The sequence below is a fragment of the Streptomyces sp. DT190 genome, from assembly GCF_049846985.1.
Classification (GTDB): Bacteria; Actinomycetota; Actinomycetes; order Streptomycetales; family Streptomycetaceae; genus Streptomyces.
This window is the reverse complement of sequence record NZ_JBNCNM010000021.1, coordinates 54135-146947: the sequence shown is the minus strand read 5'-3', so window position 1 is coordinate 146947 and position 92813 is coordinate 54135. Positions and strand designations below refer to the sequence as shown.

Below are 92813 nucleotides of genomic sequence, written 5' to 3'. Positions count from 1 at the left end.
AGCTCCACCACATCGGAGGTCTTCGCCATGATCAAGCCCGGCAAGCGTTAACAACGCTCGTGATCAATACACCTAGCGGCGTCGCTGTGAGCGCCACACCAGGAACAGTGCCGACGCCACCGCCGCGCCCCGCACCACCCACGGCCAGGTCTGCGCCACCGCGTCGTTCATCGCGCCCTCGGCGATCGGCTCGCCCCAGCGGCCGTTCATCCGGCCCCACAGCCACAACAGGCCCGCCACCACGGCCGTGCTCGGCAGGATCACCACCGCCCACTTGGTCTCCGCCGGGGTCAGGCGGCGGGAGGCGTAGGCGATGAGCCAGCCGAGGAGGAGGACGAACCAGTTGCCGAGCACGGCGCCCGCGACGAGCAGGGCGGCGGCGCCCAGCAGGAGGGGGTTGCTCCAGTTCCCGGCGGCGGGCAGTCCCGGGAGCCGGCGGCGGCCCTTCTTCCCGGCCTCCTCCACCGGCTCGGCCGCCTCCACGGCGGGGGCCGGTTCCGCCGTCTCCGGCTCCGCCTTGCGCTGCGGCGGCGGCTTCAGCAGGTCGGGCAGCTCCACCCCGCCCACGAAGCCCGGCACCTCGTCCCCCACGCCGAAGGGGCTGCTGTCCACCCGCCACCAGTCCGGCTGGGCCGCGCTGTCGCCGAGTTCGTGCCCGGCGGCCAGGTGCGGCGGGGCCGGGCCCTCGGCGGGGGCGGGCCGCGCGGGCTCGGCGGGACGGGCGGGGCGGGGCCGCGGCACGACGCGCCGGACGCCGCCCCTGGGCCGCTCGGCCCGCCCGGCCGGCTCGCGGTCGGGCTGCACGGGCACGGCGGCGGGGGCGGCACCCTGCGGCGGGCCGCCGTCCGCCGCGGCCGCCACGATCTCGTCCGGGCTGCCCAGGCGGGTCAGGATGCGGCGGACGGCGGCGGGCGAGTCGACGGTGGCCTTGGCGCGGCGCCGGTCGATCTCGTTGCGCAGATCCGCGACCAGGCGCATACGGGTGGCCGACGACAACTGCTGTTGCTGGGCCACGTCGCCGACGCGGCTCAGATACTCGTAAACGACCTGGTCGCTCTCAATCCCCACGAAGTCCCCTCCGGGGCGGGTGCGTTGCGTGACGCCGTCGCGACGACGGTACCGCGAGGAGCGGCGGGGCTCCCACCAGCCCGCGGGCGTTCGGGTGCGGGGCCGCGCACGGACGGCCCGGCCGCCGGAGGCGACCCGCTACCGTGGACCGGATGAGCACCGAGGACAGGCCCGTGGCCCCCCGCTCCCTCGCGGAGGCGCTCCGCGCGCGGGGCGACGCCGCGCTGGGCGCGCTCCTGCGCAGCCGACCGGATCTCATCACGCCCGTGCCCACCGACCTGACGCAGCTCGCGACCCGCGCCGGCACCCGTGCCTCGGTGGTGCGGGCCCTGGGCCGTCTGGACCGGTTCACGCTGCAGACGGCGGAGGCGCTGGCCGTGGCGGCGGACCCGGCGGCCTACGACGAGCTGCTCGGGCTGATGGCCGGGGACGCGGCCGACCCGGCCGTCGTGGCCGCCCTGCCGCACGCCCTGGACACGCTGCGCGAACAGGCCCTGGTGTGGGGCGGCGACGACCGGCTGCGACTGGTGCGCACGGCCCGCGAGCTGCTGGCGCCCTCGCCGCAGCACCCCTCGCCGACGGGGCTCGGACCCACCGTGCAGGAGGCCACCGCCGGGATGTCCCCGGGGCGCATCCAGGAGATCGTCACGACCGCCGGGCTGCCCTCCACCCATGACTCGGTCTCCGCGGTGGCCGCCCTGACCGGGCTGTTCGGCGACCGCGAGCGGATGGCGGCGCTGCTCGCGCAGGCCCCGGCGGACTCCCTGGAGGTGCTGGAGCGCCTGGTGTGGGGGCCGCCGTACGGGCAGGTCACGGCCGATCCGGCGCCCCGGCTGCGCTGGCTGCTGGACCGGGGGCTGCTGCTGCCGACGGCGCCCGGCACGGTCGTCCTGCCGCGTGAGGTGGCCCTGCATCTGCGGCGGGGGCTGGCGCACCGGACGCCCGAGCCGGTGCCGCCGGCGGTGGAGGCGGCCGCGGTACACCGTCCACAGGTTGTGGACAGCACGGCGGCCGGGCAGGCGTACACCGCGCTCGCGACCGTCGAGGAGCTGCTGAAGGACTGGGACGAGGGCGGCCCGGCCGTGCTGCGGGCCGGCGGGCTGAGCGTGCGGGACCTCAAGCGGACCGCCGTCGCCCTGGACGTGCCGGAGCCGGCCGCCGCGTTCTGGGTGGAACTGGCGTACGCGGCGGGCCTGATCGCCTCGGACGGGGAGGCCGACGAGCGGTACGCGGCGACCCCGGCCTACGACGAGTGGCGGGAGCAGCCTTCCGCCGAGCGCTGGGCGCGGCTGGTCACGGCGTGGCTCGCGGCGACCCGGACGCCCGGCCTGGTCGGCGGGCGGGACGCGAAGGACCGGACGCTGTCGGCGCTCGGGCCGGGCCTGGACCGCTCGGCCGCGCCGGAGGTGCGGCACCGGGTGCTGGCGCTGCTGGCCGCGCTGCCGGAGGGGGCCGCGCCGGACCCCGGGTCGGTGCTGGCCCGGCTGGGCTGGGAGCGTCCCCTGCGCGGCGAGCGGCCCGAGGACGACCTGCGCGGCCGGCTCGCCCGCTGGACCCTGTCCGAGGCGGAGCTGCTGGGCGTCACCGGCCGGGGCGCGCTGTCCGCCCACGGCCGGGCCCTGCTGGGCGCGCCCGCCCCCGCGAAGAGCCCGGCGGCGGAGCCCTCCGGGCCGGGGGACAAACTGCCCGTGCACCACCACCACCGCACCGGCCCGCTCGCGCCCCTGGCCCCCGCCGAGCAGGCCGTCGCCGCCGCGGCCGCGGCCCGGGTCCTCGCCCCGCTGCTGCCGGAACCGCTGGACCACGTGCTGCTCCAGGCCGACCTCACGGCGGTGGCGCCCGGGCCGCTGGAGCGGCCGCTGGCCGACATGCTAGGCGTCCTCGCCGAGGTCGAGTCCAAGGGCGGGGCCACCGTCTACCGGTTCACGCCCGGGTCGGTGCGGCGCGCCCTGGACGCCGGGCGGAGCGCCTCCGACCTGCACGCCTTCCTCGCCGCCCACTCCCGTACGCCGGTGCCGCAGCCGCTGTCGTACCTCATCGACGACGTGGCCCGCAGACACGGGCAGCTGCGCGTGGGCGCGGCCTCGGCGTACGTGCGCTGCGACGACGACGCGACGCTGGGCGAGATCCTCGCCGACAAGCGGGCGGCGGGACTGGGGCTGCGCCGGCTCGCCCCGACCGTGCTGGCCGCGCAGGCCGACCCGGCCGGGCTGCTGGAAGGGCTGCGGGCGATGGGCTTCGCGCCGGCCGCTGAGTCCGCCGAGGGCGACGTGCTGATCACCCGCGCCCTCGCCCACCGCACCCCGCCGCGCTCCGCGCCCGAACCGGTCCCGGACGGCCCGCCCGTCCCCGACGGCACCCTGCTGGCGGCGGCGCTGCGCGCCATCCGCGCCGGCGACCTCGCCTCCACCACGCCGCGCAAGCCCGGCACGGCCCCGGCCGCCGACGGTGAGCTGCCGCGCACGGGCGCCGCCGAGACCCTCGCCACCATGCAGGCCGCCGTGCTGACCGGCGAGTCCCTGTGGATCGGCTACGTCAACGCCGAGGGCGCCGCCAGCCAGCGGGTCATCGCCCCGGTCCGCGTGGAGGGCGGTTTCGTCACCGCCTACGACCACACCGCGGACGAGGTCCGCACCTATCCGCTGCACCGGATCACCGGGGTCGCGGAGCTGGCGGACGACGAAGGCTGACGGCCCGCCGCCGGGTCTCTCACCCGTTCGGGTGCACGCCGGCGTTCATGCACGCCACGCCGGGGATGTCCCACCCTCGGGCGACCTTGCCGGGCCTGCCGCATCACGCCGGGTGCCCGGGGGCAGCCACCGGGTGTCCCTGTGAACGCTGTCGAAAGGAACTCCCCGCATGCGCGCTGTTCGTCGAGTCGCCGCCGTCCTGGCCACCGCCGCCCTCATGACCTTCGCGGGGCCGGCCACACCGGCGTCCGCCGTGAGCATCGACATCGCCGGCCTCGTCCTGGAGACGCCGCAGATCTGACCGGCACCCGCGACCGTCGGGCCGGTCCCCGCGTCCGCGGGCCGGCCCGCGGCGGCCGCGGCCGCCGTCTTCCCGGAAGGCCCTGTCCCGTCGTCTCCAGAAAGGCCTGTCCTCCGCATGCGTGAGAAGCTGCCCGCCGTCGCCCTGACCGCCGTCGCCCTCGTGGGCGTGCTCGCGCCCTCCGCCGCGGCCGCCGGTGGGTTGCCCCTGCCGCTGCCGGCCGCCGAGCCGCTGGTCACCGAGGGCGTCACGATCGAGGGCCCGCTGATCCAGAACGTCAGTCTGCCCACGCTGCGCTAGCGCGCCGCGTCCGGTAGCTCTCGCCGTCCAGCCGCACGATCTCGGCGTGGTGGGCGAGACGGTCGGTCAGCGCCGGGGCGCAGGCGCCGAAGACCTCGTTCCAGCGGCCGAGGGGGCGGTCGCCGGTGACGATCAGGGAGGCGCGCTCGTAGCGGTGGGCGATCAGCCGGAAGAAGAGACCGGCGGTGTCCGGGTCGAAGGGCGTGTAGCCGACCTCGTCGACGATCAGGAGGGGGTGTTCGTCGAGCGCGGCCAGCTCCGCGTCGAGCCGGCCCGCGGCCCGGGCGTCGGTCAGCCGGGCGGCCCACTCGGCCGCGGTCGCGAACAGCACCCGGTGCCCGGCCTGGCAGGCCCGCACGCCCAGGGCGACGGCCAGGTGGGTCTTGCCGGTGCCGGGCGGGCCGACGAACACCACGTTGCGCCGGGCCGTGACGAACTCCGCCTTGCCCAGCCGGGCCACGGTCTCCCGGTCGAGGCCCCGCGGGTGCTGCTGGTCGAAGTCCTCCAGCAGCTTGCGGGCGGGGAAGCCGGCGGCGCGGATCCGGGCCTCCGCCTCGGTGTCCGGGTCCGGCTGCCGGGGCACCGCGGGCGCGTCCGCCACGGCCTCCGGCCGGGGCTCGGGGACGGGCTCGCCGCGAGGGCGCTCCACGGGCGGCCGGGCGGTGTGTCCCCGGTCCCCGTGCGCGGCCATCGGCCCGGACATGTACGCGAGGATCGCGGCCGAGAAGATGAACGCCATGTGGATCACCGTCCCCCACAGCAGGGCGTGCTGCGAGGTGTGGTGGACGTCCACGAACATCTGCAGCAGATGGACCGAGGAGATGCCCACGATGGCCGTGGCGAGCTTGACCTTCAGCACGTTGGAGTTGACGTGCGAGAGCCATTCGGGCTGGTCACGGTGGCCCTGGAGGCCGATGCGGGAGACGAAGGTCTCGTAGCCGCCGACGATCACCATGATCAGCAGGTTGGCGATCATGACGACGTCCACCAGCTTCAGGACGGCGAGCATGACGTACGTCTCGGTGGCGTGCCCGCTCACGCACATGACGATTAAGGTCCACAGCTCCTTGAAGAACTTGTAGACGTAGACGCCCTGGGCGGCCACGAGCCCGAAGTACAGCGGGGCCTGGAGCCAGCGGGTGGCGAACAGGGCGTATCCGAGCGTGGTGGTCGGCGGGTTCTGCACGTGCGCCATTCTTCGGGGCCGCCCCGGAAAAACTGAATTCACACCACACGTTGGGATGAATAGGCATTCAGTACGACCGGGGGGCGTTCCCGGGACGCGCACGTCACACCCCCGCACGCCGACGATCAGGCACACTGGACGTTTGGCCGCGCACTCATGCCAGGGTGCCGCCTCCAGAAAGGGACCCGCGTTGAACGGACCTCTCATCGTCCAGTCCGACAAGACCCTGCTCCTGGAAGTCGACCACGAACAGGCCGACGACTGCCGCCGGGCCATCGCGCCGTTCGCGGAGCTGGAGCGGGCGCCGGAGCACATCCACACCTACCGGGTCACCCCGCTGGGCCTGTGGAACGCGCGCGCGGCCGGGCACGACGCGGAGCAGGTCGTGGACGCGCTCGTGCAGTACAGCCGCTATCCGGTGCCGCACGCGCTGCTCGTCGACATCGCCGAGACGATGGACCGCTACGGCCGCCTCACCCTCTCCAAGCACCCGGCGCACGGACTGGTGCTGACCACCACCGACCGTCCGGTGCTGGAGGAGGTCCTCAAGTCGAAGCGGATCGCGCCCCTGGTCGGCGCCCGGATCGACCCGGACACGGTCGCCGTGCACCCCTCCGAGCGGGGGCAGATCAAGCAGACGCTGCTGAAGCTGGGCTGGCCGGCCGAGGACCTCGCCGGGTACGTCGACGGCGAGGCCCACCCGATCGAGCTGGCCGAGGACGGCTGGGCACTGCGGCCGTACCAGAAGCAGGCCGTGGAGAACTTCTGGCACGGCGGTTCGGGCGTCGTCGTCCTGCCCTGCGGTGCCGGCAAGACGCTGGTGGGCGCCGGGTCGATGGCCCAGGCGAAGTCGACGACCCTGATCCTGGTGACGAACACGGTCTCGGCCCGGCAGTGGAAGCACGAGCTGGTGAAGCGGACCTCGCTCACCGAGGAGGAGATCGGCGAGTACAGCGGCACGAAGAAGGAGATCCGGCCCGTCACGATCGCCACGTACCAGGTGCTGACGACCCGGCGGAAGGGCGTCTACCCGCACCTGGAGCTGTTCGACTCGCGGGACTGGGGGCTGATCGTCTACGACGAGGTGCACCTGCTGCCCGCGCCGGTCTTCAAGTTCACCGCCGATCTGCAGGCGAGGCGGCGGCTCGGGCTGACCGCGACCCTGGTGCGGGAGGACGGCCGCGAGTCGGACGTGTTCTCCCTGATCGGGCCCAAGCGGTTCGACGCGCCGTGGAAGGAGATCGAGGCGCAGGGCTACATCGCGCCCGCCGACTGCGTGGAGGTGCGGGTCAACCTGACGGAGTCGGAGCGGCTCGCGTACGCCACGGCCGAGACGGAGGAGAAGTACCGCTTCTGTGCGACGACCGCGACCAAGCGGAAGGTCACGGAGGCGATCGTGCGCCGCTTCGCCGGACAGCAGATCCTGGTGATCGGGCAGTACATCGACCAGCTCGACGAGCTCGGTGAGCACCTCGGGGCGCCCGTGATCAAGGGCGAGACGTCCAACGCGCAGCGGGAGAAGCTCTTCGACGCCTTCCGCGAGGGCGAGATCAGCGTGCTCGTGGTGTCCAAGGTCGCGAACTTCTCGATCGACCTGCCGGAGGCGACGGTCGCGATCCAGGTCTCGGGCACCTTCGGCTCACGGCAGGAGGAGGCCCAGCGCCTCGGCCGGGTGCTGCGGCCCAAGGCGGACGGCCACCAGGCGCACTTCTACTCCGTGGTCGCCCGGGACACCATCGACCAGGACTTCGCCGCGCACCGGCAGCGCTTCCTGGCGGAGCAGGGGTACGCGTACCGGATCATGGACGCGGACGAGCTGCTCGCGGAGAACTGACACCGGCCCGGGCCGGTCACTTGCGGCGGACGGCGCCGACTTCCTCTCCGTACTCACCGAGGATGACCACGTCGAAGGCGGCGCCCGCGAAGACCCTGACGGCGCGCAGGGCGTCGCCGAGGAGGTGGCGGTGGCTGCCGGACACGGCGGTGGCGCCGGGCGGGCGGCCCGGTGCCGGGGCGGGGTGGATGGTTGCTGCGCTCATGTCTCCATGGTGCGTTTCGCCCCGTAAGACCCGCGTCGGTCTCCGGACCGAACCTGCCGGGGGCCCGCGTACGTCCCGGGGCTGACGCGTGCCCCTCAGGAAGGAGGGCCGCGTCCCCTAGGGGACGCCCGGCAGGAGACGGGTGGCGGGGGCGCGCGGCGAGGGCCGGGCGGCGGAAAACCGTTCGCGATCGGTGCCCGAGCTGCTCTAGGATCTCCGCTCTTGCCCGCCTCCCTCACGGAGTGCCGCCGACCGGACGGAAACCGGCCGGCACCTCACCGCCCTTCCTCAGCAGGTCCCTTCCGGAGGCACCCCCTTGTCCACGTCCGTCGACGACCCGCTCGCGCGTGAGCGCTCCCACCTCGCCGCGTCCCGCTCCGCCCTGCGCGCCATGCGCGAGGACGCCGAAGCCCTCGACATCCGCGACGTCACCGCGAACTGGGTCAACGCCGAGGTGCTGGCCCGCCAGATCGAGGAGCGCATCGAGTCCCTGGCCGACCTCAGCGACACCCCGCTGTTCTTCGGCCGGCTCGACTACCTGCACGCCCCGGGGAGCGACCGGGCCGAGGGGGCCGAGGGCGAGCGCTTCTACATCGGGCGGCGGCATGTGCACGACCAGGACGGCGACCCCATGGTCATCGACTGGCGCGCCCCGGTCTCGCAGCCGTTCTACCGGGCCTCCAAGAAGGACCCGATGGACATCGCGCTGCGCCGCCGCTTCGGCTACACGGGCGGCGACCTCACCGCCTACGAGGACGAGCACCTGTCCGACCCGGCCGAGGCGGCCCGCACCAGCAAACTGCTCCAGCAGGAGATCGAACGGCCGCGCGTCGGCCCGATGCGGGACATCGTCGCCACGATCCAGCCCGAGCAGGACGAGATCGTGCGCTCCGGCCTGTCCGGCACGGTCTGCGTGCAGGGCGGCCCCGGCACCGGCAAGACCGCCGTCGGCCTGCACCGGGTCGCCTACCTGCTGTACGCCCACCGCGAGCGCCTGGCCCGTACCGGCACGCTCGTCATCGGGCCGAACCGGTCGTTCCTGCACTACATCGAGCAGGTCCTCCCGGCGCTCGGCGAGGTGACCGTGCAGCAGGCCACCGTCGAGGACCTGGTCGCCCACGTCGAGATCAGGGGCACCGACGACGCCACGGCCGCGGTCGTCAAGGGCGACGCCCGCATGGCCGAGGTGCTGCGCCGGGCCCTCCACTCCCACGTCACGACGCCCACCGAGCCGGTCGTGGTGGTGCGCGGTTCGCGCCGCTGGCGGGTGCCGGCGTACGAACTGGAGGACATCGTCCGGGAGTTGCTGGACCGCGACATCCGCTACGGGGCCGCCCGTGAGGCCCTGCCGCAGCGCATCGCGCACGCCGTGCTGGTGCAGATGGAACGCTCGGGGGAGGCACCCGACGACCGGGTGCAGGACGCGGTGGCCCGCAACAGCGCGGTCAAGGCGGCCGTCAAGGCGGTCTGGCCGGCCGTCGACCCGGCGAAGCTGGTGCTGCGGCTGCTGTCGGACGCGGAGTTCCTCGCGGCCCACGCGGAGGGCATCCTCGACGCGGACGAGCAGAAGGCGATCCTCTGGGCGAAGCCGGCGCGCAGCGTGAAGGCGGCGAAGTGGTCGGCCGCCGACGCCGTCCTGATCGACGAGGCCACCGACCTGGTCCAGCGCACGCACTCGCTCGGGCACGTCGTCCTCGACGAGGCGCAGGACCTGTCCCCCATGCAGTACCGGGCGGTCGGCCGCCGCTGCACCACGGGCAGCGCGACCGTCCTCGGCGACCTGGCGCAGGGCACCACGCCGTGGGCGACGCGCAGCTGGCAGGAGGCGCTGACCCACCTGGGCAAGCAGGACGCGGTGATCGAGGAGCTGACGGCCGGTTTCCGTGTTCCGACGGACGTCATCACCTACGCCTCACGGCTCCTGCCGCACATCGCCCCGGGCCTCGCCCCGGTGGTGTCGATCCGTGAGAACCCCGGCCACTTCGAGGTCCGGCGGGTCTCCGGGACCGCCGACGTGGTCACCGCCTGCCGCGAGTCGCTGCGCCACGAGGGCTCCACGGGCCTGATCGCGGCGGACGCCCGCGTCCCGGAACTCGCCGCGGCCCTGGCGGACGCCGGCCTCCGCTACCTCGGCCCCGGTGAGGAGACGACCCGGGAGACCCGCCTGACCCTGGTCCCGGCGTCCCTGGCGAAGGGCCTGGAGTACGACTACGTGGTCCTGGACGAGCCGAGCGCGGTGGTCGACGGCGAACCGGACGAACGCACGGGCCTGCGGCGCCTGTACGTGGCGCTGACCCGAGCGGTCTCGGGCCTGACGGTGACCCACTCGGCCCCCTTGCCCGACCAGCTGACGTAGGGGCCGGCCGGAGCGCGGCGCACCGCTCAGGAACCGTCCACCGCGGCCCGCCACTGCGCGACGGCGTCGGCGGAGACCGGCTCGTCCCACCCTCCGGGGCGGGCCGCCCCACCGATGTGGAACCCGTCGACGCCGGCCTTCAGCAGCATCGGCACATGGTCGAGCCGCAGCCCGCCGCCGACGAGCAACTGCTGCCCGTAGCCCGGCTCCCCGGCCCGTCCGGCCTCCGCGAGCAGCACGGGCAGTCCGCCGTCGACGCCGTCCGCCGACCCGGCCGTCAGGTACGTGTCGAGACCCGGCATCCCGTCCAGCTGCTTGCGCAGGGCGTCCCGGTCGGCGGCCCGGTCGATGGCCCGGTGGAAGGTCCAGGGACATCCGTCCAGGGCCGCCACCACCCGCTCCACGGCCATCAGATCGACCGCGCCCCCCTCGTCGAGGAAGCCCAGCACGAACTCCTCGGCCCCGGCCTCGCGCAGTTCCGCGGCCGTACCGGCGAGCCGGTCGACGTCCCCGGCCGCGAACCCGTCCGCCAGCCTGATCATCACCCGCAGGGAGATGTCGACCTCGCGCCGGATCCCGGCGACGGTCGCGGCCGACGGGGTGAGCCCGTCGGCCGCCATGTCGGTGACCAGTTCGAGGCGGTCGGCGCCTCCGGCCTGGGCGGCCACCGCGTCCTCGGCACCGAGGGCGATCACCTCCAGGACTGCACGCTTGCTCATGGGGCCCCTTCGTCGGCACGGCGTCGGCGTTCGATGACAGGTCTAGTCCAATCAAAGACTACGCTGCCCACTCCCGCCGGCTCCCAAGCACCCTCCGGGGCCCGGGCCCTCACCCGTAGATGTTCAGCTCGGCCGCCTCCACCCCGGCCAGTTCGAACGCGGGCGCGCCGTCGACCGGCCGCCCCGTGTACAGCCGCACCAGCGTCGGCCCGTCCCCGATGAAGCGCCCCGGGGGCCGCTCCCCGCCGCCCTCACCCAGCCGCAGCGGCTCGTCCAGGTCGTCGAGGTCGGCGTGGAGCGGCACATGGCCCCGCTCGCGGGTGATCCGGGCCAGCAGGGCGAGCGCGTCCGGCAGCCCGGCCCCGCCGTACGCCCCCGGTTCCCCGAGGGCCTCGCGCACGTCGCCGGCGTGCACCCACTCCCCCAGGGCGAGGCCGTCCAGCTTCCCGTCCGCACCGGCGATCACCGGCCCGGCCTCGGTCATCCCGCGCTCCAGTTCGTCGACGACCCGCGCGTTGCTCCAGCCGGCCCGTTCGGCGATGTCCCGGTCGTTCGAACCGGGCGAGAACACGCCCGGCTCGAACCTGCCCTCCACCACCCGCGCCAGCGCGGCCGAGCAGTGCGCCAGCACATCCCGCACCGTCCAGTCCGGGCACGCGGCGACGGGCCGCGCGAAGTCCTCCTCGGCCCTGTCCCGCAGCAGCGGGATCAGCGCGTCACGCTCGGTCGTGAGCAACCGCCCGGGCTGCTCGGGGTCCCGTACGTCGTGCACATCAGCAGGAGTCGTCATGGACCCCACGCTAGGTGCCCCACGCCGATCGGCGGGAGAATGACCCCATGGCCGATCTCGACACCCTGCGCACCCGCTTCGCCCGCACCCTGGAAGCGGCCCGCGGGCCGGCCGGCGGTCCGGACCCGGCGCCGTACGCCGAGGATCTGCTCCGCCGCTGGCAGGAGCCCCAGCGCCGCTACCACACGGTCGGGCACCTCACGGCGGTCCTGGACCGCGTCGACGACCTGCGGGAGTACGCGCGGGACCTGGCGGCGGTCCGGCTGGCGGCCTGGTTCCACGACGCGGTCTACCTGCCCGACCGCTCCGAGAACGAGGAGCGCTCCGCCCGGCTCGCCGAACGGGCCCTCACGGAGGCCGGTGTTCCGGACGCGCGGACGGCCGAGGTGGCCCGGCTGGTCCGCCTCACCGTCACGCACGACCCGGCGGACGACGACCCCGACGGCCAGGTCCTGTGCGATGCCGACCTGGCGATCCTGGCCTCGCCCCCGTCGGTGTACGCCGCGTACACCGCCGCGGTCCGCGAGGAGTACCACTTCGTGCCGAACGACGCCTTCCGCTCCGGCCGCGCCGCGATCCTGCGCCAACTGCTGGAGCTGCCCCTGCTGTTCAGGACGCCGTACGGGGCGCGGCACTGGGAGGCGACGGCCCGCTACAACCTCACCGCCGAGCTGGAAATGCTGTCGCTGCCGCCCGGGGATCCCTCGTAGCCTGCCCGCCATGTGGACAACGGGTGCGGAACAGGTGGAGCAGGCCGTCGCCGGGTGCGTGGAGGCGCTGGGGACGGTCACCGGACGGGACTGGGCGGGGGTGCGGGCCGGACGGCTGGAGTGGAGCTGCCGGGAGGCCGCCGAGCACATCGCGGACGATCTGATCTCCTACGCCGGGCAGTTGGCGGGGCGCGAGCCGGACGCCTACAGCCCGTTCGAGATCTCGCTGGAGGAGGGGACCGACAACGCGGGCGTGCTGCGGGTGATCGGCGCCATGGGCGCGCTGCTGGCCGCCGCGGTGCGGACCACCCCGCGCGAGGTGCGGGCCTTCCACCCGTACCCGTTCCGCAGCGCGAACCGCGAGGGGTTCGCCGCCATGGGCGTGGCCGAGGTGCTGCTGCACACCCACGACGTCGCCGAGGGGCTCGGCATCGCCTACGAGCCCGACCCGGAGCTGTGCGCCTTCGTGCTCACCCGGATCTTCCCGCACGTCCGGCCCGGCCCCTCCCCCTGGCCGACCCTGCTGTGGGCCACCGGCCGCGGCGAGCTGCCCGGGCGGGCGCCCGTGACGCGGTGGCGGTGGAGCAACAACCTGGTGATCGGCACCGAGCGGCTCACCCTGCAGGGCGTCACCCCGGCGGCGGCCACCGACCTGTCCACGGTCGGCGACGGCGGCTTCGCCTGGCTCGGCGGCGAGCCGGCCGAGGGCACCCGGGTCGGCGCGGGGCTCGTGTACAAGCAGTACGAGGACGGTGTGCACCGGCCCGAGTGGGGCATGTACGCGCTGGTCCGCCGCGAGGACGGCCACGCGCTCGGCGCCATGGGCTTCCACGCCGTGCCGGACGGGGCGGGCCGGGTCGAGATCGGCTACGACCTCGTCGAGGCGGCCCGCGGCCACGGCTACGCCACCGAGGCCCTGCGCGCGCTGTCGTCCTGGGCGCTGGACCGGCCCGAGGTGCGGGTGGTCGTGGCCCACGTCGAGCGGGACAACCTGCCCTCGCAGCGCGTGCTCGCCCGGGCCGGGTTCACGCAGGCCGCCGCCGACGACCCCGAGCACCTGGCCTACGAACTGCGCGTGTCCGGCGACCGGTAGCGCCCCTTCGGGCGCCGCAGCCCCGCCCCGTGCAGCAGCCGCACCACCTCGCGGCTGCTGACCTCCACGGCCCCCGCCTCCACCGCGTCCGCGTAGCGCTGGGCGGGGATGTCGTAGTGGTCGCGTTCGAAGGCGCGGCGGGGCACGCCCAGGCGGGCGGCGAAGGTGTGGAGTTCGTCGTAGGAGACGTCGCTGACGAGGTGGGACCACATCCGGCCGTGGCCCGGCCAGGTGGGCGGGTCGATGTAGATCGTCACGCCGGCCTCACGAGGACGCCGGTCCGCCGAGGGCCTCGGCGAGGGATCCCACCGCCGCGACCTTCACCCCGGCCTCGCTGCACACCCAGTGCGGGTCGGGTCCCAACTCCGGTTCCACGTCGAGCGCGTGCGGCTCGCCGCTGCCGCACACGGGGCACAGCGGCCAGCGGCCGTACCGCTCCAGCAGGGCGTCCTGGACGTCCTGGGCGACCAGACCGGCGACGAACTGCGCGCCCTCCGGCCACTGCTCGATCCACCAGCGCCGCTGGGTGACCGACTCCTCGACCAGCGACACGACGTCGGCGTCCGCCACGCGTCCCGCGACGAGGTCGGCCAGTACGAGGGCGCGCGCGGCGTGCAGCGTCTGCTCCAGGGGGCTGATGGGGTCCATGCCCCCATTGTGCGCACTCTTGACCCCGACGCCGAGCCGAAAATATCTTTCAGAGGTGACCCGAAGAGTGAAGGAAATTTTCGCCGCCGACCGCGGCGGCCCGGGTGGCACGGGCGGCACCCCGCCCGCTCCCGCGGCCCTCGCGGCCAAGGTCCGCACCCTCGCCCCGTCGATGACGCGCTCCATGCAGCGTGTCGCCGAGGCCGTCGCGGGCGACCCGGCCGGCTGCGCGGCCCTCACGGTCACCGGCCTCGCCGAGCTCACCGGCACCAGCGAGGCGACCGTCGTACGGACCGCCCGGCTGCTGGGCTATCCGGGTTACCGGGACCTGCGCCTGGCCCTGGCCGGCCTCGCCGCCCAGCAGCAGTCGGGCCGCGCCCCGGCCATCACGACGGACATCGCGGTGGACGACCCGATCGCCGACGTGGTCGCCAAGCTCGCCTACGACGAGCAGCAGACCCTCGCCGACACCGCCGCCGGGCTGGACACGGTCCAGCTGGGCGCGGCCGTGACCGCCCTGGCCTCCGCCCGCCGCACCGACGTGTACGGGGTCGGGGCGTCCGGGCTGGTCGCCCAGGACCTGATGCAGAAGCTGCTGCGCATAGGGCTGCTGGCACACGCCCACAGCGATCCGCACCTGGCGGTCACCACCGCCGTCCAACTGCGCGCGGGCGACGTCGCGATCGCCATCACGCACTCCGGGTCGACCGGGGACGTCATCGAGCCGCTGCGGGTGGCCTTCGAGCGCGGGGCGACGACGGTGGCGATCACCGGCCGACCGGACGGCCCGGTCACGCAGTACGCCGACCACGTCCTCACCACCTCCACCGCGCGCGAGAGCGAGCTGCGTCCCGCGGCCATGTCGTCCCGGACCGGCCAGCTCCTCGTGGTGGACTGCCTGTTCGTGGGGGTGGCGCAGCGGACGTACGAGACGGCGGCGCCGGCGCTGTCGGCGTCGTACGAGGCGCTGGCCCACCGGCATCGCTCCTGAAGGCAGCCGCCCCGCACCGCACCGGAAAGACACGGAAAGAGCCGTCCATGACCTCCACCTCCGACCCCCGTGACCTGCGCGCCGAGTTGGGGTCCCTGACCACCGAGGCCTTCCGGCCGGACCTCGCGGACATCGACCGGCTGCCCACCCTGGACATCGCGCGGCTGATGAACGGCGAGGACGCGACCGTCGCCGGGGCGGTCGCGGCGCGGCTGCCCGAGATCGCCGCCGCGATCGACGCCGTGGCGGAGCGGATGGCCCGGGGCGGCCGCCTGGTCTACGCGGGCGCCGGCACGGCGGGCCGGCTCGGCGTCCTGGACGCCTCCGAGTGCCCGCCCACCTTCAACACCGATCCCTCCCGGGTCGTCGGCCTGATCGCGGGCGGACCGGGTGCCGTGGTCACCTCGGTCGAGGGCGCGGAGGACTCCCGGGAGCTGGCCCGGGCCGATCTGGACCCCCTCGGCCTGACCCCCGACGACACGGTGGTCGGCATCTCCGCGTCGGGCCGCACGCCCTACGCCATCGGCGCGGTCGAGCACGCCCGGGCCCGCCGCTGCCTCACCGTCGGCCTCTCCTGCAACCCGGGCAGCCCGCTCGCGGCCGCCGCCGAGCACGGCATCGAGATCGTCGTCGGCCCCGAACTGCTCACCGGCTCCACCCGCCTGAAGGCCGGGACGGCGCAGAAGCTCGTCCTCAACATGCTGTCGACGATCACGATGATCCGGCTGGGCAAGACCTACGGGAACCTGATGGTCGACGTCCGCGCCTCCAACGACAAGCTCCGCGCCCGCTCCCACCGCATCGTCGCCCTCGCCACCGGCGCCGGCGACCAGGAGATCGAACGGGCCCTGGCCGCCACCGACGGCGAGGTGAAGAACGCGATCCTGACCCTCCTCACCGGCGTGGACGGCCCGACGGCGGCCCGCCTTCTGGAGGAGTCCGGCGGTCACCTGCGGGCGGCCCTGGAGGCACACCCGTAGGCCCGGACCGGCAGCACGGATACGGGACCTGCCCCCTCAGCCGGAGAGCTGGACGACGGCCTCCCGCTCCTCCTGCTGCTGCTCCCGCTCCGCCGTGGCCCGGTCGGCCAGGGCGTTGACGGCCGCGTTGAACCGCTCCGTCGACGTGGGGTGGTCCGGGCCCAGGACGTACTCCTTGAGGACCCGGCGCTCGGGTGCCATCGGGTCGTGCAGCGGTGCGCGCACCGCGCGGAGGATCTCCGGCAGCCGGACGCACGCCCGGTCCAGCAGGTAGGCGCCCCCGGCGGTGGTGTAGGCGGCGCGGAAGGCCTCGTCGGGCAGGTCGTTCGCGTTGGTCAGGACGTACGGCTTCAGGCTCGCCACGAAGTCCGCGACCACGGACGACACATCGCTGACGAGCAGATCGGCCTGGTCGAAGCACTCGTAGAGCGTGGGCAGTTGCCCGGTGATCACCTGGTGCCGGACGGCGCCCCGGCTCTCCCGGAAGATCCGGTGCCACTCGGCCCGCAGCGCGTGCCACTCGGCCTCGCCGCCCGGGTCCGGCAGACGGGCCTCGCGGGTCTGCTGGGCGTCGTCGCCGCCGAGCCGCCCCGACAGCTCCGCGAGCCGGGCCTGGATCTCCACGAGCCGTGGCCGGGCGGCGGCGACCGCGGCCGCCACGCGTTCCCCGTCGCCCCGCTCGCCGTCCCGGCGTTCGTTGTCGGCGCGCAGCAACTCCCTGATCGCCCGGTCGGCTTCGGCGGCGGCAGGCGAGCGCTTGCCGGTCAGGGGGTGCGGCTTGTAGAGGACCCGGACGTTCTGCGCGAGCAGCTTCTCGACCAGCGTCACGCCCATCGGGATCAGGGACGTGTGGCAGTCGTCGTCGCTCCAGCCCTCCCAGGTCGGCGCGTACAGGACGGTCGGCAGCGGCCCGGGCACGTGGTCCGCGTGCAACCGGATCGACGACAGCTGCGGGCGTCCCACCTCGACGATCGCGGAGTCGCTGATGGCGTGCCGCACCCGCCGGTACCGGTCGCGCCCGGCCCGCCCGGCGACCCAGATCTCGTCGTACACCTTGCTCACCCGGTTGCTGCTGGCGAGCTTGTCACTGTCGCCGTGCCCGATGAAGACGTGCTTGGCCTCGGCGACCCGCAGCATGTGCACGTTCTTGCCCGCGTTGCCGGGATAGAGCACGACACGCAGCTCCGGCAGTTCCAGCTGGGCCAGGTCGTCGGCCTTCGGCACGCACAGGACCGGGATCGAGGTACGGCTCAGATACCGGAACGAGGCCCGCTCCCGCAGGATGATCAGCGGACGCCGGTCGAGCCGCTCCAGCGTCTCGATCCACATGTTCACCTGGTACATGAAGTCCCGGGACACGGACGCGAAGCTGAAGTACAGCGCCACCTCCGGCCGGTATGCGGCCAGTTGCCGGTCGACCTCGGCGATGACCTGCTCGTCCGACGGCATCCGGCGGGCCCGGCGCAGCTGCCCCAGCAGCGCCAGCACGGCGGCCACCGTGAGCCCGGTGGTCAGCGCGAACCCGGCACCGGCGGGCTGCCACGCCCCCACGGCGAGCGCGGTGAGCACTCCGGCGTGCGCCGGCAGGTCCAGGTGGAGCAGCTTGCGCAGGAAGCGCCGGTAGAGGAGGGCGGGCGGCGCCGGTGGGATGCCCGCCCCGCTCATGTCGAGGTTGCGCACCACCACCGGCAGGATGCGCCGGCGCCGGATCGCGTGATGCACCGCGGTGTACAGGACCACCAGCGCGAAGTGCACGCTGAACACGGCCGACGCGATGACCAGCACGGAGCCGGGCGCGTCCATCCGGTCGGCCAGGGCGAGCAGCATCACCGTCCGCACGGCGAACCGCATGGTGCGCGTCAGCTGCAACGCGGCGAGCCGCCGCACGAAGGCGGGGGCACGCGTGTGCAGCACCTCGTCGGCGGCGTAGCTCACGGCCGAGGCGAGGGCGAAGCCCCACAGGGACGGGAGCAGCGCGAAGACGGGCAGTGCGGCGAAAGCGGCCGCGAACAGGAGTACGAGAAACAGGTCGGTCTTCCCACGCACGCGCAGGACACCGCACCACCAACGGAGCGTCATGGCAGGCTTTCTCTGAGGCGATCGGTCTTCCCAAGGGGCGTGCGGTGGGGCGGACGCCGGTGTACGCGCGATACGCCTGTTCGACGGCGATGACGGGCGAATGGTTGTAGTCCACCCACCGATCACCCTCACGTCACCGCGACTTCACCTCCCGGTTGACCTGCCGCACGCGCGCCCGCAGCGCGTCCCCGACGGGCAGCGACCGCAGCACGTCGGTCAGATGCTCGGCCGTCCGCACGTTGCACCGCCCCAGATCGACCAGGGCGAACGGCTCCTCACTCGCGGCCGTGACGGGGTCGACCCGCAGGGACGGCAACACGACACCGACACCCGCGAGGGCGTCCCGCAGCGACTTCACGGCCTCTTCTGTCGAGCGCATGCTCTCCTACCTCCACACTGAGTTGCCAATTCACCACCCAGCGTGTCCGAGCCGCCCCTAACCTGGCCATACACGGCAGTCCAACAACCCGATGTGTGCGACAGGGAGTTGCCCATGCCCGGACCCAGGGACCTCGACCCGTCCTCCTCCCCGCGGGCCCTCCTGGGCGCCGAACTCCGCCACGCCCGCGAGAAGGCCGGCCTCAGCCAGGAGGAACTGGGCCAACGGCTGTTCGTGAGCGGCTCGTTCATCGGCCAGCTGGAGGCGGGCACGCGCAGGATGCAGCGGGAGTACGCGCGTCTGCTGGACGAGGCGCTGGGGACGGAGGACTTCTTCCAGCGGCACTGCGGGGCGGCGGCGAAGTCGAAGTATCCGGAGCATTTCGCGGAGGCGGCGGAAGCGGAGGCGCAGGCGACGGAGATCCGGGAGTACGCGCCGCTCCTGATCCCCGGCCTGCTTCAGACGCCCGGCTATGCGCGAGCCGTCTGCCGGGCATACCAGCCGACGGCTCCCGAGGAGAAGATCGAGGAGCTCGTGGCCGCGCGGATCGAGCGCGCCCGCCTGCTCAGCGACCCAACAGAGCCCTTGTTGTGGGCGGTGGTCGACGAAGCCGCACTTCGACGGGTGACAGGGGGACCCGAGGTGATGGCGGAGGCGTTACGCCACATCGCGGACCTGGGCCGCCGCGGCCGGGCCATCGTCCAGGTGCTGCCGTTTGACGCGGGTGCGCATACGGCCATGCAGGGTGCGATCAAGCTGATGGACTTCGAGGGCGCCCCTCCACTGGTCTACTTCGAGGGGGTCGGAACCGGACGCTTGGACGATGACCCAGTCATGGTCAAGGAGCAGCGGTTCAGGTACCAACTGCTCACCGCCTTCGCACTCTCGCCCGGGAAGTCCCTGGCCCTGATCGAGCGTTTGGCTCAGGATTACGCTCATGAGGCGCATTCCTGAGGTCACCTGGCACAAGTCCAGCCACAGCGGCGGCGACGGCGGAAACTGCCTCGAAGTAGCCGTCGGTCACCCCACCGCCGTCCCCGTCCGCGACTCCAAGAACCCCCACGGCCCGCAGCTCGTGTTCCGGGCCACCGCCTGGGCCGCTTTCGTCGCGCACCTCAAGGACGACACGGCCTGAGCCGACTGGGGACAATGGACAGCATGAACCACGCCCAGCTGACCGCACTCGGCCGCGCTCTCCGTCTGCTCGGTGAGCACGGGGAGGCCCTCACCTCCGACACCCCGGACGCCAAGCTGCACGAGGTGCGGGCGGACCTGCGGCGGGCCCTGGACCTGCTGGAGGAGAGCGTCTCGAACGCCGCGCCCAGCACCCGGTGCCCCGAGCACCCGAACGGACCGGTCGACGAGGCCGCCCCCGACCTGTGCCTGCTGTGCGAGACCCGGCGCCGGGCAGCCCGCCGCAACGAGTTCAACGGACCCGGGCCCCACCAGCCGCAGACCGACCCCGTGCAGTCGCGGTACGGCGTACGCGGCGACCGCCCGCAGCCCCAGCAGCGCTGGCTGCCGGAGCTGTGGAACGGCCAGACCTGGCAGCTGTGCGGCACCCCGCGCCGGGACCGCCGCGAGGCCGAGCTGTACATCGCCGCCCAGCGCCGCGCGCCCCGGGCCGCGATGGCGTACCGGCTGGTCCACGAGTTCACCGACTACGAGGTCCTGCGGGTGTGGGGCACACCGGTGCGGACCGACATCGAGCCGATGGGCAACCTCTAGGTCACAGCAGCGGCAGAGCCCGGAACTCGTGGCCCTCCCACAGCCGCCGCGAGGTCTCCTCGGGACAGGCCGTGACCACCGGCTCCGCGTCCAGCACCTGCACCAGCCGCTCGTCGTCGTACGCCGGCCAGCCCGGGTCGCCCGTCCTGGCGAACGCCGTCCAGGAGGAGCGGAAGCGGGACGACAGTGCCAGGGCCTCGGCGGACGGCTCGGTGCCCGCGAACAGCAGGGCCCCCAGGTCCGCCCCGTACGTGCCGAACAGCAGCGGGACGTCCAGGCCGTGGCAGGCGCCGAGCGCGCCGCCGTCGCCGGGGGCCGGCCAGGTCAGTTCGTAGACGTGCGCGCTGCCGCCGCCCGCGCGGTGCGCCTCGGCCAGGTGCAGCGAGGGCATGGCGAACAGCCAGTCCGTCCGGACGCGTTCGTACAGCTCGGCGGGCGAGGCGCCGGGGAAGGCCGTGCGGTAGGCCGCGGCACCGTCCGGGCCGGGGGCGAACAGGCGCAGGGCCGCGTCCGCCCGGTCGTCGGGGATCCGGCCGAGCTGTCCGGCCAGGGCGACGAAGAGGCGGTACTCGTCGCGGTTGTGGCCGACGAGCAGGTCGATGTCCCTGGCCGCTCCGGAGGCCAGCGCCTGCCACGGCGCCGCCGGCAGGACCTCGCCGTCGACCACCGGCGAGAAGGGGGTCACCGTGGGCGCCGCCCGGCCCCAGCGGTCCAGGTGCTGCGGCATCTTCGGGCCGAGCGCCTCCCCCGCCGCCGTCAGCCGCCGCGGGTCCACCGTCGACAGGTCGGCGACCGTGGGGCGCAGGCCCACCTCGGCGGCGAGGGCCGTGCCGATGTCCCGGGCCAGCTCGGCGGAGAAGAACGTCCCCGGCACGCTCTGCGCGATCGCCCGCCGGAACAGCCCGGCCGCGCGGTCCATCACCAGCAGCGAGGCCACCGAGCCCGCGCCCGCCGACTCGCCGAAGACCGTCACCTGCCCCGGGTCGCCACCGAACGCCTCGACGTTGTCGCGCACCCACTCCAGCGCGGCCACCTGGTCGAGCAGGCCGCGGTTGGCGGGCGCGCCCTCGATGTGGGCGAACCCCTCCATGCCGACGCGGTAGTTGAAGGTGACGACCACGACATCGCCGTCGGCGGCTATGTGCCGGGCGTCGTAGCCGGGGCTGCCGGCGTGGCCGAGCTTGTAGGCACCGCCGTGGATCCACACCATCACCGGGCGGCGGGCGGCCGGGTCGGGGTCGGGGGTCCAGACGTTGACCGTGAGCCAGTCGTCGCCCTGGGGAGTGGCGACCAGGGCCGGGCCGCCCAGCAGGCCGAGGTCCTGCGGGGGCGGCGGGCCGAAGGCGTAGGCCTCCCGTATGCCGTCCCAGGGCCGGGCCGGGCGCGGCGCCTGGAAGCGGGCCTCGCCCACCGGCGGTGCGGCGAAGGGGATGCCGCGGAAGACCGCGAGCCCCTCCGCACGCCGTCCGCGCACCGCGCCGGCGGTGGTGCGCACCACCGGCCCGGGCAGCTCGGACCGGCCGTCCGCGGGCGGGCGGGGCTCGGTCGTCGTCATCGTTGGTCTCCTCACGGGTGCCGGTGATCAGGCGCTCGGCCAGTGTGCTCGACCGAGGCAACCGGATCCAGACACCCGTGGGCGGAGCCCTGGGCGGACCGGGGTCAGCTGAGGGTCTTCAGCGCCGCCGCGTCGTACGGCGCCAGCTCGTCGAAGCGGCCCGCCAGGACCTTGCGCGCCCACTCGGGGTCCTGCAGCAGGGCGCGGCCGACGGCGACCATGTCGAACTCGTCGCGCTCGAAGCGGTCCAGGAGGTTGTCGAGGTCGCCGACCTCGGCGCCCTGGCCCTGGAAGGACTTGATGAAGTCGCCGCGCAGACCGACCGAGCCGACGGTGATGGTGGGCTTGCCCGTGAGCTTCTTGGTCCAGCCGGCGAGGTTCAGGTCGGAGTCGTCGAACTCGGGGACCCAGTAGCGGCGGGTGGAGGCGTGGAAGGCGTCGACACCGGCGGCGGCGAGCGGGGTCAGGATGGACTCCAGCTCCTCCGGGGTCTCGGCGAGGCGGGCGTCGTAGGCGTCCTGCTTCCACTGCGAGTAACGGAAGATGACGGGGAAGCCGGGCGAGACGGTCTCGCGGACGGCCGCGACGATCTCCGCCGCGAAGCGGGCGCGGGCGACCCGGTCGCCGCCGTAGGCGTCGGTGCGGCGGTTGGTGCCCTCCCAGAGGAACTGGTCGAGCAGGTAGCCGTGGGCGCCGTGCAGTTCCACGCCGTCGAAGCCGATGCGCTCGGCGGCCGCGGCGGCCTCGGCGAACGCGCCGATGACGGCGTCGATGTCGGCCTGCGTCATGATCTTGCCGGTGCCCTCGGTGCCGTCCGTGCGGATACCGGAGGGACCGACGGCCGGGGCGTCGGCGACGGGCGGCTCGCCCTGCTTGCGGACCATGCCGATGTGCCACAGCTGCGGCACGATCGTGCCGCCCGCCGCGTGCACCGCCTCGGCGACCTTCGCCCAGCCCGCGAGCTGCTCCGGACCGTGGAACCGCGGCACCCGGTCGCTCTGCCCGGCCGACTCGTGCCCGACGTAGGTGCCCTCGGTGACGATCAGGCCGACCCCGGCCGCGGCGCGGCGCGCGTAGTACGAGACGACGTCCTCACCGGGCACGCCGCCCGGGGAGAACATGCGGGTCATCGGCGCCATCGCGATCCGGTTGGGGACGGTCAGGCCGTTCAGCGTGACGGGGCGGGACAGGATGTCGGCGGCGCGGGAGGCGGCGGCGTCGGTCACGTGGGGGCTCCTTCGGATACCGGACAGTACGCACATACCAGGCAGTATGTGCATGCGCATAGGACGTACGGTTCAACGACCCGGTCCGGCCCCGCCATCCCGCCCCCACTGTGATCCGGCACACGCCCGAGGGCGGCACCCCCTGCCGGGAGTGCCGCCCTCGGAAAGACGACGATCGACCAGGTCGATCAGAAGTCCATGTCACCGCCCGGCATACCGCCACCGGCGGGCGCGGCGGCCTTCTCCGGCTTGTCGGCGATGACGGCCTCGGTGGTGAGGAACAGCGCGGCGATGGAGGCGGCGTTCTGCAGCGCGGAACGGGTCACCTTCGCCGGGTCGATGATGCCCTCGGCGATCATGTCGACGTACTCACCGGTCGCGGCGTTCAGGCCGTGGCCGACCTGGAGGTTGCGGACCTTCTCCACGACGACGCCGCCCTCGAGACCACCGTTGACGGCGATCTGCTTCAGCGGGGCCTCCAGCGCGAGCTTCACGGCGTTGGCGCCGGTCGCCTCGTCACCGTCGAGCTCCAGCTTCTCGAAGACCTGGGAGGCCTGCAGCAGGGCCACGCCACCACCGGCGACGATGCCCTCCTCGACGGCCGCCTTGGCGTTGCGCACGGCGTCCTCGATGCGGTGCTTGCGCTCCTTGAGCTCCACCTCGGTGGCGGCACCGGCCTTGATGACCGCGACACCGCCGGCGAGCTTCGCCAGGCGCTCCTGCAGCTTCTCGCGGTCGTAGTCCGAGTCGCTGTTCTCGATCTCGGCGCGGATCTGGTTGACCCGGCCCTGGACCTGCTCGGCGGAGCCGGCACCGTCGACGATGGTGGTCTCGTCCTTGGTGATGACGACCTTGCGGGCCTTGCCCAGGAGGTCGATCGTGGCGTTCTCCAGCTTGAGGCCGACCTCCTCGGAGATCACCTCGCCGCCGGTGAGGATGCCGATGTCCTGCAGCATCGCCTTGCGGCGGTCACCGAAGCCCGGGGCCTTGACGGCGACGGACTTGAAGGTGCCGCGGATCTTGTTGACGACCAGGGTCGACAGGGCCTCGCCCTCGACGTCCTCGGCGATGATCAGCAGCGGCTTGCCCGACTGCATGACCTTCTCCAGGAGCGGGAGCAGGTCCTTGACGTTGGAGATCTTGGAGTTGGCGATCAGGATGTACGGGTCGTCGAGGACGGCCTCCATACGCTCCATGTCGGTGGCGAAGTACGCCGAGATGTAGCCCTTGTCGAAGCGCATACCCTCGGTGAGCTCCAGCTCCAGACCGAAGGTCTGGGACTCCTCGACCGTGATGACGCCTTCCTTGCCGACCTTGTCCATCGCCTCGGCGATGAGCTCGCCGATCTGGGTGTCGGCGGCGGAGATGGAGGCCGTGGAAGCGATCTGCTCCTTGGTCTCGACGTCCTTGGCCTGCTCCAGCAGGGCGGCGGAGACGGCCTCGACGGCCTTCTCGATACCGCGCTTGAGGGCCATCGGGTTGGCACCGGCGGCCACGTTGCGCAGACCCTCGCGCACCAGGGCCTGGGCGAGGACGGTCGCCGTGGTCGTACCGTCACCGGCGACGTCGTCCGTCTTCTTGGCGACTTCCTTGACCAGCTCGGCGCCGATCTTCTCGTACGGGTCCTCGAGCTCGATCTCCTTGGCGATGGAGACACCATCGTTGGTGATCGTGGGCGCGCCCCACTTCTTCTCGAGGACGACGTTGCGGCCCTTGGGGCCGAGCGTCACCTTCACGGCGTCCGCGAGCTGGTTCATGCCGCGCTCGAGGCCGCGCCGCGCCTCCTCGTCGAACGCGATGATCTTGGCCATGTGAAGTGGTCCCTCCAGGACTGGGGGTGATTACTTCGGACCGCGCCCGCGCCCGCGACGGACGGCCTCCGACCGGTGGTTCCTTGCCCCACCTGGTCCGCGGCCTCACCGACCCGGTCCTTACGTTGTCACTCTCACCTTCAGAGTGCTAACGCAATGATTAGCACTCGGGCATGGCGAGTGCAAGCGCCTCCCGGGGATCGGGCAGGGTCGTCAGCCACCCGCGAACACCCCCCGGCACCCGCTGCGAACAGGCCGAAGGGCCCACACCCCGGGGGGTGCGAGCCCTTCTGAGAAGACCTGTCGCTTGCGCGTCGGTCGTGGTGCGCGTTCAGGCGGTGACGCGAACCATGTCGGCCTGCGGACCCTTCTGGCCCTGCGAGATCTCGAACTCGACCCGCTGGCCCTCTTCCAGGGTGCGGTAGCCGTCCATCTGGATCGCGCTGTAGTGGACGAAAACATCCGCACCACCGTCGACCGCGATGAAGCCGTACCCCTTCTCCGCGTTGAACCACTTGACGGTGCCCTGAGCCATGCCTAACTCCCCTATTACTGGCCCTTGCACAGATCCACACTTCGCGGACCCGGGTCAGACCTCACCCCCCACGGTTGGGGGCGTGCGCCGGAACGCGTCGACCGCGGCTGAATGTATCTGTCCAACTGCCGTCTGCAACAGGTCAATCGGACGAGAATTCTGGACGCGCAGGGTCCGGAATGTGGGGAGAATTCGCCCGAATTCAGGGCAAGTCGGGCCACATAAAATACGCAAAAGCCGCGAAAGACACGCACACTTTGGCTACATCTTGTCGGGCTCGCAGCGGGAATTCAGAGTTCCGATCACAGGATCGGGATCGCGTTCCCCAACTGTACCGCGCTCAATCACATGGAATTGCCCCCTCCGCTTCTCTCACGGTGGGGGCAATTCGATGAACTCTCCGTGACCGGCATTACTCCAGGTAACAATCAGGCCGGCCGACCGGTTTACGGGCCCGCTCAGCCTCCCGCGACGGCGGGGATGATCGACACGCCGGCACCGTCCGGGGTGGCCGTCTCCAGCCCCTGCTCGAACCGCACGTCGTCGTCGTTCACGTACACGTTGACGAAGCGGCGCAGCTTCCCCTGGTCGTCCAGCACCCGGGCGGCGATCCCCGTGTGGTTCTTCTCCAGATCGGCGATGACCTCGCCCAGGGTCGCCCCCTCGGCGGCGACCTCGGCCTGCCCGCCGGTGTAGGTACGCAGGATGGTGGGGATGCGAACGGTGACGCTCATGACTTCAGAACCTCCGGTTGGGTATCGCCCTCAGGGGCGCGGGGAACTGCGCGACCAGCCCCCACGGCCCGCAGCGAACAACGACGCTCAGACGAGCCCGGCTTCACGGAACGACTCCAGACTGGGACGAATGGTCGCGGTCAGCCCCGTGCCCGCCACCGCGTCCAGCGTCTTCAGACCGTCCCCGGTGTTGAGCACCACGGTCGTCTTCGCCGGGTCGAGAACCCCGCTCTCCACCAACTTGCGCGTCACGCCCACGGTCACCCCACCCGCGGTCTCCGCGAAGATCCCCTCGGTCCTGGCGAGGACCTTGATCGCGTCGACGATCTGCTCGTCCGTCACGTCCTCCACCGCACCGCCCGTGCGCCGCGCGATGTCCAGCACATACGGCCCGTCCGCCGGGTTGCCGATCGCCAGCGACTTGGCGATCGTGTCCGGCTTCTGCGGCCGCACCACGTCGTGCCCGGCCTTGAACGCGGTCGACACCGGCGAGCAGCCCTCGGCCTGCGCGCCGAAGATCCGGTACGGCTTGTCCTCGACCAGCCCGAGCTTGATCAGCTCCTGCAGGCCCTTGTCGATCTTCGTGAGCTGGGAGCCGGAGGCGATCGGCACCACGAGCTGGTCGGGCAGCCGCCAGCCGAGCTGCTCGCAGATCTCGTACGCCAGCGTCTTGGAGCCCTCGGCGTAGTACGGCCGCAGGTTGACGTTGACGAAGCCCCAGCCCTCGCCGGCCGGGTCGCCGATCAGCTCGGAGCAGAAGCGGTTCACGTCGTCGTAGTTGCCCTCGATGCCGACGAGCTCGCCGCCGTACACCGCGGCCATGACGACCTTGCCCTGCTCCAGGTCGTGCGGGATGAACACGCACGAGCGGAAGCCGGCGCGGGCCGCCGCGGCGCCCACCGCACCGGCGAGGTTGCCGGTGGAGGAGCAGGAGAGGGTGGTGAAGCCGAAGGCGCGGGCGGCCTCCAGGGCCTGCGCGACGACGCGGTCCTTGAAGGAGTGCGTCGGGTTGCCGGAGTCGTCCTTGACGAACAGCTTGCCGGCGTCGACGCCCAGCTCGCGCGCGAGGTTGTCGGCCTTGACCAGCTTGGTCCAGCCCGGGTTGATGTTCGGCTTGTCCGCCACGTCGGCCGGGACCGGCAGCAGCGGGGCGTAGCGCCAGATGTTCGCGGGGCCCGCCTCGATCGTCTTGCGCAGCTCCTCGGCGTCGTAGGACGAGAAGTCGTAGGCGATCTCCAGCGGGCCGAAACACTCCTCGCAGGCGAAAACCGGGCCGAGGGGCACGCGGTGACCGCACTCGCGGCAGCTCAGGGCGGCGGCCGGGCCGAGGTCTACGGTGGAGTTCGTGGTGCTTGCAACAGTCTGCACAGCCATGTGAGGCGAGGCCCTTTCTCCTCATCTTCCTCACGACGCATCTCGCCGTGAGACGGATTTGGCACCTTCCCTAGCCGGGAGCCTCGCGCTGTGGTCGCCAGTGACCTACGAGAACCGACTGGAGGGTTGCCGGGGCTTCATCGGGCCGTTTCCCTCTGCCCCTCTGGATGAGCTGTATGTGGTTGTAGACGGCGGGCGACCTCGGACATGCGATGGTCATCCGCGTTGTTCAAGACTGTAACCGACGACCAGGACAGTTGAGATAGTCGTCCGAACCGCGAGACGCGTCACATCCCGTCCCGCCGAGAGAACGCTAAGGAGCCGCCACGGTGCTGGAAGAAGTCGAGCGCTGGCTGAGCACCCGTTCCTGGTCTGCGAACGAACGCCCGCTCCACCGGATCATGGCCGCCAAGCAGCGCACGGGCCGCACGGTCAGTGTGGTGCTGCCCGCGCTGAACGAGGAGGAGACGGTCGGCGACATCGCCGCCGTCATCCGGCACGACCTGATGCTGCAGGTCCCGCTCGTCGACGAGCTGGTCGTCGTCGACTCGGGCTCGACCGACCGCACCTCCGAGGTGGCCGCCGCCGCGGGCGCGACGGTGGTGCACCGCGACGCGATACTCCCGCGCGTCCCGGCCGTACGCGGCAAGGGTGAGGTGCTGTGGCGCTCGCTGCTCGTCACGCGCGGGGACATCGTCTGCTTCGTCGACGCGGACCTGCGGGACTTCTCGTCCGACTTCGTCTCGGGGATCGTCGGCCCGCTGCTGACCGACCCGGACGTGGCCCTGGTCAAGGGCATGTACGACCGGCCCCTGGGCGGCGCCGCCGGGCAGGGCGGCCGGGTCACCGAGCTGATGGCGCGCCCGCTGCTCAACATGCACTGGCCGCGGCTGGCCGGGTTCGTGCAGCCGCTGGGCGGGGAGTACGCGGCCCGCCGCTCGCTGCTGGAGCAGCTGCCGTTCCCCGTCGGGTACGGCATCGAGCTGGGCATGCTGGTGGACGCCCTGCACCTGGTGGGCCTGGACGCCCTCGCCCAGGTGGACGTCGGGGTGCGCAAGCACCGGCACCAGGACGGGCAGGCCCTGGGCCGGATGGCCGCCGAGATCTACCGCACGGCGCAGCTGCGGCTGGCCCGGGGGCACCTGATCCGGCCGTCCCTGACGCAGTTCGAACGGGGTGGCGACGGCTTCGAGCCGCGGACGTACTCGGTGGACACGGAGGAACGTCCGCCGATGGTGGAGATCGCCGAGTACCAGGCGCGCCGGGCGGCCTGACCGGGGCCGTTTTCGGCCGGACGCGGCAGGTCCGTACGTTTGAGCGTTTACAGGCCGGGCTAGGTTGAGGCCTATGGGTTCGACGCACGGTTCTGCACGGGTACTGGTGGCCTCCAACCGGGGCCCGGTCTCCTACACGGTCGGTGAGGACGGTTCGCTGAACGCCAAGCGGGGCGGCGGCGGGCTGGTCTCGGGGCTCTCCGCGATCGGCTCGGACGCGGACGCGCTGTGGGTGTGCTCGGCGCTGTCCGACGGCGACCGGGAGGCGGTCCGGCGCGGAGCCGGGGAGGACGGCGTGCGGATGCTGGACATCCCGGCCGACGTGCACGCCGACGCGTACAACGGCATCGCCAACTCGGTGCTGTGGTTCGTCCACCACATGCTCTACCAGACGCCGCTGGAGCCGGTCTTCGACGCGGAGTTCCGGCGCCAGTGGGCGTCCTACGAGACGTACAACCGGGCGTTCGCCGAGGCGCTGGCCGAGGAGGCTGCGCAGGGCGCGGCGGTCGTGGTGCAGGACTACCACCTGACGCTGGTGCCGGGCATGCTCCGCGAGCTGCGCCCGGACCTCAGGATCGGCCACTTCTCGCACACGCCGTGGGCGCCGCCGGAGTACTTCCGGATGCTGCCGGACGACGTGGCCGGGCAGGTGCTGCGCGGCATGCTCGGCGCGGACCGGCTGGGCTTCCTCACCCAGCGCTGGGCGGACGCGTTCACCCGGTGCGCGGAGCGGTTCGCGGGCGGTCTCGGCGGCACCCGCATCGGCGTGCACGGGCTGGGCGCCGACGCGGACTTCCTGCGCAGGCGCTCGCACGAGCAGGACGTCGAAGAGCGCATGGCCGCGCTGCGCGAGGAGATCGGCGAGGGCCGGCGCACCATCGTCCGCGTCGACCGCACCGAGCTGTCCAAGAACATCGTGCGGGGCCTGCTGGCCTACCGGCGGCTGCTGCAGGCGCACGGCGAGTGGCGCGAGCGCGTGGTGCACGTCGCCTTCGCCTACCCCTCGCGGCAGGACCTCGCGGTGTACCGGGAGTACACGGCCGAGGTGCAGCGGCTGGCCGACGAGATCAACGCCGAGTTCGGCACGCCGGGCTGGACGCCGGTCGTGCTGCACGTCAAGGACGACTTCGCCCGTTCCCTGGCCGCGTACCGGCTGGCCGACGTGGCCCTGGTCAACCCCATCCGCGACGGCATGAACCTGGTCGCCAAGGAGGTCCCGGTGGTCTCCGACGCGGGCTGCGCGCTGGTGCTGTCGAGGGAGGCCGGGGCGCACGAGGAGCTCGGCGAGGACGCGATCACGGTGAACCCGTACGACATCACGGGCACGGCCGCCGCCCTGCACGAGGCGCTGTCCCTGAGCCCCGGGGAGCGGGCCGAGCGCAGCAAGCGCCTGGCCGCCGCGGCCACGGCGCTGCCGCCGGCGCGGTGGTTCGTGGACCAGCTGGAAGCGCTGAAGGGATGAGCGGCCCGATGCCCGCGTCGCATCCGCTGCCCACGCCCGCCACGAAGGCCGGCCTGGAGGGCCTGGACGCCCTCCTCGCCGACCCCGGCACGGCGCTCGTCGCACTGGACTTCGACGGGACGCTCGCGCCGATCGTCGCCGACCCCGAGCTGGCCCGGGCCCACGCGCAGGCCGTGCCCGCGCTGGCCGCGCTCGCGCCGAAGGTCGCCGCCGTCGCGGTGATCACGGGCCGGCCCGCCGAGGTCGCCGTACGCAACGGCGCCTTCGCGGACGTGCCGGGCCTGGAGCGCCTCGTCGTGCTCGGGCACTACGGCGCCGAGCGGTGGGACGCCCGCAGCGGCGAGGTCCGGACCCCCGAGCCCCACCCGGGGGTGGCGGCAGCCCGCGCCGAGCTGCCCGGGCTGCTCGACGGGACCGGGACCTGGGTCGAGGACAAGGGCCGGGCCGTGGCCGTGCACACCCGCCGGGCCCCCGATCCGCAGGCCGCCTTCGACGCCCTGCGCGCGCCGCTCACCGTCCTGGCGCAGCGGCACGGCCTGGTCGTCGAGCCCGGCCGCATGGTCCTCGAACTCCGCCCGCCCGGCGTGGACAAGGGCGTCGCCCTGCGCGCCCTGGCCCGGGAGATCGGCGCCGGGTCCGTCCTCTACGCCGGTGACGACCTGGGCGACCTGCCCGCCTACTCCGCCGTCGACGCCCTGCGCGCGGACGGCACACCGGGCCTGCTGGTGTGCAGCGGCAGCGACGAGGTGACCGAGCTGCGGGAGCGCGCTGACGTGGTGGTGGACGGCCCCGAGGGTGTCGTACGGCTGCTGCGCGAGCTGGCGGACCGGATCGGCTGAGCCCGCTCGCCCGAGCTCAGCGCTCCGCCCGGCGCCGGTCGCGGATCCGCCGCAGCCGGTTGACCGTCACCGGATCGTGGGCCAGGGCCCGCGGGTCGTCCAGCAGGGCGTTGAGGAGCTGGTAGTAGCGCACCGGCGCCAGGCCCAGTTCCTCGCGCACCGCCCGCTCCTTCGCGCCGGGACCGGGAAAGCCGCGGCGTTCCAGCGCGAGGACGTCCCGCTCCCTGCGCCCGAGCCCCGGGCCGCCGGCTTCCTGGTCGCTCGCCTCGTCCATGTACGGCACCGTAACGCCCGCCACCGACAGCGGGACTACTCCGCGCTCTCCGCCCGCAGCGCCGCCGCCTGGAGATGGCCGAGGACGCCGGAGGGGCTGCCGCCGGGGGCGACGGCCTTGCCGATCTGGGTCTTGATCTGGGCGCTGACGTCGGCCCAGGAGGTCTTGCCGACCGGGTACAGCTCGGAGGTCAGCAGCTCCTCGAGGAACGGCCTGAGGTGCTTGTCCCGGTCGGCGGCGGCCATGGTCGCCGACGCCGAGCTGGTGACCGGCAGCAGGTCGTACTCGCGGGAGAAGTCCAGCACGTTCTTCTCGCTGTACACGAAGTCGAGGAAGTCGCCGATCTGGTCGCGGTGGCCGTTCTCGCGGAAGGCCGTCATCCAGTCGGCCACACCGAGCGTGGACTTGCTCGGGCCCTCCTTGCCGGGCATGGGCACCATGCCGAACTTCACGCCCTTGCTCGCGGCGGTCTTCATCAGCGAGGGGTGGCCGTTGAGCATGCCGACCTGGCCCTTGGCGAAGGCGGCGAACGCGTCGGCCCGGTTCAGCTTGCCCGGCGCGACCGGCCCGGTCAGGTCCTTGCCGACGAGCTCGTCCTTCAGCCAGGAGAAGGTGTCGATGTTCTCCGGGGAGTCGATGCCGTAGCTGTCGACGCCGTCGGTGTAGCCGCCCCCGCCGCTGAGCATCCACTGCATGGTCTCGGCCTGCGCCTCCTCGGGCCCGAGGGGCAGCGCGTAGGGGTACGTCACGCCCTCGGCCTTGAGCGCCTCGGCGGCGTCGGCCAGGTCGTCCCAGCTCTCGGGCGGGGTGATGCCGGCCTTGGTGAAGAGGGTCTTGTTGTAGAAGAGCACCCGGGTGGAGGAGGCGAACGGCATGCCGTACTGCACGCCCATGACCTGTCCCGCCGAGGCCAGCTGCCCGACGAAGTCGGCCTGCACGGGTATGGAGAGCAGTTCGTCGGCCTTGTAGAGCTGGTCCTGCGCCGCGTAGTCCGCGTAGGCGCCGATCTGCGCCATGTCCGGCGCGTCACCGGCCGCGACCATCTCGCGGACCTTGCGGTCGACGTCGTTCCAGGAGTACACGGTGACGTCGATCGTGACGTCGGGGTGCTCCTTCTCGTACTCCTCGACCAGCTCGTCCCAGTACTTCTGCGAGCTGTTGGCCGCGCTGTCGCCGTAGTCGGCGGCGACCAGCTTCAGCGTGACGTCCCCCGAGCCTCCCGTGACGCCGCAGCCGCCGAGGACCGCCGTCATGCCCAGGGCGGACACCACCGCGATCGTTCCTGCCATTCGCCGACGCTGCACCGCTGTTCTTCCCCAACCCTGGCGTCCCGCGCCGTACTCCGGCCCGGTCCGCCACCCGAAACTTTTCGATATGCGGATTAAGGTCTACACCACGCGAGTGGACTAGACCTCTTGCGGGTCCCCGGGTCACACTGTCCTCCGTGAGACATGTCATCGCCCTCGACGTGGGCGGCACCGGGATGAAAGCCGCCCTCACCGGGCCGGAGGGCGAGGTCCTGCACCGCGCCCGCCGGGCGACCGGGCGGGACCGGGGACCGGACGCCGTCGTCGCCGGCATCCTCGACTTCGCCGCCGAGCTGCGCGCGTACGGCGCCGAGCAGCTCGGCGCGCCCGCGTCCGCCGCCGGCGTGGCCGTCCCCGGCATCGTCGACGAGGCCGGGGGCACCGCCGTCTACGCGGCGAACCTCGGCTGGCGCGACGTCCCGCTGCGCGCCCTGCTGGCCGAGCGGCTGGGCGGCGTCCCGGTCGCCCTCGGGCACGACGTGCGCACCGGCGGCCTCGCCGAGGGCCGGGTCGGGGCGGGCCGGGGCGCCGACCGCTTCCTGTTCGTGGCCCTGGGCACCGGCATCGCGGGGGCCATCGGCGTCGACGGCCGGGTGGAGGCGGGCGCGCACGGCTTCGCGGGCGAGATCGGCCACATCGTCGTACGCCCCGGCGGAATCCCCTGCCCGTGCGGCCAGCGCGGCTGCCTGGAGCGTTTCGCCTCCGCGGCGGCCGTCAGCGAGGCCTGGGCGGCGGCCTGCGGCACCCCGGACGCGGACGCGGCGGACTGCGCGAAGGCCGTGGACGCCGGCGACCCCCGGGCGCTCGCGGTCTGGCGGCAGGCCGTGGACGCCCTGGCCGACGGCCTGGTCACGGCCCTGACCCTGCTGGACCCCGGCGTCCTGATCATCGGCGGCGGTCTGGCGGAGGCCGGGGAAACCCTGTTCACACCCCTGCGGGAAGCGATCCGCAGCCGCGTCACCTTCCAGAAGCAGCCGCCACTCGTCCCGGCGGCCCTCGGGGACGGGGCCGGCTGTCTGGGGGCGGGCCTGCTGGCCTGGGATCTTCTGGCATCGACCGACCGTATGGAGGTAACGCCCTGATGGCAGCCCACCCAGGGGCGCGGGGAACTGCGCGACCGGCCACGACGCACCCGCACCCCGCCACGGCCGACCGCCCCACGGTCCTGACCGGCGCGACCGTCGTCCTCCCCTCCGGAGCCGTCGGCAACGGCAGGCTGGTCGTGGACGGCACCCGCATCACCGCCACCGCCCCCGACAACGCCCACTTCATCGACGCCACCGGCCACTACGTGGTCCCCGGCTTCGTGGACCTGCACAACCACGGCGGCGGCGGAGCCTCCTTCACCTCCGGCTCGGTCGACGACATCCTCAAGGGCATCCACACCCACCGCCTGCACGGCACGACCACCCTGGTCGCCTCCACCGTCACCGGCGGCATGGACTCCCTCACCCGGCGCGCGGGCCTGCTCAGCGAACTCGCCGAGCAGGGCGAGATCGCCGGCATCCACTTCGAGGGGCCGTTCATCTCCCCCTGCCGCAAGGGCGCCCACTCCGAGGAGCTGCTGCGCGACCCGGACCCGGCGGAGGTCCGCAAGCTGGTCGACGCGGCCCGGGGCCGGGCGAGGATGGTCACCCTCGCCACCGAGCTGCCCGGCGGCCTGGACTCCGTGCGCCTCCTGGCCGAGCACGGCGTGATCGCGGCGATCGGCCACACGGACGCGACGTACGAGCAGACCGTCGAGGCCATCGACGCGGGCGCCACGGTCGCCACGCACCTCTTCAACGCCATGCCCCCGCTCGGCCACCGCGCCCCCGGCCCGATCACCGCCCTGCTGGAGGACGAGCGGATCACGGTCGAGCTGATCAACGACGGCACGCATCTGCACCCCGCCGCCCTCCAGCTGGCCTTCCACCACGCGGGCGCCCGCCGGGTCGCCTTCATCACGGACGCGATGGACGCGGCCGGTTTCGGTGACGGGCGCTACTGGCTGGGCCCTCTGGAGGTGGAGGTCGCCGACGGCGTGGCCCGGCTGGTGGAGGACGGCACGATCGCCGGCTCGACCCTCACCCTGGACCGGGCCTTCCAGCGCGCGGTCACGGTCGACGGCCTGTCCGTCGAGGACGCGGTGACGGCCCTGTCGGCCACCCCGGCCCGGCTGCTCGGCATGGACGACACGATCGGCTCACTGGAGCCCGGGAAATCCGCCGACCTGGTGCTCCTGGACTCCGCGTACGAGCTCAGGGGCGTGATGCGCCGGGGTGAATGGGTGGTCGGTCCCCAACTGGGCTGATCCATCCCGCAGTCGGGAGCCGGTGGCCGACTCCAGGACTGGGCCGACCGCCGTCTCTTTGGCATGATCGGGCTTCCGGACCGTTCATGTCAGCCAGCGCATCGGGGGAGGTCGGCCCAGGTGATCCTCACGGTCACACTGAACACCGCTCTCGACATCACCTACCGCGTACGGTCCCTGCGGCCGCACGCCTCCCACCGCGTCTCCGAGGTGACGGAACGCCCCGGCGGCAAGGGCGTCAACGTCGCCCGGGTCCTCGCGGCGCTCGGGCACGAGGTGACGGTGACCGGCTTCACGGGCGGGGCGACGGGCCGGATCGTCCAGGAGAAGCTCGCGGCCGTACCGGGGGTGGCGGACGCCCTGGTCCCGGTCTCGGGCGCGACCCGCCGCACGATAGCCGTGGTCGACGAGCGCACCGGCGACACGACCCAGCTGAACGAACCGGGCCCGACGATCACCCCCGTCGAGTGGTCGGCCTTCCAGGAGGCCTACGCGGACCTGCTCCACGGCGCCTCGGCCGTGGCCCTGTGCGGCAGCCTGCCGCCGGGCGTGCCGGTGGGCGCGTACGCGGGCCTGGTCCGCACGGCGCGGGCCGCCGGGGTGCCCGTCCTGCTCGACACCGGCGGCGAACCGCTGCGCCGGGGTGTGGCGGCCCGCCCGGACATCATCAAGCCGAACGCCGACGAGCTGGCGGAGCTGACCGGCTCCCACGAGCCCCTGCGCGCCACCCAGGACGCCCGCCGCCGCGGCGCCGGCGCGGTCGTCGCGTCCCTCGGCCCCGAGGGCCTGCTGGCAGCCACCCGCGAGGGCCGCTGGCGAGCCACCCCTCCGGCCCCCGTCCGCGGCAACCCGACGGGCGCCGGCGACTCCGCGGTCGCGGGCCTGCTGTCGGGCCTGACGGACCACCTCCCCTGGCCGGACCGCCTGACCCGGGCGGTCGCGCTGTCCGCGGCGACGGTGACCGCACCGGTGGCCGGGGAGTTCGACCGGAGGGTGTACGAGGAACTGCTGACGAGGGTGGCGGTCTCGCAGGAGGTCAGCGCGGCGTGAGCGCGGTGCTCACTTCTGCAGCCACAGCTGGTCGAGCACCGCGTCGCACTGGTTGCCCTGGTTGCAGGCGAGTTCGATCGTGTTGGTGCCCTTGGTCAGGTTGACGTTGGACCACGTCTCCTGCCAGCCCTTCTCCCAGTCGCCCTTCGGGGTGCCGCCGAAGTTCTTCATGTTCACGGGCCGGGACTGCGCCTCGCCGTTGACCAGCAGGGTCGCGTTGGCGTCGACGCCCGGGATGCCGTAGCGGACGTAGAGCCGGTACGTGCCCTTCTTGTCGATGCCGTTCACCGTCCAGGTGACCTTGGCACCGACCTGGTTGAAGCCCGTCACATAGACGCCACCGTCGGCCTTCGCGCCCTTGAAGTCCGACGCCGTCGTGACACCGGGGCCGAGCCGCAGGGCCTTCGCGTCGATGGTCGGCAGGTCGGCCTCGCTCCGGCCGTCGGCCTTGCTGGCCGTCGGGCTCGGCTCCGTCTGCTGGGACTGGGTCGGGGTCGTGCCCGTCGCCTCGCCGTCGTCGCCGTTGTCCTTGTCGCCGCCGACCATCGCGATGCCGATGCCGATGACGACCGCGGCGACCACCGCGATGGCGCCGATCAGCAGGCCCTTGGTGTTGGGCCCGCGACCGCCCCGGCCACCGTGACCGCCGTGGCCGCCGGACGCCATCGCCGTCTGCGTCGTGGGCGCCCCGCCGGGCAGCGTCTCCGGCGCCGCGTAGTGCGCGTTCGGCTGGGCGTAGGCGCCCTGCTGCTGCGGGACCTGCCCGTAGGGCGCCTGCTGCGGCTGCTGGCCGTACTGCCGGGTGCCGACCGTCCGCACCCGGTTGACCGAGTTCGGGTAGCCGTACCCACCGGACGGCGGCTGGGCTCCGTTGGCCTGCCCGTCGGCGTAGAGATAGCCGAACGGGTCGTCGTCCTCGGGCGTGCTCGCGCCGTTGTTGCCGGGCGTCATCCCTTGGTCTCCTCAGTCAGGTGCGGTGCATGCGGTACGGGTCGTGAGAACGCGAGCCTACCCGCTCCCAGTGACCCAAACAGGTGACTCAGACCGCATCAACTCGCTGACCAGGGGTTCACCCCGCGCGTCTGTGTTGTTTGGGACGAGATCGTTTCTCGACGTACATCCGCTCGTCAGCGGATTTCAACACTTCGTCCGCCGTCATTCCACAGTGTGCCCATCCGATGCCGAAGCTGGCGCCCACGCGGACGGCCCGGCCCTCCGCGCGGATGGGCTGGATGATCTCGTTGCGCAGGCGGACCGCGAGGTCCTGCGCGTCGGCCCGGCCGAGCCCGTCGGCCAGGATGACGAATTCGTCACCCCCGAGCCGGGCGACCGTGTCACCGTCGCGCACGCCGTTGCTGAGCCTCCGGGCGACCTCGATGAGGACCGCGTCACCCGCGTTGTGCCCGAACCGGTCGTTGATCGACTTGAAGCCGTCGAGGTCGCAGAAGAGCACGGCCAGGCCCTTGGTGCCGTCGTCGTGGTCCCCGTCCGGGGCGACGGTGTGCACGTGGTGGTCGTAGGCGTCGTACGGCTCCACGCCCTGCCGGAAGTCGAAGCCCGGCCCGACCACGTCGAAGGCGGGATGGCCGTAGGCCGCGTCGTGGGACTCGGCGACGGCGGAGTGCGGGGTGGTGCGCTGGCACAGGCGGGCGGAGAGCCGGGAGCGCAGCTCCGCGGAGTTCGGCAGGCCGGTGAGCGAGTCGTGCGAGGCACGGTGGGCGAGCTGCAGCTCGCGGCGCTTGCGCTCCTCGATGTCCTCGACGTGGGTGAGCAGGAAGCGCGGCCCGTCGGCGGCGTCCGCGACGACGCTGTTGCGCAGGCTGACCCAGACGTACGTGCCGTCCCGGCGGCCCAGGCGCAGCTCGGCGCGGCCGCCCTCGGCGGAGGTCCGCAGCAGCGTGCCTATGTCCTCGGGGTGGACCAGGTCGGAGAACGAGTAGCGGCGCATCGCGGAGGCGGGGCGGCCCAGCAGCCGGCACAGGGCGTCGTTGGTGCGCAGGATCCTGCCGTGCTGGTCGCCGCCCATCTCGGCGATGGCCATGCCGGAGGGCGCGTACTCGAAGGCCTGCCGGAAGCTCTCCTCGCTCGCGCGCAGGGCCTGCTGCTCGCGCTCCAGGCGGACCAGGGCGCGCTGCATGTTGGCGCGCAGCCGGGCGTTGCTGATCGCGATGGCGGCCTGGAAGGCGTACATCTGGAGCGCCTCGCGGCCCCAGGCGCCGGGCCGGCGGCCGTTGCGCGGCCGGTCCACGGAGAGCACGCCGATCAGTTCGCCGCAGGCCGCGTTGCCCTGCGGGCCGGGCGCGTACATCGGGGCGAAGAGCCGGTCGGCCGGGTGCCACTCGTCCTCGAAGCGGGGGGCGGGGCCGTCGGTGTACCACTGCGGGACGTCGTCGTCGTCGAGGACCCAGCCCTCGGTGTGCGGTATGAACACCAGGTCGCCCCAGTGCTCACCCATGCCCAGGCGGCGCTCCCAGGAGTCGCGGGAGCCGACCCGGCCGGTGATGAGGGCCTCGGCGGCGGGGTTCCCGGCGAAGGCGGCGACGACGAGGTCGCCGTCCGGCCGTACGAGGTTCACGCACGCCAGCTCGTACCCGAGGGCGGCGACGACGCCCTCCGCGACGGTCTGCAGTGTGTCCGCCAGGCTGCGGGCCGTGTTCATGTCGGCCATGACCTGGTGCAGTTGTCGCAGGGAGGCAAGACGGACGTAGGGCTCCGACTCGGTCTCCATGCTCGCCCTCCCCCCGAGTACCTCGCAGCGAATCAAGAATCAAGGGTTCTCATCGGCGTACGCCCTGGCAGCTTCCCCGCCACTGAATCACAGCGCGCTGCCCACTCGGTACACAGGGTCAACAATTCCTGCCCCTTGTGACTCAAGTCACAGGTAAACCTGAACAATTGAGTGGAGTTTCTGCGTTCTTCACGTGCGGATACCGAACACGGAGTTTGTCAGGTTGCGCACATGTATTCCCTGCCGTTTCCGGGCGTCCCGTCCGTCGCGAGTCCTAGGACCGCGATCGGGCGGAGGCCCGATGCGGGGCGTGCGGGACGGACATTAGCGTTTCCACCGTGCCGAACACTCCCGCCGCCCCGTCCCCGATCATTCCGTCGCCCGCCTCCGGGCATGCTGAGGGGGTGAGCAACGACGAGTTCCGCGCCGCCATGTCCCGGCTGGCCTCGGGCGTGGTCCTGGTGACCGCGCAGGAGCCGCCGCTCGACCCGGACGACCCCACGGCGCCCGGCGGCGAGGACGTGGGGATGACGGCCACGGCCTTCATGTCGGTGTCCCTGGACCCGCCGCTGGTGCTGGTGAGCCTGCGCGACGGCTCCCGCATGGACGAGCTGCTGGAGGAGCAGGAGCAGTGGGCGGTCTCGGTGCTGTCCGAGAGCCAGCGGCACATCGCCGGCCGCTTCGCCATGAAGGGCCGGGTCAGCGACCGGCTGCTGTTCGCCGACATCCCGTACACGCGCGGCGAGTACACCGGCGCGCCCCTGGTGGGCGGCGCCCTGGCCGTCCTGGAGTGCCGCACCGAGCAGCGCGTGCCGTCCGGCGACCACACCCTGGTGATCGGCCGGGTCCTCACCGCCCGGGTGCCGAGCGCGGAGGGCGGCCCGCTGACGTACTTCCGCGGCCGCTACCGGCAACTGGGGTGAGGAAATCCATGGGGCGGGGGTGAGCGGCCCGCCTGGGGTGCGCTCATGACCACCACCGGCCCGCGGCTCGCGGAGATCACCCCGGCGAACCTCGACGCCGCCCTCGGCATCCGCGTCCACCCCGGCCAGGAGGGGGATCGGACCGTGGGTGCCCTGGACCTGGCCTAACCCCAGTCCCGCGCGGAGCGCCCCCGCTTGGTCTCCGAGCGCTGCTTCTTCTGCCGCAGCCGGCGCTCGTTGATGCCGCGCGGGATCCGGGTCGGCTTGCGGGGCTTGGGCGGCGGCGCGGTGGCCTCGGCCAGCAGCGCGGCGAGGCGTACGGCGGCGGCCTCGCGGTTGCGCCACTGGGAGCGGTGCTCGGAGGACCGTACGGTGACGACCCCGTCCACCAGGCGCCCGGCCAGCCGCTCCAGCGCCCGCTGCTTCCACACCTCGGGCAGCGCCTCGGTGCGGGCCAGGTCGAAACCCAGCTCGACCTTGGAGTCGCTGGTGTTCACGTGCTGCCCGCCCGGCCCCGAGGAACGCGAGAAGCGCCACATGAGCTCGGCCTCGGGCAGGAGGACGGAGCCGCGGATGACATGGGGACCGGACATGCCGTCCATGTTCCCGCTCCTGTCCGGTCCACGTCACCCGAATATCCGGGAGTAAAGAAAGTAAAGGACCTGGAACCTCGCGTACCCCTCTCCACGTTCAAGGAGGTAGCTGTAGCTTCGGTGCCGCAGCTTCTTTGCCGCACAAACGAGGGAAGGGACTCCCAACAATGGCTGTAAGCCTGTCCAAGGGTGGCAACGTCTCGCTCACCAAGGAGGCTCCGGGCCTGACCGCCGTCACCGTGGGCCTCGGCTGGGACGTCCGCACCACCACCGGCACGGACTTCGACCTCGACGCCTCCGCGATCGCGGTCAACAACCAGGGCAAGGTCTACTCGGACGCCCACTTCGTCTTCTTCAACAACAAGCAGACGCCGGACAACACGATCGTCCACACCGGTGACAACCGCACGGGTGAGGGCGCCGGCGACGACGAGGCGATCAACGTCGACCTCGCCGCCCTCCCGGCCGACATCGACAAGATCGTCTTCCCGGTCTCGATCTACGACGCCGAGAACCGCTCGCAGAACTTCGGCCAGGTGCGCAACGCCTACATCCGCATCGTCAACCAGGCCGGCGGCGCCGAGATCGCCCGCTACGACCTGTCGGAGGACGCGGCGACGGAGACGGCCATGGTCTTCGGCGAGCTCTACCGCAACGGCGCCGAGTGGAAGTTCCGCGCCGTCGGCCAGGGCTACGCCTCGGGCCTGGTCGGCATCGCCCAGGACTTCGGCGTGAACGTCTGACGGACCTTCCGTCCGCGAGGGAAGCCCCCGGCCCGGGTCACGGGCCCGGGGGCTTCGCCCGTCCGGGGCCCGGTCCGCCGCGCGACCGCCCCGCACGCCGCGGAGGGCTCAGGCCCGCTCCGGCTTCCCCTCCCCGTACAGCCAGTCCTCCCAGATCGCCCGGAAGTCCTTCCCGGGCGCCCGCTCCTCCACGTACGCGGTGAAGTCGGCCGTGTCGGCGTTCCCGTGCCGGTACTCGGCCGCCCAGCCCCTGAGGATCCGCCGGAAGGCCTCGTCACCGACGGCCTGCCGGACCTTCTGCAGCACCATCGCGCCCCGCCAGTACACCGGCGGGTCGGAGATCCGCGCGGCGCTCGGCGGGTCCGCCGGGGGGAACGCCCAGACGGCCTCGCCGGCCTCCTTGGTGGCGAAGTACGCGCCGGAGTACAGCGCGTCGAAGGTCTCCTGGGCGCTGCGCCCGCCGTGCTCCTCCTCCCACAGCCACTCCGCGTACGTCGCGAAGCCCTCGTTGAGCCACATGTCCCGCCAGCTCCCGGGGGAGACCGAGTCGCCGTACCACTGGTGCGCGAGCTCGTGGACGAGGAGCGTGATGTCCGGGGCGCCCGGGAAGACCGGACGGGTCTGGGTCTCCAGCGCGTAACCGAGGTCGGGCGCGTGGTCGACGATCGCGCCGGTGGCGGAGAACGGGTACGGCCCGAACCACGGCTCAGCCCAGCGCAGCACCTCGGGGATCCGTCCGACCACCGGCCGGCTCGCCGCCGCCTGCTTCGGGTCGAGGGCCGTGTACACGGGCAGCCCGCCCCCGGCCCGGGAACGGTCGACGTCGAAACGGCCGATCGCGAGCGTGGCGAGGTAGCTCGCCATCGGCTCGGCGGTCCGCCACACGAACGTCGTACGGCCCCGCGCGGTCGTCTCGCCGCGCAGCTCCCCGTTGGACACGGCCCGCAGCCCCCGCGGGACGGTCACCGTGAGGTCGTAGGCCGCCTTGTCGGAGGGGTGGTGGTTGCCGGGGAACCACGTCATCGATCCGGTCGGCTCGCCCAGCGCCAGCACCCCGTCGGCGGTGCGCAGCCAGCCCTCCCGCGAGCCGTCCGGGTCGGTGACGGTCTCGGGGGCGCCGGAGTAGCGCACGGTCACCTCGAACGTCTCGTCGCGGTCGAGGTCCTCGCGCGGCCGGACGGTGAGCTCCTGGCCCGCGCGGTTGAAGCGGGCGGTCGCGTCGTCGACGGTGACCCCGTCCACCTCCAGGCCGACCAGGTCGAGGTTGAAGGCGGAGAGGTCCTGGGTGGCGCGCGCGGTCAGGGTGGCCGTGCCGGTGAGCCGGTGCGTGTCCGGGTCGTAGGCGAGGCGCAGGCCGTAGTGGGAGACGTCGTAGCCGCCGTTGCCCGCCTTCGGGAAGTACGGGTCGCGCACGCCGGAGCCGCCCGGGGTGCCGTGCACTCCGCCCCCGCACCCGGTGACGGCGAGGAGGAGGGGGACGAGCAGGGTGGGGACAAGTCGTACAGATCGGGCCACGCTCGCGATCCTACGGTCGCGTGACACCATCACCTGCGTGCTCGACATCGGCTACGCCCTCTCCAACCGCTTCCCCGACCCTCCGCAGACCGACTACCGCCGCGCGGACGTCCGCGCCCTGCGGCACGATTTGTTCTGCGGTGACGTGTATCTGGCGGACACCAGGACCGACCACGAGGTGTCCACGGCCTGGGGATGGGTGCCGGTGCTCGACTTCGCGTGGGCGCTGTGCGACATCGTGGAGCGGATCGACCGCGACCCGGCGGGCTCCCGGGCGTCCCGGCCGCAGCGGGCGGAGCTGGACTTCACCGAGTCGACCGACCGGATGCTCTTCGAGCGCCGCTTCGGGTGGGTGGACATCGAGGCCGACTGGATGCGCGCGGAGGAGCCCCCGCTCACCGTCTCCCACACCGAACTGCGCCGCGAGGCCCGGGACTTCCTGCACGACCTGATCGCCGACCTGACCGACCTGCACGACGACCTCGCGGAGAACCCGGCGATCTGGACCCTCCAGGCCCGCTTCCCCCGCCTGCCCTGACCCGCCCCCGGGCTCAGCCCTCCACCCGGATCCCCCACTGCGCCGCCAGCACCGGCGCCAGATCCAGCAGCTGGGCCGGGCTGATCACCGCTCCGGCGAGCCGGTCCAGCCCTCGGCTGATCTCCAGGGACGCGGCCCCGCGCAGGTCGACGTCCACCAGGGTCGCCGCGTGGAGGTCGGCGCCCTTGAGCACGCAGTCGGTGAAGGCGACCCGCTCCAGACGGGCCCCGCCGAAGTCCGGCTCGACGAGCACGCAGCCCTCGAAGACGACGTCCCTGAGCCGGGCCGTGCGCAGATTCAGATAGTCGATCTTGCCGCCGCGGATCAGCACCCGCTCCAGCACCGCCCCGTGCAGCTGCGGCCCCCCGAGGCGGGCGTCGGTCAGCTCCACGTCCCGCAGGGTCGCCTCGGCGAGGTCCGTGCCCACGCCCCGGACGCCGGTGAGGACCGAGTCCAGGACCCGGGCGTGCCGCAGCCGCGTCTCGTCCAGGACGCACCCCGTCAGGGCGCAGTCCATGAACCGCGCGCCCGAACCGTCCTGCCCGCTCAGGTCCCGCTCCCGGAAACCCAGCCCGTCGTAGTCCCCGTCCGGCGCCAGCCCGCCCCCCTCGTACGGCTCCAGCGGGGGCAGCCGCACCTCCGGTCGCCGCGCCGCCTTCACACCCGTACCGCCCGCCGCTCTCCTCGCCATGCCCCCATGCTGCACCCCGCCACTGACAACTCCCCCGACCTGCGCGGACACCGCCGATGTCACATCGCGGGGCGCTCGTCCCGTCGTACTGACCGAAGGCCATCACGACCCGAGGGAGACGCCCAGTCATGCACCGCATCACCGTCGTCGGCGGCGGCTTCGCCGGACTCATCGCGGCCATCACCGCCGCCGAGGCCGGCGCCAAGGTCACCCTGCACGAGGCCCACCACACCCTGGGCGGCCGGGCCCGCACCGCCAAAGGCCCCTACCGCACCAACGAGGGACCGCACGCCCTCTACAACGGCGGCCCGCACTGGACCTGGCTCAAGCAGCGCGGCCTCATCGGCCCGCTCGCCCCGCTGCCGCCCCTGGAGGCCGCCCGGCTCAGGCTGCGCCACCACGGCGTCCTGCGCCGGACCCCGCCTTTCGCGATGCTGAAGCTGCTGCGCCGGAGCGCCGAGCAGGCACCCGCGGACGTCGACTTCCTCACCTGGGCGACCGGCGTCGCGGGCGAGGAGGGCGCCCGGGCCGCCGCCCACTACTCCGCGGTCGCCCTCTTCCACCACGACCCCGGATCGCTGTCGGCCGCCTTCGTGCAGGAGCGGCTGCGCCGGGCCACCAAGCTGCCGCCCGAGGCGCACTACCCGCGCGGCGGCTGGGGCACCCTCATCGACCGGATGGCCGCCCGCGCCTGGAACCTGGGCGTCCGCGTGGAGACCCTCTCCCGCGTCGGCACGCTGCCCACCGACACGCCCGTGGTCGTCGCGACCTCCCTCGACGCCGCCCGGCACCTGCTCGGCGACGACTCCCTGACCTGGCCGAGCGGCCGTACCGTCCTGGTCGACCTGGCCCTGCGCACCCGCCGCGGGGACGCCTTCGCGGTCTCCGACCTGGACGCGCCCGGCTGGGTGGAACGGTTCACCGCCCAGGACCGCACGCTCGCCCCGGCCGGCGAGCAGCTGATCCAGGGCCAGATCCCCATCGCCCCGCACGAGTCGAAGGCCGACGGCACCGCCCGCGCCGAGCAGCTGCTCGACCTGGGCTTCCCGGGCTGGCGCGACCGCGTGACCTGGCGGCGGGTGGCCGTGGCCAACGGCCGTACGGGCGCGGTCGACCTGCCCGGCACCTGCTGGCGCGACCGGCCGGCCGTGGACCGGGGCGACGGCGTCTACCTCGCGGGTGACCAGGTCGCGGCCCCCGGTGTGCTGTCGGAGGTCTCCTTCAACAGCGCCCTGACGGCGGTGTCCCTGGCCCTCGGCCGGCGCGAGCTTGACCTCAAGCAGGCTTGAGGCCGGAGGCTGGGCGCCGACACCCCGACCACCCGAGGAGCCCCGTATGCACGCCATCCGCCTGCACGCTTTCGGCCCGGCCGAGAACCTCACCCTGGAGAAGGTGGAGGACCCCCGGCCGGGCCCGGGCCAGGTCCGGGTCGCCGTCCGGGCGGCGGGCGTCCACCTCCTGGACGCGGCCCTGCGCGAGGGCATGCCGGGCGGCCCGGCGAACGAACCCGCGTCCCTGCCCACCGTCCCCGGCCGCGAGGTCGCCGGTGTCGTCGAGTCCCTCGGCGCGGGCACCGACCCGGGCTGGCTCGGCAAGCGGGTCGTGGCCCACCTGGGCTTCGTCCCCGGCGGCTACGCCGAACTGGCCGTCACCGACGCCGCCCGCCTGCACGAGATCCCGGAGAACCTCGACTTCGCCGAGGCCGTCGCCATGATCGGCACGGGCCGTACGGTGATGGGGATCGTGCAGTTCGCCGAGCTCGGCCCGGACTCGGTCGCCGTCGTCCCGGCCGCCGCCGGAGGCATCGGCACCCTGCTCGTGCAGTACGCCGGGAACGCCGGCGCCACCGTCGTCGGGCTGGCCGGCGGGCCGGAGAAGGTCGCGCGGGTGCGGGCGGGCGGCGCCGACCTCGCCGTCGACTACACCGACCCGGACTGGCCGGGCAAGGTCCGCGCCCACCTCGGCGGCCGCAGCGCCACCGTCGTCTTCGACGGCGTGGGCGGCGACGTGGCCCGCGAGGCCGTCGCCCTGCTCGGCCCCGGCGGCCGGCACATCGTCTTCGGCTGGTCCGGCGAGGGCATCCGGGAGGGCGGCCCCTACCTGGTCGAGGGCGTGTCGCAGCAGGTCCTCGGCCCCGTGATGCTCCGGAAGGCGGGTGGCCCCGACCCCGTGCGCACCCTCGAACTGCGCGCCCTGGCCGAGGCCGCCGCGGGCCGGCTCACCCCGGCCGTGCAGCGATTCCCGCTGGCCGAGGCGGCGGCGGCGCACCGCGCGCTGGAGAGCCGGGGCACGATCGGGAAGGTGGTCCTGGAGCCCTGACCCGGCGCGGCGGCCGGGCGCCGCGAAATCCACATGACGCCCCGGGCACACCCCGCTACCGTGCCGCACGTGATCGAGATTCCCCGGGAACTGGCCGCGTCCCAGGAGCAGTACAACGGGGAGGCGGGCCGCGCCTTCATCGCCGCGCTGCCCGACCTGACGGCCCGCTTCCTCGACCACTGGGCGCTGACCCCCGACGGAACGCCCCTGCACGGCGTGTCCGCCCTGGTCCTCCCGGTCCGCGGCCGGGACGGGACGCCCGCGGTCCTCAAGCTGCAGATCCTCGACGAGGAGAGCGAGGGCGAACCGGTCGCCCTGCGCGCCTGGAACGGCGACGGGGCCGTCCGCCTCCTCGACCACGACGAGCCCACCGGCACGATGCTGCTGGAACGTCTCGACGCCACCCGGATGCTCTCCCACGTCCCGGACCCCCACCGGGCCGTGATCACCATCGCCGAGCTCCTCGCCCACCTCACCTCCTTCCCGGCCCCGCCCGGGATGCGCAGCCTCGGCGACATCGCCCGCCGGATGCTCGACCAGACCCCCGGGGCGCTGGCCCGCGTCCCCGACCCCGAGGCCCGCGGCATCCTCGCGGACTGCGCGGCCGCCGTCCGCGAGGTCGTCGACGAACCGGGCGACCGCCTCCTGCACTGGGACCTGCACGACGAGAACGTCCTGGCCTCCGACCGCGCCCCCTGGCTCGCCATCGACCCCAAGCCCCTGGCCGGCGACCCCGGCTTCGACCTGTGGCCGGCCCTGGCCGCCCGCTACGACCCGGACGACGTCCGTCGGCGCTTCGACACCATGACCGGCATCCTCGCCCTGGACCGCGCCCGCGCCCACGCCTGGACCCTCGCCCGCCTGCTCCAGAACGCCCTGTGGGACATCGAGGACGACCGCCCGCTCGACCCCACCCAACTGGACATGGCCCACCGCCTGAAGAGACCCAGGGCCTGAGCACCCCGGCTCGTCGGGCCTCACCTCCCCGAACGGACGACGGGACCCCGGGCCGGAGCAGATCCGACCCGGGGTCCCGGTGGAGCCCCCTGTCGGATTCGAACCGACGACCTACGCATTACAAGTGCGTTGCTCTGGCCAGCTGAGCTAAGGAGGCACGCGCGCCACGACGCCGCGCGCGAGGCGGCACCACTGTACACAGAGCCCGTTACCGGCAGCCACGGAGTTCGGGCCGGCCCGGGGCGCTTCGAAAATTTCCGCGAAGTTCACATGCCCGGAACTGCTGACAGACGTGTGAACGCCAGGTACCGTCCTGAGCCAGTTCACACGCGTGGACTGCACCACAACGGAACACCGTCGTGGCACCGCCTTCCTACTCGGATCGTCCGGCACGTTCCTGCCGGTAGAAGGGGTTCACTCACCATGGCCACTGTGCAGTTCGACAAGGCGACCCGGATCTACCCGGGCTCGACCAAGCCCGCCGTCGACGCGCTCGACATCGACATCGAGGACGGCGAGTTCCTCGTCCTCGTCGGCCCGTCCGGTTGCGGCAAGTCCACCTCGCTCCGCATGCTCGCCGGGCTCGAGGACGTCAACGGCGGCGCCATCCGCATCGGCGACCGCGACGTCACGCACCTGCCGCCGAAGGACCGGGACATCGCCATGGTGTTCCAGAACTACGCGCTCTACCCGCACATGACCGTCGCCGACAACATGGGCTTCGCGCTCAAGATCGCCGGCGTCAACAAGGCGGAGATCCGGCAGAAGGTCGAGGAGGCCGCGAAGATCCTCGACCTCACCGAGTACCTGGACCGCAAGCCGAAGGCGCTCTCCGGCGGTCAGCGCCAGCGTGTCGCCATGGGCCGCGCCATCGTGCGTGAGCCGCAGGTGTTCCTCATGGACGAGCCGCTGTCCAACCTGGACGCCAAGCTGCGCGTGTCCACCCGTACGCAGATCGCCTCGCTCCAGCGCCGCCTGGGCATCACCACCGTCTACGTCACCCACGACCAGGTCGAGGCCATGACGATGGGCGATCGCGTGGCGGTCCTCAAGGACGGTCTGCTCCAGCAGATCGACACCCCGCGCAACATGTACGACCGTCCCGCCAACCTCTTCGTGGCCGGCTTCATCGGCTCCCCGGCCATGAACCTGGTCGAGGTGCCGGTCACCGACGGCGGCGTGAAGTTCGGCAACTCGGTCGTGCCGGTGCAGCGTGACGCGCTCTCCGCCACCAGCGACAAGACCGTCACGGTCGGCGTCCGCCCCGAGCACTTCGACGTGGCCGGCCCGGAGTCCGACCATGGCCTCGCGGTCACCGTCAACGTCGTCGAGGAGCTCGGCGCCGACGCCTACGTCTACGGCACCGCCAAGCTCGGCGACGAGGCCAAGGACCTCGTCGTCCGCGTCAACGGCCGGGACGTCCCGGAGAAGGGCAGCCAGCTGCGCGTCGTCCCGCGCTCCGGCGAGACCCACGTGTTCTCCACGTCGAGCGGCGAGCGCCTCTCCGACTGATCAACCGACGCACCCACCACTCCGGGTGAATCACCCGGTTCTGACGAAGAGGGCCCCGCGAGCTGCTGCGGGGCCCTTCTCGTTGTCGACAAATACCCCGGCAGACCGGACGTTTCGAGCGTTGTGCGTCAACCCGGTACCCAAAAAGGGGCACTTCCTCATCCCCCGAACCGGTGACTAAATGTCTACAAACCATTACCGGGCGCTACCCTCACACGCGTGAAGCACTCCAACAACCCTCAGACGCGACGCGGCCGGGGCCCCGCCCGCCGGGTCGGCCGCACCCTCGCTTTCGTCCTGCCCGTCGTCCTGGTGCTCTCCGGGACCCTCGCGGTCACCCGAGTCAACTGGTCGGGCTACTCCACCGACCCGGTGCTCACCGCAGCGGACACCGCCACGTCCGCCGGCGCCTCGCGCGCCGCCAAGCGCGCCCCGCAGGACGTCCTGCGCGACAGACTGCTGACCGAGCTCCAGGAGGAGGACCCGGGCGTCGCCCTCACCCACCTCCAGCAGGCCGTCAACGGCCGCCCGTCGCTGGCCAAGCACTGCGCGTCCATCGCCCGCGCCCTCGGCCAGGCGGCCGTGCGGGTGTACGGCCCGACCCGCGCCCAGTCCTACGCCCGCCCGGTCTGCGACACGGCCTTCGCCACAGGTGTCGCCGCGGCACACAGCTGAGCGCGCGGCCCCGGCGCCGACCGCCGGGTGAGAACAGCGGAACGCCGGTCACGGCCGACGCGGGAAGCCTCTTCCCCCCGTCGTCCCGGGCGGGACGCCCCGTACAGTTCGGTCTCATGAGCGATCCGAACGCCGCGTCCCGCCCCGTTCAAGCCGTCGTTCTGGCCGGCGGCCAGGGCTCCCGGCTGCGTCCGTACACCGACGACCGGCCCAAGCCGATGGTCGAGATCCCCGGGACGGGGACTCCGATCATCGGCCATCAGCTGTCCTGGCTCGCCGAGGAGGGCGTGACGGACGTCGTGGTCTCCTGCGGCCACCTCGCCGATGTGCTCCAGCAGTGGCTGGAGACGGCCGACCTGCCCCTCTCCGTCACCACCGTCGTCGAGCCCGAGCCCCTCGGCCGCGGCGGCGGTCTCCGGTACGCCGCGGCGCGTCTGCCGCACCCCGACCGGCCCTGGTACGCCACGAACGGGGACATCTGGACGCGGTTCTCACTGCGCGACATGGCGGACTTCCACGCCGAGCGCGACGCGATCGCGACGGTGGCGCTGGCCCGGCCCCGGCTGCCGTGGGGCGCGGTGAAGACCGACGGCTTCGGTCACATCACCGACTTCATCGAGGCGCCGCCCTCCACGTTCGAGATCAACGCGGGCGTCTACGTCTTCTCCCCCGAGTTCGCGGGGCTGCTGCCGCAGCGGGGGGACCACGAGCGGACGACGTTCCCGCACCTGGCCCGTGAGCGGCGCCTGGCCGGGTTCACGATCCCGCAGGGGTCGTACTGGCGGGCCATCGACACGGCGAAGGACCTGACCGAGGCGGCCAAGGAACTGGCGGCGCTGGGGCGCTGAGGGCTCCGGCAGCACCCCCGTACGCGACGAGGGCCCCGCACCGGGTGGTGCGGGGCCCTCGTCGCGTACGTCGGCCGGCTAGCCCAGCAGGCCGCCCACCAGGCCCGGCCGGCCCGTGGACGAGGAGCCGTCGCCGCCCGTGCCGCCCCCGCCGGTCGAGCCCGAGCCGCCCGTGGCGGTGCCGCCGGAGGTGGGACCGGAGGTCGTGGTCGGGGCCTGGTCGACCGGGGAGGACTGCTGGGGCGGGGCCTGTCCCCCGGTGCCCTGCGTCTGGCTCGGGGAGCCGCCGGTGACCGTGCCGGCCTCGCGGGTGGCGTCCGGCCTGGTCGTGGTGCCCGCGCTGGGGCTGGCCGAGCCGGCGGTGGCGCCCTGCGTGGGCGAGGAGGAGGCCGACGGGGTCCGCTTCTCCTGCCGCTTGCCGCCGGGCTCGCCGGGCAGCGGGGAGCCCGGCAGTTCGTTGCGCGGGGCCTCGCCGGGGCCCGGGACGACGACCCGGTCGGCGTCGCGCACGGCACCGCCCAGCAGCGAGCCGACGAGCAGCGTGAGACCGATGGCCACGGCGGTGACCAGGGCGCCCCGGCGCAGCACGTAGCGGCGCAGGTCCCAGATGTCGGCGCGGGGGCCGAGGCGGCGCCAGGCACTGCCGGCCAGGCGGCCGTCGACGGAGTAGACGGGCGCACCGGCGATGATCAGCGGGGACCAGGCGGCGAGGTAGATGATGTCGGGCGTCTCGTAGGCCGGGACGCTCTTCCAGCTGACGGTGACCAGCAGCGCCGCGGAGAGCAGGGCGCCGAAGGCGGCGGCCACGCGCTGCCAGCAGCCGAGGACCGTCAGGACGCCGACGATGACCTGCGCGAAGGCGATGACCAGGCCGGAGCCCACCGGGTGTTCGAGGGCGAACTGGCGCAGCGGCTCGGCGACTTCCCAGGGGTGCAGGGTGTTGAGCCACTTCACCATGGAGCCGCGCTTGCCGCCGTCGAAGTAGACCGGGTCGCACAGCTTGCCCATGCCGGCGTAGATGGAGATGAAGCCGAGGAAGACGCGCAGCGGGAGCAGGACGACGCCGAGGTTCATCCGGCGGCCCGGGTAGTAGGCGTGCCGCGCCGGGTCGTCACCGTGGCGCCTGGAGCGCCGCCCGGCCCTCTCCTCCCCGGCGGGGAGGTCCTCGAAGTCGGCCTCGGTGTAGGCGGGTTCGGCGTAGCCGGGTTCGTCGTAGGCGCTGCCGACCGTGCGCATGGGAGGCAGCAGCCGGGTGCCGTCGACCGGGTCGTGGGAGCGCTGGGGGCCGACGACGGGGGTCTCGACGGTCTGGACGAGCTCGTCCTCGTAGCCGTCGCCCGGGTACCCCGTGGCGTAGCCCGCGCCCTGGTGGCCGGCGTCCACGCGGGAGATGACCTGGGTGGCGCCCGCGTCGGCGGGGGGCTCCTCGGTGTGGCGGACGCTCTCGTGCCGCACGGCCTGCAGGAGGCGGTGGGCGCCGGTGTCGTCGGGCGCCGATCTGCCGCTCCAGACGACCGGCCGGCGCCGGGCGGTGGCCCCGTCCGCCGCGCCCCCGGCGGTGACGACGGGGATGCGGGCGGTGTCCTCGGTGGCGTTCAGATGCCGTGCGACCCGGGGGGACTGGACGCGACGCGTCGAACCGCCCAACTGCACGCGGAAACTCGCGTGGTTGACGATGACCTGCGCCGGGTCGCTCGGCACCTTCACCATGCTCAGCGCGGGAGCGTCGTCGAGTCCCGACGAGCGGTCCCCCGTGGGTGTGCGGGGTGTTCTGGTGTCCACACTCATCTAACCGAGTGACGTCGGGTTAGGACACTGCTTTGACCCGCCCTATCTGTCCGGACCCCGTCAAGCTTGTCCTCGTCGCCCCGATGACCCCGGAATTACCCCGCACGGGTGAGATTCCGGACGCCTGTTCAGGCGCGGCGGCGGGCCGCCTCGTACAGCACGATGCCCGCCGCCACACCGGCGTTGAGCGACTCGGCGCCGCCCGGCATCGGGATCCGCACGCGGAAGTCGCAGGTCTCCCCGACCAGCCGGGACAGCCCCTTGCCCTCGCTGCCGACGACGATCGCGACCGGGCCCTCCAAAGCCTCCAGCTCCGTCAGTTCGACGTCACCGTCGGCGGCGAGACCGACGACCACGACACCGGCCTTCTGGTACGCCTCCAGCGCGCGCGTCAGGTTGGTGGCGCGGGCGACGGGCGTCCGGGCGGCCGTACCGGCGGACGTCTTCCAGGCACCGGCGGTCATGCCGGCGGCCCGCCGCTCGGGCACCACGACGCCGTGCCCGCCGAAGGCGGAGACCGACCGCACGACCGCGCCCAGGTTGCGCGGGTCGGTCACCCCGTCGAGGGCGACGATCAGCGGGTCCGCGCCCTCGTCGGCGGCCGCGTCGAGCAGGTCCTCGGGGTGCGCGTACTCGTACGGCGGGACCTGGAGGACCAGGCCCTGGTGGTTCAGGCCGTTCGTCATCCGGTCGAGCTCGGGGCGCGGCGCCTCCATGAGGTTGATGCCGCCGCGCTCGGCGGCGAGTTGCAGGGCCTCGCGCACGCGCTCGTCGTTGTCGATGAACTGCTGGACGTACAGCGTGGAGGCGGGCACGCCCTCGCGCAGCGCCTCGTAGACCGGGTTGCGGCCGACGACCAGCTCGGAGGTGGACTTGCCGCCGCGGCCCCGGGCCGCGGGGCGGCGCGCGGCCTGCCGGCTCTTGGCGCCGGCGATGCGGTTCTTCTTGTGTCCCTTGCGCATCTCGGCGGGCGGGGTGGGGCCCTTGCCCTCCAGGCCCTTGCGCCGCTGGCCGCCACTGCCGACCTGCGCGCCCTTCTTGCCGGACATGCGGCGGTTGTTGGCTGCCATGACCTACCTGTCTCTGCTGTCGCCGTGAGGCGGTGAAGTGCGTACGTCTATGAAGTGTGCCGCCCGGAGGCCCGGGCGGCACAATCGATCTTCCGGCCGCGGCCGGGCTAGCGCGGGCCGAGGCTCCAGCGCGGGCCCTGCGGGCTGTCCTCGATGACCAGGCCGGACTGGCCCAGCTGGTCGCGGATGGCGTCCGCGGTCGGCCAGTCCTTGCGGGCCCGGGCCGCCTCGCGCTGGTCGAGGACCATGCGCACGAGCGTGTCCACCACGCCGTGCAGGTCCTCGCCCCGGTCGCCCTCCCCGGCCCACTGCGGGTCCAGCGGGTCGAGGCCGAGGACGCCGAGCATCGCGCGGACCTCGGCGAGCCGGGCCACGGCGGCTTCCTTGTCGTCGGCCGCCAGCGCGCTGTTGCCCTGGCGGACCGTGGTGTGCACCACGGCCAGTGCCTGCGGCACGCCCAGGTCGTCGTCCATCGCCTCGGCGAAGGCGAGCGGCACCTCGGCGGCCGGCTCGACGGCACCGGCCTTCTCGACCACGCGCTGCACGAAGCCCTCGATCCGCGCGAACGCCGACTCGGCCTCGCGCAGGGCCTCCTCGCTGTACTCGATCATCGAGCGGTAGTGCGGGGTGCCCAGGTAGTAGCGCAGCACGATGGGGCGCCAGCGCTTGACCATCTCGCTGACCAGCACCGAGTTGCCGAGCGACTTGGACATCTTCTCGCCGCTCATGGTGACCCAGGCGTTGTGCACCCAGTACTGGGCGAAGTCGTCGCCGTAGGCCTTGGCCTGCGCGATCTCGTTCTCGTGGTGCGGGAAGACCAGGTCGAGGCCGCCGCCGTGGATGTCGAAGGCGGTGCCCAGGTACTTGTGCGCCATCGCCGAGCACTCCAGGTGCCAGCCGGGCCGGCCGCGGCCCCAGGGCGTCTCCCAGTCGGGCTCGCCGGGCTTGGTGGCCTTCCACATGGCGAAGTCGCGCGGGTCACGCTTGCCCGAGACGCCCTCGTCGGGCTGGCGCAGGTCGTCGATGTCCTGGTTGGACAGCGCCAGGTAGGCGGGGAAGGAGCGGACGTCGAAGTAGACGCTGCCGTCGGCGACGTAGGCGTGCCCGCGCTCGATGAGGCCGCGCATCATCTCGACCATCTCGGTGATGTGGCCGGTGGCGCGCGGCTCGTACGTCGGGGGCAGGCAGCCCAGGGCGCGGTAGCCGTCGTTGAACGCCCGCTCGTTCTCGTAGCCGATGGCCCACCAGGGGCGGCCCTGGTCGGCCGACTTGGCGATGATCTTGTCGTCGATGTCGGTGACGTTCCGCACGAACGTGACGTCGTAGCCGCGGTACTCGAACCAGCGGCGCATGATGTCGAAGTTCAGGCCGGAGCGGATGTGCCCGATGTGCGGTGCGGCCTGCACGGTGGCGCCACACAGGTAGATCGAGACACAACCCGGCTTGAGCGGGGAGAAGTCACGGATCTGCCGGGCGCTGGTGTCGTACAGGCGAATGGTCACGGTTCCTAGGGTAGTGGGCCGTGGGGAGTGCGCGGCCCCGATCCGCCCCGGAGGCTCACCCGGCCCGTACCACCAGGGCCGTCGCCACCGCCATCAGGCCTTCCTCGCGTCCCGGGAAGCCCAGGCCGTCCGTGGTCGCGCCCGACACCGACACCGGGGCGCCGGCCGCCTCCGACAGCAGCTTCTGCGCCTCGTCCCGGCGCTTGCCGATCTTCGGCCGGGGCCCCACGACCTGTACGGCGATGTTCCCGATGCGGAAGCCCGCCTCCCGCACGATCCGCGCCGCCTCGGTGAGCAGCGTGACACCGGACGCGCCGGACCACTCGGGGCGGCCCGTGCCGAAGTGCTGCCCGAGGTCGCCGAGGCCCGCGGCGGAGAAGAGGGCGTTGCACGCGGCGTGCGCGACGACGTCCGCGTCGGAGTGGCCCGCGAGACCCGGGCCCTCCCCCTCCCACTTCAGGCCGGCGCACCACAGCTCGCGGCCCTCCTCGAAGGCGTGGATGTCGGTGCCGATGCCGACCTGGGGCAGCGGGAAGGCGTCAGAAGCCATCGTTGAGCCTCCTGCGGGCGAGGACCGCCTCGGCGAGGACGAGGTCCAGGGGGCGGGTGACCTTGAAGGCCTCCTCGTGGCCGGGGACCGCCACGACCGTGAGACCGAGCTGCTCGACCATGCCGGCGTCGTCGGTGACGTCCCCGGTGACCGTCTCGTGCGCCCGGACCAGCGTGTCCCGGTCGAAGCCCTGCGGCGTCTGCACCGCCCGCAGCCGCGCGCGCTCCGGCGTGGCGACGACGGGCTCCGGCTCGCCGGGCGACCGCGCGGGCTCGACCTGCTTGACCGTGTCGGCGAGCGGCAGCGCCGGGACCACGGCCGGGGCACCGTCGCGTACGGCCTCGATCACGGCGTCGACCGTATCCACCGGGACCAGCGGCCGGGCCGCGTCGTGCACCAGCACGATGTCGTGCCCCGGCGGCAGCGCGTCCAGGCCGAGCTTGACGGACTCCTGGCGGGTCTGCCCGCCGGGCACCACCAGGAAGTCGGTCCGCTCGGGCAGCGCGTGCGCGTCGAGCAGCGACTTGACCTCGGCGGCGCCGTCGGGCGGGGCCACGACGACGACCAGCGAGACGGCGCGGGAGGCGGCCATCGCGCGGACCGCGTGGATGAGCATGGGGGTGCCGCCGAGCGCGCGGAGCGCCTTGGGGGCGCCCGGGCCGAGCCGTACACCCCGGCCGGCGGCCGGGATCACGACCGCCGTACGGGCCGTCGCGGGGGCGGCGGACGGCGAGGGACGCGAATCGTCAGACATCGGTTCCTGTCAGGTTTGTGTGCTGGCCTGGCGTGGGTATGGCCTGGAGGAGTGCCGGGCGCGACGCGCTCGACCGGACCCTTCCGTGACGCTGGTCGAGCCGGCTGCCCGGGCCCGGCACGCCGAGCACCGGGTCGTGAGTGATAACACATCCCGGGTGGACGGCGCATCGGCGCCGGGGTACGAACATGCCGCAGCGCCCGGCGACGGGGAATACGTCATCGGGCACCGCGGCATTTCGATGTGCAGAGTTGATCAGCAGAGTGCTGAGCGACCGGCTTCCCCTCAGGAGGCGAGAACCTCGTCGAGCAGGGCCTCGGCCTTGTCCTCGTTGGTGTTCTCCGCGAGCGCGAGCTCGCTCACCAGAATCTGGCGGGCCTTGGCGAGCATGCGCTTCTCACCGGCGGAGAGTCCGCGCTCGCGCTCACGACGCCACAGGTCACGCACGACTTCCGCGACCTTGATGACATCGCCGGAGGCGAGCTTCTCCAGGTTTGCCTTGTATCGACGGGACCAGTTCGTGGGCTCCTCGGCGTACGGCGCGCGCAGCACCTCGAAGACCCGGTCCAGCCCGTCCTGACCGACCACATCACGCACGCCGACGAACTCCGCATTGTCCGCTGGCACACGTACCGTCAGGTCGCCCTGGGCGACCTTCAGCACCAAGTAGGTCTTGTCCACGCCTTTGATCTGGCGAGTTTCGATGGCCTCGATCAGCGCGGCCCCGTGATGGGGATAGACCACGGTGTCGCCAACCTTGAACGTCATGTGACAGGTACCCCTTCCGTGGCTATCCAGGGTAACACGGATACGGCGTCTTCTGAATGGCGTTTTCGCAGGTCAGGGCATATCTCGGGGCTTGACAACTCCGACAGGAACGTGCTTCGGACAGGGAGTGGAAGAAGGTATTCGCAGGTGGGAGCGGCTCTCCGGGCCGAGCGAAACCCGTACGTTACACGCATCCGGACCCCCCTCCAGATGGTCGAACATCCCGGTATGTCCGGTTCCATGTGATCGACTTCCGCTACTCCGTTCGGCGGCCCGAGCCGGCTTCCGGTCGAATCCGGAATTGATCACGCGGCGCCCGGGCGGGCCGTGGGTGATCGATTTTCCGGGCGGCGCGCGCATTCCTTCACGGAAGTTTTGCGGTACCGCACCGGAGTCTTATGTGAATGCCGGACGAGCACCCGGCAATGTGACGCACGAGTCACTTGTGGCGGAGGAGTCGTCTGAGGCGCAGGTGAGATCGGAGCCGCCGGGGGGTCGGGTGCGGCCACGTGGGAACGGCTCGGTAACCTAAGGCCCGCTGACAGACACTTAGGGCGGCTTTATCGGCCGCTCCGTTCGAGTCAAGGAGTTGCCGCCGCCGTGAGCAGCAGCCTTCGACGCGGCGTCCTCGCCGCTGCCGCCATCGCGATCTCGGTCGCCTCGCTCGCCGCGTGCGGAGCCGGCCACAACGCCCAGACCCTGGAGATCAAGCCGGACAACGCGGCCACCAGCGTCGGGGACATCAAGATCCAGAACGCGATCGTGATCACGCAGCCCGACCTCGAGTCGACCGGCCCGGCCGCGATCTCCGCCACCTTCTTCAACGAGGGCCGCACCGACCAGACGCTGGAGTCCATCACCCTGCCCGGCACCGGCAAGACCGCCGAGCTCAAGCCGGCCAAGGGCGGCAGCCTGACCATCCCGGCCGGCGGCTCGCTGATCGTGGGCGGCAAGGACAACGCCACGGCGATGCTGCCGAGCAGCCGTGAGGCCGTGCGGGACGGCAACGCCCAGAAGGTCACCTTCACCTTCAGCAAGACCGGCGACGTGAGCCTGCGCGCGTTCGTCGTCCCGGCCGAGCACTACTTCAAGGAGTGGGGCCCGACCGAGGTCCCGGCCGCGCCGGGCGCCTCGGCGTCCCCGTCCGGTGCGCCCTCGAACAGCGCCTCGGGTTCCCCGGCCGGCACCGAGAGCCCCGCAGCGGGCGAGACGCCGGGCGGCGCGGAGTCGCCGGCCACGCCGACCGACGCGGCCTCCGCGAGCGCGACGGCCGGCGCCGGGCACTGACCCGTCCGAGCACGTGAAGGGCGGGACCTCTCCGAGGAGAGGTCCCGCCCTTCTTGCCGTCGGCGTCCGGGCCGGTCTACGGCCGTCGGCGTCCGGGGCCGGTCTACGGCTCGAACTTGTAGCCCAGGCCGCGGACCGTCACCAGGTAGCGCGGGGCGCCCGGGTCCGGCTCGATCTTGGCGCGCAGGCGCTTGACGTGGACGTCGAGGGTCTTGGTGTCACCGACGTAGTCGGCACCCCAGACCCGGTCGATGAGCTGCATGCGGGTCAGCACACGGCCGGCGTTGCGCAGCAGCATCTCCAGCAGGTCGAACTCCTTCAGCGGCAGGTCGACCTTGGTGCCGCCGACCGTGACCACGTGCCGGTCGACGTCCATGCGGACCGGACCGGCCTCCAGCGCGGCCGGCGTGACCTCCTCCGGCTCGCCTCGGCGGCGCAGCACGGCCCGGATGCGGGCGACCAGCTCGCGCGAGGAGAACGGCTTGGTGACGTAGTCGTCGGCTCCTATCTCCAGACCGACGACCTTGTCGATCTCGCTGTCCTTGGCGGTGACCATGATGACGGGGACGTTGGAACGGCCGCGCAGCTGGCGGCAGACCTCGGTGCCCGGCAGGCCGGGCAGCATCAGGTCGAGAAGGACGAGGTCGGCGCCGTTGCGGTCGAACTCGTCGAGTCCGTCGGGCCCGGTGGTCGCGACCGCGACCTCGAAGCCCTCCTTGCGGAGCATGTACGACAGGGCGTCGGAGAAGGACTCCTCGTCCTCGACGACGAGCACACGGGTCACGGAAGGACCTCCGGGGCGGGAAGCGTTTCGTACGCAGTGGAATCGGGGGATGTGGGGGTCGACCGCCCGGCCTCGTCAAGGCCCGCGCCTGAGGCGCGTTCGTCCCGGGCGGGCTGCTGATGTGCGGCGCGGTCGCGGGTCTTGGGGGCGTCCGGCAGCCGCAGGGTGAAGGTGGAGCCCTGGCCTTCGGCGCTCCACACGGTGACCTCGCCGCCGTGCGAGGCGGCCACGTGCTTCACGATGGCCAGCCCGAGCCCCGTGCCACCCGTGGCTCGGGATCGGGCCGGGTCGACGCGGTAGAAGCGCTCGAAGATGCGCTCCTTGTCCTTGTCGGAGATGCCGATGCCCTGGTCGGTGACGGCGATCTCGATGTGCTCCCCGCCGGCCGCGCTCACCTTGCGGGCCGCTATGCCGACGCGGGTGCGGGCGGGAGAGTAGTTGACCGCGTTCTCGACGAGGTTGCCGAGTGCGGCGGCGAGCTGGCCGCGGTTGCCCCACACGTGCAGGTCGGCGGTGCCGCCCGCGGCCATGGTGATCTGTTTGGTGCCGGCCTGGTGCCGGCAGCGGTCGATGGCCTCGGCGACGAGTTCGTCGACGCGGACCGGCTCGGCGTCCTCCAGCGGGTCGTCGTTCTGCACCCGCGACAGGTCGATGAGCTCCTGCACCAGGCTGGTCAGCCGGGTCGCCTCGATCTGCATGCGTCCGGCGAACCGCTGCACGGCCTCGGGGTCGTCGGAGGCGTCCATGACGGCCTCGGACAGCAGCGACAGGGCGCCGACCGGCGTCTTCAGCTCATGGCTCACGTTGGCGACGAAGTCCCGCCGGACCGCTTCGATGCGGCGGGCCTCGGTCAGGTCCTCCACGAGCAGCAGCACCAGCCGGGAACCGAGCGGCGCGACCCGCGCGGAGACGGCCAGGGCCTCTCCGCGTCCGGTGCCGCGCCGGGGCAGGTCCAGCTCGACCTGGCGTATCTCGCCGTCGCGCCGGGTGTCCCGGGCCATCTGCAGCATCGGCTCCACGGCGAGCTTGCCGCCGCGGACCAGGCCGAGGGCGTACGCCGCCGAGCTGGCCTTCACCACGCCGTCCGCCTCGTCGAGGACCACCGCGGAAGAGCGCAGGACCGACAGCACGGTGTCCACGCCCGGCGGGAGCACCGCGTCCGTGTGCAGGGAGCTGCGGGTGGGGCGCTTCTGCTCGCGCTCACTCCAGCGGAACGCCAGCATGGCGATGACGCCGGTGAGCACCCCGGCGATCGCTGCCACTGCGGCGACCGCCGCGTTCACGTCCATGCACCCAGGTTAGGCATGGTCCGGGCACCCTCCACAGCCGTCGGACTGCGAGCTCGAACACTCGTCGCCCAGAGTTCACCTTGGAGCCAGTATTGGTTCATTTGGGATGCCGGAAACGGACGCGTACGGGCCGGAACGTGGGAGCGTGGGGTGCGGACCGTCGGTCATACGACGGTCGTACCGCCGGTTTGTCGGTGGGGGCCCGGCCCTTGAACCCCCGACTTGAACGCACGAGAGGGAACCCTGATGCGGGACGCGTACCACGAGGAACTGGACTCGATCGGCGACGGTCTGGTGGAGATGGCCCGGCTGGTCGGGTCGGCGATCGGGCGCGCCACGACCGCCATGCTCGACTCCGACCTGAAGCTGGCCGAGAACGTGATCGAGGCCGACCAGAAGGTCGACGAGCTCCAGCACGAGCTGGAGGCCCGGGCGATAGCCCTGCTGGCGCGGCAGCAGCCGGTGGCGACCGACCTGCGCATCGTCGTGACGTCGCTGCGCATGTCGGCCGACCTGGAGCGCTCGGGCGACCTCGCCCAGCACGTGGCGAAGCTGGCGCGGCTGCGCTACCCGGACCGGGCGGTGCCGAGCGACCTGCACGCCACGATCCTGGAGATGGGCCAGCTCGCGCAGCGCCTGATGGCGAAGGCGGCGGAGGTGATCATCACCAAGGACGTCGACCTGGCGCTGCAGCTGGAGCAGGACGACGACGCGATGGACCTGCTGCACCGCACGCTGTTCCAGCACCTGATGGACGACCGCTGGAAGCACGGCATCGAGACGGCCGTGGACGTCACGCTGCTCGGCCGCTACTACGAGCGGTTCGCCGACCACGCGGTGTCGGTCGCCAAGCGCGTGGTGTACCTGGTGACGGGCGAACACGCGGACGAGCTCCAGATGGACGTGCAGCCGGACATCCAGGCGGTGGCGGGGGCGGAAGGGGCCTGAACCCCGGTTTCGCCGGGGCGTGCACCGGGGCGGGCGGGGTTCGGTCAAGGCGCGCGGGCGCCTCTGTGCGCCGTTGATGCGCCCAGCGGACCGGGCGTCCAATGGGCTCAGGCACCAGCCTCGAGGAGGGACCCATGGCCGAATCCCCCAGCACCGCGCCCGACCCCACGCAGCAGCACGAGACCGAGCAGCCCGCCGAGCTCAGGAACCTGCCCCTGATCGCCGCGTGCGGCTGCGGCTCGGGCTGCGGGTGCGGGTGCCAGTCGGGCAGCCCCTGCCAGTGCGGCTGACGCCGGCGGTTTCCACGTACGACCCGCAGGGCCCCGGCGGTGCGCCGGGGCCCTGCGGCGCTGGAGCCCTGCGGCGTTGGAGCCCTGCGGCGCTTTGGGGTCGCCCGCCGGACCGTACGGGCGGAGCATGGAAGGTGCGGGGGTGAGTGACGGGCGTGGAGTGCCGTACGGGAAGGAGGCACGGGCCATGGCCAAGTTCATGGATGTCCACCACAGCATGAAGGGCATCACGGAGGATCAACTGCGTGAGGCCCACAACGCGGACCTCGCCATCCAGGACGAGGAACGGGTCACGTTCGAGAAGGCCTGGGCGGACCCGGAGTCCGGCCTGGTCTACTGCCTCTCCGAGGCCCCCTCGGCCGAGGCGGTCCAGCGTGTGCACGAGCGGGCCGGGCACAAGGCGGACGAGATCCATCCGGTGCCGTTGACGGTGTCCTGAGCGGGGCGGCTGCCCCGAGCGGGGCCCTCGTGCCGGTGCCTGCCATCGACGAAGCGCGGTCGTAGGCCGGGGCGCCCCGTACCGACCGGGGATGCGGGCACTCCCCACGAAGCCGGATCCCCCGGAATCCGGCCGCGCGTCAGCCGCACCGGCGGACCGGCTCCCCGGCTCCCTCCCGGCGGGGCCGGGCGGTCACTGCCCGACGCGGCCGTCGACCCGCTCGCGCAGGAGGTCGGCGTGGCCGCAGTGGCGGGCGTACTCCGCGATCTGTGCGAGCAGGACATCGCGCAGCTGGAGGCGGCCGCCGGGCTCGGGGCCGAGGTCGCTGTGGCCGGCGTTCGGGGTGGTGAGGTCGGTGACGCCGGCGAGGTAGCGGTCGGTGCGCTCGGTCTCCGTCCGCCACTGGCGCCATGCCTCGTCCATGACCGCCTGGTCGGGCAGCGCGCCGTTGAAGTCGCCGTCGCGGTCCTCGTCCGTGCGGTACAGCTTCGGGGCGTCCTCGCCGGCCATGACGCGGCGGAAGTGCCGTTCCTCCTCGGTCAGGTGCCGGACCAGCCCGAGCAGGGACATCGTGGACGGCGGCACGGACCGCCTGGCCATCTGCTCGGCGTCCAGGCCCGCGCACTTCATCTCCAGGGTGAGGCGGTAGGTGCGCAGGTAGTCGAGGAGGAGCCCGTGTTCGCCGACGGGCTCGGCGTCGGTCTCGCGGGGGTCGTCGTCCGGGTCGACCCACATGTCGGGGTGGACGGTCGCCTGCGTCCACCGCGTCGTCGTCATGTCACTGGTGTGCTCGTCCGGGACCATGCGGGCATGGTGGACGGCCCGGCCCACGTCCGCCACCGAATATCCGGCCCGCCTCGGGTCCGACGACGCCCTGCGGACGCCATGGGGTGAGCATAGGCAGGTGCCCGGGTTCACTTGCCTGCTTCGGGTCCGTACCACTGGAGCGCCTGGCCCGTGACAGCGGCGATGCATTCGAAGTCCCGGTCACGGTGCAGCAGGGTCAGCCCCTGCAACTCGGCGGTGGCGGCCACCACGAGGTCGACGGCTCCGGCGCTGCGGTGTTGCCCGCGCTCGGTCAGGAGCACTTGGACCCGCGATGCGCGGTCGTAGGCCCGATCGTCGACCGGCACCCGGCCGAAGATCAGGCGCATGTCCTCGATGCCCCGGGCAGTACCAGAGGGTACGAACCAGCCCCCTCCCCGCGAGGAACCGCAGGCAGGGGGCTCGATCGTGGGCGCTTACTTCTTCTTGCCCTGGTTCTTGACCGCCTCGATCGCTGCCGCTGCCGCCTCGGGGTCCAGGTACGTGCCGCCCGGGTTGAGCGGCTTGAAGTCGGCGTCCAGTTCGTAGGAGAGCGGGATGCCCGTCGGGATGTTCAGGCCCGCGATGTCCGCGTCGGAGATGCCGTCCAGGTGCTTGACCAGGGCGCGCAGGGAGTTGCCGTGCGCGGCGACCAGGACCGTGCGGCCGGTCAGCAGGTCGGGGACGATCGAGTCGAACCAGTACGGAAGCATGCGGACGACGACGTCCTTCAGGCACTCCGTGCGCGGGCGCAGCTCCGGCGGGAGGGTCGCGTAGCGCGGGTCGGAGAACTGGGAGTACTCGGCGTCGACGTCCAGCGCCGGCGGCGGGGTGTCGTAGGAGCGGCGCCACAGCATGAACTGCTCCTCGCCGAACTCGGCGAGCGTCTGGGCCTTGTCCTTGCCCTGCAGGGCGCCGTAGTGGCGCTCGTTCAGGCGCCACGAGCGGTGGACCGGGATCCACAGGCGGTCCGCGGACTCCAGCGCGAGCTGCGCGGTGCGGATCGCGCGCTTCTGGAGGGACGTGTGGACCACGTCGGGGAGCAGGCCGGCGTCCTTGAGCAGCTCGCCGCCGCGGGTCGCCTCCTTCTCGCCCTTCGCGGTGAGGTTGACGTCCACCCAGCCGGTGAACAGGTTCTTCTCGTTCCACTCGCTCTCGCCGTGGCGGAGGAGGATCAGCTTGTACGGTGCGTCGGCCATGCCTCAGAGCGTAATCCACGCTTTCGCCCGTTCGCGTGGCTGCCCGGCAGGCGGACGTTTGACGGGATCTGTTAATCGAGTGGCCCCCGGCAATCGCCCGAACGCAACTTGCGTTTACCGCCAGCGCCGCTTACATCCAGGCCCGCCGCCATCCTGTCGCCTCCGGGGGGAGACCCATGCCGTACGCCCTGCGTGCCCGACGTGCCGTCCGGGAGACGGTCTCAGGTCTGCCCCGGGAGTTCTGGTGGCTGTGGACCAGCACGCTCGTCAACCGGCTCGGCGCGTTCGTCGCGACGTTCATGGCGCTGTACCTGACCCTCGACCGCGGCTACTCCGCGACGTACGCCGGTCTGGTCGCCGCCCTGCACGGGCTCGGCGGCGTGGTCTCGTCCCTGGGCGGCGGCGTGATGACCGACCGGCTGGGGCGGCGCCCGACGCTGCTGATCGCGCAGGTCGCGACCGCCGCCTCCGTCGCGCTGCTCGGCTTCGTGCGCGACCCGGCCGCGATCGCCGGTGTCGCCTTCCTCGTCGGCATGGCGAGCAACGCCTCCCGCCCGGCCGTGCAGGCGATGATGGCCGACATCGTCCGGCCCGAGGACCGCATCCGCGCCTTCTCCCTCAACTACTGGGCCATCAACCTCGGCTTCGCCGTCTCCTCCATGGCCGCCGGGTTCATCGCCGAGGTCAGCTATCTCGCCGGTTTCCTCATCGAGGCGGGGATGACCATGGTCTGCGCGATCGTCGTCTTCCTGCGGGTGCCGGAGTCCAGGCCGGCCGAGCCGGTGAAGACCGCCGGCGGCCCGGACCGCTCCGTCGGGCTCGGGACCGTGCTGCGCGACGGGCGCTTCATGAGCGTCGTCGGGCTGTCCTTCCTCGTCGCGCTGATCTTCCAGCAGGGGTCGGTGGGGCTGCCGGTGGCGATGGGCGCCGCGGGGTTCACCCCGGCCGAGTACGGCATGGCGATCGCCGTCAACGGCGTGCTGATCGTCGTGCTCCAGATCCCGGTCACCCGTTTCATCGAGCACCGCGATCCGCGCAGGCTGCTCGTCGTCTCGTCGGTCCTCGCCGGGTACGGCTTCGCCCTGACCGCCTTCGCGGGCTCGGTGGCGGCCATCGCCCTCACGGTGTGCGTGTGGACGCTCGCCGAGATCGTGAACGCGCCGACGCAGACCGGTCTGGTCGTCCAGCTGTCCCCGGCCCACGGGCGCGGCCGCTACCAGGGCATGTACACGATGTCCTGGTCCGTCGCCGCGCTCGTCGCCCCGCTGCTCTCCGGGTTCGTCATCGACCGGTTCGGCGCGGAGTGGCTGTGGGGGTCCTGCGCGCTGGTCGGGACGGTCGCCGGCGTCGGGTACGGCCTGCTGATGCGGCGCCTTCCGGAGGAGCAGGAGGGCAAGGCGGCGGTGGCGGGCGAGCCCGAACCCGGCCCCGAACCCGAACCCGGCCCCGAACCCGGCCCCGAGCCCGGGCCCGCGCTGCGGCCGCAGCCGGAGGTCGGGGCGGGGTGAGTTACCTCGGACGTAATCGACGGCCGGCCTCCCCTCCGGCCAGGCTGTTCCCATGACGACGACCACCGGCCCCACCGCCTCCGTCCCCACCTCCACGCCCTCCGCGGAAGCCACCCGCTCCGCCGTCCGGAAGTTCCTCGAACTCCGGCTCGCCGGTGACACCGAGGGGCTCGCCGCGCTGTTCGCCGACGAGGTCGACTGGGTGCTCGCCGAGAACCCCGCCGTGCCGTGGATCCGGCCCCGGTCGACGGCCGCCGAATGCGCGGCACAGGCCGACGAACTGGCGCGGTACACCGTTCCCGAGGACGCCCGCGCGTCCGTCGACACCGTCCTCGTCGACGGGGCCGACGCCGTGCTGCTGGGGCATCTCGCCGGGACCGTGCGGGCGACCGGGAAGTCCTTCTCGGGGCCCTTCGCCCTGCGGCTCACCGTCGAGGACGGGCGGATCACCCGGCACCACCTCTACGAGAACAGCGTGTCGATCGCGGCGGCCTGCACGCCCTGACCCCTACGGCGTCATCCGCCGACGGCCCGCCGGTGCTGCCGCTCGTCCTCGTCCCGTACGACCACGCCGGTCCGCAGCGGTTCCCCGCGCAGCTGCCGGGCGTCGGCCGCGCCGTCCTCGTGCGTGCGGGCCCGGGCGCGGGCGCTCAGCAGGGCGTCCGCAGACCGCAGTGCTCGCGGGTCCGTTCCGGCCGCCCGGGGCCCGCGCGACGAGGTGCATGGCGGAGCCCATGTAGTCGCGCAGGGAGTCCTCGTAGGACGTCGGGTGCCCGAGCTCGGCAGCCCCTCCCCCGTCACGGGTGCATGCGCGCTCCCTTCACCACCTTGTCCACCGCGTTCTTCGGGCCGTAGACGGCGAGCCCCACCAGGTCCAGTTCCGCCGTCGGCACCGCGCGGACGGCCGCGCGGTTGTCGCGGTCGTTGCCCGTCGCGAAGAGGTCGGACGTGAAGAGCGAGCGGGGCAGGGAGCGGGACAGGGCTCGGGTGTGGGCCGTGGTGAGGGTCTCCTTCGTGGCTTCGAAGACCAGGACCGGCTGGCGGAACATCGGCAGGTAGGGCACGCCGTCGGCGTCCTCGTACGGTGCGCCGATCACCTCGGGGATCTGCGTGCCCAAGCCACTGACCAGGAACGACGTGACGTTGAGGCGCTGCCAGGGCTCCAGGTCGGCGCGCAGCAGCACGGCGATCTTCGTGTCGAAGCGGATCGGCTCCGCCCCCGGGGATGCGGTGATCGTGTTCATGATCCGAGCGTGCCCGGCAGGCCCGGGCCGGGTCTTGTACGTTCTTTGCATGGCCGCGCAGCCCGCCCGCACCGCCCCGGATCGCCGGCGGATCGTCTCCGCCTGGCGGCCCGCCGTGCCGGGTGTCGTCGAGGTCTTCCACGCCCGGTTCACCGAGTACGCGTATCCGATGCACGTCCACGACGCCTGGACGCTGCTGATCGTCGACACCGGCGCCGTACGGTACGACCTCGACCGGCACGAGCACGGCACGCCGCACGACACCGTGTCGCTGCTGCCGCCGCACGTGCCGCACAACGGCTCGCCCGTCACCGAGGAGGGCTTCCGCAAGCGGGTGCTGTACCTCGACGGGACGTATCTCGGGGACGAGCTGATCGGGGCCGCCGTCGACCGGCCCGATCTGCGCGATCCGCTGCTGCGGCGGCGCGTGGGCCAGGTGCACGGCGCGCTGACCCGGCCCGGTGAGGAACTGGAGGCCGAGAGCAGACTGACGTTCGTCGGGGAGCGGCTGCGCGAGCATCTGCGGGGGGAGACCGGCAGGGCCCGGCCCGCCGATCCCGTCCTCGCGCGGCGGTTGCGCGAGCTGCTGGACGAGCGGGTCGTCGAGGGCGTCGGGCTGCGGGAGGCGGCCGGGCTCCTGGGGGCCCACCCCGCCCATCTGGTCCGGGCCTTCAGCACCGCGTACGGCATCGCCCCGCACCAGTACCTGACGTCCCTGCGCGTGGGCCGCGCCCGGCGGCTGCTGCTGGAGGGACAATCACCCGGTGACGTGGCCGTGGCGACCGGGTTCTACGACCAGTCCCATCTCACCCGGCACTTCCGGAAGCTGGTGGGTGTGCCGCCCGGGAGCTACCGGGTGGCGCGTTAGGGCCGCTCGGGCCGCTGGGTCAGATGGGCGAACGCCTCCAGGTTGCGCGTCGACTCGCCCCGGGACACCCGCCACTCGTACTCCTTGCGGATCGCCGAGGCGAAGCCCAGCTCCAGCAGGGTGTTGAAGCTGCCGTCGGCGGCCTCAAGGACCTGGCCGAGCAGGCGGTCGATCTCGTCGGCGGTGACGGCGGGCAGGGCGAGGCGGCCGGTGACGTAGACGTCGCCGTGCTGGTCGACGGCGTAACTCACGCCGTACAGCTTGAGGTTGCGCTCCAGGAGCCAGCGGTGGACGCCCTGCTCGTTCTCGTCGGGGTGGCGGATGACGAAGGCGTTGAGCGACAGGGAGTGGCGGCCGACGATCAGGGACACCGTCGTCTTCAGCTTGGCGGTGCCCGGGAGTTGGGCGACGTACGTGCCGGGCCGGGGACTCTCCCACTCCAGGCCGGCGTCCTTCAGCGCTCCCTCGATGACCTGTGCCGCGCGCCGTTCCAGCTCGGTTTCACCCATGCAGCGAGCGTACGTGACGGCGATGTGCCTGCAGCGCGGCCGTGTAGACGTCCGCGGTGGCGGCGGCCGCGGTGTCCCAGCCGAAGGACTGGGCGTGGCGGGCGGCCTGGTCGCCGAGCCGGGGCGCGAGGTGCGGGTCGTCGGCGAAGGCGGCCAGCACGCGCGCGTAGTCGGCCGGACGGTGCCCTTGGACGAGGAAGCCGGTGTGGCCGTCCCGGACGGCGACCGGCAGACCGCCGACCGCTGCCGCGAGCACGGGGGTGCCGGCGGCCTGGGCTTCTATGGCGACCAGGCCGAAGGACTCGCTGTAGGAGGGCATGACCAGCACGGAGGCGGCGCGGAACCAGTCGGCGAGCTGCTCCTGGCCGACCGGCGGGCGGAACCGTACGACGTCCGCGATACCCAGGCGGGCGGCGAGCTTCTGCAGTCCCTCGGGCTTGGCGAGGCCGCTGCCGCTGGGGCCACCGACGACCGGCACGAGGATGCGCGAGCGCAGCTCGGGGCGCTCGTCGAGGAGGACGGCCACCGCCCGCAGCAGCACGTCGGGGGCCTTGAGGGGCTGGATGCGGCCCGCGAAGAGCGGGATGAGGGCGTCCTGGGGCAGGCCGAGGCGGGCCCGGGCGGCGGCGCGGCCGTCGGCGGGTGAGAAGCGGCGGAGGTTCACGCCGGGGTGGACCACGGCGACCTTGCCGGGGTCGGCGGCGTAGTGCCGGACGAGTTCGTCGGCCTCTTCGGTGGTGTTGGCGATGAGGCGGTCGGCGGCGTCGACGATCTGGGTCTCGCCGATGACGCGGGCGGCGGGCTCGGGGGTGTCGCCGTCGGCCAGGTTGGCGTTCTTGACCTTGGCCATGGTGTGCATGGCGTGCACCAGGGGGACGCCCCAGCGCTGGGCGGCCAGCCAGCCGACGTGGCCGGAGAGCCAGTAGTGGGAGTGGACCAGGTCGTAGTGGCCGGGGCGGTGGCCGGCCCAGGCCTGCATCACGCCGTGCGTGAAGGCGCACAGCTGCGCGGGGAGGTCCTCCTTGTTGAGGCCCTCGTAGGGTCCGGCGTCGACGTGCCGGACGAGCACGCCCGGGGCCAGTTCGACGGTGGGCGGCAGGGCGGCGGCGGTGGCCCGCGTGAAGATCTCCACCTCGATGTTGATCGCGGCGAGGCGCTGTGCGAGCTCCACGATGTAGACGTTCATGCCGCCGGCGTCGCCGGTGCCCGGCTGGTGGAGCGGGGAGGTGTGCACGGAGAGCATGGCGACGCGGCGGGGCCTGCGGTGCAACCGGAGGCGCGCGGGTGAGGACGCCGAGCGCCGCCCGAGCCTGCCGATGTACTGGCTCACGTGGCGTTCCTCCTCGCTCCGGGGCATGCCTTTCGCAGGGCGCACGATGCCCTCCGACGTGGTCCAACACCGGAGCAAGTCGCTCCATTTCCCGGTTCGCGAGTTTTACCGAATCATTACCGCCTATCGCTCAACCGTTCGACGCCTTTACGGTCACGGGCAGGACGGGCAGCCCGCCGCACCCCACCGCCGCCCGCCGCCCACCTCGCACATCCGCCCACCCCTGCAGCACCGCCCCTCCAGCGCGCCGCCCGCACCGCACCGCCGCCCGCACCCGGCGAGGCAGGGCAGCCCCCGGCACGGGCCGCGGGCCGCATACCCTCGTAGGCATGACAGCCCGCGCAGCCACCCGTCCCATGGGAACGGTGACGCGCGGCACGACCAACCCGAACCGGCTGCGCCGCATGGACCGCTGGATCGCCGCCACGCACGGCGCGGAACTGCGCCGGGCCGGCGACCCGGTGGCCGTGGACCTCGGGTACGGCGCCGCCCCCTGGACGGCCGTCGAGCTGCTCCAGCGACTCCGTACGGTGGCGCCACGCGCGCGTGTCGTGGGAATCGAGATCGAACCGGCCCGGGTCGCGGCGGCGCTGCCCTACGAGCGCGCGGGGCTGACCTTCCGGCACGGCGGCTTCGAGATCCCGATCCCGCAGCGGCCGCCGCTCGTCCGCGCCGCGAACGTGCTGCGGCAGTACGAGGAGCACGAGGTCGCGGCCGTGTGGGAGCGGCTGTGCGGGCGGCTCGCCCCGGCCGATCCCGCGACCGGCTCGCGCGGCGGCCTGCTGATCGAGGGGACCTGCGACGAGATCGGACGCCGGCACGTGTGGGTCGCGCTCGGCCCGGAGGGACCGCGCACGGTCACCTTCGCCACCCGGCTCGGCTCCCTGGGACGCCCCTCCGACCTGGCGGAACGCCTGCCCAAGGCCCTCATCCACCGCAACGTCCCGGGCGAACCCGTGCACGCCTTCCTGCGCGACTTCGACCGCGCCTGGGCGGCCGCCGCGCCCTACGCCTCCTACGGCGCGCGCCAGCGCTGGATCCGGGCGGTGCGCGACCTGACGGCCGACTGGCCGGTGACGGACGGGCCGGCGCGATGGCGGCAGGGCGAAGTGACGGTGCGGTGGGAGGCGTTGGCGCCCCGGCGATGAGGACGCCCCCGGGGGCCACCGTCCGGGTGCGGGATGGACCGGCAGCGGGTCTCCGGCGCGCCGGGGAACGATCGCGGTGAGTCCTTCGTCACACAGCAGGGGAGATCGTCGGATGGGGGCATACCGGTGCGGGAGTGGCGGGAAGTACTCCCTCTGTCGTTTTGCGGGCCGGCATGGCAGCATCCCCAGGCGAGCCGCATGTTACTGACGGTTAATCAGTGGGGGGACGACGTATGGGAACGGGCAAGCGTGGCCTGATCGCGACGGCCGTGGCCGTGGTCTGCGCGGTCACAGTGCTGGCGGCTCCGGGCACGGCGTTCGCGGGCCCCCGTCCCGACCCCGAGCCCATGCCCGGCGCGACCGCGCCGCTCAGCCCCGCCAAGGACCTCGAAGCCGTCCGGAAGAAGCTCGACAAGCTCTACCGCGCGGCCGCCCGCGCCACCGACGCGTACAACGCCGCCGAGGAGAAGGCCGAGCAGCAGTCCGCCCAACTCGTCGAGCTGGCCCAGAAGATCGTCAAGGGCAAGGAGCGGCTGGAGCAGCTCAAGGACCGTGCGGGCGCCGCGGCCGCCGCCCAGTACCGCGGCGGCGGACTCCCGCCCGAGGCCCGTCTGATGCTCAGCGACGACCCGCAGGAGTTCCTCGACGGCGCGGGCCGCGTCCGCCAGGGCCACCACGCGACCAAGGGCCTGATCGGCGAACTGACCCGTACACAGGAGGACTTGGAGCAGTACGCCCAGGACGCCGCCGCACAGCTGAAGAAGCTGGAGGCGGGCCGCAAGGCCAAGGCAGCCGCGCAGAAGAAGATCGAGAAGCAGATCGCGCAGGCCGAGAAGCTGGAGTCCGAACTGCGCGAGGAGGAGCAGGAACGCCTCGCCGCGCTGGAGAAGGAGGCCGCCGACGAGGCGCAGACCGCCTGGCTGGACTCCGGCATCCTCGCCGAGATCGACGGCAAGGCCTCCGAGCAGGGCAGGAAAGCCGTCCAGTACGCCACGGCCCAGATCGGCAAGCCTTACCAGTGGGGCGCCGAGGGCCCGGAGAGCTACGACTGCTCGGGCCTGACCTCACAGGCCTGGATCTCCGCCGGGCGCGGCATACCGCGCACCTCCCAGGAGCAGTGGAAGCAGCTCCGGCACATCGACGTGCAGGACATGCGGCCCGGCGACCTCATCATCTACTTCGACGACGCCAGCCATGTCGCGATGTACATCGGCGACGGGGCGATGGTGCACGCCCCGCGGCCCGGGCGGACGGTGACCGTCGCCGGGGCGGGATCCATGCCCATCCTCGGAGTGGTGCGGCCGGACACCGACTGAGTCGCCACCACCCCGCGGACACCGGGCGGCAGCGGCCCGGCCGACCCCCGGACACCCTCCGGACCACTTGCCGAATCCCCCACCGGACACCGGATATCGGACAGCGGACACCCGTGGTGACCTGCGCCACGTGACCGAATCCACGCCGAACCCCCGCCGCACCACCGCGTGGACGTGACGTTCGTCATCCCCGCAGCATCCCGGACCTGTCCAACTGCGGGGCATATCGCGGCATATGACACTGGCCGATGGCACAGCGGCGTGGCTCACACCATTCCAATGCGGCGCCGGCACCCGCTATGGTCCCGGTCGGTGGGTCGAGGTCCCTCGCCCCCGCCATGCCCTCGGGGGGAGGGAAGGAACCCAAGACAATGCCCGTACCCATACCGCGGCAGAGAGCCATCCCGGCCGTGGAGAGTGGTCAGGCGCAGGCCGCGTCCGCATGCGGCGGCTCCGCCGAGGACTCCGTGACGGACGCCTCGGCGCAGGCCCCGCGCACCCCGGACACCGCCGGAAACACCACGGACAAGGTGGAGAACCACACCGCCCACACCAACCTGACGCTGCTGCTCATCGAGGACGACCCGGCGGGGTCGCCGATCGTGCCGGACATGCTCGACCAGGCCGGCAAGCCGATCCGCGTCCGCACGGCCCGCAACCTCACCGAGGCCGAGCGGCTGCTGACCGACGACGTCCACTGCATCCTGCTGGACCTCGCGCTGTCCGCGCCGGGCCGCAGCGACTCCGACGACGAGCTCGCCGTGCTCAAGCACGTGCTGGAGCTCGCGCCCCGGCACGCCGTCCTGGCGCTGACCGCGTCGGGCGACGCCGAGCGCGGCGCGGAGGCGGTGCGCGTCGGCGCCCAGGACTACCTCTTCCGCGACGAGCTCGACGGCCGGCTGCTGAGTCGCGCGATCCGCTACGCGGTGGAGCGCAAGCGCTCCGAGTCGGCCGAGCGCCGGCTCGCCGAGGGCAAGCTGCGCGCGCAGGAGAACCGCCGCCTGGAGCGCGGCCTGCTGCCGACCCCCCTGCTGGAGGGCTCCTCGCTGCGCTTCGCCGCCCGCTACCGCCCGGGCCGCTCGCGCGCGCTGCTCGGCGGCGACTTCTACGACGTCGTCCGCACGCCGGACGGCACCGTGCACGCCATGATCGGCGACGTCTGCGGCCACGGCCCGGACGAGGCCGCGCTCGGGGTGGAGCTGCGGATCGCGTGGCGCGCGCTGACGCTGGCGGGCCTGTGCGGCGACCAGCTGCTGGGCACGCTGCAGCAGGTGCTGGAACACGAACGGGCCGACGACGAGATCTTCGCGACCCTGTGCACGGTGGACATAGCGCCGGACGGCCGTCGCGCCGGCCTGTGCCTGGCCGGCCACCCCTCCCCGCTGCTGGCCAGCCCCGGCCGGCCGGCCCGGCTGCTGCCCTACGACAACAACGGCCCGGCCCTCGGGCTGCTGCCGGGGGCCCGCTGGCCGCGGATGCAGGTGGAGCTGGGCGCCGAGTGGAGCCTGATGCTCTACACCGACGGTCTGATCGAGGGCCGCGTCGGCGAGGGCCGGGAGCGGCTCGGGCAGGAGGGCATGACCGAGATGGTCCGCCGCCAGTTCGCCGAGGGACTGCGGGGCGAGCAGCTGCTGCGCGCGGCGGTGAACGAGGTCCGCGACCTCAACGGGGGCGAGCTGACGGACGACGTGGCCGTCCTGCTGCTGGACCGGGTGCCGTAGCCGGTCCGGAGCGGGGCCGGGTCCCGAGCGGTCCGGATCCCGAGCAGGTCCGGATCCGAGCAGGTCCAGGTCCCGAGCGGTCCGGGTCCAAGCAGGTCAGGGTCCCGAGCGGTCCGGGTCCAAGCAGGTCAGGGTCCCGAGCAGGTCAGGGTCCGGTCCGGGGGCGCCGGACTACGGAGACGGCTCTACCGGCCGCCGTTGTACGGGCCGTACGGGCCGTCGCTGCTGGAGCCGCGGTTGCTGCGGCCCCCGCCCGGGAGCGCCCGGATCGCCGGCCGCACGTCGACCATGTACACGATCGTCGCGATGAGGCCGATGATCGGCAGGAACGACAGGATCGGGAAGAGCAGGTTCACGACGAACGCGAGCCCGAGGATGATCAGCCAAAAGGGCTTGGTCTTCTTGTCGGCCGCGCGGTAGGCGTCCTCCCGGCGCACGGCGGCGTCCAGCAAAGCGAAGCCGCTGAAAACGATCAGGGCCATGGTCACAAGTGACATGAACCCTTGGAAGCCCTGCATCAGCACTGCGTCCACCACCTGACTCGGCTCGTCCCTACGCGGTCACCGTACCCGTAGAACGGGCCGGACACCCCCAGGGTGCCCGGCCCGCACGGCCTCCGGTCACTTGGCCGGGGGCGTCGTCTTCCTGGCGGTGGTGGTCTTGCGCGCCGGGGCCTTCTTGGTGGCGGGGGCCTTCTTCGCCGCGGCGGCCTTGGCCTCGGAGGCGATGACCTCGGCCGGCTTCGCCGGCTCCTCCCTGACCTCGACCGGCTCGGGCTTCGGCTCGACCGCGATGGCCAGCTCCTCGACGCTCCCGGCGACGTCCTCGATGCCGTCGGCGGCCTCGCCGCGCCAGGTGCGGACGGCCTGCTGGCCGTGCTCGGCGACCTTCTCGTAGGTCTCCCGGGCCTTGACGGCGTACTCGGCGGCCACGCCCACGCCGCGCAGCGCGAGGTCCTGGGCGCTCTCGCCGAACTTCTTCAGGTCGGCGTCGATCGTGCTGCCGATCTTCTTGACGTCGAAGGAGCCGATGAACTCGTTGACCTTGTTCTGCAGGGTCTCCTGCGTCTCCTTGACGCGGGCGGACGCCTCCTTGGCGCGCGCGGAGGCCTTCTCCTGAACGGCCTTGGTGTCGGTGTTGCGCACGGCGTCGATGCGGGCGGGTGCCTCGGACCGCAGCTGCTCGACCAGGGCCGGCACCTTCTTGGCCTGCTGAAGGGCGAGGTCGGCGGTGCCCGCCGCGAAGTAGAGCGGGGTCGGGTCGCTGAAGGTCTTGCGCAGGTCGTCGGTGATGGCCATGGTGATGGTCCTCCCGGATTCTGTCTGAGGGTTCGGCTGAGGGTTCGTGTGATCCGCGGCGGCGGCCGGTGCCCTGGTCCGGCTCAGCCGGCCGTCTGCTGCGGATCGGTGTCGCTTCCGCCGGCGCCCTCGCGGGTGCGGCGGGCGGCGGACGTACCGCCGCCGGTCCTGCGGGTGCGGCGGGCCGGTGCGGCGGGGGCCGGACCGGCGCCGTCGCCGGATCCGTCGCCGTCGTTGCGCTCGACGGGGAACTCCGCGAGCCGGTCGCCGTCGGCCTCGCGGACCCGGCGTATCCCGAGGCCGGCGTCCGGAGCGCGTCCGTCCCCGTTCCCGTCCGCGGGCGCGGCCATCGCGCCGTCCACCGCTTCCGCGGCCTCCGCGCCGTCGCCGCTCCCGAACCCGTTCTCCTTGCGGAACGACTCGTAGATCTGCAACAGCACCTGCTTCTGCCGCTCGTGCAGCGTGGGGTCGGCGAGGATGACCGCACGGGTCTCGACCTCGTCCCGGTCCCGCTCGGCGTCGAGGATCCCGGCGCGCACGTACAGCGTCTCGGCGGAGATCCGCAGGGCCTTGGCGACCTGCTGCAGCACCTCCGCGCTCGGCTTGCGCAGGCCGCGCTCGATCTGGCTCAGGTACGGATTGGACACCCCGGCGGCGTCGGCGAGCTGCCGCAGCGACAGCTGCGCGTTGCGCCGCTGCTCGCGCAGGTAGTCACCGAGATTGCCGACGTTGAGCGATGCCATGACTCCACAGTGCAGCACTGCGCTAACTATTGCAAGCACCCGCTTGCAAAAGTGCGCCACGCCACCCGGCCGGCCGGGCCCGGGGTCCGCCCCCGGACGTCACACCGCCCCGTCCGCCGGTACCCCGACGATGCAGAAGGGATGCCCCGCGGGATCCGTGCAGTTGCCGGGGGACGGCCGGGTCGGGCCAGCTCGGTGGGCGGTGGCCGTCGGCCCGCTGGAAGCCGAGGGTGAGCCCGTCGCACCGCCCAGGCTAGTCACCGGCCTTGTACGCCAGGAACGTGGCCGACCGCCTCACCGAACCGCCCTCCGGTTCCTGCACCATGCGCGTCGTGACGGCCAGTCCGGCCTGCTCCAGCAGTGCGGCGATGCGGTCCGGGGGAAGCAGGAACCACTCGTAGGAGACCGGGTGGTCGCCGTAGGCACGGGTCGGGCTCAGGCGCTCGCCGTCACCGACGTGACCGGCGAGCATCAGCAGACCGCCGGGCGCGAGGACGCGGTGGAACTCGGCGAACACCGCCGGGAGGTGACCCGGCGGGGTGTGGTGGGTGGCGTAGTACGCGAGGATGCCGCCGAGTTCGCCGCCGCCGATGTCCAGGGCGGACATCGAGCCGACGCGGAAACGGAGCTCCGGGTGGGCCGCCCGGGCCAGGTCGACCATCCGCGGCGAGAGGTCGACGCCGAACACCGGCACGCCGAGGGCGGCCAGGTGAGCCGTCACCTTGCCGGGGCCGCAGCCCAGGTCGGCGACCGGGCCGAGAGGGCGCACGAGTTCGGCGAAGGCGGTCAGCATCGCGCGGGACACCGGATCGAGCCCGGCCGGTCCACCGACGCGCCGGGCGTATGCGGCGGCGACGGTGTCGTAGGACTCCCGGATCGCGCTGAGGTGCGAGGGCTCGGCCATGATCCGACGCTAGCGGGCACCACTGACACCGCGGCCGTACGCCCACGCCAGTACTCCGGCTTACTCCCTCCGTAAGACGCCTGCGGCGCCACCGCCCGGCAGCGTGGTCGGGGTGAACACCACCACCTCGATGCCCCGGCTCGGCCGGTCCGCGCGGCGGGCCGTGCTCGTCGTGCACGTCACCGCCTCGGCGGGCTGGCTCGGACTCACGCTCGGGCTGCTCGCGCTCGGCACCACCGCCGCCACGACCGGTTCCGCCGTGAGCGTGGAGGCCGCCGTGCGGGCCATGAAGCTCTTCGCCGACTGGCTGCTGCTGCCCGTCGCGTTCCTCACCCTCCTCAGCGGGCTGGTGCTGGCGCTGGGCACACCGTGGGGGCTGGCACGGCACCGGTGGGTCGTCACGAAGTTCTGGCTGACCCTCGCCACGACCGCCGCCACGGCCTTCGCCCTGCGCCCCGGCGTGACCGGGGCCGTCACCGCCGTCGCCGCGGGCGGGCCGCTGCCCGATGCCGGGGACGTGCTCTTCGGGCCGGTCGTCTCGCTGTCCGCCTACGTCTTCATGACCACGATCTCCGTGCTGAAGCCATGGGGTCCGACCCGACGGGGAAGGAGGCTGCGAGCGGCGGCGGGGAAGCCCCCTCAGGGCGCCTAATGGAGAAAAAGATTTGCCTAAAACTATTAGGCAGGGGCACACTCTCTTTCGGTAAGAAGGGAGCGCCGCATGGCACGCGTGGGACTGACCCCGGAGCGACTGACCCTGGCCGGGGCGGAACTCGCCGACGAGGTGGGCTTCGACCAGGTCACCGTCTCGGCCCTGGCCCGGCGGTTCGACGTCAAGGTCGCGAGCCTGTACTCGCACGTGAGGAACTCGCAGGACCTGAAGACCCGGATCGCCCTGCTCGCGCTCTCGGAACTCGCCGACCGCGCCGCCGAGGCCCTGGCCGGACGGGCCGGCAAGGACGCGCTGGCCGCCCTCGCGAACGTCTACCGCGACTACGCGAGGGAACACCCCGGCCGCTACGCGGCCGCCCAGCTGCGGCTCGACCCCGAGACCGCGGCCGCGAGCGCCGGCGTCCGGCACGCCCACATGACCCGGGCCCTGCTGCGCGGCTACGACCTGACGGAACCCGACCAGACCCATGCCGTCCGGCTGCTGGGCAGCGTCTTCCACGGCTACGTCAGCCTGGAGCTGGGCGGCGGGTTCAGCCACAGCGCCCCCGACACGGACGTCACCTGGGCCCGGATCCTCGACGCCCTCGACACGCTGCTGCGCAACTGGCCCGCCCCTCCTACGGACCCCCGAGGCTGAACCATGCACACCGAGCCCGACTGGATCACCACGCCCCTCACCGCGGACCTGCTGCGCGGCGCCCTCGACGTGGAGCGCACCGAGCACGGGCTGCTCCCGCACCGGCTGCCGGCCCGGGCCCGCGCCCAGAACACCGACGCGCAGCTGGCCATGGCCGAGGCGCAGCCCTCCGGCGTACGGCTGGCTCTGCGCACCGCCGCGACCGCCGTCGAACTGGACGTCCTGCGCACCAAACGCGACTACACCGGTTTCCCGCCCCGCCCGGACGGCCTGTACGACCTGCGCGTCGACGGCCGCCCGGCCGGCCGGGCCCCGGGGACCGGCGGCAACGTCCTGACGATCGACATGACCACATGGGACAGCACGGTGACCGAGGGCCCGGTCGGCACCGTCCGCTTCACCGGTCTGCCCGCGCGGGAGAAGGACGTCGAGATCTGGCTCCCGCACAACGAGACCACCGAGCTCGTCGCGCTGCGCACCGACGCGCCCGTCGCACCCGCCCCGGACCGGGGCCGCAAGGTGTGGCTGCACCACGGCAGTTCGATCAGCCACGGCACCGACGCGGCGAGCCCGACGGGGGTGTGGCCCGCGGTCGCCGCGCTGCTCGGCGGGGTGGAGCTGATCAACCTGGGGCTGGGCGGCAGCGCGATGCTCGACCCGTTCACCGCGCGGGCCATGCGGGACACCCCGGCCGACCTGATCAGCGTCAAGATGGGCATCAACCTCGTCAACCAGGACGTGATGCGGCGGCGCGCCCTCGGCCCGGCCCTGCACGGCTTCCTCGACACGATCCGCGAGGGGCACCCCGACACCCCGCTGCTGCTCGTCTCCCCCATCCACTGCGCGATCCACGAGGACACGCCCGGACCGACGGCCCCGGACCTGAGCGCGGTCGGCGAGGGCCGGCTGCTGTTCGCCGCCATGGGCGACCCGGCGGAGGTCCCCACCGGGAAGCTGACGCTGGGTGTCGTCCGCGAGGAGATGGCCCGCGTCGTACGGCAGCGCGCGGCCGAAGACCCCCACCTGCACTACCTCGACGGCCTCGACCTCTACGGCGCGGGCGACGCGGCCGAACTCCCGCTGCCGGACCGCGTCCACCCCGACGCCACCACCCACCAGCGCATCGGCGAACGCTTCGCGGAGCGGGTCTTCAGCGGGAAGGGCCCGTTCGCGCAGGCCTCCCGCCCGGCCGGCTGAGGCCCGGCGTCCGCCCGTGTGTGCCGCGGCCGGGTCCGCCGCTGCTCCGCACGCCGCCCGGCGGTCCACCGCCGCCGGTCAGAAGGGCATCGGCCTTCCGCACACCACGTCCAGCCGTGTCACCGCCCGCGTCAGCACCACGTACAGCCGGTGCAGCCCGCGTTCCTCCGCCTCCGCGACGGCCGCCGGTTCCACGGCCACGACATGGTCGTACTCCAGGCCCTTGACCACGCTCGCCGGCACCAGGGAGACCCGCGCGCCCGGTTCCTCCGGGCCCGCCGCCGCGATACCGGCCGCGTCCAGGGCCGCCCGCACCCGGGGCACGTCCGCGTCGGCCGCGACGATCCCGACCGAGCCCTCCCGTCCCAGCGCCTCCCGTACGGCGGCCACGACCACCGCGGGCACCGCGTCGGGGGTCGTCTCCCGGATGCGCAGCTCCCCGTCCGCGCGCAGCGACCGGGCCTCGGGCACCCGCACGTCCAGCCGCCGGAGCAGCCGGTTGGCGAGTCCGACCACGGCCCGCGGCACCCGGAAGCCGGTGGTGAGGGCGACCACGGCCGCGTCCGGTTTCCCCAGGTGGGCGAGGAGCTCGGGCCAGGAGCGCGCCGCCCACGGCGTCGTCCCCTGCGCGAGGTCGCCGAGCACCGTCAGCGAACCGAACGGGGCCCGGCGGGCGATGGCCCGGCACTCCATCGGCGACAGGTCCTGCGCCTCGTCCACGACGACGTGCCCGTACCCCTCCGGGTGCTCGATCAGCCCGGCCACCTCGTCGAGCAGCACCAGGTCGGCGGCCGACCAGCGGGCCGACCTCCATGACCGGGGCGGCCTCGGCCACAGCAGCGCCCGCTGCTCCCCGGCGTCGAGGAGCCCGTCGGCGGCCGCCGCCAGCGCCGCCGCGTCACCGAGCAGTCCGGCCACGACCTCCTCGGGGCGCACCCGGGGCCAGACGGCGTCGAGGTACGCGGAGACGGGCCGGGACCGCTCGACGCGGCGCACCCAGGCGTTCGGGGGCGGCCCGGCGCGCCGCTCGGCCTGTTCGCGCAGGCACCGCACGATGCGCGCCCGCACCCGCTCCCGGCCGACCCCGTACGGCGGTTCCTCCGCCCGCACGCCCGACACGATCCGTTCCAGTTCCGCCTCCGGCACCCGCCACCGGTACGACCCGTCCGGCACGGCGAGCGAGCCGGCTCCCCCGGCCCGCACGCGCGCGTACAGCGCCCGCCGCAGCACCCGGGCCATCCGGGCGTCGTGCTTGACCACGGCCGCGGCCACCTCGTCGGCGGCGCGCACCGGCCATTGGGCGATCTCCTCGGCGAGCGTCGACTGCCGCACGCCGGTCTCGCCGAGGGCCGGCAGGACCTCCGCGATGTACGACAGGAAGGTGCGGTTGGGCCCGAGGATCAGCAGACCGCCGCGCCGGATGCGCTGCGGGTGGGTGTACAGCAGATAGGCGGCCCGGTGCAGGCCCACGGCGGTCTTGCCGGTGCCGGGCGCGCCCTGCACGCACACCGACAGCGCCAGGTCGCCGCGCACCAGGTCGTCCTGCTCGGGCTGGATGGTCGCGGCGATGTCCCGCATGGGCCCGACCCGGGGCCGCTCCATCTCCCGGGCGACGATCTCGCTGGCCCGGCTCTCACCCTCCCCCAGGTGCTCGTCCTCCAGGCCGGTGAGGTCGGCGGAGTCGCCCCGGCTGCCGGGCGCCCACCCGAACCGGCGGCGTACGGCGACGCCCTGCGGGTCCCGGGCGGAGGCCTGGTAGAAGGCTCGTGAGACGGGGGCGCGCCAGTCGACGACGAGGGGCGGTTCGGCCGGGTGCTCGGAGATCCGCAGCCGCCCGATGTGCAGTTCGCCCTCCTGCCCGCGCAGGGCACCGAAGAACAGGGGCCCCTCGGGCAGTTCCCGCAGCGCCTTGGCCCGGCTGCGCAGCCGGTACCCGAGGACCTCGGCGTCGGCACCGGACGCGGAGACGTCCTCGCCGACGACGACCTGTTCACCGGCGCCCTCGACCATCGCGGCGAGGGCGGCACGGCAGCGTTCGTGGTGGGCGCGTTCCTGGTCGAGGACGTGCCGGAGGGCGGGCTCGGTGGACGTCATCCACCGAGCGTACCGAAAAACGTGACCTAGTTAAATTTATTACCGAGGATCGCTACGGAGTGCCGCCGCCGGGGAGGTCCGGTCCCAGCCCGGCCGCCAGCCGGCCGAAGGCCCTCTCCGCCGCCGCCACCGCGTCGGGCCGGACGTCCGCCACCCGCTCCCCGGCCGCGATCCGCCGCCAGTTCTCCAGGGCGAGCACCCGCAGCACCGCCATGATCTGCCCGGCCGCGAGCCGCGCGTCCAGATCACCCCCGAGCACCTCGGCGAGCGCGGCCTCGGACCGCTCCTGGTGGGTGTGCGCCCGGGCGACCAGGGAGGGCGTCCCGTAGAGCAGCGCGTGGAAGGCCAGCACCTCGGGGTGGTCGTTGAGCCCGGTCACGGGGTCGCACCGCTCGAGCCCGGCCAGGAAGTGCCGCCGCAGCGCGGCAACGGGCGGCTCCCCTGACTCCGCCACCACCCGCGCGGCCTCCCCCTCGTGGTCGGCGATCCGGTACAGCACCAGATCCTCCTTCGCGGGGAAGTACCGGAACAGCGTCGGCTTGGAGATCTCGGCCGCGGCCGCCACCTCCGCGACCGACACCGCGTCGAACCCCTTTTCGAGAAAGAGCCGGACGGCGATGTCCGACACGGTCTCGTACATCCGCTGCTTCTTGCGCTCACGCAGGCCGGGCTCGGTCATGGGGGGAGCCTACGCAGGTCCGCCGGACGGGACGGCGGTCAGGCGAGGGTGCGGGCGAGGTACGGGTTCGCGGAGGCGCGGGCCGGGAGCCCGAGGGAGGCGGTGGCGGCGGCGAGGGTCATGGCGTAGGAGTCGACGGCCCGGCGCACGTTGGGCGCGTCCAGGCCGGAGCCGGTGACCAGGCGGTCGAGGTCGACGTAGGCGGAGCGGACGATCTCGACCCAGCGGTAGACCGGCCAGTCCTTCCGCCAGTCCCTGGTGTACTCGGCGGGCAGCGTGTTCTCCCACTGCCGGACCATGCGCTCCCTGATCTCCGGCCGGGTCGGCGTGAGGTGGATGTGCCGCACCAGGTCGTACAGCGGATCGCCGACCATCGCCATCTCCCAGTCGATGATGGTCAGGGCCAGGTGGTCGCGCTGGGAGTGGCGCACCAGGTTCCAGGGGTTGAGGTCCCCGTGCAGCAGGGCGTGCCGGCGCGGGGTGACGCGGTGCCGGGCGAGGATCTCGCTCAGCCGGTCGGCGTCCGGCAGCCCCAGCGCCTTCGCGACCTGCTGCGACTCCCGGGGCAGCCCGCGCACCAGGGCGACCAGCTGCTGGCTGAGCCAGGTGTGGAAGTCCCACGGCCCGGTGAGCGGGTCGAGCCCTGCGTGGTCGACCCGGGTCAGTTGCCCGAGCTGGTAGACGAGCCCGTCGGCCTCGTGCGGCAGCAGGCCGTTCACCGGGTGGCTGGGGGGCCGGTCGCTGTGCAGCGGTCCGGCGTAGGTGTGGATCGCGAAGGCGTCCCCGCCGTGGCTCGTACCCAGCGCCAGCACCCTGGGGGCCGTCACGTCCACGGCGGAGCGGGCGATGGCGCGCAGCACCGCGTGCTCGCTGAGGTGGCTCGGCTCCCGGCGGCAGAACGAGGCGATCCTGCGCCGCACCACCACGGGGACGTCGATGTGCGGCACGCGGACCACGGAGTTGAGATGGGCGGTGCCCTTGAAGACCCGGCCGGCCGGGGTCGTGCCCTCGGCGATCAGGGCGTCGCGCACGGCGGAGTGCGGGAAGTCGGGCTGCTCCGGGACCCGCTTGTCGGGGGTCCAGGCGAGCGCGGGGACGGGGCGGAAGCAGCTGGGACCGCGGTGCCGGGAGTCCCGCCTGCGCAGCAGCACCCGCTCTATCTCCGTCTCCGACGGCACCCGGGCGAGGCCCAGCGGCGCGGCGGCGGCCTCCAGTGCCCGGTGCACGGCGGCCGTGGCCAGGGTCAGGCTCCGCTCGTCGAGCCGGTCGTCCAGCGACCGGGCGGCCCGCATCACGTCCGCGTAGAGCGACTGGGCCCGCTCGAAGGCGACGTAGTGACGCAGGTCCCTGGTCAGGCCGTTGACCGCCGAGGGCCGTACCTCGTCCATGGCCTCGGCCCAGGCGTCGCGCACCTCGTCCCACTGCGTGGCGGGGTAGCGCATCCGGACCAGGTGCGTGGCGAGCTCGTGCAGCGGGTCGCCGTAGGTGGCCAGCTCCCAGTCGACGGCGGCGACGGACCGGCCGTCCGCGGACACGATGAGGTTGTCACGGTGCAGGTCGGTGTGGAGCAGGGTGTACGGCCGCCGCGCCAGGGCGGGGACCCGCTCGGCCAGTCTCGTCAGCGCGTCGGCGGGCACTCCGAGCGCCTCGAACAGCCCGCCGAACTCGGCCCAGTTGGGCTGCCGGATCTGCCGGTCCGCCAGCTGGGCCAGAGCGCGCAGGAAACCGCGGCTGCCCGTGTCACCGCCGGGCCGTGCGGCCGGCAGGGGCGGCAGGCTCTCCCGCCGGACCTGCGCCATGCGGGCGACCGTCCGCATCAGGGAGGCGATCAGGGGGCGGGCGACGGGTGTGCCGTCGCCGTGGAGGCCGGACAGCGGGACGCCCTCCACATAGCTGTGGACAGCGGAACCGTTCCGCCGGGCGAGGCACTCGGGAACCCGGGGCAGCACGCCGCCGATGGCCCCGAGCACGTCGGGCTCCTGCCAGGTCCGGATCACCACGGGCAGCACGTTCAGGGCCCGCACCCGCACTATCGCCGGGGTACCGGCCGCACGCCGCACCAACCGGGCCATCGGCTCGGTGAGGGGCAGGACGAAGTTCCGGTTGTGACGGCCGTCGTACATCACGCCGTCCGACTGCGCCCGCCGCACGAACTCCCCGTAAGGATCGTGCGCGGGGACCCTCCCGGGGGAAGGGGGGGAAACCGGCTGCGAAGGCACCGGCGCTCCTGGATCAAAGTGCGAAGCTCTGGAAACTCCTGCGCAGCCTAGCGCCGCCCCGGTGCCCACACGACTCGAGACCGCTGATCGCTGGTCTCAATGAGGTAACCGAGGCGGACCGACGGGACCGGTCGCCCCACGCCGGCCGGCCGGGGCTGAGCGCGAAGCCCTCAGGACCGCACCGGGGCGCGCTCCTCAGGACGTGGACCTCAACGCGACCAGCACCTCGTCCAGCGAGTGGACGATGTGCGAGCGGTCCACCCCCGCGGCGACCAGCAGGTCCAGCTTGCGCTGGTTGCGGGCGTAGCCGAGGAACGGGACGCCCAGTTCCTGTGCGGCCTGGTAGTCCGTCCCGGCGTCGCCCAGCATCAGTGCCTGCGAGGGGTGCGCGTCCAGGGACTCCAGGGCCAGGGACAGGCAGTGCGGGTCGGGTTTCATCCGGGCGAGGTTCTCGGTGCGGCCGTAGATGTGGGGGAAGCAGCCCGTGAGCTGCCGGCTCTCTATGTAGGCGGCCGCGGCGCGCGCGGAGTTGTTCGTGGTGATGGCGAACCGGGCGCCCAGGGCCGACCACGTGCGGATGAGCGGGTCGGCGTACGGGGTGGGCAGCGCCCTGGGGACGGCGGTGAGCTCCTGCTCGGTGAGCCAGCGCTCCAGCCGGGCGATCGGAGCGCTGTCGGTGTGCCGCCGGTCGACCAGGAGCAACACGGCCTGGGGATCGGGGTCGGAGCGTTCCTCCTCGCTGAGGAGGCCGTCGAGCCCGAGCCGTTCGAGCTCCTTGACGAGGTCCCGTGCCACCCCGTTCGCCGGATGGCCCGCGAACAGCCGGCAGATCGGCCCGTCCAGGTCCCACAGGACGTAACGGACCGGAGCGAGCAGTTTGCGCAGTTCTTCGGTCGATGGCGTCACCGCACCAGTCTGCGTCGTATCAGAAGTCACTAGGAGAGTGTCAGGTCCGTCGTGATGGTTTCCCAGAGGGCGTCGAACCACTTCTGGGATTCCTCCACGAACGCCGCGTCCCGCCGGCCGCTCTCCTTCAGGAAGGAGAAGAGCAGCGACCGGGAGCCGAGGACGTCGTACATGTCGAGCGCCCTGCCGCCCCACTCCTCCTCGCGCCGGGTCAGCATGTAGTAGCCGATCAGCGCCTCCCGCTCGTTGAGGAGGTACAGCTTCACCGGCGGCGTGAAGGGCAGCGCGCGGAACCGCACCCGTACGTCCATGCCGTGCGTGGCGCGCAGCGTCATCAGGTTGTGCTCCAGGACCCGCAACTGCGCGTTGCGCATCTCCAGCCACCGCTGGTGCACCGCGTCGTCCGCCTCCTGCTCCTCCACCAGACGGGGGAAGGCGAGGTTGATGTCCCGGGAGGGGAGCAGGACGCGCAGGTCGATGGAGGCGGGCCGGGTGCGGCCCTCGTGGATGCGCCGCAGCGGCTCCCCCAGCGCGACCATCAGCGTCTCGGAGGTGTGGCACACCACGTCCACGTGGACGGCCGTCGCCGCGAACGCCTCCGTCAGGCGTGGGGCCAGGCCCACCATCGTCGGCTGGGGCTCGTCCCGGGCCGGAGCCGGGGCGGCGATGCGCGGGGGGCTGCCCTTGCTGACATTGGTGAGCAGGCCGTCCTCCTGGAGGACCCGCAGGGCCTGGCGCACCGTGCCGCGCTCCACGCCGAACTCCTCGGCCAGCTCGGCCTGGGTGGGCAGGCGGTCGCCCGGCCTGAGTTCACCGGCGCGGATACGTTCCCGCAGGTCGTCGGCGATCTCCTGGGGTGAGCGCCTTCTGCTGCCGTTCACTGCCACGTTCTCCGCCACGTTCTCCTGGGCCACGACCAAACGCTACAACTTTGATCCATCTAGGGGGAGTTGTTTGGTACTTGTTTATGGCTACCGGCCAAGTGGGGACAACTTAAGCAGAGTTGGTTGCCAACTTCTCGTAGTTGGCGGAAGTTTTGCTTCCGAGGTTCCGCACTCCCGGACTTCCGGACTTCCGAAGGGGGAATCCGATGCCTGCCCTCGCTCTGCTCTCCGCCGCCTTCGTCGTCGCCTTCGAGCAGCTCGTGCAGTGGAAGTACGGCCCGGCCGGCATCGTCGGCCTGATCCTTCTCACCGTGGGCATCAAGGCCAAGAGCCCGGCCGTCAGCTCCGTGGGGGCCGTCGTCCTCGCGCTGCTGATGACGGGCCCGGCCAGGTGAGGCACGCCACCTGCCCGGCACCGGTCACCGTGGGAGACCTCAGCTCGTGAGCACCAGCTCCGAACTGATCGTCTCCCACAACGCGTTGAACCACAGATGGGACTGCTCGACGAACGTCGTGTCACGCAGCCCGGGGCCCTGCCGGAAGGAGAACAGCATCGACCGGGTGCCCTGGGCGTCGTACATCTGCAGCGGCTCGTGGTCGAACTCGGCCTCCCGGCGCGTCAGCGTGTAGTACGCGAACAGCGCCTCCGAGCCGTTGAGCAGGTACAGCTTCACCGGCGGCGTGAAGGGCAGCGCCCGGAACGTGACGTGCACGTCGATGCCGTGGGTGGCGCGCAGGGCCAGCAGGTTGTGCTGGAGCACCTGCCCCTGGGCGTTGCGCATCGCCAGCCACCGCTCGTGCACCCAGTCGTCCCTGTGCCCCTCGACCGGCACCGGGAAGGCGAGGTCGATGTCCCGGCTGGGCAGCAGGACCCGGACGTCGACCTTGGCCGGTTTCAGTCGTCCCGCGTGGATCTGGCGCAGCGGCTCACCGATGGCGAGCGTGAGGGAGACGGAGGTGAGGCACACCGCGTCGATCTCGACGTGCTCCGCGGCGAACGCCGCCGCGATCCGGGGCGCGAGCGCCACCGTCGTGGGCATCGGCGGGGCGTCCGGGCCGGTCAGCGCCCCGGCCGGGTCGGCGGCGACGGTCGCGGGACTGCCCTTGGAGACGTTGGTCAGCAACCGCTCGGCCTGCAGGACGCGCAGCGCCCGGCGCACCGCGCCGCGCTCGACACCGAACTCGTGGGCCAGCTGGGCCTGGGTGGGCATGCGTTGCCCCGGACGCAGTGCTCCTGACCTGATCCGGGCGCGCAGTTCCTCGGCCACCTCGTGATGTGTTCTCTGTGGCCGCTGCGACCTCTTCCGCCCACCGGCGGAGGTGTGTTCGGGGTCCACCACTCAACGCTACAACTTCCCGCCATCTTTGGGCAGTTCAGCGAAAGGTGGTTATGAGCCGCTTCCCGGCGGAGATAAGTACAGAGAAGTTGGTCACCAACTTGCGCGACCTGGTCAGACCTTCAGGAGGTTGGCCGGCCCGCTCGGGGGCTCCCTTCCGGAGGGGAGCCGGGAGCCCCGCCGCACGACACCACAACCGAACAGCTCGCTACGGATGCGGGCCCCTGACCACCGGCAGAAGGGAGCGGCTCAGAACAGGTCCGGGCACCACGGCCGCCTGGACGTACGCAGCAGGGCGTCGGCCTTCCGGGCGGCGCCCGCTCGTTCTTCCCGCACCCGGCCCAGCGCGGCCAGCCGCACCGCCGACTCGTCCCCGAGCCACAGCGCCGCGAGTTCGCCCGGCCCGAGCACCAGCTCCGCGCTCCCGGTGGCCGGCGTGCACGACGCCCCGGCGGCGGAGGCGTCCAGCCGGTAGCGCCCGCCGGTCAGCCCGTCCACACCGGCGACCTCCAGCACCAGCGTCCCCTCCCCCTCGTACGTCCGCGCCTCCAGGGCCCGTGCGACGTCCAGGATCCGCACCCACAGCCAGTCCGCCAGGGACGTCAGGGCGGCGGCCCGCGGATCGGGCAGGAGGTGCGGGAGCAGGTCGTCGGGGGCGCGCCAGCCGCTCTTGACCCGCACCACCCAGTCGACGGAGCACAGGTACTGCCACAGGGCGCGCTCGGCGGCCGGTGTGACCCCGGTCAGCCACCGCACCGTCGCCGTGTTCAACGGCTGCTTGGCATCGCCCCAGTTGTCGTCCACGTCGTAGGCGGCCATGCCCTCGACCTCGCCGGAGGCGGAGCGGTACACGGCGTAGAAGGGGTCCTTCCAGGACGGGTCGGCCCGCACCGCGCCGGTGTTCCACTTCCACCAGATCTCGTCGCGGTCGATGGCGCCGGGCTGCAGCCGGCACAGCCGCGCGTGCAGGTCGGGGCCGAGCTTGCGGATCTCCTCGCCGTCCACCAGGTCGATCCGCCCGCCGTCCGCCGGGCCCGCCCAGCGGGGGTCGAGGCCGGCGCGCGGCACGTCGACCGTCCACTCGGCCGTCCGGGCCGCCACCCCGAAGCCGTAGCGGCCGTAGATCGGGTACTCGGCGGCGATCAGCGTCGCCACGACGTCCCCGCGCTCCTTCGCGGCGGCCAGGTCCCGCGCCATCATCCGGCTGAGCAGTCCCCGGCGGCGGTGGGTGGCGTGCACGGTGACGCCCGAGACGGCGTCGGCCGGGATCCGGGCCCCGCCGACGACCGTGAGCTCCTGGTCGAAGGAGCGGAAGGTGGCCACGCACCGGCCGCCGTCGAAGGCGCCGAGGTAGCGGCCCGGGACGAACCGCTCACGGCGGGCGTCGAGCTCCTCCTCGGTCACGGCGGACGAGCGCAGGAAGCCGGTGTTCACGGCGCGCAGCCAGTCGGCGAACTCGGCTTCGGCGATGGGGCGTACGTCGATGCCGTCGGCACGTGAGGCGGAGGTCATGGGATCACGCTAGGCAAAGGGCCGGCCGGTGTCGCGTCGATTTCCGACCGGCCCCTGACGGGCTGCGCGCGAAGCCGCTCAGACCAGCAGGTCGTCGACCTGTGCCTCGCCCTCGCGGTACCGGCGCGCGATCTCCGCGCTGCACCGGTCGGCCGTGCGCTGCAGCCGCTGGCGGCGCCGGGAGACCTGTTGCTCGTGGCGCACGAGCCGCCCGATCCCGGTGTTCAGCTCCGGGTCCGTGCGCGCGTTCAGGTCGGACAGCCCGACCTCGTCGAGCATCTCCGCGGCCAGCCGCCGGAACTCCTCGCCCTGCGGGGTGCCCAGGGTCACGTGCCGGGCGGAGGAGCGGTGCCGGGCCGGGGCGTCGCGCAGGATCTCCCCCAGCCGCTCCACGACGGACGCCTCCGCGGGCACGGCGACGGAGGTCACCTCCACCGGGGCGCGCCGCGCCAGTTCCGCGCGCAGGATGTCGATGCGGCCCTGCAGCAGCCGCCGCAGATAGCTGAGGTCGGCCTCGTCGCGCTGGGCCTCGCGGCGCAGCTCGCGCAGTTCGGGCAGGCTCAGCGCGACCAGATCGGGCTCGGGAGCGTCCGAGGGCAGCCGCGGGCTGTCCGTGCGCTGGGTGGGCGGCCGGTGGTACTCCGACGTCCCGACCCCCGTGTATGCCGACCGGACAGCCCCCGGGTGCTGCCCGGTGCTTGATGTGCTCATGTGCCTCAACCGTCCCCTCGACCGGTGTGTGAATGCATCGTGCCACCCCAAGTGGCCCCTATGGGAACGAGTGGTCCCGATAGACCCCAGATGGGCGGTTAAGCAGCAAAATACGGTCCAGCACAGGCAGTTGGCGTCCGCCGCAAACCACCCTTTCGGGCCATGCGCACACCACGCGCGGCCCTGACGTCACCTCCCGGCATGATGGACACATGCGAGCAGTGGTGCAGAGGGTGGACGGCGCGAGCGTCGTCGTGGACGGCGAGACGGTGGGGTCGATCGAGGGCGAGGGGCTGTGCGTCCTCGTCGGCGTGACCCACGAGGACACCAAGGAGAAGGCGGCCCAGCTCGCCCGCAAGCTGTGGTCGATCCGCATGCTGCACGACGAGAGGTCCTGCAGCGACACCGACGCCCCGCTTCTGGTGATCAGCCAGTTCACCCTCTACGGAGACGCCCGCAAGGGCCGCCGCCCCACGTGGAACGCGGCCGCCCCCGGTGACGTCGCCGAGCCGCTGGTGGACGAGGTGGTCGCCCAGCTGCGCGCGCTGGGCGCGACGGTGGCGACGGGCCGTTTCGGAGCGGCGATGAGGGTATCGCTCACGAACGACGGCCCGTTCACCGTGCTGATCGAAATCTGACCCGAAAGATCTACAAGTCCTACGGCTCGACGACGACTTCCTGGGCCGCGGCCGTGTCCCCGGCCACCAGGGGCGCGTCCACGGCCACGTTCCGCTTCACCAGGGCGAGGGCGACCGGGCCCAGCTCGTGGTGGCGTGCGGAGGTCGTGATGAAGCCGATCTTCCGGCCGTCGGGCCCGTCCTGGGCGAGCCGCAGCTCGGTGCCGGCCACCGGCAGGTGGACCTCGCTGCCGTCCAGGTGCAGGAAGACCAGGCGGCGCGGCGGCTTGCCCAGGTTCTGCACCCGGGCGACCGTCTCCTGGCCCCGGTAGCAGCCCTTCTGCAGGTGCACCGCCGAGCCGATCCAGCCCAGCTCGTGCGGGATGGTGCGGTGGTCGGTCTCGAAGCCGAGCCGGGGCCGGTGCTGCTCCACGCGCAGCGCCTCGTGGGCGAGGATCCCGGCGGGCGGCCCGGCCTGCGCGGCGTAGGCCTCCAGGTCGGCGCGCGGCAGGAACAGGTCCCGCCCGTGCGGGGTCTCCCGTACGGCGACGCCCTCGGGGACCTCGGCGATGGAGCCGGCCGGGAGGTGGACGACCGCGATGTCGGCGGTCCGGTCGGCGACCTCGACCCGGTAGAAGAACTTCATCGACTCCAGGTAGGCGATCAGCGCCTCCTGGGTGTCCGGCTCGACGTGGGCCCAGACCGTCTCCCCGTCGTCGACGAGGTACAGCGCGTGCTCGATGTGGCCGTTCGCGGAGAGGATCAGCGCCTCGGTGGCCTCGCCCGGCGGCAGCTCGCTGACGTGCTGGGTGAGCAGCAGGTGCAGCCAGGCCAGCCGGTCCTCGCCGGTGACGGTGACGACCCCCCGGTGCGAGAGGTCCACGAATCCGGCGCCGTCGGCGAGGGCGCGCTGCTCACGGAACAGATCGCCGTAGTGGGCGGCGACGCCTTCGTCCACGCCCTCGGCGGGGACGGCGCCGGGCAGGGTCAGCAGAGGGCTCTTCATGTCCCCAAGCCTACGACTCGGTAGTTGAAGCCTTGAGCGTGCAGTCCCGGCACCGGCCGAAGATCGCGAAGTGCTTCAGGTCCGTGTCGAACCCGAAGGTCTGCCGGAGCTTGTCCGTGAACTCCGCGGCCACGGAGACGTCGGCCTCGATGACGTTCTGGCAGTCCCGGCACACCAGGTGGATGTGGTGGTGCCGGTCCGCGAGGTGGTACGTCGGCGCCCCGTGGCCCAGATGCGCGTGGCTGACCAGGCCGAGCTCCTCCAGGAGCTCCAGCGTCCGGTACACCGTGGAAATGTTGACCCCCGACGCCGTCTTCCTCACTTCCACGAGGATGTCGTCGGGGGTCGCGTGTTCCAGGGTGTCCACGGCTTCGAGCACGAGTTGCCGCTGCGGGGTCAGCCGGTAGCCGCGCTGCCGCAGATCGCTCTTCCAGTCGGTGCTCACCACACCGGCCAGTCTAGGACTACTTGAAGAAAGCGATCCCGTCGTCCGGCATGTCGTCGGGCAGGGCCTTGGCCCAGCGCTCGACCTCCTCCGGCGTGACGACCTTCTTCAGGTGGGCCGACATGTAGGGGCGCAGCTCGACGTCGGGGGTCTGCTTCTCGCCGACCCACATCAGGTCGCTCTTGACGTAGCCGTAGAGCCGCTTGCCGCCGGTGTAGGGCTGCGAGGCGGCCGTGCGGGCCACGGCGTCGGTGACGAGGTCGATCTGCGGCTTCTTGTCCGCCAGCTCGCCGTACCAGATCTCGATGACGCCGTCGTCGCGGGTCATCGTCACCTCGACCTTGCGGTCGGCGTCGACACGCCAGAAGCCGTGCTCGGACTCCAGCGGGCGGACCTTGTTGCCGTCGTTGTCCAGGACCCACGTGTGGGACCGGTATTCCAGGAAGTCCCGGCCGTCGTGGGTGAAGGCGACCTCCTGCCCGAAGTTGCACTTCTCGGAGCCGGGGAAGTCGTGCACACCGGCCCCCGCCCAGTTCCCGAGCAGGAAGGCGAGCGGGACGAGGTCCTTGTGGAGGTCGGACGGGATCTCGATCATCAGAACTTCCTAGAGGTGGGTCAGCGCTGGCCCTGGTACAGCTTCTTCACGGTCAGTCCGGCGAACGCGAGGACGCCGACGGCGACCAGGACCAACAGGATTTCGAAGAAAAGCTCCACGGGGTGCTCCTTGAGCGGGCTGCGGATGTGTGCACAGGGCCGGCCCCAGCTTACGCGGGCCCCTGCGGCACTACGATTCCGGCTATGGCGAAGAAGCTGGTGATCAAGGTGACGGCCGGGGCGGACGCCCCCGAGCGGTGTTCCCAGGCGTTCACGGTCGCGGCGGTGGCCGTGGCGAGCGGCGTCGACGTCTCCCTGTGGCTGACCGGCGAGTCCGCCTGGTTCGCGCTCCCCGGCCGCGCCGCCGAGTTCGAGCTGCCGCACGCGGCGCCCCTGCCCGACCTGCTGGACTCGGTCCTGGCGGCCGGCCGCGTCACCCTGTGCACGCAGTGCGCGGCCCGCCGCGGCATCACGGAGCAGGACGTCGTCGAGGGTGTCCGCATCGCGGGCGCGCAGGTCTTCGTCCAGGAGGCGATGGCCGACGGCACGCAGGCCCTCGTCTACTGAGACGTGCCCGTGGTTTCGGTGTAGAGGCAGAACGGATGCCCGGCCGGGTCCAGCAGCACCCGGACGTCTTCCTGCGGCTGGAAGTCCGCCAGCCGCGCCCCCACGGCCACGGCCCGGGCGGTCTCCCGCTCCAGGTCGTCGACCTCGATGTCGAGGTGGAGCATCATCTGCTGCCGGTCCGGGCGGCCCGGCCAGACGGGCGGCTCGTAGGCCGTCTCGGTCTGGAAGGCCAGGCCCGCGCCGCCGCCGGGCGGCCGGATCTCCATCCAGTCCGGATCGCCCTCGTCGCGCCACACGCTCCAGCCGGGCAGCAGCCGTAAGTAGAAGTCCGCGAGTTCCCGTGCGTCGGGTGCGTCCAGCACCGTCGCTGTCAGTCTCATGCAGCCGGGATACCCCGGGCGGCCGGGAGGACTCCCTCACCGCGGCCGTTTCCTGCCGTCCAGCTCGTCCCACCACTCGTCGGACTGCGGGTCTCCGTGGGGGTCCCCCCTGCTCGAGCGAAGCCGAGAGCTCGGGGGAGGATCGTCCCACCAGCGGTCCTCGGGGCCCCGACGGTTGGCGACGATGGCCGCCACGGGCGGGATGACCATCGCGACGACGCACATCCCGACGGCCACCGGGACGGACCACAGCCGCACGACGCCCCAGGCCAGGACGAACAGGCCGATGCAGAGCCCCATCAGGGCGAAGTACCTGCGCCGCCGCCGTGCGTACATGTCTCCAGCGTAGGTCCGGGCAGGCCGAAGGGCCGCACCCCAGGCGTCCAACCCGGTGGGTGCGGCCCTTCGAGGACCGGTCGCCGTCAGACGGCGATCGCGACCTCCGCCAGGCCGCCCTGCTGG

Annotated in this window: 97 protein-coding genes, 1 tRNA gene, 3 pseudogenes and 1 riboswitch (1 of these 102 only partly in view); of the genes and pseudogenes, 44 read left to right on the top strand and 57 right to left on the bottom strand. The window is 72.8% G+C overall.

Features of this window, described 5'->3' with window-relative positions; translation table 11 throughout:
- Positions 1-72: 72 nt before the first annotated feature.
- A complete protein-coding gene (locus tag ACPXCS_RS30505; protein WP_425951079.1) occupies positions 73-1068 on the bottom strand; it encodes a hypothetical protein in 996 nt (331 codons plus the stop codon).
- Positions 1069-1220: 152 nt separating this feature from the next.
- Between ACPXCS_RS30505 and ACPXCS_RS30500 the strand changes: the two genes are divergently transcribed.
- From ACPXCS_RS30500 to ACPXCS_RS30490, 3 genes are all read left to right on the top strand, one after another.
- The gene (locus ACPXCS_RS30500) at positions 1221-3758 is read left to right on the top strand and encodes a helicase-associated domain-containing protein (RefSeq protein WP_425951078.1); all 2538 of its coding nucleotides are present in this window, start codon (positions 1221-1223) and stop codon (positions 3756-3758) included.
- 169 nt (positions 3759-3927) lie between these two features.
- Positions 3928-4059, top strand: coding sequence for a hypothetical protein (locus ACPXCS_RS30495; RefSeq protein WP_425951077.1), 132 nt, complete (start codon positions 3928-3930; stop codon positions 4057-4059).
- A gap of 117 nt (positions 4060-4176) precedes the next feature.
- The gene (locus ACPXCS_RS30490; protein WP_425951076.1) at positions 4177-4359 is read left to right on the top strand and encodes a hypothetical protein; all 183 of its coding nucleotides are present in this window, start codon (positions 4177-4179) and stop codon (positions 4357-4359) included.
- Here the strand turns inward: ACPXCS_RS30490 and istB are convergent.
- A complete protein-coding gene (gene istB / locus ACPXCS_RS30485; protein ID WP_425951075.1) occupies positions 4337-5554 on the bottom strand; it encodes an IS21-like element helper ATPase IstB in 1218 nt (405 codons plus the stop codon). The two genes, ACPXCS_RS30490 and istB, sit on opposite strands and share 23 nt — an antisense overlap.
- 181 nt (positions 5555-5735) lie before the next feature.
- Here istB and ACPXCS_RS30480 point away from each other — a divergent pair, with 181 nt between their 5' ends.
- A complete protein-coding gene (locus ACPXCS_RS30480; RefSeq protein ID WP_425951074.1) occupies positions 5736-7379 on the top strand; it encodes a DNA repair helicase XPB in 1644 nt (547 codons plus the stop codon).
- A 16-nt stretch (positions 7380-7395) separates the two neighbouring features.
- Here ACPXCS_RS30480 and ACPXCS_RS30475 read toward each other — a convergent pair whose 3' ends face one another.
- Positions 7396-7584, bottom strand: coding sequence for a hypothetical protein (locus ACPXCS_RS30475; protein ID WP_425951073.1), 189 nt, complete (start codon positions 7582-7584; stop codon positions 7396-7398).
- A gap of 316 nt (positions 7585-7900) precedes the next feature.
- Between ACPXCS_RS30475 and ACPXCS_RS30470 the strand changes: the two genes are divergently transcribed.
- On the top strand, positions 7901-9940 hold the full coding sequence (locus ACPXCS_RS30470) for a HelD family protein (RefSeq protein WP_425951072.1): 2040 nt from the start codon (positions 7901-7903) through the stop codon (positions 9938-9940).
- Between the two features lie 26 nt (positions 9941-9966).
- Here ACPXCS_RS30470 and ACPXCS_RS30465 read toward each other — a convergent pair whose 3' ends face one another.
- Positions 9967-10659 (bottom strand): copper homeostasis protein CutC, encoded by a 693-nt coding sequence (locus ACPXCS_RS30465; protein WP_425951071.1) that lies wholly within the window; start codon positions 10657-10659, stop codon positions 9967-9969.
- 109 nt (positions 10660-10768) lie between these two features.
- Entirely contained in the window at positions 10769-11449 is a 681-nt protein-coding gene (locus tag ACPXCS_RS30460) for a maleylpyruvate isomerase family mycothiol-dependent enzyme (protein ID WP_425951070.1), read from the bottom strand.
- A 47-nt stretch (positions 11450-11496) separates the two neighbouring features.
- On the opposite strand from ACPXCS_RS30460, the gene ACPXCS_RS30455 reads away from it, so the two are divergent.
- Positions 11497-12159 carry an HD domain-containing protein gene (locus ACPXCS_RS30455; RefSeq protein ID WP_425951069.1) on the top strand — a complete coding sequence of 221 codons (663 nt, stop codon included), beginning with the start codon at positions 11497-11499 and terminating at the stop codon, positions 12157-12159.
- Positions 12160-12193: 34 nt separating this feature from the next.
- Positions 12194-13252, top strand: coding sequence for a GNAT family N-acetyltransferase (locus ACPXCS_RS30450; protein ID WP_425951086.1), 1059 nt, complete (start codon positions 12194-12196; stop codon positions 13250-13252).
- On the opposite strand, the gene ACPXCS_RS30445 is transcribed toward ACPXCS_RS30450, so the two are convergent.
- Complete coding sequence (locus ACPXCS_RS30445) at positions 13222-13509, bottom strand: DUF4031 domain-containing protein (protein ID WP_425951068.1); 288 nt, start codon at positions 13507-13509, stop codon at positions 13222-13224. The two genes, ACPXCS_RS30450 and ACPXCS_RS30445, sit on opposite strands and share 31 nt — an antisense overlap.
- A 7-nt stretch (positions 13510-13516) precedes the next feature.
- Entirely contained in the window at positions 13517-13900 is a 384-nt protein-coding gene (locus ACPXCS_RS30440) for a hypothetical protein (protein WP_425951067.1), read from the bottom strand.
- A gap of 55 nt (positions 13901-13955) precedes the next feature.
- Between ACPXCS_RS30440 and ACPXCS_RS30435 the strand changes: the two genes are divergently transcribed.
- Both ACPXCS_RS30435 and murQ read left to right on the top strand, forming a co-directional pair.
- Positions 13956-14891 (top strand): MurR/RpiR family transcriptional regulator, encoded by a 936-nt coding sequence (locus ACPXCS_RS30435; RefSeq protein ID WP_425951066.1) that lies wholly within the window; start codon positions 13956-13958, stop codon positions 14889-14891.
- Positions 14892-14938: 47 nt separating this feature from the next.
- Complete coding sequence (murQ, locus tag ACPXCS_RS30430) at positions 14939-15871, top strand: N-acetylmuramic acid 6-phosphate etherase (protein WP_425951065.1); 933 nt, start codon at positions 14939-14941, stop codon at positions 15869-15871.
- 36 nt (positions 15872-15907) lie between these two features.
- Here the strand turns inward: murQ and ACPXCS_RS30425 are convergent, their stop codons facing one another.
- Positions 15908-17950, bottom strand: coding sequence for a hypothetical protein (locus ACPXCS_RS30425; protein WP_425951064.1), 2043 nt, complete (start codon positions 17948-17950; stop codon positions 15908-15910).
- A 187-nt stretch (positions 17951-18137) separates the two neighbouring features.
- A pseudogene (locus ACPXCS_RS30420) lies at positions 18138-18329 on the bottom strand (hypothetical protein); the annotation flags it as partial.
- Positions 18330-18443: 114 nt separating this feature from the next.
- On the opposite strand from ACPXCS_RS30420, the gene ACPXCS_RS30415 reads away from it, so the two are divergent.
- The 3 genes from ACPXCS_RS30415 to ACPXCS_RS30405 are packed head-to-tail and all read left to right on the top strand — an operon-like array spanning position 18444 to position 20057.
- The gene (locus ACPXCS_RS30415) at positions 18444-19283 is read left to right on the top strand and encodes a helix-turn-helix domain-containing protein (protein ID WP_425951063.1); all 840 of its coding nucleotides are present in this window, start codon (positions 18444-18446) and stop codon (positions 19281-19283) included.
- Entirely contained in the window at positions 19267-19464 is a 198-nt protein-coding gene (locus ACPXCS_RS30410) for a DUF397 domain-containing protein (protein WP_425951062.1), read from the top strand. Before ACPXCS_RS30415 ends, ACPXCS_RS30410 begins: the two co-directional genes overlap by 17 nt.
- A 23-nt stretch (positions 19465-19487) precedes the next feature.
- Complete coding sequence (locus ACPXCS_RS30405; RefSeq protein WP_425951061.1) at positions 19488-20057, top strand: hypothetical protein; 570 nt, start codon at positions 19488-19490, stop codon at positions 20055-20057.
- Between the two features lies 1 nt (position 20058).
- Here ACPXCS_RS30405 and ACPXCS_RS30400 read toward each other — a convergent pair whose 3' ends face one another.
- The 6 genes from ACPXCS_RS30400 to thrC all read right to left on the bottom strand — a co-directional run bounded on the left by ACPXCS_RS30400 (position 20059) and on the right by thrC (position 27292).
- On the bottom strand, positions 20059-21612 hold the full coding sequence (locus ACPXCS_RS30400; RefSeq protein WP_425951060.1) for a carboxylesterase/lipase family protein: 1554 nt from the start codon (positions 21610-21612) through the stop codon (positions 20059-20061).
- Between the two features lie 104 nt (positions 21613-21716).
- The gene (locus tag ACPXCS_RS30395) at positions 21717-22874 is read right to left on the bottom strand and encodes an NADH:flavin oxidoreductase (protein ID WP_425951059.1); all 1158 of its coding nucleotides are present in this window, start codon (positions 22872-22874) and stop codon (positions 21717-21719) included.
- A gap of 152 nt (positions 22875-23026) precedes the next feature.
- On the bottom strand, positions 23027-24649 hold the full coding sequence (gene groL / locus ACPXCS_RS30390) for a chaperonin GroEL (RefSeq protein WP_425951058.1): 1623 nt from the start codon (positions 24647-24649) through the stop codon (positions 23027-23029).
- Positions 24650-24980: 331 nt separating this feature from the next.
- Entirely contained in the window at positions 24981-25184 is a 204-nt protein-coding gene (locus ACPXCS_RS30385) for a cold-shock protein (protein ID WP_004986573.1), read from the bottom strand.
- Positions 25185-25642: 458 nt separating this feature from the next.
- Positions 25643-25918, bottom strand: coding sequence for a ubiquitin-like small modifier protein 1 (locus ACPXCS_RS30380; RefSeq protein WP_010035955.1), 276 nt, complete (start codon positions 25916-25918; stop codon positions 25643-25645).
- An 87-nt stretch (positions 25919-26005) separates the two neighbouring features.
- On the bottom strand, positions 26006-27292 hold the full coding sequence (gene thrC, locus ACPXCS_RS30375) for a threonine synthase (RefSeq protein ID WP_425951057.1): 1287 nt from the start codon (positions 27290-27292) through the stop codon (positions 26006-26008).
- 18 nt (positions 27293-27310) lie between these two features.
- Positions 27311-27466, bottom strand: a riboswitch (SAM riboswitch).
- Positions 27467-27621: 155 nt separating this feature from the next.
- Between thrC and ACPXCS_RS30370 the strand changes: the two genes are divergently transcribed.
- The 3 genes from ACPXCS_RS30370 to otsB all read left to right on the top strand — a co-directional run bounded on the left by ACPXCS_RS30370 (position 27622) and on the right by otsB (position 30867).
- Positions 27622-28566: a glucosyl-3-phosphoglycerate synthase gene (locus ACPXCS_RS30370; protein WP_425951056.1), complete on the top strand. Its 945-nt coding sequence runs from the start codon at positions 27622-27624 to the stop codon at positions 28564-28566.
- Positions 28567-28639: 73 nt separating this feature from the next.
- A complete protein-coding gene (locus ACPXCS_RS30365) occupies positions 28640-30028 on the top strand; it encodes an alpha,alpha-trehalose-phosphate synthase (UDP-forming) (RefSeq protein ID WP_425951055.1) in 1389 nt (462 codons plus the stop codon).
- Between the two features lie 8 nt (positions 30029-30036).
- A complete protein-coding gene (gene otsB, locus ACPXCS_RS30360) occupies positions 30037-30867 on the top strand; it encodes a trehalose-phosphatase (protein WP_425951054.1) in 831 nt (276 codons plus the stop codon).
- A 16-nt stretch (positions 30868-30883) separates the two neighbouring features.
- Here otsB and ACPXCS_RS30355 read toward each other — a convergent pair whose 3' ends face one another.
- Together ACPXCS_RS30355 and ACPXCS_RS30350 are read right to left on the bottom strand one after the other, a co-directional pair.
- Positions 30884-31141 carry a DUF3263 domain-containing protein gene (locus ACPXCS_RS30355; RefSeq protein WP_425951053.1) on the bottom strand — a complete coding sequence of 86 codons (258 nt, stop codon included), beginning with the start codon at positions 31139-31141 and terminating at the stop codon, positions 30884-30886.
- A 35-nt stretch (positions 31142-31176) separates the two neighbouring features.
- On the bottom strand, positions 31177-32430 hold the full coding sequence (locus ACPXCS_RS30350; protein WP_425951052.1) for an extracellular solute-binding protein: 1254 nt from the start codon (positions 32428-32430) through the stop codon (positions 31177-31179).
- Positions 32431-32585: 155 nt separating this feature from the next.
- Here ACPXCS_RS30350 and ACPXCS_RS30345 point away from each other — a divergent pair, with 155 nt between their 5' ends.
- The 3 genes from ACPXCS_RS30345 to ACPXCS_RS30335 all read left to right on the top strand — a co-directional run bounded on the left by ACPXCS_RS30345 (position 32586) and on the right by ACPXCS_RS30335 (position 35791).
- A complete protein-coding gene (locus tag ACPXCS_RS30345) occupies positions 32586-33530 on the top strand; it encodes an ROK family protein (protein WP_425951051.1) in 945 nt (314 codons plus the stop codon).
- Complete coding sequence (gene nagA, locus ACPXCS_RS30340) at positions 33530-34741, top strand: N-acetylglucosamine-6-phosphate deacetylase (RefSeq protein WP_425951050.1); 1212 nt, start codon at positions 33530-33532, stop codon at positions 34739-34741. Before ACPXCS_RS30345 ends, nagA begins: the two co-directional genes overlap by 1 nt.
- Before the next feature lie 120 nt (positions 34742-34861).
- Positions 34862-35791 (top strand): 1-phosphofructokinase family hexose kinase, encoded by a 930-nt coding sequence (locus ACPXCS_RS30335; RefSeq protein WP_425951049.1) that lies wholly within the window; start codon positions 34862-34864, stop codon positions 35789-35791.
- Between the two features lie 9 nt (positions 35792-35800).
- Here ACPXCS_RS30335 and ACPXCS_RS30330 read toward each other — a convergent pair whose 3' ends face one another.
- Together ACPXCS_RS30330 and cdgB are read right to left on the bottom strand one after the other, a co-directional pair.
- A complete protein-coding gene (locus ACPXCS_RS30330; RefSeq protein WP_425951048.1) occupies positions 35801-36742 on the bottom strand; it encodes a carbohydrate-binding protein in 942 nt (313 codons plus the stop codon).
- A gap of 118 nt (positions 36743-36860) precedes the next feature.
- Positions 36861-38519: a diguanylate cyclase CdgB gene (gene cdgB, locus ACPXCS_RS30325; protein WP_425951047.1), complete on the bottom strand. Its 1659-nt coding sequence runs from the start codon at positions 38517-38519 to the stop codon at positions 36861-36863.
- Between the two features lie 338 nt (positions 38520-38857).
- On the opposite strand from cdgB, the gene ACPXCS_RS30320 reads away from it, so the two are divergent.
- Both ACPXCS_RS30320 and ACPXCS_RS30315 read left to right on the top strand, forming a co-directional pair.
- Positions 38858-39442, top strand: coding sequence for a flavin reductase family protein (locus tag ACPXCS_RS30320; RefSeq protein WP_425951046.1), 585 nt, complete (start codon positions 38858-38860; stop codon positions 39440-39442).
- A gap of 45 nt (positions 39443-39487) precedes the next feature.
- Positions 39488-39610 (top strand): hypothetical protein, encoded by a 123-nt coding sequence (locus ACPXCS_RS30315; RefSeq protein WP_425951045.1) that lies wholly within the window; start codon positions 39488-39490, stop codon positions 39608-39610.
- Here ACPXCS_RS30315 and arfB read toward each other — a convergent pair.
- Positions 39607-40044, bottom strand: a complete 438-nt coding sequence (gene arfB, locus ACPXCS_RS30310) for an alternative ribosome rescue aminoacyl-tRNA hydrolase ArfB (RefSeq protein ID WP_425951044.1) — start codon at positions 40042-40044, stop codon at positions 39607-39609. The genes ACPXCS_RS30315 and arfB overlap by 4 nt on opposite strands.
- 158 nt (positions 40045-40202) lie before the next feature.
- Here arfB and ACPXCS_RS30305 point away from each other — a divergent pair, with 158 nt between their 5' ends.
- Positions 40203-40778 carry a TerD family protein gene (locus ACPXCS_RS30305; RefSeq protein ID WP_425951043.1) on the top strand — a complete coding sequence of 192 codons (576 nt, stop codon included), beginning with the start codon at positions 40203-40205 and terminating at the stop codon, positions 40776-40778.
- Positions 40779-40886: 108 nt separating this feature from the next.
- Here the strand turns inward: ACPXCS_RS30305 and ACPXCS_RS30300 are convergent, their stop codons facing one another.
- Positions 40887-42323, bottom strand: coding sequence for a M1 family metallopeptidase (locus ACPXCS_RS30300; protein WP_425951085.1), 1437 nt, complete (start codon positions 42321-42323; stop codon positions 40887-40889).
- Positions 42324-42330: 7 nt separating this feature from the next.
- Here ACPXCS_RS30300 and ACPXCS_RS30295 point away from each other — a divergent pair, with 7 nt between their 5' ends.
- Complete coding sequence (locus ACPXCS_RS30295; RefSeq protein ID WP_425951042.1) at positions 42331-42831, top strand: hypothetical protein; 501 nt, start codon at positions 42331-42333, stop codon at positions 42829-42831.
- A 13-nt stretch (positions 42832-42844) separates the two neighbouring features.
- On the opposite strand, the gene ACPXCS_RS30290 is transcribed toward ACPXCS_RS30295, so the two are convergent.
- Positions 42845-43522, bottom strand: coding sequence for a pentapeptide repeat-containing protein (locus ACPXCS_RS30290; protein ID WP_425951041.1), 678 nt, complete (start codon positions 43520-43522; stop codon positions 42845-42847).
- Positions 43523-43650: 128 nt separating this feature from the next.
- On the opposite strand from ACPXCS_RS30290, the gene ACPXCS_RS30285 reads away from it, so the two are divergent.
- The 3 genes from ACPXCS_RS30285 to ACPXCS_RS30275 are packed head-to-tail and all read left to right on the top strand — an operon-like array spanning position 43651 to position 46798.
- Positions 43651-44811 carry an NAD(P)-binding protein gene (locus ACPXCS_RS30285; protein ID WP_425951040.1) on the top strand — a complete coding sequence of 387 codons (1161 nt, stop codon included), beginning with the start codon at positions 43651-43653 and terminating at the stop codon, positions 44809-44811.
- 46 nt (positions 44812-44857) lie between these two features.
- Positions 44858-45841, top strand: coding sequence for a zinc-binding dehydrogenase (locus tag ACPXCS_RS30280; RefSeq protein WP_425951039.1), 984 nt, complete (start codon positions 44858-44860; stop codon positions 45839-45841).
- 33 nt (positions 45842-45874) lie between these two features.
- Positions 45875-46798 (top strand): aminoglycoside phosphotransferase family protein, encoded by a 924-nt coding sequence (locus ACPXCS_RS30275; protein ID WP_425951038.1) that lies wholly within the window; start codon positions 45875-45877, stop codon positions 46796-46798.
- Between the two features lie 80 nt (positions 46799-46878).
- On the opposite strand, the gene ACPXCS_RS30270 is transcribed toward ACPXCS_RS30275, so the two are convergent.
- Positions 46879-46955, bottom strand: a tRNA-Thr gene (locus ACPXCS_RS30270).
- A gap of 266 nt (positions 46956-47221) precedes the next feature.
- Here ACPXCS_RS30270 and ACPXCS_RS30265 point away from each other — a divergent pair.
- The 3 genes from ACPXCS_RS30265 (at position 47222) to ACPXCS_RS30255 (ending at position 49833) form a co-directional block, all read left to right on the top strand.
- Entirely contained in the window at positions 47222-48310 is a 1089-nt protein-coding gene (locus ACPXCS_RS30265) for an ABC transporter ATP-binding protein (protein ID WP_425951037.1), read from the top strand.
- Positions 48311-48529: 219 nt separating this feature from the next.
- Entirely contained in the window at positions 48530-48985 is a 456-nt protein-coding gene (locus ACPXCS_RS30260) for a hypothetical protein (RefSeq protein WP_425951036.1), read from the top strand.
- 116 nt (positions 48986-49101) lie between these two features.
- On the top strand, positions 49102-49833 hold the full coding sequence (locus ACPXCS_RS30255) for a nucleotidyltransferase family protein (protein ID WP_425951035.1): 732 nt from the start codon (positions 49102-49104) through the stop codon (positions 49831-49833).
- A gap of 78 nt (positions 49834-49911) precedes the next feature.
- On the opposite strand, the gene ACPXCS_RS30250 is transcribed toward ACPXCS_RS30255, so the two are convergent.
- From ACPXCS_RS30250 to ACPXCS_RS30225, 6 genes are all read right to left on the bottom strand, one after another.
- Entirely contained in the window at positions 49912-51621 is a 1710-nt protein-coding gene (locus ACPXCS_RS30250; protein ID WP_425951034.1) for a DoxX family protein, read from the bottom strand.
- 128 nt (positions 51622-51749) lie between these two features.
- The gene (rlmB, locus tag ACPXCS_RS30245; RefSeq protein WP_425951033.1) at positions 51750-52691 is read right to left on the bottom strand and encodes a 23S rRNA (guanosine(2251)-2'-O)-methyltransferase RlmB; all 942 of its coding nucleotides are present in this window, start codon (positions 52689-52691) and stop codon (positions 51750-51752) included.
- Positions 52692-52798: 107 nt separating this feature from the next.
- The gene (cysS, locus tag ACPXCS_RS30240; protein ID WP_425951032.1) at positions 52799-54193 is read right to left on the bottom strand and encodes a cysteine--tRNA ligase; all 1395 of its coding nucleotides are present in this window, start codon (positions 54191-54193) and stop codon (positions 52799-52801) included.
- 55 nt (positions 54194-54248) lie between these two features.
- A complete protein-coding gene (gene ispF / locus ACPXCS_RS30235) occupies positions 54249-54743 on the bottom strand; it encodes a 2-C-methyl-D-erythritol 2,4-cyclodiphosphate synthase (RefSeq protein WP_425951031.1) in 495 nt (164 codons plus the stop codon).
- On the bottom strand, positions 54733-55497 hold the full coding sequence (ispD, locus tag ACPXCS_RS30230) for a 2-C-methyl-D-erythritol 4-phosphate cytidylyltransferase (protein ID WP_425951030.1): 765 nt from the start codon (positions 55495-55497) through the stop codon (positions 54733-54735). Before ispD ends, ispF begins: the two co-directional genes overlap by 11 nt.
- 285 nt (positions 55498-55782) lie before the next feature.
- A complete protein-coding gene (locus ACPXCS_RS30225) occupies positions 55783-56265 on the bottom strand; it encodes a CarD family transcriptional regulator (protein ID WP_003953493.1) in 483 nt (160 codons plus the stop codon).
- A gap of 600 nt (positions 56266-56865) precedes the next feature.
- On the opposite strand from ACPXCS_RS30225, the gene ACPXCS_RS30220 reads away from it, so the two are divergent.
- Complete coding sequence (locus ACPXCS_RS30220; RefSeq protein ID WP_425951029.1) at positions 56866-57552, top strand: DUF461 domain-containing protein; 687 nt, start codon at positions 56866-56868, stop codon at positions 57550-57552.
- A 103-nt stretch (positions 57553-57655) separates the two neighbouring features.
- Here ACPXCS_RS30220 and ACPXCS_RS30215 read toward each other — a convergent pair whose 3' ends face one another.
- Together ACPXCS_RS30215 and ACPXCS_RS30210 are read right to left on the bottom strand one after the other, a co-directional pair.
- Positions 57656-58336 carry a response regulator gene (locus ACPXCS_RS30215; protein ID WP_425951028.1) on the bottom strand — a complete coding sequence of 227 codons (681 nt, stop codon included), beginning with the start codon at positions 58334-58336 and terminating at the stop codon, positions 57656-57658.
- Complete coding sequence (locus tag ACPXCS_RS30210) at positions 58333-59625, bottom strand: sensor histidine kinase (RefSeq protein WP_425951027.1); 1293 nt, start codon at positions 59623-59625, stop codon at positions 58333-58335. The genes ACPXCS_RS30215 and ACPXCS_RS30210 overlap by 4 nt, the downstream gene beginning before the upstream one ends.
- Positions 59626-59871: 246 nt before the next feature.
- On the opposite strand from ACPXCS_RS30210, the gene phoU reads away from it, so the two are divergent.
- The 3 genes from phoU to ACPXCS_RS30195 all read left to right on the top strand — a co-directional run bounded on the left by phoU (position 59872) and on the right by ACPXCS_RS30195 (position 61302).
- Positions 59872-60573 carry a phosphate signaling complex protein PhoU gene (phoU, locus tag ACPXCS_RS30205; RefSeq protein ID WP_425951026.1) on the top strand — a complete coding sequence of 234 codons (702 nt, stop codon included), beginning with the start codon at positions 59872-59874 and terminating at the stop codon, positions 60571-60573.
- A gap of 134 nt (positions 60574-60707) precedes the next feature.
- On the top strand, positions 60708-60863 hold the full coding sequence (locus tag ACPXCS_RS30200; protein ID WP_425951025.1) for a hypothetical protein: 156 nt from the start codon (positions 60708-60710) through the stop codon (positions 60861-60863).
- 187 nt (positions 60864-61050) lie between these two features.
- Entirely contained in the window at positions 61051-61302 is a 252-nt protein-coding gene (locus ACPXCS_RS30195) for an SCO4226 family nickel-binding protein (protein WP_425951024.1), read from the top strand.
- Positions 61303-61494: 192 nt separating this feature from the next.
- On the opposite strand, the gene ACPXCS_RS30190 is transcribed toward ACPXCS_RS30195, so the two are convergent.
- The 3 genes and pseudogenes from ACPXCS_RS30190 to ACPXCS_RS30180 form a co-directional block, all read right to left on the bottom strand.
- Complete coding sequence (locus ACPXCS_RS30190) at positions 61495-62106, bottom strand: DinB family protein (protein WP_425951023.1); 612 nt, start codon at positions 62104-62106, stop codon at positions 61495-61497.
- A gap of 110 nt (positions 62107-62216) precedes the next feature.
- Positions 62217-62474, bottom strand: a pseudogene (locus tag ACPXCS_RS30185) (PIN domain-containing protein); the annotation flags it as partial.
- A 69-nt stretch (positions 62475-62543) separates the two neighbouring features.
- Positions 62544-63305: a phosphoglyceromutase gene (locus ACPXCS_RS30180; RefSeq protein WP_425951022.1), complete on the bottom strand. Its 762-nt coding sequence runs from the start codon at positions 63303-63305 to the stop codon at positions 62544-62546.
- Positions 63306-63481: 176 nt separating this feature from the next.
- Here ACPXCS_RS30180 and ACPXCS_RS30175 point away from each other — a divergent pair, with 176 nt between their 5' ends.
- Positions 63482-64813 (top strand): MDR family MFS transporter, encoded by a 1332-nt coding sequence (locus tag ACPXCS_RS30175; protein ID WP_425951021.1) that lies wholly within the window; start codon positions 63482-63484, stop codon positions 64811-64813.
- 52 nt (positions 64814-64865) lie between these two features.
- A complete protein-coding gene (locus ACPXCS_RS30170; protein ID WP_425951020.1) occupies positions 64866-65318 on the top strand; it encodes a nuclear transport factor 2 family protein in 453 nt (150 codons plus the stop codon).
- Positions 65319-65329: 11 nt separating this feature from the next.
- Here ACPXCS_RS30170 and ACPXCS_RS30165 read toward each other — a convergent pair whose 3' ends face one another.
- The 3 genes and pseudogenes from ACPXCS_RS30165 to ACPXCS_RS30155 all read right to left on the bottom strand — a co-directional run bounded on the left by ACPXCS_RS30165 (position 65330) and on the right by ACPXCS_RS30155 (position 66057).
- Complete coding sequence (locus tag ACPXCS_RS30165; protein WP_425951084.1) at positions 65330-65470, bottom strand: CysS/YqeB C-terminal domain-containing protein; 141 nt, start codon at positions 65468-65470, stop codon at positions 65330-65332.
- 28 nt (positions 65471-65498) lie between these two features.
- Positions 65499-65606 (bottom strand): annotated as a pseudogene (locus ACPXCS_RS30160) (hydrolase); the annotation flags it as partial.
- Positions 65607-65610: 4 nt separating this feature from the next.
- Positions 65611-66057, bottom strand: a complete 447-nt coding sequence (locus ACPXCS_RS30155; protein WP_425951019.1) for a DUF2000 family protein — start codon at positions 66055-66057, stop codon at positions 65611-65613.
- 49 nt (positions 66058-66106) lie between these two features.
- Here ACPXCS_RS30155 and ACPXCS_RS30150 point away from each other — a divergent pair, with 49 nt between their 5' ends.
- A complete protein-coding gene (locus ACPXCS_RS30150; RefSeq protein ID WP_425951018.1) occupies positions 66107-66925 on the top strand; it encodes an AraC family transcriptional regulator in 819 nt (272 codons plus the stop codon).
- Here the strand turns inward: ACPXCS_RS30150 and ACPXCS_RS30145 are convergent.
- Both ACPXCS_RS30145 and mshA read right to left on the bottom strand, forming a co-directional pair.
- Positions 66922-67434: a YbjN domain-containing protein gene (locus tag ACPXCS_RS30145; RefSeq protein WP_425951017.1), complete on the bottom strand. Its 513-nt coding sequence runs from the start codon at positions 67432-67434 to the stop codon at positions 66922-66924. The genes ACPXCS_RS30150 and ACPXCS_RS30145 overlap by 4 nt on opposite strands.
- Positions 67427-68764 (bottom strand): D-inositol-3-phosphate glycosyltransferase, encoded by a 1338-nt coding sequence (gene mshA, locus ACPXCS_RS30140; protein ID WP_425951016.1) that lies wholly within the window; start codon positions 68762-68764, stop codon positions 67427-67429. Before mshA ends, ACPXCS_RS30145 begins: the two co-directional genes overlap by 8 nt.
- A 356-nt stretch (positions 68765-69120) precedes the next feature.
- Between mshA and ACPXCS_RS30135 the strand changes: the two genes are divergently transcribed.
- The 3 genes from ACPXCS_RS30135 to ACPXCS_RS30125 all read left to right on the top strand — a co-directional run bounded on the left by ACPXCS_RS30135 (position 69121) and on the right by ACPXCS_RS30125 (position 72949).
- Positions 69121-69912, top strand: coding sequence for a class I SAM-dependent methyltransferase (locus tag ACPXCS_RS30135; protein WP_425951083.1), 792 nt, complete (start codon positions 69121-69123; stop codon positions 69910-69912).
- A 233-nt stretch (positions 69913-70145) separates the two neighbouring features.
- A complete protein-coding gene (locus ACPXCS_RS30130) occupies positions 70146-71228 on the top strand; it encodes an NlpC/P60 family protein (RefSeq protein ID WP_425951015.1) in 1083 nt (360 codons plus the stop codon).
- Between the two features lie 371 nt (positions 71229-71599).
- Positions 71600-72949 carry a PP2C family protein-serine/threonine phosphatase gene (locus ACPXCS_RS30125; protein WP_425951014.1) on the top strand — a complete coding sequence of 450 codons (1350 nt, stop codon included), beginning with the start codon at positions 71600-71602 and terminating at the stop codon, positions 72947-72949.
- Positions 72950-73134: 185 nt separating this feature from the next.
- Here the strand turns inward: ACPXCS_RS30125 and ACPXCS_RS30120 are convergent, their stop codons facing one another.
- From ACPXCS_RS30120 to ACPXCS_RS30105, 4 genes are all read right to left on the bottom strand, one after another.
- Positions 73135-73467: a DUF2516 family protein gene (locus tag ACPXCS_RS30120; protein WP_425951082.1), complete on the bottom strand. Its 333-nt coding sequence runs from the start codon at positions 73465-73467 to the stop codon at positions 73135-73137.
- A gap of 102 nt (positions 73468-73569) precedes the next feature.
- Complete coding sequence (locus ACPXCS_RS30115) at positions 73570-74247, bottom strand: hypothetical protein (protein WP_425951013.1); 678 nt, start codon at positions 74245-74247, stop codon at positions 73570-73572.
- Between the two features lie 83 nt (positions 74248-74330).
- A complete protein-coding gene (locus ACPXCS_RS30110) occupies positions 74331-74990 on the bottom strand; it encodes a helix-turn-helix domain-containing protein (protein WP_425951012.1) in 660 nt (219 codons plus the stop codon).
- A 253-nt stretch (positions 74991-75243) separates the two neighbouring features.
- Positions 75244-75894 (bottom strand): class I SAM-dependent methyltransferase, encoded by a 651-nt coding sequence (locus tag ACPXCS_RS30105; protein WP_425951011.1) that lies wholly within the window; start codon positions 75892-75894, stop codon positions 75244-75246.
- 130 nt (positions 75895-76024) lie between these two features.
- Between ACPXCS_RS30105 and ACPXCS_RS30100 the strand changes: the two genes are divergently transcribed.
- The 3 genes from ACPXCS_RS30100 (at position 76025) to ACPXCS_RS30090 (ending at position 78400) form a co-directional block, all read left to right on the top strand.
- Positions 76025-76546, top strand: a complete 522-nt coding sequence (locus tag ACPXCS_RS30100; protein ID WP_425951081.1) for a DUF2269 domain-containing protein — start codon at positions 76025-76027, stop codon at positions 76544-76546.
- A 69-nt stretch (positions 76547-76615) separates the two neighbouring features.
- Positions 76616-77203 (top strand): TetR/AcrR family transcriptional regulator, encoded by a 588-nt coding sequence (locus ACPXCS_RS30095; protein WP_425951010.1) that lies wholly within the window; start codon positions 76616-76618, stop codon positions 77201-77203.
- Between the two features lie 3 nt (positions 77204-77206).
- Entirely contained in the window at positions 77207-78400 is a 1194-nt protein-coding gene (locus tag ACPXCS_RS30090) for a GDSL-type esterase/lipase family protein (RefSeq protein ID WP_425951009.1), read from the top strand.
- A gap of 78 nt (positions 78401-78478) precedes the next feature.
- On the opposite strand, the gene ACPXCS_RS30085 is transcribed toward ACPXCS_RS30090, so the two are convergent.
- The 5 genes from ACPXCS_RS30085 to ACPXCS_RS30065 all read right to left on the bottom strand — a co-directional run bounded on the left by ACPXCS_RS30085 (position 78479) and on the right by ACPXCS_RS30065 (position 85218).
- Positions 78479-80494 carry a HelD family protein gene (locus ACPXCS_RS30085; RefSeq protein ID WP_425951008.1) on the bottom strand — a complete coding sequence of 672 codons (2016 nt, stop codon included), beginning with the start codon at positions 80492-80494 and terminating at the stop codon, positions 78479-78481.
- A gap of 52 nt (positions 80495-80546) precedes the next feature.
- The gene (locus tag ACPXCS_RS30080) at positions 80547-81173 is read right to left on the bottom strand and encodes a TetR family transcriptional regulator (RefSeq protein WP_425951007.1); all 627 of its coding nucleotides are present in this window, start codon (positions 81171-81173) and stop codon (positions 80547-80549) included.
- A 38-nt stretch (positions 81174-81211) separates the two neighbouring features.
- Positions 81212-83323, bottom strand: a complete 2112-nt coding sequence (locus ACPXCS_RS30075; RefSeq protein ID WP_425951006.1) for a phosphotransferase — start codon at positions 83321-83323, stop codon at positions 81212-81214.
- 264 nt (positions 83324-83587) lie between these two features.
- Entirely contained in the window at positions 83588-84298 is a 711-nt protein-coding gene (locus tag ACPXCS_RS30070) for an HAD family hydrolase (RefSeq protein WP_425951005.1), read from the bottom strand.
- 29 nt (positions 84299-84327) lie between these two features.
- A complete protein-coding gene (locus ACPXCS_RS30065) occupies positions 84328-85218 on the bottom strand; it encodes a winged helix-turn-helix domain-containing protein (protein ID WP_425951004.1) in 891 nt (296 codons plus the stop codon).
- 170 nt (positions 85219-85388) lie between these two features.
- On the opposite strand from ACPXCS_RS30065, the gene ACPXCS_RS30060 reads away from it, so the two are divergent.
- Complete coding sequence (locus ACPXCS_RS30060; RefSeq protein ID WP_425951003.1) at positions 85389-85577, top strand: hypothetical protein; 189 nt, start codon at positions 85389-85391, stop codon at positions 85575-85577.
- A gap of 39 nt (positions 85578-85616) precedes the next feature.
- Here the strand turns inward: ACPXCS_RS30060 and ACPXCS_RS30055 are convergent, their stop codons facing one another.
- The 3 genes from ACPXCS_RS30055 to ACPXCS_RS30045 form a co-directional block, all read right to left on the bottom strand.
- A complete protein-coding gene (locus ACPXCS_RS30055; RefSeq protein WP_425951002.1) occupies positions 85617-86519 on the bottom strand; it encodes a FadR/GntR family transcriptional regulator in 903 nt (300 codons plus the stop codon).
- A 249-nt stretch (positions 86520-86768) separates the two neighbouring features.
- Positions 86769-88031: a GNAT family N-acetyltransferase gene (locus tag ACPXCS_RS30050; protein WP_425951001.1), complete on the bottom strand. Its 1263-nt coding sequence runs from the start codon at positions 88029-88031 to the stop codon at positions 86769-86771.
- Positions 88032-88109: 78 nt separating this feature from the next.
- Positions 88110-88742, bottom strand: coding sequence for an aerial mycelium formation protein (locus ACPXCS_RS30045; protein ID WP_425951000.1), 633 nt, complete (start codon positions 88740-88742; stop codon positions 88110-88112).
- A 212-nt stretch (positions 88743-88954) separates the two neighbouring features.
- Here ACPXCS_RS30045 and dtd point away from each other — a divergent pair, with 212 nt between their 5' ends.
- Complete coding sequence (gene dtd / locus ACPXCS_RS30040) at positions 88955-89380, top strand: D-aminoacyl-tRNA deacylase (RefSeq protein ID WP_425950999.1); 426 nt, start codon at positions 88955-88957, stop codon at positions 89378-89380.
- A gap of 19 nt (positions 89381-89399) precedes the next feature.
- On the opposite strand, the gene ACPXCS_RS30035 is transcribed toward dtd, so the two are convergent.
- The 3 genes from ACPXCS_RS30035 to ACPXCS_RS30025 are packed head-to-tail and all read right to left on the bottom strand — an operon-like array spanning position 89400 to position 91405.
- Positions 89400-90365, bottom strand: a complete 966-nt coding sequence (locus tag ACPXCS_RS30035; RefSeq protein ID WP_425950998.1) for a YgfZ/GcvT domain-containing protein — start codon at positions 90363-90365, stop codon at positions 89400-89402.
- A 10-nt stretch (positions 90366-90375) separates the two neighbouring features.
- Positions 90376-90813, bottom strand: coding sequence for a Fur family transcriptional regulator (locus tag ACPXCS_RS30030; RefSeq protein ID WP_425950997.1), 438 nt, complete (start codon positions 90811-90813; stop codon positions 90376-90378).
- Positions 90814-90829: 16 nt separating this feature from the next.
- On the bottom strand, positions 90830-91405 hold the full coding sequence (locus ACPXCS_RS30025; protein WP_425950996.1) for an FABP family protein: 576 nt from the start codon (positions 91403-91405) through the stop codon (positions 90830-90832).
- A 203-nt stretch (positions 91406-91608) separates the two neighbouring features.
- Between ACPXCS_RS30025 and ACPXCS_RS30020 the strand changes: the two genes are divergently transcribed.
- The gene (locus ACPXCS_RS30020) at positions 91609-91971 is read left to right on the top strand and encodes a DsrE family protein (protein ID WP_425950995.1); all 363 of its coding nucleotides are present in this window, start codon (positions 91609-91611) and stop codon (positions 91969-91971) included.
- Here the strand turns inward: ACPXCS_RS30020 and ACPXCS_RS30015 are convergent.
- The 3 genes from ACPXCS_RS30015 to ACPXCS_RS30005 all read right to left on the bottom strand — a co-directional run.
- Positions 91965-92351, bottom strand: a complete 387-nt coding sequence (locus ACPXCS_RS30015) for a VOC family protein (RefSeq protein ID WP_425950994.1) — start codon at positions 92349-92351, stop codon at positions 91965-91967. The genes ACPXCS_RS30020 and ACPXCS_RS30015 overlap by 7 nt on opposite strands.
- A gap of 36 nt (positions 92352-92387) precedes the next feature.
- Positions 92388-92687: a DUF3099 domain-containing protein gene (locus ACPXCS_RS30010; RefSeq protein ID WP_425950993.1), complete on the bottom strand. Its 300-nt coding sequence runs from the start codon at positions 92685-92687 to the stop codon at positions 92388-92390.
- Between the two features lie 86 nt (positions 92688-92773).
- On the bottom strand, positions 92774-92813 hold the end of the coding sequence (locus tag ACPXCS_RS30005; RefSeq protein ID WP_003991226.1) for a DUF1416 domain-containing protein. 248 nt of this gene lie beyond the right edge of the window; the window shows 40 of its 288 coding nt (coding positions 249-288); the start codon falls outside the window, past its right edge — the gene reads right to left on this strand; the stop codon is at positions 92774-92776.

What these genes read in the sequence shown, in the direction of transcription:
- ACPXCS_RS30500 (WP_425951078.1), top strand. Translation starts at nt 1,221, where the DNA reads ATGAGCACCGAGGACAGGCCCGTGGCCCCCCGCTCCCTCGCGGAGGCG.
- ACPXCS_RS30495 (WP_425951077.1), top strand. Translation starts at nt 3,928, where the DNA reads ATGCGCGCTGTTCGTCGAGTCGCCGCCGTCCTGGCCACCGCCGCCCTC.
- ACPXCS_RS30490 (WP_425951076.1), top strand. Translation starts at nt 4,177, where the DNA reads ATGCGTGAGAAGCTGCCCGCCGTCGCCCTGACCGCCGTCGCCCTCGTG.
- istB (WP_425951075.1), bottom strand. Translation starts at nt 5,554, where the DNA reads ATGGCGCACGTGCAGAACCCGCCGACCACCACGCTCGGATACGCCCTG.
- ACPXCS_RS30475 (WP_425951073.1), bottom strand. Translation starts at nt 7,584, where the DNA reads ATGAGCGCAGCAACCATCCACCCCGCCCCGGCACCGGGCCGCCCGCCC.
- ACPXCS_RS30465 (WP_425951071.1), bottom strand. Translation starts at nt 10,659, where the DNA reads ATGAGCAAGCGTGCAGTCCTGGAGGTGATCGCCCTCGGTGCCGAGGAC.
- ACPXCS_RS30460 (WP_425951070.1), bottom strand. Translation starts at nt 11,449, where the DNA reads ATGACGACTCCTGCTGATGTGCACGACGTACGGGACCCCGAGCAGCCC.
- ACPXCS_RS30455 (WP_425951069.1), top strand. Translation starts at nt 11,497, where the DNA reads ATGGCCGATCTCGACACCCTGCGCACCCGCTTCGCCCGCACCCTGGAA.
- ACPXCS_RS30440 (WP_425951067.1), bottom strand. Translation starts at nt 13,900, where the DNA reads ATGGACCCCATCAGCCCCCTGGAGCAGACGCTGCACGCCGCGCGCGCC.
- murQ (WP_425951065.1), top strand. Translation starts at nt 14,939, where the DNA reads ATGACCTCCACCTCCGACCCCCGTGACCTGCGCGCCGAGTTGGGGTCC.
- ACPXCS_RS30425 (WP_425951064.1), bottom strand. Translation starts at nt 17,950, where the DNA reads ATGACGCTCCGTTGGTGGTGCGGTGTCCTGCGCGTGCGTGGGAAGACC.
- ACPXCS_RS30415 (WP_425951063.1), top strand. Translation starts at nt 18,444, where the DNA reads ATGCCCGGACCCAGGGACCTCGACCCGTCCTCCTCCCCGCGGGCCCTC.
- ACPXCS_RS30410 (WP_425951062.1), top strand. Translation starts at nt 19,267, where the DNA reads ATGAGGCGCATTCCTGAGGTCACCTGGCACAAGTCCAGCCACAGCGGC.
- ACPXCS_RS30405 (WP_425951061.1), top strand. Translation starts at nt 19,488, where the DNA reads ATGAACCACGCCCAGCTGACCGCACTCGGCCGCGCTCTCCGTCTGCTC.
- ACPXCS_RS30400 (WP_425951060.1), bottom strand. Translation starts at nt 21,612, where the DNA reads ATGACGACGACCGAGCCCCGCCCGCCCGCGGACGGCCGGTCCGAGCTG.
- ACPXCS_RS30395 (WP_425951059.1), bottom strand. Translation starts at nt 22,874, where the DNA reads ATGTGCGTACTGTCCGGTATCCGAAGGAGCCCCCACGTGACCGACGCC.
- groL (WP_425951058.1), bottom strand. Translation starts at nt 24,649, where the DNA reads ATGGCCAAGATCATCGCGTTCGACGAGGAGGCGCGGCGCGGCCTCGAG.
- ACPXCS_RS30385 (WP_004986573.1), bottom strand. Translation starts at nt 25,184, where the DNA reads ATGGCTCAGGGCACCGTCAAGTGGTTCAACGCGGAGAAGGGGTACGGC.
- ACPXCS_RS30380 (WP_010035955.1), bottom strand. Translation starts at nt 25,918, where the DNA reads ATGAGCGTCACCGTTCGCATCCCCACCATCCTGCGTACCTACACCGGC.
- thrC (WP_425951057.1), bottom strand. Translation starts at nt 27,292, where the DNA reads ATGGCTGTGCAGACTGTTGCAAGCACCACGAACTCCACCGTAGACCTC.
- ACPXCS_RS30365 (WP_425951055.1), top strand. Translation starts at nt 28,640, where the DNA reads ATGGGTTCGACGCACGGTTCTGCACGGGTACTGGTGGCCTCCAACCGG.
- otsB (WP_425951054.1), top strand. Translation starts at nt 30,037, where the DNA reads ATGCCCGCGTCGCATCCGCTGCCCACGCCCGCCACGAAGGCCGGCCTG.
- ACPXCS_RS30355 (WP_425951053.1), bottom strand. Translation starts at nt 31,141, where the DNA reads ATGGACGAGGCGAGCGACCAGGAAGCCGGCGGCCCGGGGCTCGGGCGC.
- ACPXCS_RS30350 (WP_425951052.1), bottom strand. Translation starts at nt 32,430, where the DNA reads ATGGCAGGAACGATCGCGGTGGTGTCCGCCCTGGGCATGACGGCGGTC.
- nagA (WP_425951050.1), top strand. Translation starts at nt 33,530, where the DNA reads ATGGCAGCCCACCCAGGGGCGCGGGGAACTGCGCGACCGGCCACGACG.
- ACPXCS_RS30330 (WP_425951048.1), bottom strand. Translation starts at nt 36,742, where the DNA reads ATGACGCCCGGCAACAACGGCGCGAGCACGCCCGAGGACGACGACCCG.
- cdgB (WP_425951047.1), bottom strand. Translation starts at nt 38,519, where the DNA reads ATGGAGACCGAGTCGGAGCCCTACGTCCGTCTTGCCTCCCTGCGACAA.
- ACPXCS_RS30315 (WP_425951045.1), top strand. Translation starts at nt 39,488, where the DNA reads ATGACCACCACCGGCCCGCGGCTCGCGGAGATCACCCCGGCGAACCTC.
- arfB (WP_425951044.1), bottom strand. Translation starts at nt 40,044, where the DNA reads ATGGACGGCATGTCCGGTCCCCATGTCATCCGCGGCTCCGTCCTCCTG.
- ACPXCS_RS30305 (WP_425951043.1), top strand. Translation starts at nt 40,203, where the DNA reads ATGGCTGTAAGCCTGTCCAAGGGTGGCAACGTCTCGCTCACCAAGGAG.
- ACPXCS_RS30300 (WP_425951085.1), bottom strand. Translation starts at nt 42,323, where the DNA reads ATGGTGTCACGCGACCGTAGGATCGCGAGCGTGGCCCGATCTGTACGA.
- ACPXCS_RS30290 (WP_425951041.1), bottom strand. Translation starts at nt 43,522, where the DNA reads ATGGCGAGGAGAGCGGCGGGCGGTACGGGTGTGAAGGCGGCGCGGCGA.
- ACPXCS_RS30285 (WP_425951040.1), top strand. Translation starts at nt 43,651, where the DNA reads ATGCACCGCATCACCGTCGTCGGCGGCGGCTTCGCCGGACTCATCGCG.
- ACPXCS_RS30280 (WP_425951039.1), top strand. Translation starts at nt 44,858, where the DNA reads ATGCACGCCATCCGCCTGCACGCTTTCGGCCCGGCCGAGAACCTCACC.
- ACPXCS_RS30275 (WP_425951038.1), top strand. Translation starts at nt 45,875, where the DNA reads ATGACGCCCCGGGCACACCCCGCTACCGTGCCGCACGTGATCGAGATT.
- ACPXCS_RS30265 (WP_425951037.1), top strand. Translation starts at nt 47,222, where the DNA reads ATGGCCACTGTGCAGTTCGACAAGGCGACCCGGATCTACCCGGGCTCG.
- ACPXCS_RS30255 (WP_425951035.1), top strand. Translation starts at nt 49,102, where the DNA reads ATGAGCGATCCGAACGCCGCGTCCCGCCCCGTTCAAGCCGTCGTTCTG.
- ACPXCS_RS30250 (WP_425951034.1), bottom strand. Translation starts at nt 51,621, where the DNA reads ATGAGTGTGGACACCAGAACACCCCGCACACCCACGGGGGACCGCTCG.
- rlmB (WP_425951033.1), bottom strand. Translation starts at nt 52,691, where the DNA reads ATGGCAGCCAACAACCGCCGCATGTCCGGCAAGAAGGGCGCGCAGGTC.
- ispF (WP_425951031.1), bottom strand. Translation starts at nt 54,743, where the DNA reads ATGGCTTCTGACGCCTTCCCGCTGCCCCAGGTCGGCATCGGCACCGAC.
- ispD (WP_425951030.1), bottom strand. Translation starts at nt 55,497, where the DNA reads ATGTCTGACGATTCGCGTCCCTCGCCGTCCGCCGCCCCCGCGACGGCC.
- ACPXCS_RS30225 (WP_003953493.1), bottom strand. Translation starts at nt 56,265, where the DNA reads ATGACGTTCAAGGTTGGCGACACCGTGGTCTATCCCCATCACGGGGCC.
- ACPXCS_RS30210 (WP_425951027.1), bottom strand. Translation starts at nt 59,625, where the DNA reads ATGGACGTGAACGCGGCGGTCGCCGCAGTGGCAGCGATCGCCGGGGTG.
- phoU (WP_425951026.1), top strand. Translation starts at nt 59,872, where the DNA reads ATGCGGGACGCGTACCACGAGGAACTGGACTCGATCGGCGACGGTCTG.
- ACPXCS_RS30200 (WP_425951025.1), top strand. Translation starts at nt 60,708, where the DNA reads ATGGCCGAATCCCCCAGCACCGCGCCCGACCCCACGCAGCAGCACGAG.
- ACPXCS_RS30195 (WP_425951024.1), top strand. Translation starts at nt 61,051, where the DNA reads ATGGCCAAGTTCATGGATGTCCACCACAGCATGAAGGGCATCACGGAG.
- ACPXCS_RS30190 (WP_425951023.1), bottom strand. Translation starts at nt 62,106, where the DNA reads ATGGTCCCGGACGAGCACACCAGTGACATGACGACGACGCGGTGGACG.
- ACPXCS_RS30180 (WP_425951022.1), bottom strand. Translation starts at nt 63,305, where the DNA reads ATGGCCGACGCACCGTACAAGCTGATCCTCCTCCGCCACGGCGAGAGC.
- ACPXCS_RS30175 (WP_425951021.1), top strand. Translation starts at nt 63,482, where the DNA reads ATGCCGTACGCCCTGCGTGCCCGACGTGCCGTCCGGGAGACGGTCTCA.
- ACPXCS_RS30170 (WP_425951020.1), top strand. Translation starts at nt 64,866, where the DNA reads ATGACGACGACCACCGGCCCCACCGCCTCCGTCCCCACCTCCACGCCC.
- ACPXCS_RS30155 (WP_425951019.1), bottom strand. Translation starts at nt 66,057, where the DNA reads ATGAACACGATCACCGCATCCCCGGGGGCGGAGCCGATCCGCTTCGAC.
- ACPXCS_RS30150 (WP_425951018.1), top strand. Translation starts at nt 66,107, where the DNA reads ATGGCCGCGCAGCCCGCCCGCACCGCCCCGGATCGCCGGCGGATCGTC.
- ACPXCS_RS30145 (WP_425951017.1), bottom strand. Translation starts at nt 67,434, where the DNA reads ATGGGTGAAACCGAGCTGGAACGGCGCGCGGCACAGGTCATCGAGGGA.
- ACPXCS_RS30135 (WP_425951083.1), top strand. Translation starts at nt 69,121, where the DNA reads ATGGGAACGGTGACGCGCGGCACGACCAACCCGAACCGGCTGCGCCGC.
- ACPXCS_RS30130 (WP_425951015.1), top strand. Translation starts at nt 70,146, where the DNA reads ATGGGAACGGGCAAGCGTGGCCTGATCGCGACGGCCGTGGCCGTGGTC.
- ACPXCS_RS30125 (WP_425951014.1), top strand. Translation starts at nt 71,600, where the DNA reads ATGCCCGTACCCATACCGCGGCAGAGAGCCATCCCGGCCGTGGAGAGT.
- ACPXCS_RS30120 (WP_425951082.1), bottom strand. Translation starts at nt 73,467, where the DNA reads ATGCAGGGCTTCCAAGGGTTCATGTCACTTGTGACCATGGCCCTGATC.
- ACPXCS_RS30115 (WP_425951013.1), bottom strand. Translation starts at nt 74,247, where the DNA reads ATGGCCATCACCGACGACCTGCGCAAGACCTTCAGCGACCCGACCCCG.
- ACPXCS_RS30110 (WP_425951012.1), bottom strand. Translation starts at nt 74,990, where the DNA reads ATGGCATCGCTCAACGTCGGCAATCTCGGTGACTACCTGCGCGAGCAG.
- ACPXCS_RS30105 (WP_425951011.1), bottom strand. Translation starts at nt 75,894, where the DNA reads ATGGCCGAGCCCTCGCACCTCAGCGCGATCCGGGAGTCCTACGACACC.
- ACPXCS_RS30100 (WP_425951081.1), top strand. Translation starts at nt 76,025, where the DNA reads ATGCCCCGGCTCGGCCGGTCCGCGCGGCGGGCCGTGCTCGTCGTGCAC.
- ACPXCS_RS30095 (WP_425951010.1), top strand. Translation starts at nt 76,616, where the DNA reads ATGGCACGCGTGGGACTGACCCCGGAGCGACTGACCCTGGCCGGGGCG.
- ACPXCS_RS30090 (WP_425951009.1), top strand. Translation starts at nt 77,207, where the DNA reads ATGCACACCGAGCCCGACTGGATCACCACGCCCCTCACCGCGGACCTG.
- ACPXCS_RS30085 (WP_425951008.1), bottom strand. Translation starts at nt 80,494, where the DNA reads ATGACGTCCACCGAGCCCGCCCTCCGGCACGTCCTCGACCAGGAACGC.
- ACPXCS_RS30080 (WP_425951007.1), bottom strand. Translation starts at nt 81,173, where the DNA reads ATGACCGAGCCCGGCCTGCGTGAGCGCAAGAAGCAGCGGATGTACGAG.
- ACPXCS_RS30060 (WP_425951003.1), top strand. Translation starts at nt 85,389, where the DNA reads ATGCCTGCCCTCGCTCTGCTCTCCGCCGCCTTCGTCGTCGCCTTCGAG.
- ACPXCS_RS30050 (WP_425951001.1), bottom strand. Translation starts at nt 88,031, where the DNA reads ATGACCTCCGCCTCACGTGCCGACGGCATCGACGTACGCCCCATCGCC.
- ACPXCS_RS30045 (WP_425951000.1), bottom strand. Translation starts at nt 88,742, where the DNA reads ATGAGCACATCAAGCACCGGGCAGCACCCGGGGGCTGTCCGGTCGGCA.
- dtd (WP_425950999.1), top strand. Translation starts at nt 88,955, where the DNA reads ATGCGAGCAGTGGTGCAGAGGGTGGACGGCGCGAGCGTCGTCGTGGAC.
- ACPXCS_RS30035 (WP_425950998.1), bottom strand. Translation starts at nt 90,365, where the DNA reads ATGAAGAGCCCTCTGCTGACCCTGCCCGGCGCCGTCCCCGCCGAGGGC.
- ACPXCS_RS30025 (WP_425950996.1), bottom strand. Translation starts at nt 91,405, where the DNA reads ATGATCGAGATCCCGTCCGACCTCCACAAGGACCTCGTCCCGCTCGCC.
- ACPXCS_RS30020 (WP_425950995.1), top strand. Translation starts at nt 91,609, where the DNA reads ATGGCGAAGAAGCTGGTGATCAAGGTGACGGCCGGGGCGGACGCCCCC.
- ACPXCS_RS30015 (WP_425950994.1), bottom strand. Translation starts at nt 92,351, where the DNA reads ATGAGACTGACAGCGACGGTGCTGGACGCACCCGACGCACGGGAACTC.
- ACPXCS_RS30010 (WP_425950993.1), bottom strand. Translation starts at nt 92,687, where the DNA reads ATGTACGCACGGCGGCGGCGCAGGTACTTCGCCCTGATGGGGCTCTGC.